This window comes from Tessaracoccus bendigoensis DSM 12906, assembly GCF_900141915.1.
Lineage (GTDB): Bacteria > Actinomycetota > Actinomycetes > Propionibacteriales > Propionibacteriaceae > Arachnia > Arachnia bendigoensis.
The window spans coordinates 1-88,112 of record NZ_FQZG01000009.1 but is presented as its reverse complement, the minus strand read 5'-3'; the positions used below and the strand labels follow the sequence as shown (position 1 = coordinate 88,112).

The window sequence follows — 88,112 nt, the reverse complement described above, 5'->3', positions numbered from 1 at the left end:
CGGCAGAAACTAGTCAGATCAGGGCACGTGAAGGTAGCGTCGGACACGTCGAGGTCTTCCAGATGGGGAGCGTGAGAACTTCCATCTTCGGAGGGCCTCGACCCCTTCAGCCAGCCGCCACGCCGCAACCCCGAACAGCGCTACCTACACCCTCGATTGTGAAGAGCCTCTTTGCTCGAACCAGGCGCGGATGTCTTCATCCGGTTCAACGAGGCTCTGTCAATCTTGCGCAAGGTGATTGCCGTCGAGACCGGGCAGGAGCACTCGCTGGCACTGCCGGAGAGCAAGCGCTTCGAAAGGCTGGTCAGCTCCCGTAAGCCCTTTGGATTTGAGACCACGTTCAAGGGCAGAGCGTCAAAGGCGCCTGGCGACGTGCTCATCTACCAGAACGGTGGGACTGGGTATGTGGACCGAGCATCGATCCCTTCGGGCGCTCACCTCATCGATGGCTGGAAGGTTTACGTTGGCCGCGCCGCGCCCGGCACGGGAAATAAGGACACCTATCCCCATCGGATCATCAGCACTCCCTTCCTTGGCGAGAGCGGGAGCATCTCCTCCGAGACGTACCTCTGCATCGGAACCTTCGATACACGAGGAGAGGCGGAGAGCGCGCTGTCGTACCTCCGCTGCCGTCTGACGCGCTTTCTCATCCTCCTTCACAAGCCCTCGCAAGACACCACGCGGAAGGTCTATGCCTTCGTTCCGACCCAGGATTGGACGCGAGACTGGAACGATCATGATCTTTACGAGAAGTACGGACTCTCGGAAGACGAGATCGACTTCGTCGAGCGGATCGTTCGCCCGATGGAGGCGGACGAGTGAAGCGGGAGATTGACGAACTCCTCCCCAAGAAGCCCGAGGCGCGACTGCGAATCTACGCATGGTCGCCGAACGATCCACCAGTCGGCTACGCGGGGCTTCTCAAGGTGGGCCAGACGACGAAGGCGGATGTGAACGCGCGCATCCGCGAGTCTCAGGGGCAGATGCAGCAGGCATACACGCTGCACGTTGATGAGCTCGCCGAACGAGGCGACGGGACGGTGTTTCGCGACTCAGATGTGCGCCAACGGCTGATCGACAAGGGCTTCGAGAACCCGATCTTCGGCTCAGCGCGAGAGTGGATGTGGTGCACCCCAGACGATGTGCGCACGGCGATCACTGAGCTTCGCACAGGCGTGAAGCTCAGTGGAACCCATCATGAGAAGTTTCCGATGCGCCCGGAGCAAGCCAGCGCCGTGGACAAGGCCGAGGGCTACTACAAGTCCATCTGGGCCGAGGACTCTCACGCGGTGCCACGGTTCCTGTGGAACGCCAAGATGCGCTTCGGGAAGACCTTCGCCTCCTACCAACTCGCGAAGCGGCTCGGCGCCAAACGCATCCTCGTGGTCACCTTCAAGCCCGCAGTGGAGGACGCCTGGCAGACCGACCTGGAGTCTCACGCCGACTTCGACGGCTGGCAGTACCTCTCCTCGGCCACCGGGGGCAGCCCAGATGAGGCGGACAAGACTCGGCCACTGGTCTACTTCGGATCGTTCCAGGACCTGCTCGGGCGAGATCGGAAGACCGGCCTCATCAAGGCGAAGAACGAGTGGGTCCACACCACCAACTGGGACCTCGTCATCTTCGATGAATACCACTTCGGTGCGTGGCGAGAGTCCGCCAAGGAGCTGTTCGAGGGCGAGGACGAGAAAGTCAAGCAGAAGGAACTGGCCGCGGAGTACAACGACGGCCTCGTGGCCTTCGACGAGGAGCTTGACGAACTCGGCAACGACGAGGACGACTTCCTGCCGATCACCACCCGCGCCTACCTGTACCTGTCGGGCACGCCATTCAAGGCGCTGGCAACCGGTGAGTTCATCGAGGAGCAAATCTTCAACTGGACCTACACCGATGAGCAGCGCGCCAAGGCCGAGTACGCCGTCGCGCAACCGGACGCCTGGAACCCGTACGGGTCGCTCCCGGAGATGCGTCTGTTCACGTACCAGATGCCTGACGAGTTGATTGCCGTTGCGAATCAGGGAGAGTTCGACGAGTTCGACCTCAACGAGTTCTTCGAGGCAAAGGGCATCGGTAAGGACGCCGAGTTCACCCACAAGACCGACGTGCAGAAGTGGCTCGATCTCGTCCGCGGCGCTCACCTTCCCACCCAGGTCGACGCGATGCGGATGGGCACCCGCCCGCCATTCCCGTACTCCGATGTCCGACTCCTGCCGTACCTTCAGCACTCGTTCTGGTTCCTGCCCAACGTTGCTGCCTGCGAGGCAATGTCGAACCTGCTCGCGGAGAAGCAGAACGTGTTCTGGCACGACTACAAGGTCCTCGTCGTCGCGGGTCCCGGCGCGGGCATCGGGCTGGATGCTCTCCCGCCAGTGCGGGCGGCGATCGGCGACGGCCACGACACCAAGACGATCACCCTGTCGTGCGGCAAGCTCACCACGGGCGTCACCGTCAAGCAGTGGTCCTCGATCCTGATGTTGCGCAACCTCAACTCACCCGAGACCTACTTTCAGGCAGCGTTCCGCGTACAGTCACCGTGGTCGATCAAGAATCCCGACGGAGACAACCCGAGCGCCGAAGCAGTCCTCAAGCCTGTGTGCTTCGTGTTCGACTTCGCGCCCACTCGCGCGCTGCGTCAGATCGCCGACTACGGCGCCGGTCTCTCGCCGGAGACGCCGAACCCTGAGCAAGCCGTCGAGGAGCTCGTGAAGTTCCTGCCCGTGTTGGCGTACGACGGGTCGAATATGACCCAGGTCGATGCCGGCGGCATCCTCGACATCGCCATGTCGGGCACCTCCGCGACCCTCCTGGCCCGCAAGTGGGAGTCCGCAATCCTCGTCAACGTCGACAACGACACCCTGCGCAAGATCATGAACAACCCCGACGCCCTCAACGCCGTCATGAACATCGAAGGCTTCCGCGCGCTCGGCAGCGACATTTTCGAGACCGTCGTGAACAAGAGCGACGCCGTGAAGAAGGCGAAGAAGGAGAAGGGCGACGACATTACTCCGGCGGAGAAGAAGGAGTTGACGGAGGAGGAGAAGGAGTACAAGTCCAAGCGGACGCAGATTCAGGAGAAGCTGGTCAAGTTCGCCACCCGCGTCCCTGCGTTCATGTACCTGACCGACTTCCGTGAGAACACTCTTACCGACGTCATCACCAAGCTCGAACCCGGCTTGTTCCGCACCGTCACCGGACTGACCGTCGAGGACTTCCACCTCCTCGTGAATCTCGGCGTCTTTAACCTCGATCGTTCATGGCGGAGTGAGGGACGCGTGCGGTAGATAGGCCGGAGTGCCTTCTGACTACGGGATACTTGGACTTGCGACTGTTCAAGACCCCTGAAGCGGAAGGCACTCCGTAGGTGAAGCGTACTTCGTGGTCCACCGGTATGTCCGTGACCGGCGATGGTGGCGCGGTCATCGCCCACGCCGGCAGCATCGGGCTCAGGATGCTGGCCGAGAACACCGGCCTGACCGGAGCCCTCTCGACGGCGATGGCCCGGCGTTCGTTCATCCCCTCGATCCATGACCGCGGCCAGGTACTGACCGATGTCGCGGTGATGCTCGCCGACGGCGGTGAGGCGATCTCCGACATCAACGTGCTGCGCCACCAGACGCAGATCTTGGGGCCGGTCGCCTCTGCTCCGACGGTGTGGCGGGCGTTGGACGAGGTCACCGACGCCAGACGCAGGAAGATCCAGACAGCCCGGTCCCGTGTCCGGCGCCACGTCTGGTCACAACTGACAGCCGCTGGCGGTGTCCCGGCCTCTCGGGTCGCCGGCACCGATCTGGGTGAGACGGTCGTGTTGGATGTCGATGCCACGATCGTGGTGGCCCACTCGGAGAAGGAGTTGGCGTCGCCGACGTTTAAGAAGACGTTCGGGTATCACCCGATCGGCGTGTGGTGCGACAACACCGGGGAGTTCCTCGCCGCCGCGCTGCGGACCGGCCGGGCGGGATCGAACACCGCCGTGGATCACATTCAGGTCCTGGGCGAGGCGATCGCCCAGATCCCGATGCCGTATCGCCGCAACCTGTTGATCCGCTGCGACGGGGCCGGCGCCTCGCACCAGTTGCTGGACTGGCTCACTGCGCAAGGCCAAGTCAGAGGCCGCAGCCTGCACTACAGCGTCGGGTTCACGATCGGCGAGAAGATGCGTGCCGCGATCACCGAACTTCCCGCGGGCTTGTGGTCCCCGGCGCTGAAGGCTGATGGTGAGGTCCGAGACGGCGGGGAGGTCGCTGAGGTCACCGGACTGCTGGACTTGACCAGTTGGCCGGCCGGGATGCGGGTGATCCTGCGCCGCGAACGCCCGCATCCGGGGGCTCAGTTGTCGCTCTTCGAAGCCCACGACGGGTGGCGGTATCAAGCGTTCGCCACCAACACCACCAGCGGCACCCTGCAGTTCCTCGAGACCCGTCACCGGGCCCATGCCCGGGTCGAGGACCGGATCCGACACGCCAAAGACTCCGGCCTGGGCCGGTTCCCGTCCCGCGAGTTCAGCATCAACCAAACCTGGCTACTCCTGACCATGATCGCCGCTGACCTGGTCGCCTGGCTCAAGATGCTGGCTCTCGACGGCGACCTCGCCAAGGCTGAGCCGAAAGCGCTGCGCTATCGACTGCTGCACGTCCCGGCCCGACTCGTACACGGTGGCCGCCGGCGACGGCTACGTCTACCCAAGACCTGGCCGTGGGTTGAGCACCTCGTGGCCGCGTTCGCCCGGATCGCCGCGATCCCACCACCGGCCTGACCCCAACCGCCCGCACCAAGCCGAAGGAACCTGGAGAACCGCCCACCGGCAGCGTCAGCCGGCCCACAGTCACGCCCTCACCCGGCCCAGTGTTCAGATCGGGCTCCGACAGCCCAGCTGGCAGCCCTCAACCCGCCTCATGAAAGAGGGAGGTTAACGCCACCCATATGAACCAGGCCGTCTTCGCCTTCCGCCGCTACGAGGACTCCTCCTTGTCCTACACCGGCATCGAGTCCCACAAGGGCCTGCGCCGCTACGGCCTCTACGACACCGTCGTCGCCGTCAACGACGAGACCGCAGTCTGACCACCCGTCAGCCCGAATCGAGAGAGCCGCATGTACTTCTAGACCCCGTGCAGCATCGAGGAGATGCTCACCGCCATCCGCAAGCGCGAGTATCTGATGCCAGCTATCCATCGTGAATTTGTCTGAGGCACGGATACCCCGTCGGCTCCTTCCTGCTCTGGAACTTCAAGCCCGACCGCGCAGTCGTACACGTTCTACGAGTTCCTGACGAACTACCGCGAGCGCGACAACCTTACGCGGACAAGACAACGGTTCCCTCCGGGCAGCAAGACCCTTCAGCCGATTGGTCAGAGGTACCGGCAGATCGACTCGGGTGTGCAGACCTCCGGCGGCGTCTGTGCTGCGTTCGCGCGTAGGTCGGCGACGCTGGTACGGAGCAGGCGGAGCTGCTCGAGCTGCTCGTCGATCTCGACCAGTCGCCGGTCGAGAAGGTCTCGAACATGACCGCACGGCGACCCGCCCGCGTCACGTACTTCGAGGATCTCGGCGGTTTGCGCGAGAGTGAGCCCTGCTGCGCGGGCCCGGTCGATGAATTCGAGCCGCTGCACCGCCTCGTCGCCGTAGTTGCGGTACCCAGCCGGGGTGCGCTCCGGCGGTTGGAGCAGCCCGCGCTCCTCGTAGTACCGCAGCGTGGACGCCCTCGTCTTCGCCTTCCCCGCGAGTTCCCCGATCCGCATCGTCACCTCGGCCACCGACTTGACCTTCAAGCATACTTTAAGGTCCATTCTTTCAGGAGTGGCCGCACGAGTGGCCGGTTCGAACTGGAGGAGGCATCGTGACATGGCACACGGAGGTTGATCTCGTGGTGATCGGGACGGGCGGGGCGGCGATGTCCGCAGCGATCCACGCGCGCCTCGAGGGGGCCAGCGTGGTCGCCATCGAATCGGGAACCCTCGGCGGTACCTGCGTGAACGTGGGTTGTGTGCCGTCCAAGACGCTTCTCGCGGCCGCGCACACCCGGCACTCCGCCCTCACGAACCGGTTCTCAGGCGTCCCCAGCTCTGCTGGGATGGTCGATCTCAGCGCGCTCATCGAGCAGAAGGATGATCTGGTTGGGATGCTCCGCCAGACCAAGTACGCCGACATCGCCGCTGCCTACGGGTTTGACATCCTCCCGGGCACTGCAACGTTCACAGACGCTGGAACCCTGCTCGTGGATGGACGACCGGTGCGCGCGAAGTCGTATCTCGTCGCCACCGGCGCCGAGCCGCACGTGCCGGCAATCCCTGGGCTTGAGCAGGTTGATTACCTCACGTCGACCACAGCGATGGAACTGACGGAACTGCCCGCGTCGCTCGTGGTGATCGGCGGTGGCTTCGTCGGCCTGGAACAGGCGCAGCTGTTCGCCCGGCTCGGAGTAGAGGTCACCGTCATCGGTCGGCTCGCCCCGCACGCCGAACCGGAACTGTCATCCGAGCTCCGCAAGGCCTTCCTGGCCGAGGGGATCAGCGTCATCGGCGACCGCGCAGCCACGATCACCCAGCACGAGGGCCTGGTCCAGGTGACGACCCGCAACGGGAAGGACGCGACCGGTGAACGTGTCCTCGTTGCCACCGGTCGCACCCCGCGCACCGAAGGGCTCAACCTTCCTGCTGCGGGTATCGCGACCGACGAGCGCGGCTTCGTCATCGTAGACGAGCAGCAGCGGACCACGAACCCGGCTGTGTTCGCCGCCGGTGACGTCACTGACGTGCCCCAGTACGTGTACGTCGCCGCGAGGACTGGGAAGATCGCCGCGCACAACGCCCTGGGTCACGACGAGCGAGTCGACTACACCGGGTTGCCGTCTGTGCTGTTCACCTCACCCCAACTGGCCTCCGCCGGGATCACCGAAGCCAGCGCCATCGCCGCCGGATACCGGTGCGCCTGCCGATTCCTACGACTTTCCGACGTGCCCAGGGCCATCGCCAACCACGACACACGCGGCGGCATCAAGGTCGTCGCCGACGCCGACACCGGCAAAGTCCTCGGTATCCACGCCCTCGCCGACACCGCTGGGGAGATGATGCTCGCCGCAACCTACGCCATCACCGCCGGATTCACCGTCACCCAACTCGCCGACACCTGGGCCCCCTACCTCACCATGGCCGAAGGCATCCGCCTCACCGCGAACCTCTTCCGCAACGAACTCCCCACCTCCTGCTGCGCCTGACACAAGAGCCGGGCCCAGCGATGTGGTGATCCAAGTGATATCCGCGACGCCTTCAACACCGGCACCGACCGCGTGATCGACGCCTACGCGGTCAGCGTGGGCTCAGTTGAGGCAGCGGCGCCGAGCACGTCGTCTGGGCCGCTCACACGCGCAGCGCACCGGGACACTCAGCCGCCAGGTAGCAACCACAGCACGCTGCCATCTACGCAGTCGGCTACGAGTTCAGAGGCCGAAGGCACCACCACTGACGAGGATGAAGATGCCCAGGCCGATGAGCACGATCGGGAACAGGATGTGTTCCCAGCGTTCCAGGAGTTCGGCGATCGGTCGGCGGGTGGCGACGAACTTGCCCAGGCCGACGAGGGCGGCGACCAGGGCGAGGAACACGATGCAGTACGCCACCACGGCCGCTGGGCCCACGCTGAGGAAGACCGGGACGTAGACGCCGATGTTGTCCCCGCCGTTGGCGAAGGTCACCCCGGCCACCGTCCACACCCCAACCTTCTTGCCCTCGACCTTTGCCTCATCGTCATCGTCGGCACCGCGGTTGCGCCAGGCTTGCCACGCAGCCCAAAGTCCCAACCCCAGCGGAATGAGTCCGAAGTAGGGGATGACCTCTGGCGGCAGGAACGCTCCCGCCCCGAGCGTCACCAGCACGGAAGCGCCCAGGATGCCAGCGAACCCGAGGTACTGTCCGACCAGGATTCGGGCGGTGGTCCCGCGCTGGCCCACGCCTCGGGCGAAGAACAGTGAGAGCACGATGATGTCATCGATGTTCGTGGCGATGAATAGGCCGATCGCCTGCAGGACGGAGGACAGGATCATGCGCCCACCGCCGCGTTACAGCCGCCTGGCGACCCAGCGGTTCCGGCAGCCGCGTGCCGTTGATACTCTGCGACCATCATTGTCCGTTCCTGGTGTGGTGTGGGCCTCGGAGGTAAAGCAGGACGCCCAGGGCGACGCCGAAACCGAGGATGACGTCGGCAAGGTTGCCGATGAACAGGTTGCCGTAGGCGAGGAAGTCGGTGACGTGACCGCGGCCAAACTCGGGAGGGGCGAACAGCCGGTCCAGCAGGTTGCCGACCGCGCCTCCCCACACCAGGCCGATCGCGACCGCCCACCCGACGGTGCGGGCGCGGGTTGCGGCGACGAGTAGAGCGACAGAGGCCGCCGCGGCGATGACGGTGAGCAGCCAGGTTGCGCCGGCTCCGAGGGACATCACGGTGCCGGGGTTGAACGCGAGCTGCAAGCCGAGCCAGTCTCCCAAGAGCGGAATACGGTCATCCTCGCTGAGCTGAGCGAGGGCGAGTGCCTTGCTGCCTTGATCGATCAGCACCGCGCCAGCGGCGACGGCGCACGCGAGCAGGAACCAGCGGAGCCGGACGCGCGCCGCCGCCGGGCCGGCAGAACTCGCTTCCACGGCATCCGCTTTTCCCGGGGAGGGAGCGGAGCCGTCAAGGGGATCGGTCATGCCTTCGTGCGCCGCGCCGCGCGGAGCCCGTTGAGGATGACGACGACTTCAGCGACCTCGTGTACAAGCACGACCGCGGCGAGCCCGAGGACTCCGGTAATCGCCAGCGGCAGCAGCACCACGATGATCGCGATCGACAACACGACGTTCTGGTTGATTATGTTGCGGCCGCGGCGGGCGTGGGCGAGGGCCTGTGGGATGAGGCGCAGGTCGTGGCCGGTGAACGCGACGTCGGCCGACTCGATCGCAGCATCGGCGCCCTTGGCTCCCATCGCGATCCCCACATCCGCGGCCGCCAGCGCGGGAGCGTCGTTGATGCCGTCCCCGATCATGGCAGTGGGCTGAGACTTCGACAACTCCGCGACGGCGGTGGCCTTGTCCTCGGGGCGCAGCTCGGCGCGCACGTCCATGATGCCGGCCTGGCCGGCCAGCGCTGCGGCGGTGCGGGCGTTGTCGCCGGTGAGCATCGTCACCCCGATCCCGCGGCGGTTCAGCGTGGCGATGACCTCGGGAACCTCTGGGCGCTGTTCGTCACGCACCCCGATCGCGCCAGCCGGCCGGTCGCCGCGGTGGACGATGACGACGGTCATCCCCTCGGATTCCATCACCTGCACCTGGTCGGCCAGCGTGCCGGCGTCCAGCCAGCGGGGGCTACCGACGGCGAGACGGGCACTACCGAGCGTGCCGGTGATGCCGCGCCCGGCGGTCTCGGTGACGTCGTGCGCGGTCGGGGCGTCGGGGACGGCCTTCGTGATCGCGGCGGCCAGCGGGTGCGTGCTGTGACCTTCCAGGCTCGCCGCCCACGCCAGCACCTCATTCTCGGTCGCGCCGGTGGTGACGACGCGGGTCACCGTGGGCTCGTTGCGGGTCAGCGTGCCGGTCTTGTCGACGGCGACGTGGCGGATGCCGCCGAACCGCTCGAACGCGGCCCCGGACTTCACGACCACACCGAACTTCGACGCCGCGCCGATCGCGGAAACAACGGTGACCGGGACGGCGATCGCCAGCGCGCACGGCGAGGCTGCGACCAGCACCACCAGAGCGCGGGTGATCCACAGCTCAGGGTCGCCGCTCAACAGCGACCCAAGCACGCCGACCAGCACGGCGAGGATCATCACGCCGGGCACCAGCGGGCGGGCGATCCGGTCGGCCAGGCGGGCACGGTCGCCCTTCTCGGCCTGCGCCTGCTCGACCAGCTCCACGATGGTGGTGAGCGAGTTGTCGGTGCCGGCGGCGGTGGCCTCGACCTCGAGCACGCCGGTGGTGTTGATCGACCCGGCCGAGACGTCGGTGCCCGGTTCGACCTCGACCGGGATCGATTCACCCGTGATCGCGGACGTGTCCAGGCTGCTCCGCCCGGCCCGCACGGTGCCGTCGGTGGCGATCCGTTCGCCCGGCCGGACCACCAGGACATCCCCGACGCGCAGCTCCTTCGCCTCGACCTCGGCGGTGGCGTCGCCGCGCTTGACGAGTGCGGTTTCGGGCACGAGCTTCAACAGCGCCCGCAACCCTGCGCGGGCGCGGTCCATCGCCTTGTCCTCCAGCGCCTCCGCGATGGAGTACAGGAATGCCAGCGCGGCGGCCTCCTCGACGTAGCCGAGGATCACCGCGCCGGTCGCGCTGATCGTCATCAGCAGCCCGATGCCGAGCTTGCCCTTGGTGAACAGCTTGCGCAGCGCGCCCGGCACGAACGTGTACGCGCCCAGCAGCAGGCCGATCCAGAACAGCACCAGGCCCGCGGTCTCCGCGCCGGTCCACTCGCACACCAGGCCGGCGGCGAACGCGACGCCGGAGGCGATCGGGATCAGAACGCTCGGGCTCCGATACCACGGCCGGTCATCGTCATCATCGTGGTCGTCGAGGTCGACATGCTCGACCTGCGAACCCGTGACCGCGCTCACGCCCGCACCTCCCCCGCCTGGCAACCCTCGACCCCGCAGTCCGGGTCCATGCACGGCACGCTCTCGTCAACCGCGAGCGTGACATCCACCAGCGCCGTCAGCGCGCGGGCCAGGTGCGGGTCTGCCACCTCGTAGCGGGTCTGTCGGCCCTCGGGCTCGGCCACCACGATCCCGCACCCGCGAAGGCATGTCAGATGGTTCGACACGTTCGAGCGCGACAACCCCAGCTCGCGGGACAGCACCGCCGGGTAGCTCGGCCCGGCCAGCAGGGTCAGCAGAATGCGGGAGCGGGTCGGGTCGGCCATAGCTCGGCCGAGCCGGTTCATCACGTCGAGTCGATCGGAAATAGTCAGCATACGATGACTATACATTGTACGACGTACAGTCGGCGCCAGGTGTCCTCATGAGCGGCGAGTCAGTTGACAGCTCCCTACCAGCGAGCGTGGCGAAGTGCTCGAAGATCCGTCGTGGAGAATATGTCCCGTTCCTCCGTGCCGGCGTCCCGCTCGATTAAGGTCGACGACTACTTGGCCGCCGCATGCCTGCTGCCGAACCTTCAGTTGCTGAGTGGGGCCGCCAACATCGAGAAGCAGGATGGACTGCCTGCGGAGTGGATGGACACCGCCTTCCCGAGCGAAGGACAAGCGAGCTACGTACCTTGCCGAGGACGACCTCGACGGCCTTCCGCTCGACTTGGCCGACTTCACCTCGTTCTTCGAGCAGCGCAAGCAGCGAGTCCGGGTCCGCCTGCTCGCCGCTCTGGGAACGACACCGGGAGCACCGGAGGACGCCGCTCTCTCGTAGCCCACGTTCACGCCGCGAGCAGTGACAGCGCGGACACAGCCTGGAGGGGTAGCAATCCGTTGCCGAGGGCGGTGATCTGTTGATTCTGCGTCAGGCCGCCGCTATCGGTGACCCATCCAGTCGGCAGGCCCATGAGCCATTCGACGAATGCCGGTGCTGGGCGGGGGCCGTCGGCGTCGTCAGGGGAGGGCTGGCGCTGACGCGTCTCCTCCCGCTCGCCGGCGGCGTCATCATTGGTGTCGGGAAGGTGCGCGGCGGCGAACCATCTCCCCACAGTTGCCGGATGCACCTGCACCTCGCGGGCAATCCGCTTGTTCGACCAGCCCGCGGCCCGCAACGCCGCAGCACGAGCCCGGCGATCAGAACGACCAGGGGTTTCATCCGAGGCTAAGGACAACTCCCGCTCATCGGCCAGAGGTTCAGAGGCAACGGACAACAACGACTTTGAGTGGACAACACCCTGCGGTCCGGCATACACCTCGGACAGCATCTCCGGGATCTCGGACAACACCTCAGGCTGCCCCGGCAACTCCTGTGGGAAGGTGCGGGTGAGGATCACGGTGAGATGGGTGATCGCCAGCAGCACCACCGGCGGTACCGCGGCCACCGAGGCAGCCAGCAGGCCGGGCACATCGGCGTCCGCAGCGACCACAGCGTGGATCGCATTCGCCGTCACCGACACCAGCGCCCCGCCGACCAGCAGCGACCAGGGATACCAGGCTGAGCGTTGCCCAGCCAGCGCCACCACCGCGACCGTCGCCACCACGATGATCCCATCAACGATCAACGGCCACGCCCACGCCTGTCCCCGGTCGACCCCGGAACGCGCCGCCAGATCGGCGAGCGCGGTAAAGCTCAGCCAGAACGCACCCAACGCGATGAACACCGTCCCCACCACTGCGGTGCGCCCCGCCCACTGCCTACCGGTCGTCTTCATCACAGCCTCCGCCCACCCATGCCTGGGTTCGGGGCGTTGGCTCGCTCGAACCAGGCGCCGCCACCGAGGCCGGGGCCACCGGCTTCGGGCGCGGGGTGCGCGATCCGGTAGGCGGAGCGCACCGTGGTGGCGATCTCGCGTTCGCCCAGCCCGGCCTGGCTGGCGGCTGCGCTGAGGACATCGAGCGCATCCGAGGCAGAGACATCACTCTCGGCCAAGCGGCACGCGGCCCAGAACAGCCCCCGGTTCCGCTCACCCTCACCACGCCCAGCGACCCAGAACGCCAGCCGGTTCATATCCGCCAACCGCACCAACCCACGACCCTGCCGCACGACCGGTCCCGGACGTGGATCGAGGAAGTCCCGCAGCCGACGCGAGTCCAGCGCAGCGGCAGGCTGGTCGCCGACATTGACGACCTCGTAGCGGATCGGGACACCGCCGACGATGCGAACCGAGGGCGACACGATGATGTACCCGCCATCACCCCGGGAGTCCACCCCAGCGCGAGCGGCCTGCCATGACCGCTGCTCGACCCCCGCCGTCGCAGCGAAGTAGGCGTGCAGGCCACCCGTCGGGGTCTCCACCAGCAGACCCCAGCCATCGACGAGCCCGGCTCGCTCGGCGCGGGCGAACGCTTGCCGCCCATCAACCGGGCCATGCACGTCCACATCCACCACGACCATCCCCGACACCGCGCCAGTCGGGACACCCAGGTTCGCCTCCGGAGTCCGCGACCACCACGCCTCGACGCGACCGATGTCGGTGGTGGCATCGTGGAACCCCCGCGTCGTGAGCGGACGCTTCCCGCGCGGCTGGCAGGGGAACACCGGCACCCCCACCTGCGCGAGATGCCGGGCCGACGCCGCCAGCGTCGAAGCACCACTGGCACGCAACAACGCCCTGGTGAAGTCGGCACGCGCAGGCATCACAACCCCCGACCCGCCACCACCGGCACCCTCGCCGCCGGCCGATGCTCCGACGGCGGCGGCACATGCAGCGCCTTCGGCTCCGCAGTGGGAACATCACGCGCAAGACCAGGCGGCGTGCCATCGGCGACCTGGAACGTGTCCAGCTGGTCGAGGATGCCCAGCGCCGTCCTCCGCACCCGCTCACCGGTCGCCTTGACGACCTCCGCCGGTTCAGCGTCCTTGACCGACGACGCCCACCCCGCCACATACGGAATCGTGTAACCACTGGTATCCAAACCGTGCGCAGCACCGACCATCAACGCCACGCTCTCGGCCTCCACCTCCCGAACACCCCGGTGCTGGCGAGCGTCCTCATCCTTGGGGTCGTGCATCAGCACATGCGCCAGCTCGTGCGCCAACGTGGCGATCTGATTGACCTCCGTCACATCGGTACGCACCGACACCTGCCGAGCCAGATAGTCGGTCAGGCCGTCCGCGCCGCCGATCCGCCCGGCATCCGGGACACGCAGCACCTCGAACCCCAACGCTTCGACCTGCATGGCCAGGCCATCCCACAGTCCCTGCGGGGCTTCGCCGTCCAGCAGCTTCGGTGCGGGTGGCTCAGGGATCGGATCGCCCTCGGTCTGCGTCACGTCCCACACATAGGCGGGCCGAGCGCCCACCATCTTCGTGCGCACTACCTCGTTGACCTTGTGCTTCTCGCGCGGACCCAAACGACGCCACGACGACGGATCACCAGGATTCGACGAGGCGAACCGGCCGGTCACCGGAGCGAAGATCATGTAACCCGGCTGGCCCTTCTGCACCTGCTGGCCAAGCTGCTGCCACTGCCGATACCCAGCCACATACGACGGCACCGGCCCGGGCACCCGGCCAGCCTCGAACGCAGCCTCGTGCTGAACCCAGATCAGCAGCGTGTTGTTGAACGAGCGCGATCGGAACCGGGCCGCGAACGCCAACGCGCGGGCCCAGTCCCGCCCGGAGACCAGCGTCTCCACCGCGCCAGTCAGCTTCTCGTGCAGCTCATCGAGCTTCGCGTCCCGCTTGGCTCGTACTTCCTCCGTCGCAGTCATCCTGGACCTTCCCTCCGCCGAGATCACCCGATCGTCGGTGACCGTGAGGTACGCCAGGAACATCAAGAAGCACGGCGGGCCAGGGGTGCGACCAAGACCGCCAGGCGACAACACGAACCTGACGAGTCCCTACCGGACTACATCACCGACCGGCTATGAGAGGCCTAGGGAAGACAGACGTCCCGAAATCGGGCACTGAACACGACGAGATCGGGTACATCAGTTGCGCCCACACGACCCTTGGCGTCGTCGGTAGGCACCCGGCGTCAGTCCGACGTACTGACGGAACAGTTCCGTGCCGTGACTTCGGCTGCGCCATCCGACCCGCCACATTGCCTCGGTGACAGTGAGGTCCGTCTCGCGCAGGTACCTTGCCAAGCGTTCGGCTCGCACCATCGTTAGGAACGCGAGCGGTGTCTTGCCAAAGGCGTCGACGAACACCCTGCCTAGCTGAGCAGCCGACAGGTGTACTTCCATGGCCAAAGCGGCGAGAGTCCATCGCCGCTCGGGTGATGTCCGCAACAGCTCAGCAACTCTGCGGGCCTCCTCCCTGATGGGAGCGAACCGTCGTTCCCTCGGCAAGGTTGGCCGGACATGACTCGGCCGGGCGGCTGATATCCGCACCGGGGACGCCTTGATGAACGGGGCAATGACGTGTGCTATGGAAAACCACAGGGCCTGCATCCGGAAGAAGTAGCGAGCAACGGGCCGCTCGGCGCTCAGCGCGACCATCTCGTCGAGCCAAGTTGTGAGTGCCTCGGCCTGCCTTTCACCGAGGCTGAGAACCTGCGCTGGCTCGGCGTAGATGGTCGCCGCGAAGTCCTGAGCATCAAGCCGATCCCGCACGAGCCCAGCGTGCTGCCAGTAGACCTGATCGATCACATAGTCCGTATCCGCATGGATCGTGGTCAAGGTGATGTGGCCCTCAGGCTCGCTTCCGCACAGGACGTTTGCTGCAAGGAGGACCACATCCCCCGTCTTCACAAGCCTTTGCCCCAACTCGCCAACGAGGAGTGCGCTACCACTACGGATCACGATGACTCTGACACAATCGAGAGCCGCGGGGCCGATGGGGCGAGAGCCGGCGTACGTGCATGCCCAAACCGGCCAGTAGTCGCTGCCGACCCGCAGTGGCTCAGACATGTAGGCAGTACCGCACCCGCAGCGGTCTACTCAGCGAGCGCCTGGTCGAGCATGGTGGTGAGGTCATCAAGGGTCTCAGGACTGATCAACTCTCCATTGAGGAAGAAGGTTGGCGTACCAGTCACGCCCAGGGCCACACCGTCGTTGAAGTCGTTGCGGATGAACTGGAGCGTGGCCTCAGAGTTGTACGCGGCGTCCCATTGCTCAAGGTCGAGGCCGAGTTCTTGGGCGTACTGGCGGAACAGGTCGTCTTTGGGTATCTGCTGTTCACCCCACTCGGTCTGGGTCTGGTACATCTTGGTGTACATCGCTTCAAGTTCTCCTTGCTGAGCGGCGGCTTCGACCGCTCTGGCCGCGCGTTCGCTGTTGAAGTGGCTGGGTAGCGGGAAGTACCGGATGACAAAGGACACTCGATCGCCGTAGGTCTGCCGGAGTTGCTCGATCGCCGGGAAGACCGCGGCGCAGGCCTCGCACTCGAAGTCCAGGAACTCTACGAAGGTCACAGTGGCATCTGGCGCGTCGTTGAGTCGGCGGGAGTCTTCGCGTACCACGAGCGCGCCGGAGGTTTCGGTGGGGACGGGTGTGGACGGCTCGACGACGGCGGCGGGCTGGCGACTGGCTTGGATGATGCCGAAGATGACCACCGAGATCACCAGCACCGCGCAGATCAAGATGATGGTTCTTCGGGCGCCACGTTCCCCTGGTTCGGGGCGTTCGTCGACGATTGGCTTCTTGGGCTTCTGATTGCTGGGCATGTAGGGCTCCTTGCCGGAAGATGTGGGTAGGACGCGTGCTGACTGGCGGCGACGCGGTGTGTGGGCAGGTCGTTTGGTTGGGGTCCTTACCCGAAGAGGGCTGGACCGTATTTGGCGAGCACCAAGGTGGTGATCGCTCCGAGCCAGAGCACGACGAGCAGGTTGTCGACTCCCAGGCGAAGCCCTTTGGTCAAGGTCTTGTGCAGGCTCGTTGGGAGGAACAGGTTGTTGTCGCGCAGGTTGACGTGGGTGAGTGATGCGAACACCAAGGTGGTGGACACAGTCACCAACAGGCACCAGGGGCACAGCGCCCCGATGACAAAAGTGGACTCAAAGAACAGCCAGTAGGCGAACACGAAGCCCAGGCCATAGACGATCTGGGCGGCGAGCATGAAGCCTCGCGGAAACCTGACGCCGGCGAGGCTGGCGACCGCGATGGTGATGACTACGGGCTCGGCCATCAGGCCGAGGAACGCGTTCGGGAATCCGAACAGTCCGGCCTGCCAGGATCTGGCGACTGCGCTGCAGTTGATGACCTCGTTGAGGTTGCATGGGAGTCCGACTTTGGGGTTGGCCGCTAGCCGGACGGCGTCGGTTGACAGGACGAAGGAGGCGTACAGGCTGAGGCAGGCCGAGAAGAGCATGGTGGAGAAGATCCACCTGTCGGTCTGTCTGAAACGGTGGATGCGCTCCAAAAGGTCGTCTGATGTGGTCAAGGTGGTTGGACCTGTCTGTCGTCGTTCGGACACACCGCAGCGCCGCGCCGAGCACCAGGACCTCGGCGTTCACCGAAAGGGCGCTCGTCTGCGCACGGGTGCGAGTTGAGTCGATCAGCAGGACAGGGCGGGTGGGCCTCGGCGTTGAAGCGGGTGATAGGGGCGACGTCCGGGGGTGGCCACCACGAGGGCCGTGACGGCAACGTGGGCAGGTACGTGGAGGGTGGCCGGCCTGGCATCACTTAGGCGTGTCCGGAGCCAGTCGCGGGCCGTCTTTGCTGCCTGGCGGGCGTAGAGTCCCACGCCGAGCCCGAGCAGCAGACTGACCAGGCCGGCGATCAAGGTGGTTGCCGAGAGCACCACAAAGGACTGCGCGAAGCGTCCGAAGTTCAGCCCTGGCAGGTAGCTGTGCTCTGGGCACAGCTCGGACTCGACCAACAGATCGAGGTGGACGCCGAACGGCGCGATCAGGGGCACCTGGGGCATGCAGGCTGTATCGGCGATGTTCACCGACCTGACACCAGCAGCGAGATTGCTCGCACCGATGAGCATCAACGCGGCGGCGCCTGCGGCGCCACGGCGTTGTGATCTCATGCTCGCTCCTCGGGTTGTCGACGAGTCTAGCTAGTGGCCGAAGCGTGCCGCTGCGCTCTGTCCGACGACGGCACTACTCGCAGCGATTGAGGGTTGACGCGAGATCACGTGCCTGATGGAGTTTGACCACCTGACCACGAAGACGCTTGCAGGAGGCCCTTTACCGCGCTCGATGAGCTGTCCCACCGGGTTTCGGCGCCCTTGCTGGTGAACGCTGCAACCCGCCGCGGGGAGAACACCTACAACACCTCCCTGCTCTGGCCGGCCACCGGCGGCGAAGTCCAGCTGTTCGACAAGGCGAATCCGGTGCCGTTCGGCGAGTATGTGCCCGACCGCTGGTTCTACCAGCGCATCGCTCCGGACCTGATCGGCCTGATCGGACGCGAGTACACTCCCGGCACCAACTCCCCGTATGTCAGCCTGAACGGGGTCGGGGTGGGATTGGCGATCTGCTTCGACGTCATCTTTGATGACGTCATCTGGCAGGGCGCCCAGGACGGGGCTCAGCTATACCTGCTCCAATCCAACAACGGCGACTTCCGCGGCACCGACGAGAACCTGCAACAGGCCGCCTTCGCCCGGATGCGAGCAATCGAAACCGGCCGAAGCGTCGTCAACGTCTCCACGACCGGCACCAGCCAAGCCTTCGCCCCCGACGGCACCCTCCTCGACGACCTTCCCGCCGACACCGCCGGCGCCCGCGTCACCACCATCCCACTACGCACCGGACTGACCCCGGCTGTCACTCTCGGCACATGGACCGCCGGCCTTCTGGCCGCGACCAGCCTGCTCGGCCTCCTGCTGCTCGGGTTCGCAGTTCGGCGCTAAAAGCTGCCACGCGCGTCCCATGTCCTCGACCCGGCCGATTCCGGCTACCGAGGGGGCTGGCGAAAGGTTCGCCCCATTCTTGGGACGAACCTGCCGACCCTAGCGGCGTAGTCGCGGTAGGCGTCGCCGTGGGCGGCGCGCAGGTAGGGCTCCTCGACCGCCCGGACTTGCACCTGGATGGCGGCGAGCAGCACGACCGTCGCCGTCAACGAGGCGATCGTCGGGGCCAGCAGGAACAACCCGACGCTTGACACAGCCATCCCGGAGAACACCGGGTTGCGCACCATCGCGAAGGTCCCATCGGTCACCATCTCGGTGTGCTCCTCCGGGTCGACGCCAACCCGCCAGGAAGCGCCCATCTCCCGCTGCGCCCGCAGCAACGTCCTCATCCCGAGCAGTGCAAGGACCAGCCCGATCCCTTCCACGATCGTGCCGCCGGGGATGGTCAGGCGTCCGATGCCGACGATCTGCGTCACCGGGCCTGCCAGTCCGAGCAGTAGCGCGACCGCGAACAGCAGCTTCCCCCACCATTGGGCGGAGCCCGCCGCACCTGCTTTGAGTCGGAACCCCGTATCTCCGTTGCGGCGCAGGTGAACCACCGCTCGAAAGCCGAACGCCAGACCGAGACCGATCAGGTACAAGGCCAGCGCGATCCAGCCGTTCAGGGCCGTCACTCCACTCGCCCGTCCAACTCGGTCTGGGTGCGGCCGGCGAGTTCCTGCCGTGGAGCAGCCGATCCTGCACGTCCGGCCGGACGGTCTTCGTGGGTGATGCCGTGGTGGTCGCGGTTGTGGTCGAACCGCAGCAGTCGCAGGGCGTTGAGGACGACGAGGATGGTCGAGCCTTCGTGGATGAACACGATCGGACCCATCGCTAGCCCGAGCAGGCTGGCCGGCACGAGGAACGCGACGATGGCGAGGGCTGCGATGAGGTTCTGCCGGATGAGCCGGGAGGTTGCTCGACCGAGTCGCACCATGAACGGTACCCGTCCGAGGTCGTCGGCCATCAGAGCGATGTCGGCGGTCTCCAGGGCGACCGCCGACCCGGCAGCGCCCATCGCGATGCCCAGGCTCGCGCTGGCCATCGCGGGGGCATCGTTCACACCGTCGCCCACCATCGCCGTGGTGCGACCACCTTCGGTGAGGTTGCGGATCGCGACCACCTTGTCCTCGGGCAACAACTCACCCATGGCCCGGTCGATCCCGACCGAGCGGCCCACGGCGTCGGCGACCGCCTGGTTGTCCCCCGAGATAAGGACCAGTTCCCCGATGCCGGACTCGCGCAGGACGTCGAGCGTCTGGCGGGCTTCGGCTTTGGGCGCGTCCATCACACCGATCACGCCGAGCACGCGGGCGCCATGGGTGACCACCATGGTGGTGCGGCCCTCGGCCTGGAGTTGATCGACCGAGGCCTTGACCTCGACCGGCAGCTCGTGATCGGCCTCGGCCATCATCCGGACGCTGCCCACCAGGACGATCTCACCATCCACCGTCGCGCGGATGCCACGGCCCGTGACGGCCTCGAGGTCGGTCGCCACGCGGCGCGCGTTCGCTCCGACCAGTTCGGTGAGATCGCGGACGATGGCAGTCGCCAACGGGTGGTCGCTCAACGTCTCGGTAGCCAGGGCGATCGCATTGAGTTCATCGACGAGGACGCCTGGTGCTGGGATGGTGTCGGTTACCGTGGGGTGTCCCCAGGTGAGGGTGCCGGTCTTGTCGAAGGCCATGGCGTCGACCTTGCCGAGAGTCTCCAGCGGGGCACCGCCCTTGACCAGGACGCCGGCGCGGCCAGCACGAGCGATCCCCGCCAGCACAGCTGCTGGGGTTGCGATCGCCAAGGCGCAGGGGCTGGCCGCGACCAGGACCAGCATCGCCCGGTAGAAGCTGTCACCGAACGGCTCGGCAGACCAGATCATCCCGACCGCCAACACCACGACCACGGCCAGGATGACCGCGGGCACATAGAACCGCTGGAACCGGTTGATGAACCGCTGGGTGGGCGATTGGGCTGTGTCAGCCTCGGTGACGAGCTTCACCACCCGCGCCAATGTGGTGTCGGCGGCCGCTGCGGTCACCACCATGTCGAACGCGCCGGGGCCGTTCACCGTCCCGGCGAAGACCCGCGAGCCACTGGAGATCGCGTCGGGATTGGCCAGGGCCTTGGCGACGTCGGGCACTGCAGCCTTCTCCACCGGGATCGACTCCCCGGTCACCGCGGACTGGTCGATCGCCGTGCTGCCGACGCTGACGAAACCATCCGCAGGTACCCGCGAGTTCGGTCGCACGACCGCGACATCGCCCACCTGAAGCTCTTCCACCGGACGCTCAACAAGCTCGTCCGGGCCGACGCGGAGCGTGGCCGTGCGGGGTGCGAGCTCGCCCAGCGCCTTGATCGAGCGAGTCGCGCGGGCCATCGCGTACTCCTCCAGGGCGTGTCCGAGGCTGAACAGGAACAACAGCACGGCACCCTCGGAGAGCCTGCCGACCGCTGCTGCACCGGCGGCGGCCACGATCATCAGGAAGTCCACTTCGAACCGGCCCCGGCGGATCGAGCCCCACGCCCCCCGCACGGTGAAGAAGCCCCCACAGAAGTAGGTCGCAAGATACAGGCCCAGCACCAGCGGTTCCGGGGCACCAAAGCCGAACTCAGCGATCAGCCCCGCGATGTAGGTCACGCCGGAGGCGATAGCGAAGTACAGCTCCCACCTGCCCTGTCCGTGGGAGTCGTCTTCGTGATCTTCATGCGCAGCACTCATGATCTATATATATCATGATGTAATGATGCATTGCCACAGATCGCTCGGAATCTGGTTGGATCAATCCAGGCCGCGTTCCGGAAGAGGGGTGGTGGTTCATGAGGTTGAATGCCAGCGAAGCCGAGCGCATCGCGGAGGTGATGGGCGGCCTGGCGACGCCGGCGCGCGTCCTGATCCTCGCTCGCCTGTTGGACTCCCCGGCCACCGTCAGTGAGCTCGTCACAGAACTGGCGATGTCGCAAGCCTCGGTCTCCAACCACCTGCGCATCCTGCGCCACCTAAACCTCGCCGCCGGCGACCGGCAGGGACGCAACGTCCTCTATCGCCTGCAGGACGACCACGTTCGAGCGATGGTCGAACAGATCCTGAACCATGCCAGTCACGACTAGAACCCTGAATGGAATCTGAGAAACTCTTAGGCTAGTCTTACCGCCGTCGAGAGGGGACGGGGTGGCTGCCAGCGAGGTTCGCGCGAAGCGATTGCCGGGAACGGCAAGGATTATCGCTCTGGCAGCTGCCGTCCTCATCGGCGCCAGCGGGTCGCTGGACCAGGGACACACGGCTCATGCCGCTGATGCGCCGTTGCCCCCCGCCTCGGCGGCAGCCGTCGCCGCTGAGCGGGCGCCCACCTTCGAGGACCTGCTGGAGAACCGCAGCAAACAACTCCAGGCAACCGCCGCTCAGGTCGACCAGGTGCGGTTCCAGTCTCTCCTCGCCAAACACGAGAAACGCGAGCGCAAAGTCGCCTCCGACATCGAGGCAGAACTCACCCGGTTGAAGGACCTCAGCAGGTTCACCTGGCCCACCAAGGGTGGCGTGGCCTCGGGATTCGGGATGCGCAAGCACCCCATCCTCGGCTCCATGCGCCTGCACAACGGCGCGGATATCGGAGGCGCGTGCGGGAACCCCATCTACGCCACTCAGTCCGGAACCGTGACCAGGGCCAACTTCAGCCGCAGCGCCGGCAACAACGTCCGGATCGACCACGGTCGTATCAAGGGCAAGAACGTCGAGACCTCCTACCTCCACATGAGCAAGTACGCCGTCAGCGCAGGCCAGAGTGTCACCAAGGGCGACGTGATCGGCTACGTCGGAACCACCGGGCTGTCCACCGCCTGCCACCTCCACCTAGCCCTCTACGAGAACGGCAAGGGTGCCGACCCTGTGCCCTACCTCGTGAAGGACTGAGCGGTGGCCATCTCCCAAGCTCGGACTTCTCCGACCACCAGTGCCGGCATCCAACCACCCCGCGACACCGGAACCTCACGTCGAGCACTGCTGGGCGGTGGATTCGCACTCGCCGGCAGCTGGCTTCTCACCGGATGCGTACCCGCGGCGAGCGACCCTGCGATTCCCGGTGGCTCGCGGTGGCCACGTGGATCGCTCACCGATCAACCCATCGTCCAGAAGACGCTGCGGGCAGCGCCTTCGATCATCGACCTCGGCGGCACGTTGGCCGAGGCCTGGGCCTACAACGACACCCTTCCCGGGATCGACCTTCGAGCCAACCCGGGCGATCTGCTGCGCCTCAACCTGGACAACCAACTCCCCAGCCCCACCACGATCCACTGGCACGGAATGCCCATTCCGAACGACGTCGATGGCGTCCCGGGACTCACGCAGAACCCGATCCAGCCAGGGCAACAGCATCTCTACGAGTTCACCGCACCCCAGCCCGGCACTTACTTCTTCCACTCGCACGTCGGAGTCCAACTGGACCGCGGCCTCTACGGGCCACTGATCGTTGATGATCCCGTAGAGCCGGGCCGTTACGACGCCGAATGGACCGTAGTCCTGGATGACTGGCTGGTCGTCGACGGTCAAACCCCTGAGGACATGTTCCGGCGCCTGAACGCCCGCCGCCCCTCGACCACCGGCACCCAGGCCGTTCAGCTGTCCTCCCGCAACGAGCCGTTCTTCGGCGACGCTGGCGACATCCCCTATCCGCTCTACCTGATCAATGGAGCAGTACCGACAGCGCCCGTAACCCACCAGGGCCGCCCCGGCGACCGTGTCCGGCTCCGCGTGATCAACGCCGCCTCGGACACGATCTTCGCCCTCGCCCTCGGCGGACATCGCCTGACCGTCACCCACACCGACGGCCACCCGGTCAAGCCGCACACCACCTCCGCGCTCTATCTCGGCATGGGCGAACGATACGACCTCCTGGTCACCCTCGGTGACGGCGTCTTCCCTCTCGTGGCCAAGCCATGGAACAAGCCCGGCCACGGCCTCGCGCTGGTACGCACCGGGTCCGGGAGCCCACCGGAACCACCGGTCCAGCTGGCCGAGTTCACAGGCCAACTCACTCAGGGGCTCGACCTGTACCCGGAGGAGTCGTCGTTGCTCCCGACCCGGCCGATCGATGCGCGCGCGACCATCGAGCTGGGCGGGCAGGCCAACCCCTACCGGTGGGTCATCAACGGTGCGCCCTTCGGCCAGAATCAACCCCTTGAAGTGGTCGACAACGACCGCCTCCTGCTCGAGGTCGTCAACACCACCACACGCGCACACCCGGTGCACCTGCATGGCCACACCTTCGCGCTGGACAACGGACTGAGGAAAGACACCCTCCTGGTTCCCCCATCCAGCACCACCGCCGTGCACCTGGATGCCACCAACCCGGGAACATGGGCACTCCACTGCCAAAACGAGTACCACACCAAAGCCGGCATGATGCTCACCATGCGCTACAAGGGCCGCTGACCCGCTCGCCGATTGCCTCCGCCAGGCCGTGTCGCCCAACTACACTGGGCGTGTCCGGACGAGGAGCGCTGATGAGGAACCGTCACCACAGCCTCTGGAGCGCTGCGCTGATGACGGTGCTGGGCGGGATCGGCCTGGCTAGCGCGGCCGGCAGTCTGGACGTGAGCGACAAGACCTGTTCCCCGCAGCTTCCGCTGCTCGCCTCCGTGGGCGTCCACCTGGACCTGTTCGCACAGGCTCGAAGCTGCCCCGAACACAGCTATCTCCCCGGCAGCAACTTCGACACCACGGTACGGCTGTGGGTGCTGGTCTCGACCTCAACCCTGGCCGCCGGCATCGTCGGCGTGCTGCTGGCGCTGGGCGCAGGACTATGGGTACGCCGCACCCTGCGGTCGGCGCGCGACTGGCTGCACCGAAGGTTCCCGACGCCGTCATTCACCAGGCCAGTCGTGGCCAAGCCTGTACTTGCGGCCGCCACCCCGCGGCCTTTCCACTCTTTCGAGCACTATCAGCCATCGCAACGTCGCGGGCCACCAGTTTCGTTCTGCTGACTAGCCCTCTTCGTTCGCCGCGCCCAGCCGGATCGCGGCACCGCTTCCGCACGCGGTTCATGCCTCCGACGCCGTGGGCGTGACGAACGAGCCATCCCGATGGCGAACTCAGCGGGCAACCCAGGTTCGCACACGACGGACTCGATGGTGTCCTTCGGCCCGCTCCGCAGTTCACCGTCCGCTGCAAATCGCGGGAGCCGTCACCATCGCTACGCAGTCATCAGGAGACTGACATGAGCAAGGATCAATCGACTCACCCAAGCGCTGGTGACGCCCGAGCGGCGCCGCGAGCCCCCATCAGGCTGAGGACCAGGACGATCGTGATGCTCCTCATCGGGGTCGCATTCATCGCTCTGTGGGTCTACCTCGGACTCCAGTTGACCCGTCCGGTACCGACGCCGGCACATTCAACGATCTCGGCAGTTCACTCCAGGTGAGCGAGATCCAGGCAGTGATCCCGAGAGGGATAGCCGACTTCGTGCGAACAGTGGCGAGTGACCATGGCGGTGAAGCGGCCTCGCACACTGTCGTCTCTGAGTTGGCCCACCAGGGCCAGCGCCGACCGCAGCCCGATCGGGCGCGCGCACGGCTCTACGCCTGCGCCGGAGTTGTCGTGAAGATACACCCCTTTGGGGCCGATACAGCACTCCTACGACGCCGGCTGCAGGTCATCACCCAACCCGGAGCAAGCCGCTTCTGGGTTCAGCCACTGCACGGCATTCCGATACTCGCGCCCGACGGACAACTCACCACGATCTGGCCACGAGTAGCCGTGCTGGCTCCCGACCACCGGCCACCGTGGACGCAGTTGGGAACCCTGCTTGCTGAGCTGCATCGCACCCGTCCCGCTGGGTCGTCATTCCCGCAGGCGGGCGTGCTTGCCCGGCTTGGCCGGGCGATTGACTATCTGCGCCGCCGTCCCTACGACGACCTGATCTGGCTGGTCGAACTCGGCGAGAACCTTGCCAGCCGGCTACGCCGGCCACAACGCACCGCGATGATCCACGGCGACCTCCACCTGGGTCAACTGGGCCGCCCCTCGCCGGCGGGCGACTGGTACCTGCTCGACCCCGACGACACGGGCGTCGGCGACCCGGCCTGGGACCTTGCGCGCCCAGCCGCGTTCTGGGCGGCAGGGTTGCTCCCTGACGAGCCCTGGACGATCCTCCTCAATGCCTATCGAGCCGCTGGCGGTCCCGCCGTGCCGCCAGCCGGCGACCCCTGGACCGACCTCGACCCACCGGCTCGCGCCGCGACCCTGATCGCGGCCGCTCGCTCTCTCCGCTCCGGCGAGTCCCCAGCCACGACCCGCGCACTGCTACAGGCGTGCCGCCGGATGCAGGACAGTTGACAGCCCCAGCAGAAACCACAGGTGCCGGCGGTTCACCGTGCCACGCCGACATCCGAGTCAGCGTCAGCGACCCGCCTCACTCCGACGCCCGGGTGCATCCGCACAAGCCACAACGGCGAGCGGGCCGGACGGCCCGCGACCGAGGCTGTCCTCGTGGTTGGCGAGCACCGCCCGCGTCGCCACCAGTCGATGAACGCAGGTCCGCGAGACTAGCTGGAAAAGAACAACCCCGCCAGGCCGCCTTTGCGATACCGACGATCACCGTGCTTGCCCCAAGCGGGGCCATAGCCGGGCGGTGGCGGTGCCTGGCTGACGAACCGGCCCTCCATCTGCGTGAGGTGCTCAAGTTCACCGAAGTCGAGGAAGAGCCCTCGACAACTTCCGCACTGCTCCAGCTGGATTCCGTTGCGCTCATAAGTTCGCATCGCGCCGTGACACTTCGGGCACACAATCGCCGCCCGCGGGGGTTCCTGCCCCGGATAGGGATCGTATGGACGCGGGTGGTTCGGATAGGTCATGCCACCAATCATGACGACCCGAGCCAAATCATCGGCCAGCTCATCGAGGCCGGGACGGAATGTGGAACGCGGGGTCTGGATGAAGACGAAACCGGCGTCTGGCTTGCACAAACGCCACGGAACAAGACGGGAGAGTTGTGTGACTCCTCCAACACCAAGTTGTGCATAGACACACCAGGGAGCCGTCGGAGAGGGTGGAACTCGAAGGGGAGTAGTTCCGTCCAGGCCCTCGGTTCGGACGCGGTGCGTCGACATGCTGGCGGTCATCCTGATCCGCCCGGCGTAGCACCTCATTTTGCGAGGCGAACGAGACCTTCGGCCACGGCCTTGACCTGGAGTGCCCAATGCCTGCTGCCCTGATCCGCCGCGTCCTGCTGTGTCTACTCGTTGCAGGCCCAGCCGTCGCCATCCGTGTGTTGGGAGTTGAGTTCTCAGCAGTGGCTGAGGTAGTCGTCTTCGGCGCGGCTGTGGTGGCAGCAGCGTTCCTTCTCGCCTGGGCCGCCGAAGCCGCCCAGAAGGACATCTCGGGCGCCCTCGCCATTGCCTTGCTGGCACTGATCGCAGTTCTCCCGGAGTATGCCGTAGACCTGTACTACGCCTACCGCTCCGGTTCCGATCCGTCCTACCTCCACTTCGCGGCCGCGAACATGACCGGCTCGAACCGGCTGCTACTCGGCTTCGGCTGGCCCCTCGTCGTGGTCGTCGCACTCGTCGTCGCGCGCCGCCAGGCACGCCGGGACGATGCACCCACCCCCAATGCGCTGGAGCTGCCTGTTGCCAGCCGACGAGACGTCGGCTTCCTCGCTATCCTCGGGCTCGTCGCGTTCGTGATCCCGCTCATCGGGAGCATCCCGCTGTGGTTCGGGGTCGGTCTCATCGTCGTGTTCGGCCTCCATCTATGGCGAGCCGCGCAGACCTACGACGCTGACCAGGAGGAGTTCGTAGGCGCGGCAGCGCTGATTGCCGGGCTTGACGCCCGACCGAGGCGCATTCTCGTCGTGGCGATGTTCCTCGTCTCCGGGGCGGTGATCCTGATCTCAGCCGAACCGTTCGCCGATGCACTAGTCGCCTCAGGCTCGGCGCTCGGCATCGACAGCTACTTTCTGGTTCAGTGGCTCGCCCCGCTAGCCTCGGAGGCCCCGGAGTTCATCATCGCGGTGATGTTCGCCGCCCGCGGCAAAGGTGTGGCTGCCATCGGCACGCTGATCGCATCCAAGGTCAACCAGTGGAGCCTGCTGGTCGGCTCACTGCCCGTGGCGCACTTCCTGGGCGGTGGACCCAGTTCGCTGGCTCTAGACAGCCGCCAAGTCGAGGAGTTCACCTTGACGGCCACCCAGACGCTGCTCGGGGTGGCAATCATCCTCGCGCTGCGGTTCCACTGGTGGTCCGCGATCGGGCTCGCCGCGCTCTTCGGCGTCCAGTTCCTCATCACTGACACCACCGGACGGTACGTGCTGAGCGCCATCCACCTCGCCCTCACCATCGGCTTCCTCGTCGCTCATCGACACAGCATCCTCCCCACACTCGTCGCGCCCTTCCACGAGCAGCCCGCAGTCGATCAAGACGAGCCGAAGACCGTTATGGACACCCACGCCTAGGATGACCCCGATGAAGCGCTCTCCTGCCACCCGCATGGTCGAGGACTATGTAACGCTGATCTGGAAAGCCCACGAATGGCCTGGCGGGGAGCCCTCTACAACAGACCTAGCCGCCCAACTCGGCGTGACTCCCTCGACCGTCTCGGCCAACCTAAAACGACTCGCCCGCGACGGACTCATCTCCTACGAGCCTTACGGCCCAATCGAGTTGACCGACGACGGGCGCGCAATCGCGATAGACATCGTTCGACGACACCGAATCGTGGAGACCTATCTCGTCGAGCATCTAGAGCTGTCCTGGGACCAGGTCCACGACGAGGCGAACCACCTGGAGCACGCCGTTTCCGACCTCGTACTGGACCGCATGGACGCCGCACTCGGGCACCCCACCCACGACCCCCACGGAGCCCCGATCCCCGACCCTGACGGACGGATCCCGCCCGATCACAGCCAAGCTCTCAACGAGGCCGAACCCGGCACCTCCGTGCAAGTGCTGCGCGTCTCGGATCGCTCGCCCGACATCCTCCGCTACCTCACCGGACACGGAATCTCGGTCGGTACCAGACTTACCGTCACCGACGTCAGCCCCGCGGCTGCGGCCGTCCGGGTCACCGTCGACGACACTACGATCGACCTCGGCCTCCCGGCCGCCATTGCAGTACGCGTCAGCCCCCGAACAGACCCAGAAGCACACACCCCTGGTCCCGCCTAGGTTCCGCCAATGAAGGGCCTCGGCATGGACAGCGCTCAGCCGGGGCTCACGGGAGCACACAGAGAGCACTGCACATGGCTTATCCCAGCAATCAGCCGGACCCAGACAGCAGGACGGACAAGACCTCGCCCGCGCCGCCGGTCACCTACGCTGAGCAGCTCAGCTGCCAAGCAGGACGACCCGCAGCGCTGCTCGGCATCCTCATCGCGTTCGCGTTCTACTTCACTCTCACGCCATGGATCTCGCTGGCGATCACCGCCGTCTCCCACTACGTGACAGCACCCGACGTGCCTTTCACCGACTTTCAGAGTTATGCCGCCAGCTACCAGATACCCACCGGACTCGCGGCGAACGGCATCGCCATCGCCGGGCTGCTCCTGTGCTGCTGGCTCCTGATGACCCGACTCCACCGTGCCCCGCTTGGACAACTCTCCTCGGTGGAACAACGTCTGCGCCGCGGCTATCTCGGGATATGTCTCGGGATAGCGACCATCCTCATCCTTGGCGGGAGCTTGCTGGTCGGCTACCTCCAAAGCCAGCCCTTCCAGTTCGCGCCGCAGCCGCAGTGGTGGAGCTTCCTTGTCGTCGTGGCAATCGTCACCCCGTGGCAGGCCGCAGCCGAAGAGTACCTCTTCCGCGGCTACCTACTACAGTCGATGACCAGACTCACCGCCAACCCCTGGATCGGGGCCGCCGCATCGTCACTCGTGTTTGCCTCACTCCATGGCGTCCAGAACGCCGCACTGTTCGTAGACAGACTCGCTTTCGGGCTGCTCGCCTCGACCCTCGTGATCCTCACCGGCGGTCTCGAAGCAGGCATCGCGGCTCACATCATCAACAATGTCGGCGCCTACTCCATCGCCGCAATGACCTCCAGCATCGCGCAACTCCGGGCAACGCAGGCGATCTCATGGACCGACGCCCTCACAAACATCACCATCTTCGCCGCCTTCGCCACGGCGGCGACACTCGTCATACGACTACACCGGCTACCCACGAGGATGGATAACGCGGACGCGTCATAGGCCCAACCCCTGTCAACGACTCCCAAACAGGCAACAAAGCGCGCTACCCCACACCTCTCAATCACCACCCACACCGCGGACCCCAGCACGCCGAGCGCCAACGGGCTCCTACTGCTCGCTGCCTGGCCGACCTACGAACGCAGGATCACCGCATCGGGGACACCCCCGCCGCTCACCCAGCGGAGTGATCGCGGCCGGCGGTCGCGTAGCCTCCGCTACCCAAGCGGCGAGAACGCTGACACGGCAGTCAGTGCGATCGCCGCTTGTAGAGGCAGGACCCCATTGCCAAGCGCCATCAGTTGCTGGTTCGGCGGAAGGCCATGTCGTGGATCGGAGAGCCAGGCGGTAGGGAGTCCCATGAGCCACTCCACGAACTCCGGTGCTGGACGCGGGCCATTCTCGTTCCTCAGGAGTGCGGGCGCTGGTGCGACTCGTCCGGTGATGTGCTCCCAACGAGCCACGGCGTGGGCATAGCGTCCCCAGCGGTGAAGATGTCCTCGGTCAGCGACCACAACGTCGCCGAGTCGCTGTGCCTGCTGAGCGAGCCATCCGGTCCGTGGAGCGCGAGGTCGATGATCTGGTGCGAGAGTGCGATCGTGCCCCGTCTCGCCTTCACCTTGTCCAGGGTCTCTCCACCTCGAAGCGAGTCCGACGCGAGCGGGGTTCGGAACAGCGTCTTGACGCTGGGCCAGGAGGAAGATGCGGAACCGGGGGTGAGGAGCGCCGACAAGGGAAGCAGGTAGACCGACCCATCGTGCATCCATCCGCAGGTCGGCCAAATCGCCGAGTACGGCGCCGGCTGCTCGTAGAGGTCGAGTTGCGCTGTCTCCCAGATGCCACGGGTCGGGCTCCAGAGCGCGAAGGGCTGTATCGTCGGGGGTTGCTGCGCAGGGGTTGCGCGGGGCATTGTCGTCTCCTTCGGTGATCGGTCGGATGGCTGGGGACGAGAGCAGACCGCGGACGTTTTCGATGACGACCCATTGGGGTTGCAGCACTTCGATGGCTGTGCCCATGTGCGCCCATAGACCTGAGCGGGTTCCGGGTGCGAGACCGGCGCGCTTGCCGACGGTGGACACGTCTTGGCAGGGGAAGCCGCCGATCAGAATGTCAACGGGCTCGACCTGCGACCAGCTGATCCTTGTGATGTCGCCCAGATTCGGGGCGTCGGGCCAGTGGTGGGCGAAGACCCTGGCCACGGGCTCATTGATCTCAGAGAACCAGACGGTCTCTCCGCCGAAGACATGTTCGACAGCGAGGTCGAGGCCGCCGTATCCCGAGAAGAGCGAACCGATCCTCAGCGGACTCGCGGGATCGGTCGGTGTGTCGTGCATGAATGCTCCGGCTGACGGGATGATCCCCGGCCAGAACTCGCGTGAGTCGTGTCGCCGGGCTGGTCACCTGTCAGGTGCACCACTACGTCGTGCTGACCTGTCCTCGCGGTCGCCGGCCCAGTGCCATCCAGTCCATCGACCAGCAACGTCCATTCACGACAGCCCGCACTCAGGAAGCTCCGCCACACCCTGCCTTTTCTGAGCTGACACGCCTCTTGCAGGTCGAGGTTGAGCCGGCCATGACCGCTTCAGAAGTCACCGGGTGAGGGTGCTCACCTGCCCGGCAGGAGCGGAGGTGGGCATGACGGTTTCGATGCGCGTGATGTCGGCAGGTGACGGCTACAAGTACCTGCTCAAGACCGTCGCGGCAGCCGACGGCAACAGGCCGCTCTCGACGCCGCTTACCCGCTACTACATGGAAGAAGGCACACCGCCCGGCCGCTGGCTCGGCGCAGGCGTAGCGGCCCTCGGCAAGGGCGAGATTCAGGTGGGCGACCGAGTATCGGAACACCAACTCCAGCTCCTCATGGGCACAGGCTGTGATCCGATCACCGGCGACAAGCTCGGCCTGGGCTTCGCGGCATACAAGAACCAGGAGCAGCGAATCGAAGCGCGGATCGCCGACCTCGAACCGACCATGACCCCCGGCGCCAAGGGCGAGGCTGTCGCGCAGATCGTTGCCGAGGAGACTGCCCGCAGCACACGGCGTGCTGTGGCGGGCTTCGACTTCACCTTCTCCATCCCGAAGTCCACGAGCGTGCTGTGGGCAGTCGCGGACGCCGGGGTCCAAGCGCTCATCGGGGAGGCGCATCATCGAGCGGTTGCGGAGGTGGTTGCGTTCATGGAGCGCGAGGTTGCAGCCACCCGCACGGGCGCAACCGTCGGAGATGGCGCGGTTGCACAGGTCGAGGTCACGGGGCTGATCGCGACCGCGTTCGATCACTTCGACTCCCGCGCCGGCGACCCCCACCTCCACACGCACGTGGTCATCAGCAACAAGGTCAAGACCGTCCTCGATGGGAAGTGGCGTTCGCTCGACGGCAGACCGATGCACGCCGCCGTGGTGGCGCTCTCCGAGCTACATGAAGCCGTGTTCGCCGACCATATGACGCGCACCTTCGGCGTCTCGTGGGAGGCCCGAGAGATGGGCCTCGACCACAACCCGGCATGGGCGATCGCGGGAGTGCCCGAGGAACTGGTCGCCGAGTTCTCTACCCGCGCTCGTCACATCGACGCCGAGACCGATCGCCTCATCGCTGAGTACGTCGCAGCGCACGGACGACGACCGGCACCAGCAGCGATCATGAAACTCCGAGCCCGAGCCACACTCGCGACCCGCCCCGAGAAGCAGGTCCGATCCTTGGCTGACCTCACCGCCGAATGGCGGGAGCGCGCCACGAAAGCGTTGGGGCGGGATGCGACGACGTGGGCGCGCGAGGTGACCGACAACGACAAGCCGCTCCTGCTGCATGCCGACGACGTGCCGCTCGATGTCATCGGTGAGCTGGGGCGTTCGGTCGTCGAGGTGGTCGGTGAGAAGCGTTCGACCTGGCGGCGGTGGAATCTCATGGCCGAGGCATCCCGGCAGACGATGGGCTGGCGGTTCGCCACCATGCACGATCGGGAAGCGATCGTCGCGATGGTTGCCGATGCCGCCGAGCTCGTTTCCTTTCGGCTGACGCCCCCCGAACTCGCCTCCTCGCCTGTCGTGTTCCGTCGGCCCGACGGCAGTTCCGTGTTCCGACCGAAGAGCTCGACGGTGTTCACCTCCGAGGCCCAGCTCGCGGCCGAGGACAGACTCCTCGAACGAGCAGCGAACCTGGCCGGGCCGACGGTGCAGCTCGCGACGGTCGAAAAGACCACGCGCAGACCCGCCGCGGATGGTCGAATGCTCGGCGACGACCAAGCCGATGCCTTGACCCGGATCGCGGTGTCGGGGCGGATGCTTGACGTGCTGGTCGGTCCTGCTGGGGCGGGCAAGACCACCGCCATGAGCGCGCTCCGACGAGCGTGGGAAGCCGAGCACGGCTCCGGTTCGGTCGTCGGGTTGGCACCGTCGGCGGTTGCCGCCCAGGTGCTGGCGGACGATCTCGGGATCGCGACGGAGAACACGGCGAAGTGGTGGCAGAACCACCTCATCCACGGCACCACGTTCGAGGCGAGTCAGCTCGTCATCATCGACGAAGCATCCCTGGCCGGCGCCCTGTCGCTGGACCGCATCACCCACCTCGCCCATGAAGCGGGCGCGAAGGTGCTGCTGGTCGGCGACTACGCGCAACTGCAATCCGTGGACGCCGGCGGAGCATTCGCGATGATCGCCAGAGACCGAGCCGACACCCCCGAACTGGTCGACGTTCACCGCTTCACCCACGTCTGGGAGAAGACCGCCTCACTTGAGCTACGCCACGGCCGCACGGCGGCTATCGACACCTACCTCGCCCATCAGCGCATTACCGACGGCGACGGCGAGGCCATGACCGATGCCGCCTACAACGCCTGGCGCGCCGATCGCGACGCGGGACTCGTCTCGGTGCTGATCGCCGAGACCCATGAGGACGTGACCGCGCTGAACGGTCGCGCCCGTGCCGATCTGATCCTCAACAAGACGCTGAACCCCGACCGCGAGGTCGAGCTGCGCGACGGTACCGCCGCCGGCGTTGGCGACACCATCATCACGCGACTCAACAACCGGAACCTGCGCACCCTGGCCGGGCGGGACTGGGTACGCAACGGCGACATCTGGACCGTCACCGCCGTCGGCGACGACAGCACCATCACCATCGCACGCGACTATGGAACCGGCACCACCGTCGGCGACGACGGAACCATCAAGGCTCGCAGGCGTGGGCGCAGGTTCGGCGGCAGCATCGTCCTCCCGGCCTCGTATGTGGCCGAGCATGTCGATCTCGGTTACGCAGTCACCGCCTACCGCGCCCAAGGCATCACGACCGACACTGCGCACGTGCTGGTCGAACCGACCTCGACGAGGGAGACCTTCTACGTCGCGATGACCCGAGGGCGGCACTCGAACCACGCCTACGTGACTCTCGACCGCGCCGACGACCATGCCCAGCCGCACCCTGGCGACGACCCGCATGCCACCGCGCGAAGCGTGCTGTACGGCGTTCTTCAGCACAGCGGGGCCGAACTCTCGGCGCACGAGACCATCGTCGCCGAGCAGGAACAGTGGGGCTCGATCGCCCAGCTCGCCGCCGAGTACGAGACCATCGCCGCCGCAGCCCAACGCGACCGCTGGGCCACTCTCGTTCGGGGCTCCGGGCTCACCGAGGAACAGGCCGAGAGTGCCATCGAGTCCGAGGCGTTCGGCCCGCTCGCGGCTGAACTACGACGCGCTGAATCGAACCATCACAATGTCGATGCCCTCCTGCCGCGCCTCGTGGCCGTGCGCGGGTTCGGTGACGCGGACGACATCGCCGCCGTCCTCCACTACCGAGTCGAGCGGGCGACCGCCCGGCCCGCAGGATCAGGCCGAACCCGCAAGCCAGCACGACTCATCGCCGGCCTGCTCCCACGGGCGCATGGAGTCATCGACGCCGAGATGCGAGCAGCTCTCGACGAGCGAGAGGAACTGATCGAGGCACGCGCCGACGCCACACTCGAAGCCGCGCTCACCGAGAACGCAGCGTGGACGAAGGCACTCGGAACACCGCTCGCCGATCGACGACGAGCCGCGGCCTGGCGCAAGTCCGCACGTGTGGTCGCGGCCTACCGAGACCGGTACCGCATCACCGACGACGCGCCCATCGGTGCCCCGCCCGAGTCGGCCGCGCAGAAGATCGACGCCGCCCGAGCGCGCTCCGCGCTCGACAAGGTACGTCAGCTGGTCGCTGATGAGAGCCGTCAGACAGAGGTCGATCTCCAGGCCGTCAGGCGCGACCAGCCCGGGCCCGGGCGCAGCATCTGACCCTTCCCAATGTCATGACTGGGGCGTAGCCTTGAGGTGAGGCGGATTTCTCCTTATCTTTGGGCCGCTCGCGGCAGACCTTCGGGTCACTCTCCACGCACCGTCTCGACAACGACTCGCGTGTTGAGAGGAGCCCATCATGATCCGCCTACTGTGGACAGCCAGCGCCGAGGTTCGCTACTTCCTGCGTTGCTACATGCCGAGCAACATCCTGCTCGATCTGATCCGCACGAGGAAGGGACTGAAGTGGGGCGTCCCCGCGATGCTCCTGGCCGGTCCCTACCTGGTCATCGCCTTCTGGTGCACCACACTCATTGAGAACGGCGGCCCTGGATGGCTCCACCTCGTCGTGCTGGTCTGCCTCTGGAACGCTCTCAAGATGATGGCCATCGGCCCAGTGAGCGTCGTTCTCCTCGTAAGGGCTCGCGCCCGTGAATACCGCGAGCAGCGGCAGCAGCGGCAGGAGCTCTCCGAGGATGTGCCACTGGGTGAGCTCACTCGAAGCTCTCGCTGAGTTCAGGCTCCGGCGTCCACTGCTGACCGGCGCGCTACAGCGTGCGCGTCGGAGCAGGAGAAGGTGGGCCGACCTGCTCCATGTCGAGTCGCTCTCGTGACACCTGGCCCCGCTCCACGAGCTTGGCGAGGTCCGAAGTGTCCGCCACCAAGGTCGCGATGCCGTCGCGCAACAAGCGGTGCGGTCCTATGCTGGCGGCGCTCGTGACTGGTCCGGGAACGGCACCGACACGTCGGCCGAGCTCGTCGGCTCGCTGGGCAACCAGCAGTGAGCCAGATCGAGCACCCGCTTCGACGATCACCGACGCGTAGGACAGCGCAGCCATCAGCCGGGCTCGGGCGATGACCCGGTGTCGGGTCGGAACGGCACCCGGCGGAACCTCACTGACGAGAAGGCCGACATCAGCGACGCGATCAAGCAGGTCGCGATGGCCGACAGGGTACGGGCGATCGACTCCGTTGGCGAGAATGGCGATCGTGTCGCCACCTGCAGCGAGGGCGGCCTGGTGCGACGCGCCTTCGATCCCGTAGGCACCTCCCGCGACGACAACTCGTTCCTCTGCGGCAACGGAACTGGCGAGTTCCCGAGCCACGTATTCACCGTAGGAGGTGCATGCCCGAGCCCCGGTGATCGTGACGAGATCGCTCATCGGACGCGAGAGGAAGGACGACGTGCCGCGAGTCCACAGCACGTAGGGCGCAACTTCACCAAGATCGTCGAAGGCGGTAGGCCAGTCGTTATCGCCTGGGATGAGTGCTCGAACCCCCGATTGGTGCACCTGGTCGATTCGCCCGGCGAGCTCCCTTGCATCTGGCACCCTGAGGCGTTCGCGCCAGACCTGCGCGTCCACTGGGCTCAGACCGACTACTTCGCGGTCGTGCTCAGCGAGCCAAAGCGTCTCGACTGCTCTGAGCCTGGACAAGATGCGTCCTGTCACCGAGTCATTGGGCTCGACGAGCATGGACAGCACCATCCTCGCGGTGCGCTCGTCGCTCGCGACATCACTCAAACTGGCCATCTTCGGTTCCTCTCGGCGTTCGTTACCGACGAGGTGCGCGGACCGAGCCTCGCGGACACCCACCCTGCTCAGGGGTCCTCTCCCGAGTGAGGCGAAACGGGCGCAGCTACGGAGATTCACCCGGCGGACTCCGAAGAACGGCCTATTCGCGGGAGCGTCCGCGTGGCGAACCACGATGTGATCTGTAACGAGTACTATCCGTAACATGAAGCGTCTAGGCAGCCTGAGTGACGTGGGGCTCACCGAGCTTGATCGCGCGTTACGCCATGAACGCCTACGCCGCCGAGAGGCATGGCGAGATTGCGAGCACTGCGACCAAGCCTTCCTCGGACGAGGTGACGCTCGCTTCTGCTCAGCCCGCTGCCGTGTTGCCGCACACCGGGCAAGGAAGGACTCCAATGACTGACAGCCTGCGTGTCATCGGGTCACGCCGATACGGCACACTCTCACCATTGCGATACCCCGGCGGAAAAGCTGCGCTCGCTGGCTTCTTCGCTGACATCATCGACATTCTTGGCATCAAGGACGCCCGCTACATCGAACCCTACGCCGGAGGTGTGGGCGCGGGGATCGCGCTTCTGCGCGAGGGCATCGTCCAACACTTGGTAGTCAACGACATCGACCCAGCCGTCCACGCCTTCTGGAAGTCCGTCGTTGGCAACAACGCAGAGTTCGTAGAAATGGTGGCGTCAACACCACTCACGATCGACGAGTGGCAGCGCCAGCGCGACGTATATCGCTCACGGGACGAGCGCGATGCACTGCGCCTGGGCTTCGCGTTCTTTTTCTTGAATCGAACCAATCGCTCCGGGATTCTGAACGCCGGCGTTATCGGCGGCCAGCGCCAGGAGGGAAAATACAAGATTGATGCGCGATTCAACCGGCTCACACTCGTCGAGCGGTTGACTGCGATCGGTGCTCTAGCGGATCGAATCACGGTCTCTGATCTGGATGGCCGGACTGTGATCCAGCAGTACTCTCACGATGACCGGTCATTCATGTACATCGACCCGCCCTACGTGCAAGCAGGCTCGCAACTCTATCTCAATGCCTTCGACGGACGAGACCACAAGGCACTCTCGACGATCGTCAACTCCGTTGAAAGTGCACACTGGTTGATGACCTATGACACAGCCCCGCTGATCGAGAAACTGTATCGAAATCAGTTCCAGTGCCGACTGGAACTCACCTACTCCGCCAGGTATCCGGGCCAGGCGGAAGAGCTGCTCGTGGCATCCCCGTCTGTCGCGCGGGCGATCAAGTCGTTGCAGACGACGTCTGCGATGGCGGGCGCAACAAGCGCCTAAGCAGCGGGTTCACGACCTTCCATGCCTGCCGGACGTCATCCGCACTCACGGAAGCATCGGCACTGTGCGCGATGAGGTTGAACCACTGGATCGATCCGTGCTTGTGCGCGTTACCCGACTGGATAGCACTAATGCCTGACTTGAGCGACTTCTCTTGTCCATAGGCCTGCACCACGCGCTTGAATACATCGCTCAACTGTCCAGTGGCGGGGGTTGGAGAGCCCTCGAAATGGACCTTGATGGTGGCCTCCAATACTGAGCGCATGAGGATCGCGGCCGCGATAGGGAGATTCGAGAGGCTGATCTTGCGCAACTCGAAGTATCGCAGCTTGAGATTCAGCGGCGCGTTCTCGTAGTCCAGCCCCGACAGATCAAGCGTGTCCTTCGTGTCTGGATGGTTGGGTCCACGGCTGCCCGTGCCGCCAGGAGGGCCGGGTGGGTTCGGAGCAGCACCACTCCCGCCAGTGTTGGGGCCACCGGGCGCGCCGGACGCGCCACCTTGGGACGGCCCGGATGGCGTCGGTTGCACGGGAGGAGTGGGCGGCGCTGGTTGGGGCGGAGCCGCAGTCGATACGCCGTTGAGGCGATCCACCAGGGACTGATACTCCTGGTTGCGCTTCTTGAACTCTGGTGAGCGAGTGTTGAGACGCCCTGCACGGAACTCGCTGACAAGGTACTCCAAAGCATTGAGCTTCTTCTTCGTCAACTTCACAGCGATCTTCTCAGGCGTCGAGGCCCGCGGCAGAAGCATGCCATCCTTGTCGAACTCGACACCGATCGCGGAGGCAATCTCCTTGCTTCGGTAGGCATACTCGAAGGCCGACATCGCCAGGTCGTCACTTGCGGCGTACTGCCGGAGGGTGTGATCGGAGAATGGCGCTGCGCTGAGGAAGCGCCGCATCACGGCCATCCGCATGAACCTGGCAACCTCGACATCCGGGTACTGTGCCTTCACATCGTCGACCGTGGTCTGCTCGTCGACGAGCGAATAGTAGAAGGTTGCCTGCTGATCGCGACTCCAGCGCCTCTTCGAGATGCCGGTGTGCAACCTCGCGACGTGAGGTGCAGCCGTCGCCCGGTCGGGAGCGACGATGACACGGATTCGTTCGGGGAGATTCTCCGCCTCCACTGCGTACCGCTTCAGCAGCGCGCGAATCTCTGCCTCATGGCCGGGCACGATCGTCGGGTCCTGAAGCGCCTTGAGCGCGCTAACTCGACGGTTGCCTTCCAGCACGGTGTATGGGGAGCTACCGCCGGACGCTGATGCCGACGTCACGATCGGGACTTCGTTGTCGAAGTAGCCGTCACGGAGGATCAGGCGCGCCGCTCCGAGGACGTCCTCGGATGCAAACAGGTACTTCAGCGCACCTGCTTCGTCGTCGCGGCGTGTCGGTATGCGGTAGTTCTCCAGGTCGAGAAGGAGCTGTTCGAGGTCGACCTCGACTATCGGTAGCTGCTCGTAAGCCATATCCAGCCCTGCTCTCGTGCTCCGTCCGGCGATCCACGCCCTCGGTGCCGAACTGGCGAGAGCAGTCGTTCGTCTCCAACGGTAGCTGCACGCCTCGCTCTCCGGGCTGAGACACGTCGGGAGCGACGATGTCCGCCGAAACCCTCTGCGCCATCAGCGGCCCAGAGCGGCGCTACGAACTGCTGGCGGACTCATCCGCAATGAGTCCAGCCTCGACCAGTGCTGCGCGCACGGCCTTGCGGTCCACGCCCATCCGGCGGCCGATCGCGCGCATCGAGACGCCCGCGCGTGCGAGGCGCACGGCCTCGGCCTTCTCGTCGATCCCGAGCCCTGGTCGGCGGCTCGGCACGTTGCGGCGACGTAGGTGAGCGAACACGGTGGCGCGGTGGATACCGTACCTCTCGGCGAGGGCCTTGACGCTCATCCCGGCCAGGTAGTCGCCGACGAGCGCATCCACCTCGGAGGCGGTGAGAAAAGTTTGAGCCGTCTCGACAGTCCTCACGACGGGGCCACGATCGTCCTTCGGAGCGGTATCCTGGGGACGTCGGGAGACCTCGTAGACCCCACGGTCTAGGCGGCTGACCAGGATTTTTGTCTTGGGGGCGGAGTTGCCGAACGTGCTACTCAGGCACCCCAAGGAAGGTCGAGAGGAAGACGAGCTTGCTCGGATTCCCGAGGCCGACGCAGGGGTCGCAGCGCGAAGCGCGAATACCCCAAACGGGTCAGGGATGCTCAGCCCTCGTACTGGTTGCGGTAGCCGACACGCACGTCGTTGTCCTCGTCGATGAAGATCATCTTGAACAGCGCCGAGCTGAATCGGCGGATCATTGACGTTGCGCGCGTCGACTCGACGGATCACAACGACCGCGACTGGCATGAGCTTCACCTCGCAACGATCCGATGGAACACAGCGAGGTATGGAGCGGCACTGATCGCGCCCGAGGCTCAGATTGGGCTCCTTCAGGAGATCGACACCGAGTTGGATTCCGTGATGGACGCAGCCCTGGGCAAACAGTGGGTCAGCAGAGACTTCAGAGGCGAGCGAGAGCAACTGGGCCGACTGGGCGCCAGCTACATGAACAGAGTCCGCGTCGACGATGGTCTTGAGGCGACAGGCATCACCTCACTGTGGCCGTGGGGCAACCGGACTGAGTAGATCGCCCTTGCGGAACGCGCCGCCGTTGCCGCCCAATCGCCGAGCGCCGCGGAGGTCACACACGACTGAACGTCTCACGCCTTGCGGCAGAGCGGTAGCGCGCCGGCGGTGAACGCGGCGGCTTGCTGGCCGACGAGGAGCCGGGTCTCGCAGGATGCCTGGATCGCGGCTTGCTCGCGGAGCGCTGTGCCTCCCTTGAAGACGAGGCCATGATCGAAAAGTCCCGCCTCATGGAGGAGATGAAGTGCGTGATCTTGAGCGATGTCGAGCAACGCCGCATCGCGCCCACCTTTGGCACCCTGATAGTGACGAACCAGATAGCCCTCAGTGACGCGACTCATGACCCGCTCCCGACGCTGAGATACCTATGGAGGGCGGTATCGTTCACGTTCGTTAGCGAGTCGTAGCGCCCGCCCTGTTGCCGTGGTCCGAACCACGCTGTGCTTCTCGGGGAATAAACGTCCACGACTCGCAGCGCACCCTCGAAATCGCCAGCGACCTTCAGCAAGTAGGCGGTGCGCTGCCGCGCTGCCGCCCTCATCGGCGCCAGCAACCCGATGATCTTCTCGACATCGACCTCGCGCGGTAGCGTCGACAAGTTCGACGTGGACGCGGCGCCATTCGCCGCCCAGCGCCTTCGGGAAGACCGCATCGTCGGGTAAGGCCATGACCTCCTGTTCAGGTATCCGTTGAGCCAGCCCCAGGACGGAAGCAGCCGACTCCATCGCCAGAACACCTGGCCACTCGGACCGGATCGCACGCTGAGCGCGGAACTCAATGAAACGGTCACCCGAGCCGTATGCACCGCCCCGAGCACCCGGCAAAAACTCCCACGCATGCCGTGTACGGAGCTGCCCGAACCAGCCGCTACGCTGCAACTCGTAGGCGAGCCGACGAGGATCATCACCCACTCCGATCTGGCGCATCACTGACCCCAGACGCTCGATGGTCACGACGACGTCGCCATCGAGCTCAAACTGCTCGACGACATCAGCAACCGAGCGAGCGATCACGCGAGCCACTGTCATTTACCACCCTTCTTTGTGTGGCTGTAGCAAACTACGGCCCCAATCGACAGTGATGTCGTGGGCTCAAGACGAGCCCGGCCAGCTTGCCTGGTGTGTCGGCCAGCCACGGTCGAGGCGCGTTTCGCAGGCGACCGCCCAATCGCGCTGACCCGAATCTAGGATAAAGCGCTAGAATTGAGGCCATGACGTCGATCACGCTCACCGAGCTGAACCAGAACCCCTCCCGGGCGACGCGACTCGCAGACCACGGCGAGGTGATCGTGATGCGCCGCGGCCACGCCGCATACCGCATCACCAGGATCGAGAGTTCCGGTGATCCGCTCGACGAACTGGTGGCCACCGGGCTCGCCCGACCTTCCCGCAGCACCGCTCCTCGGTCGGCTCGGCGCTTCCCCACCATCGCCACCGGCACAGACCTCGAGGCTGCGCTCGTCGCCGAACGCGCCAAGTTCGATGGCCTCATCTGAGCGCACCTGGTTCGTCGACTCGTCGGTGCTGCTGCGAGCGATCGCAGACAAGTCCACTGCGGCCCGGGAGTGGTTCGAATCCGCCTATGCCTCTGGTGACAGGTTCGTCGGGTCACGCATGCTCGAGCTGGAGGTTCTGAGAGTCGTCAAGAACGCCGGGCTGGCCACCGACGTCGCCAACGAGTACCTGGATGAGTTCGCTCTGATCGCCGTCGGGGATGACCTGATCGACGAGGCCATCGCGATCGACCCCGTGCTCGGCGGGGCCGACTCAGTGCATGTCGCGTCGGCGCTGCGGCTCGGCGTGGACAAGGTCACGATCGTCACGCATGACGCGCAGATGGCCAGGGCCGCCGTTAGCCTTGGGTTCGACGTGCTCGACCCAGTTGCCGACGACCCTCGGCGAGGGGCTGTGGCCTGAGGGGTCTCCCTCCTCGGCTCGCTTCTAACCGAGGTGGGGTGATGTCGGGTCCGACGTGCGGGCCGTACTGCATGCGCCATTCCCCTCCGGTCGGCGTATTCGGACGCCGCATCGGCGGCAGCCAACTGGGTTGTTGTTGGTTAGGCTCGGTGCGCGCTGAGGCGTCCGTCGAAGGCTTCTGTACCCAGAAGACCTGATCCGCGCCGGAAACCCACCCATTGACAGGCTGGTGATGTACTGCGGATGGATGACGCTGGACGCTCCCTTCAGAGGATGTCCGGGCGGTCGCGGCCGGGCAGGCTGGAGGCTGTGAGCCCGCCAGACCCGGCGGACCAACAGGTCGATGTTCCGCCCATCAGGGCAGGGCCGGGCCCGACCAGCACAGTCGAACAAGGAGTTTGAAGTGGGACGTCGGTTGTCGAGTGTGCTCGCATTCCTGTCATTGGCGGTGGTTCAGGTGATCGTGAACTATGCCGCGCTGGTGCTGGCGTTGTTCACGATCGTGCTCCTGGGCAGTGGTGCGGCGGCCATTACGGGCCAGCCGGTCTGGACGAGCCTTGCGGGTGCGGCGTCGTTGCTTCCCCACCTGCTGCTGTTCACGCTCGTCATGAGCCTGATCCGCGCGCTGGTTCGTGCTCCGTTGATCGTCGTGTTCGGCAGTCTGGTACTGCGTACCTTCGGGCTGTTCTTGGTGCTGATCGACATGGTGGTGTTCACCATCACAGCCGCGTTCGTGCCGCTGACCACGCTGCCGCCGGACCAGACGTGGTGGGGCATCCCGGTCACGGTGGTGCTGTTCCTCATCTTCAGTCTCGGGATCGCCACCGTCCTGGGGCTGAACCGGCCCCTGCCCAACGGCGCGCGGCCGCACGCCGAGATCTGGCGGCTCCTCGGCCGAGTGCCCGGGCTGCGGCGTGGCTGGTTCAGCGAGCGGCTCCGCCAGTCCGAGGTACTCAATACCCTCGGCGCCTACCTGCTTGAGTTCGCCGTGGCGAACACAGTAATCGAACGGCCACGCCGCTGGCTCGGGCGGTTGACAGCCCGCGGGGCCAACCCCCTCGACGGTCTCTCCACCCCGGCGAAGATCCGGGTGATGCTCGAACAGCTCGGCCCCACCTACGTCAAACTCGGCCAGCTCGCGCTCTCCCGGCCCTAGGACCTGCCCCCCACGTGGGTGGCGGACCTGGAACAACTGCACAGCAACGTGCCGCCCGAGCCGTATGCGCAGGCGCGTGAGGTGATCGTCGCAGATCTCGGCGACGCGCCGGAGGCACTGTTAGCCTCCTTCGAGGAGGACGCGTTCGCCGCCGCGTCGACAGCGCAGGTGCACCGTGCGACGCTCGCCGACGGGACCTGCGTCGCGGTCAAAGTGCAACGGCCGGACATCGATGCGATGGTCCGAGCCGACTTCGGCGTCCTGCGGGATGTTGTGGACCTGGCCAGCAGAGCGAGTCGCACCGTCCGCGACCTCGCCCTCGCACCGTTGCTCGACGAGTTCGCCGGAGGCGTGGGCCGAGAACTCGACTACCGCAACGAGGCCTACCACGCGATGCGCCTCGCCGACGCAATGGCCGCGTTCCCCAGCACCCGGTGCCCAAGGTCTATCGCGAACTGAGCGGTACCCGAGTGCTCACAATGGAATACATCGACGGCACCCAGGTCGACCGACTGGACGCCGACGCCCTCCCCCAGGACGAGCGCGACGCGCTCACACAGGCGTTCACCCGGTCGCTGGTCAAGCAGCTGTTCATCGACGGCTTCTTCCACGGCGACCTGCATCCGGGCAACGTCATGGTCGACCGGGCCACGGGAGAACTGGTCCTCATCGACCTCGGGCTGGTCGGGCGGCTGAACCTGCGCGCCCGGCTCGACCTGGTCGAATTGCTGGTCGCCATCCAGCAGAAGGACGCAGGCAGCCTGGCCAGTCTCGCACTACGACTCACCATGCACAGCCGACCCGTGGACGCCGGCAAGTTCCGCGATGACATGGGCGAACTGGTGAACCAACACATCCGCTACGCCGAGGCGCAAAGCTTCGACTCCATCCTCGGCGCCTTCCTCGCGCTCCTCCAGGATCACGGCATGCAACTGGGCGAGCAGTTCACCATCGCGGTCAAGACCATCGCCCAGAGTCAGGAGATCGTGACCGCACTCGGCGGAACCGTCGACTTCCTCCCCTTCGTCCTCCGCGAACTCGCCGCCCTCGCGCTCGCCGAAATCAGCCTCGACAGAGTCGTCGACCTCGCCGGAAGCCACGCCATATCGCTTGCACAGGAGTTACTCCGCCGCATCCCCGGACTCGACATCGTCCTGCCGCCACAGCCAGACGATGTCCCGCCCGACCGACCCCAGCTCTCGAAAGGCCCTGATCAACTCAGCCTTCGCCTGGACCGGATCCAAAGCACTGCCGCCAACACCGGGGCCGGGCTCGTCATCTCCTTGCTGACCATCGGCACAGCGATCCTCACCACCGCGATCAGCCAACTCGTACCGGTATTCCTCGTCCTGCTCGTGGCCGGTGTCATGTTCGCCTGGCGCATCCCCCGCCCGAGCAGCAAGCGATAGCCACGGGCCCGGCTTTGAGCCGTCTCGACAGTCCTCGGGACGGGGCTGCTCAGCCCGTCGTATGGGTTGCGGTAGCCGACGCGCACGTCGTTGTCCTCGTCGATGTAGATCATCTTGAACAGCGCCTGGTTGAGGAGTCGACGGTTCGCATCGTCGGCATGCTCGTAGATGTCGGCGGCGTTGGACAGCAACTTCAGTGACTCGTCGAGGTTCTCTCGCGCAGCGGCGTAGTGGCCGTGGTGCGCGGTGATCCGGTCCTGTTCTCACTCGAGGAGGTCGAGCGGGATCGCCCCGGCGTAGTGACCCTGGAGCAGCTTCTGTTGCTCGCCTCCGAGTTGGGTCCTCCGGGACGCGAGGTCGGCGAGTTCGGCGGCTCCTTCGCACGAGACCGAGTGCCCGTCGGCCTCGTCAACCCCACCAAAGGCTATCGCGCTGGCAAACTCGCCGGTGAGCACACCGACGGCGCAGGCAACCACTGGTGGTACCAGATGCAGCCCTCCGACTGGTACGCACACCAGCTTCCGGCGGCCATTGGGCCGCGCATCACCAAGCCACAAGAGGGTAGCCAAGGCGTCGTGCTGCTACGCTTGAGCACCCGGCCCCTCTGGGGCCGGGTTTTCTTGTCCCGGACCTCACAACCAAGCTAGCGAACGTCAGCACACCGCTCCACAAGCTCCGGAAGGACGCAGAGTCTGATTACGGACGGTCTCCTCTGCGAGCTCCGGTCCCTCGCCAGAGTGAAGTTGACGGGGAACCGTAGTCGCTCGTCGGCTCGGGCATCGGTTCCGTCGGGGTCAACTACGCCCAGGACCGTCGGCAGCTGGTGCTTGGGTCGGCAGCTTCACCACCTCTGCCGCTTCCTCGATTCCCAGCCTGACGGCGTGGAGTACCACGGCGAGGGAGGTGTGCCTACGCTGTGGCCCGGTGAACGCCATACCCTTCGGCAAACTCGTTGACACTCACTCCGCTGCGACAATCGTCTACGAGGCCGTCGACCTCAGAGGCGCTGGGAAAGGTCTGAAGGTGTTCAATCCTCCGAACCACGGTGCCCGAGAGCCCTTCATCGGGGCGGTTTCCGGGCGCTGAAACACTCGTTAGACGCCCCGCTTCCAGCGTGTGGGGGTCTGCCAACCCGACGGCACCCTCTGCCATCATCTCGTCGAAGCGAGCAGGAATCATCGCCGAGACCGCCTCGATCGTTTCCGGGTCGGTCTGCACCTGCAAGTAGAAGCGCTCGATGAGTCGTTCCACCTGCTCGATCAGCATCGCCTGCCGTGTGCAATCGCCCCTGCCGCCATGCCGACTCGCGCACACGAAGTAAAGGTAGTCAGTTGCCCCTCGCTGCATCGCGGCGCGGGAAACTGTCGAGGAGCCTGCGCATGGCGCGCCAGTCCGCCTCCTCGCCCCAATCCGTCTCGGGATCGCGCAATCGGATCCCGTGAAAGTGCACGACGCTAGACGCCTGCACCCCATCCGGCGCGCTGCTGTGGGTCGGCGATCAGGGCGCCGAGGACCGAGCGAGGGTATTAGCGGGCCCCGAGGCCGCATCTCCGCTGCGGTGGATCGACGGACACAGGGACTCCACAGCGAACCGTCAGTGCGATGACAGCGCCCGGCAAGGTTCGGCACAGACGGTCGGCCGAGGGTTGAGTCATCACTACTTAAGGAGTCCCGATGGCCCTTTCACTCGTCCGTACCGCGGGCCGACTTCTCCCCCGGCGCCCACACCGCCAGCGTGACGCTGGGTCGCGCCCCGCTGGCCTGAAGGGGTTGCGATGAAGACCCGACGTCGCTTCCGACTCTGGATCGCCGCCGTCTGCGCGATCGCCGTCGCCGGCACCGGGACGGCGGCTACCTGGGCGCTGGACCGGTTCGTGATCTGGCACGTCGAGGTCTCCGACGTCAGTCAGTACGAGGCCGAGAACTCGACCGTCCAACCCACCACCACCGACGACGCCACTGTCACGGCCGACCTGACCGACACCAGCTACACCTTGGGCGATACCTCGATCACCATCACCACGGTCACCACCGGCTCCGGTGACGACACCCTCACCTACTACGTCGCCGACGTCGTGCTGGACGACGCGACCACCTTGCGCTCGGCCTTCGCCCACAACCAGTTCGGTGAGAACATCACCGAGAAGACCAGCGACATAGCCGACGACCACGACGCCGTCCTGGCCATCAACGGCGACTACTACGGCTTCCGCGACACGGGGATCGTGATCCGCAACGGCGTGATCTACCGGGACGAGCCGGCGCGCACAGGGATCGCCTTCTACCTCGACGGCACCGCCCGGATCTACGACGAGACCACCACCTCGGCCGAGGCCCTGCTGGCTGACGGAGTGTGGAACACCCTCTCGTTCGGGCCGGCCCTGGTCGAGGATGGGCAGATCGTGGCGGGCATCGACCAGGTGGAGATCGACACCAACGTCGGCAACCACTCCATCCAGGGCGACCAGCCCCGCACTGCGGTCGGCCTGATCGACACCAACCATCTCGTCTTCGTGGTGGTGGACGGACGCGAGGAGGGTTACAGCCGGGGCGCAACCCTGCCCGAACTCGCCCAGATCATGCGCGACCTGGGCGCGACCACCGCCTACAACCTCGACGGCGGCGGGTCTTCGACCCTGTACTTCAACGGCCAGGTGGTGAACCAACCCTCGAACCAAGGCGAGCGGGCCACCTCCGACATCCTCTACGTGGCGGGCTGACCCATGGCTGTCCTGATCCCGTCCTTTGAACCGACCGATCGACTCGCCGGCGTCGTCCACGGGCTGCGCACCCTCGACCCTGAAGTACACATCCTCGTGGTGGACGACGGTAGCGGCCAGGCCTATGCCGCACAGTTCGACGCGGCCCGCGCTGCTGGTGCGGAGGTCGTCCACCTGGCCCGCAACCGGGGGAAGGGTGCCGCGCTGAAGGTGGGGCTGTACCGGCTGCTGGCCACCCGTCCGGAAGCGGACGTGGTGACCGCCGACAGCGACGGCCAGCACACCCCGGCCGACATCCTGGCCGTTGCGGCGGCGACCGCCGGGCAGGAGTCGCTGGTGCTGGGCTGCCGTCGGTTCACCGGTGACGTGCCGCCGGCCAGCCGGTTCGGCAACACGGTCTCGCGCTGGCTGTTCCGGCTGGCGGCTGGCTTCACCGTCTCCGACACCCAGACCGGGCTGCGCGGGATTCCCGCAGGCCTGGTCGGCTGGGCCTCCGGCATCCCCGGTGAACGGTTCGAGTACGAGCAGAACATGCTGCTGCGCTGCTCGGGCACCGGGATAACGGTGCGCGAGGTACCGATCGAGACCGTCTACTTCGACCACAACTCCGGCACCCACTTCCGTCCGATCGCCGACTCGGTGCGGGTGTTGCTGCCCGTGCTGGCCTTCGCCTGCTCGTCGCTGGCCTCGTTCGTCGTCGACACCGCGGTCTTCGCCGTGCTGTACGGCCTGACCGGTTGGATCGTCGGCTCGATCGTCGGCGCCCGGCTGCTGAGCGCAGGGCTGAACTTCGTCCTGAACGGCGCGGTGGTCTTCCGTCCCCAGGGCGGACGGCTGCGGCGTCAGGTGATCGGCTACGCCCTGCTGGCGCTCGGCCTGCTCGGCGCCTCGATCGTCGGAACCACCCTGCTGGCCGACCTCGGGCTTCCCGCCCTGGCCGCCAAGATCGTCACCGAAACCCTGCTGTTCCTGGTCAGCTACCAGGTGCAGCGCCGGCTGATCTTCACCGGCTCACCGCCTCCGTCCGCCGCCCCGACCCGCGCCACCAAGGAACTCCTGGCGGGCGACTGACCTGTCGAACCCCGACAACGTGGGCGGTTCTACCAGCTCGCACCAGAGCAGTGCAGGAATCCTTTGGCCCAGCACACCCGTGTCACAGGAACCTCAAAGACTCCACTGGCTGGATAGGAGTCAGACCAGATCACAACAGGTCTTTAAGGAGAATCATCATGACGACCATCGCACTCATCGCGGTCAACCTGATAGCCATCGCCCTACTCACGTTCGGCCTCTACTTCCGTCGCCATCATCGGCGCGACCTGGTGGTCGCCTTCCTCGGCGTGAACGTCGGGGTGATGGCGGTGGCGCTGGTACTCGGCGCCATGACGTCCACCAGCCTGGGGCTGGGCCTGGGCCTGTTCGGGGTGTTGTCGATCATCCGGCTGCGCTCCACCCAGATTGACCAGCGCGAGGTGGCCTACTACTTCGCCGCGCTCGCCCTCGGCCTGATCGCCGGGATCGCCACCGACCTGCTGCTCGCCAGCGCCCTGATGACGATGATCGTCGCGGCGATGTGGGCGGGCGACCATCCGGCGCTGCTGAGCCGCAGCCACCAGCAGGTGATCACGCTGGACCGGGCAATCGCGGACGAGGCCGAACTCCGCAGCGAGCTGACCTCGCTGCTGGGTGGGCCGATCGACCAGGTCACCGTCACCCAGCTCGACCAGGTGCGCGACCTGACCGTGGTGGACGTCCGCTACCGCCAGCGGCAGCGCAGCAACACCGGCAGGCAGGCAATCGTGCATGAGCCCAGCCGTCACGAACTCCAGGAAGCGGGACGGTGATGACCACCCTGCCAATCGATCGGTTCGCACCGATCACCCTTCCCGAACTGTTGACCGAGGCCGAGCTGCTCACCCGGTTCGACCGCAAGTACCTGCTCGACCCGCGGCAGACGCAGACCCTGCTGCAGGAGTTCGACCCCCACACACGGGTGTTGGAGATCGACGGACGGCGGTGCTTCCGCTACGAGTCGGTCTACTTCGACACCCCCGACCTGCTCAGCTACCGGCAGGCAGCCCACGCCCGCCGTCACCGCTTCAAGGTCCGCACCCGCAGCTATCTCGACTCGGGCCAGGCTTTCCTGGAGGTCAAGGTGCGCGGCGACCGCGAGGTCACCGTGAAGGACCGGATCGGATACGACCTCTGCACCCGCGACCAGCTCACCGATTCCGGCCGTGACTACACCGAAGACACCCTCCACCAGCTGGGAATGGACCGCTCGGTCGCCGAGCAGCTGCATCCCACCCTGGTCACCCGCTACGGACGCATCACCCTGCTCCCGCCGGAGCCCGGCGTCCGGGTGACCATCGACACCGATCTGTCCTGGAGCGCCATCCATTCAGCAAGGACTGCACACGCCCGCGTCGCGGATGGCGGCGATGACAGTCGATCCCTGGCTCTACCAGACCTTGTGATCGTCGAGACCAAGTCGGGCGCTCACCCGTCTAGCATCGACCGGCTGCTCTGGCGCAGCGGTCACCGTCCACTTTCCATCAGCAAATACGGCACCGGTCTAGCCGCTCTACGCGGCGACCTACCTTCCAACAAATGGGCGCGCATCCTGCGCCACCACTTCCACACCGAGGAGCTCTCATGCGCCGCCTGAAAACCTTCCTGGCCGGACTGGCCACCATCGCCGTCCTGGCGGGCTGCACCGCGCAGCCGACCTCGTCCGCCACCACCGACACCTCCACCACGACCAACACCTCAACCACGACCAACACCTCCACCACGAGCGGCGTCACCGCCGCCGAGGTGCTGGCCGCGAACGAGGACGCCACTACCGTCAATGACGACGAATGGTCGCTGGACGACGCGGTCGACATCGCGCTGACCGGCTCGAGCGCCACCACCGACGCCGACGGTGCGACGGTGGATGGCAACACCGTCACCATCACCGCTGCCGGCGTCTACCGGCTCTCCGGCTCACTTGCCGGCCAGATCGTGGTGGATGCCCCGGATGACGCACTGGTCGTCCTGGTACTTGACGGCGCCGAGATCACCAGCAGCACCACAGCGGCGATCGCCGTGCTGAACGCCGACGACGTCGGCATCTACCTGATGGACGGCACCAGCAACACCGTCTCCGACACCTCCAGTTACAGCGAGGACTCGGACGTGAATGCCGCGCTGTTCAGCGAAGCGGACCTGACCATCAGCGGCACCGGTTCGCTGACCGTAACCGGCAATGGCAACGACGGCATCACCAGCGAAGACGACCTGGTCATCCTCTCCGGGACCATCGCCGTCACCGCGGTGGACGACGGGCTCCGAGGCAAGGACTCGCTCACCGTCGAGGGCGGCACCATCACCGTCACCGCCGGTGGAGACGGCCTCAAAGCCGACAATGAGGACGAGGACACCCGCGGATACCTGGATCTCTCGGGCGGGACGATCACCGTCACCACCGGCGACGACGGGCTGGACGCCGAGACCGACATCGTGGTGACCGGCAGTGACGTGACCATCACCACCAGCGCGGTCGACACCGATGAGGCCACCTCGAAGGGCGTGGACGCGGGCGCGGTCTTCATCATCGAGGACGGTTCGCTCACCGTCACCGCCTCGGTCGAGGCAGTCGAAGCCGCCACCGTGGTGATCGTCGGCGGAACGGTCGACCTGACAGCCAGCGACGACGGCATCAACGCCTCCACCGGCACCGGCGCATCCATGCAGGCCGACGCCGGCGCCTCGCTGGAGATCTCCGGCGGAACCCTGACCATCGACGCTGAAGGCGACGGGCTGGACTCCAACGGCGACATGCTGATCTCGGGTGGCACGACCACCGTGTTCGGCCCCACCCGCGGCGGCAACGGTGCGCTGGATACGAACGGCTCGATCACCATCACCGGCGGCACACTGACCACGTTCGACACCGGTGACATGACAGAGGCCCCCGATGCGGCCTCAACCCAGGGCTGGCTGATCGCCTCCGTCTCCGGCAACGCCGGCGACGCGGTGACCATCACCGACGCCTCGGGCACCGCAATCGCCCAGGTCACCTCAGCCAAGTCGTTCAGTTCGGTCACGTTCACCTCCGCCGACATCACCGACGGCGAGAGCTACCAGGTCGCGACCTCGTCCGGCTCGGCCACGGTCACCGCCGGCGAAGGCGGCATGGGCGGTATGGGCGGTGGCGGTACGGGCGGTACGGGCGGAGCCCCCGGGCAAGGAGGTCCCGGCGGCAACCGCTGAGCATGCGACACAGGAGGCGTCCCTCGGACCAGCCGTGGGACGCCTTCTGACGCCTCCGCCTGAGCCCTTTGGTAAACAGATGGGTCAGGACGGAGTACTGAGCCTCAAGTGGAGCGACGGGCAGGGTCGTCCGGCCTCGTCGGTCTCGCTGCGGCCGATGACCTCGAATCCGCGGTGAGTTTAGAAGCCCGCGGCCGAGACGTTCTGCTCGTTGACATCAACCTGGGTGACGCGGCTTCAATGTCATCTCATTTCGCATGTGGGGCCGATGACGCGGGGCCGCGTCTGCCAGCACAGGACCTCGCGGCTGGCTACGTGCACAGGCTTCTCTAAGCAACCGCCAAGCCACCTCCCAGAGACGCTTCCTAGCCTCGACGTATGTACGAAGGAGGAGCTATGAGCAGGGAAAACGCAGGACCGCGAGGCCGGTTCGATCGTGGGATGCGCCGCCGCATCCTCGGCGCGTCGACAGCGGGAGTCATGTTGATCTCGATGGTGGGCTGCGCGGGCAGCACGCAGGAGGCCTCCACCTCGGTCTCGAACCCAGCAGCATCGGCCACCGCGACATCGGGCTCAGATTCGGCATCGGCCGCAGCCACGGCCAACACCGAACTCTCGAGCGGCTCGGTCACCGTGACCGTGGGCGACAAACAGATCACCTACACCGCCGCCTACCTGGTCGATGGCATCGACGCGACCATCTCGGGTGGCACATACGCGTCGACCAGCGCGGACGAGGTCGTCTTCCTGGTGGTCAACGGAGGATCGCTGACCGTGAGCGACGCCACTGTCGACAAGTCCGGCGATGCGACCAGCAGCGACTCCCAGCGCGCCTCCGACGTCTCCGACGACTACAACTTCTACGGCATGAACTCGGCGATCGTGGTGGTCGGCAATGGCAGCACCGTCAGCGTCGGCGGGACCACCATCACGACGACCTCGTCGGGGTCAAACGCCGTGGTCGCGGTCGACGAGGGCAGCGCGACGGTCTCTGACACCACGATCCGCACGTCCGGCAACTCCGCCCGCGGGCTGCACGCGACTTACGGCGGCACGATCGAGGCATCCGACATGGCGATCGCGACGCAGGGCGCGCATTGCGCTGACGTGGCTACCGATCGTGGCGGCGGCACAGTCACGGTGACCGGCACCAACTCCTTCTCGACCGAAGGTGACGGCAGCCCTCTCATCTACTCGACCGGCGACATCAGCGTGGACGGCATGACCGGCACCTCATCCAGTTCGCAGGCAATCGTGGTGGAGGGCAAGAACTCCGTGACGCTCACCAACTCGGAGGTCACCAGTGCCGGCAGCGACGCAGTGATGATCTACCAGTCGATGTCCGGCGACGCGGCTGACCAGGACTCCGCTGGCTCCGTCGGGACGGTCGCCATCGAGGACACGGCGATCACCTACACCGGTGACGGTCCCGTCCTCTACTTCACCAACACGACCGCGAAACTGGCGCTGACCAACATCACAGTCGACTCGGACGCGACCGTCCTCGCCTCAGCGGCCGAGGACCGCTGGGGGAACTCCGGCTCGAACGGCGCCGACGTCACCCTGACAGTCAGCGGATCGCAACTGACCGGCGACGTGGACGCAGGCGACAGCTCCACCATCACCGTCAGCCTCACCGATGGAGCCACGATCGACGGCCAGACCTCCGGGTCGGTCACGATGTCGTAGCCCGGCCCTTCCGCAGGTATCGGCGGCGGATCGCTGGTGACGGGTCTCTCCACTGGTGTCGCGGCGGCGCCGGACTGGGACTGTAAGGCCTGCCACGATCGTCCATCGAGCTGCCAGGTGGTGGTGATTGTCGTGGACACCAGCGGTTTGTGGCCGATACCAGCAGTATCGCTGGACACCAGCCGTATACCGCTGGTGACCAGCCTTTCCGCAGGTATCGGCGCCGGATCGCTGGTGTCGAGCCTTTCCGCTGGTGTCGACGTCAGAAGGCTGGTATCGGCGCCAGAAGGCTGGTGTCGTGGCGGCGCTGGACTCAAGACCTCCTGACAGGGTGAGATCTTCGACCAATGACCTGAGCGGGAATCGAATCCGGCCTCCGTGAGCCATCGCGAGCGCCCTGGGGAGCCACTCGGCCGTCAACGCGACCCGAATCGATCATCCACAAACTTCCTCACGCTTCTCCTGGACGGGCATGACGACCAAGGTCAAAGTGCCTTGTGGGAGCCTCGATGGGAAAGCGGCCGACTACGCGTGTCAGGAGTTCTGAGCCCCCGGCCCGCCCGCTCATCGTTCGATCACGCCCCCATGGACAACTCGAGGTGGCTGTGCTGCGCGTGCAGCTCTAGTCAGAGGTACTGAGGGAGTCGATGACGCCCTCGAGGAAACGTTCGCACTGCTCGATCTGCTCGAGCGCGATGAACTCGTTGGGCGCGTGGGCCTGGGCGATGTCGCCGGGACCGCAGACCACCGTGGGAATACCCGCCTGGGCGAAGAGGCCGGCTTCGGTACCGAAGGTGGCCTTGTCCGGGCTGGGGATCGCACCGCAGGCTGCGGCGAAGCTCACAATGTCGGCGTCGTCGGGGGTGTCGACGCCCGGGGCTGCGGCGACGACGGTGAGCTTCGCGCCTGCCTCGGGGTTCTGCGCCGACATGACGGCATCGATGCGCTGCACCTCGGTGCGGAAGCGTTGCGTGAGCTGCGCCTGATCCACCGCGGCAACCGATCGGAACTCGAAAACCAGCGAGCATTCGGCGGGCACGGTGTTGACGGCGATGCCGCCGTTGATCTGGTTCACCGAGAGGGTCGTGAAGGGCACCACGTAGTGCTCGTCGAAGGGGCCGTTATCGCGGAACTCGTCAGCGATGCGCTGAGCGAAGACTGCGAACTCGGAGGCATGGACGATCGCGTTCACGCCCTCGGGGGTGAGCGACGAGTGCGCGGCAACGCCCCGGAAATCGATGCGGAACACATTGATCGACTTGTGCCCGAGCACGACGCGCATACTGGTGGGTTCGCCGACAATGCAGCCTCGGGGGGTGAGACCCGCCACCTGCATCGCCTCGATCAGGCTCACTGCGCCGAGGCAGCCGACCTCTTCGTCGTAGGAGAACGCCAGGTGAATCGGCTCTGCCAGACGTGCTTCGACGAGCTGCGGCAGCTTCGCGAGGATGACGCCGATGAAGGCCTTCATGTCGCAGCTACCCCGACCATAGAGCAGGCCGTCACGAACGACCGGGTCGAAGGGGTCACTCGCCCAAACCTGCCCATCGACAGGCACGACGTCGGTGTGCCCGGACAACACGATGCCCCCGCTGGTGGTGCCGTCCGCCGCTGGAATCGTCGCGAAGAGGTTCGCCTTTGTGCCGTCCTCGTTGGGCACGAGCGTCGGCTCGACGCCGACCCCGCGCAGCTTCTCGGTGACGTACTCAACTATCGCGAGGTTGCTGTCGCGGCTCGTCGTGTCGAAGCGCAGCAGGCGCACTACCTCATCGAATGCTGCGTTGGTTGCACCTGTTGACATCTGCCGCTCCTTGGCGAATCGTCCGACTGTGCCATTCAAGCCCAAAAGACCAGCAAGGCCAAGGTGTGGGACGGCGTGGCTGCACCAGCTGGGGGCGGGAACCATGGTGTTCGACCTCGACCCGCCGCTTTCGAGTCGCTGCTGCGGCCCTGAGACCGGGTGTATGCTGTTTGGCTCACCGAGGCGACCTGGTCGCATGCTCGGCCATTTCGCAGGAAGTCGAGGAGTTCCGGTCTCATGACTTCTTGTATCGCATCGCCCGCATTCAACAACGCCCAGCAGGCGTGTGCGCGGAGCAACTGGATCGAGCCATGATGTTGGTCAACCGTCCAAAGGTTGGCGGCACCATGGACATCCTCCGTCTCCACGATGCCGAGAGAAGGAAGTAACACGCAATGGCACAAGGTCGCCCGAGGTCGAGCGCATCAGAGTCCAGTCCAGGTGGCCGCCAGGGGGAAGAACAGTCGGCTCGTCCGAAACACATTCTCCGCACGTTGTCCGGCTCGTTGCGCCAATACAAGAAGCAGATGTATCTGGCTCCCCTGTTTGTCGCGCTTGAGTCCATTCTGGAGATCCTCATCCCGACCTTGATGGCCCAGCTCATCGACCAAGGCATCACTGGCGGCTCGATGCCGGCGATCGTCAAATTCGGCTTGATCCTGCTCCTGTGCGCGCTGCTGTCCCTTGGGTTCGGCACCCTGTCAGGCAGATTCGCAGCCATCGCCGCCGCCGGTTTCGCGAAGAACCTCCGCCACGACCTGTTCGAAAAGGTGCAAGGTTTCAGCTTCACCAACATCGATCGCTTCACCACCGGATCGATCGTGACGAGGCTCACCACCGACGTCACCAACCTGCAGAACGCGTTCATGATGCTGGTGCGCGTTGGCGTGCGCGCGCCGATCATGGTCGTCGTCGCCTGGATTTTCGCGTTCCGCATCAATCCGCCGATCTCGGTGGTTTTCCTCATCGCCATCCCAGTCCTCGGCCTTGGCCTGATCGGTGTCGCTCTGATCGTGCATCCGGTGTTCGAACGCGTTTTCCGCACCTACGACGAACTCAACACCGTGGTAGACGAAAACCTCAGGGGCATGCGCGTCGTCAAGTCCTTCACCCGCGAAGGCCACGAAGTGTCGAAGTTCAAGGCGATCTCCATGAAGATCTATCGGGACTTCCTCAAAGCAGAGCGGGTGTTGAGCGTCAACATGCCACTGATGCAGGTGAGCATGTACGCCTCGATGATCGTGATCGCCTGGCTCGGTGCCACCCAGATCGTCGCCTCCGGCAATGACGCTGCCCTCGGCCTGACCACCGGCGACCTGACCGCGCTTGTCACCTACGCCATGCAGATCCTGATGAGCTTGATGATGCTGTCGATGATCTTCGTCATGGTGATCATCTCCACGGCTTCCGCAGAGCGCATCTGCGAGGTGCTGGTCGAGCAGACCACCGTTACCGCCCCCTCCGACCCCGTGATGCAGGTCCCCAATGGGTCAATCCACTTCGACCATGTCGGATTCAGGTACTCAGACAACGCGGAGAAGCCGGTACTCGAAGACATCAACCTCAAGATCGACTCCGGCGCGACCGTCGGCATCGTGGGCGCCACCGGTTCGGCCAAGTCGAGCCTCGTCCAGCTGATTCCACGCCTCTATGACGTGACCTCAGGCTCACTCATGGTCGGCGGCCACGACACCCGCCACTACGACCTTGTTTCGTTGCGCGAGGAGGTCGCCATGGTGTTGCAGAAGAACGTGCTGTTCTCGGGTACGATCGCCGAGAACCTGCGGTGGGGAAACCCGGACGCCAGCGATGAGGACCTGATCCGCGCAAGCAAACTCGCCCAGGCCGACGGTTTCATTCAGGAGTTCCCGGACAAGTACGACACCCGCATCGAGCAGGGCGGAACCAACGTATCCGGCGGCCAACGGCAGCGATTGTGCATCGCGAGGGCATTGCTCAAGAGACCCAAGATCCTGATCCTCGATGATTCGACCAGCGCAGTCGACACATTGACCGACCAACTGATACGTGGTGCTCTCCGCACTGAGATCCCTGATACAACGAAGATAATCATCGCGCAGCGCATCGCATCGGTCCAGGAATCCGACCTGATCGTCGTGATGGACGGTGGCCACATCCTCGATCAGGGAACACACGACCAACTACTGGACACCTGCGAGGAGTACCGCGCAATCTACGAATCGCAGACCCGCAACCAGGCGAGGCCAGAGGAACTGGAAGGAGCGGCCAAGTGAGCACCCCAACTGCTACGAGAAAACCTGCTGGCCGCAGGGCTGACCCCGGCACCGTCAAACGGATCTTCGGATACGTGTTCCAGTATCCGTCCCAGGTCTGCCTGGTGGTGGTATGCATCCTGATCTCCGCTGCCGCCCAGGCCGGCTCGGCACTGTTTCTCCAGACTCTGATCGACACCTACATCCTGCCCCTGATCGGCACCCCCGACCCTGCCTGGGCACCGTTGGTGCAGGCCCTGATGCTGATGGGCTGCCTATACGGGGCGGGCGTCCTTGCGACATGGCTGTTCAATTTCCTGCTCGTCGGAGTCGCGCAGGGCGTCCTGAAGAAGATCCGCGACGACATGTTCGCCCACCAGCAGTCGTTGCCGATCCGCTACTTCGACTCTCATGAACATGGCGATGTCATGAGCCACTACACCAACGACACCGACACGCTGCGTCAGGCGATCACCCAGTCGTTCCCACAGATGTTCTCCTCGATCATCACCTGTTTCGCGGCGTTCCTGTCGATGCTGTGGTTGTCCGTGCCGCTGACCGGGTTCGTGGTCCTCTTCACGGTGATGCTGTTGATGGTCGTGCGCGGCATCCTTACGCGCTCCGGCCGGTTCTTCATGGGACAGCAGGCCTCGCTGGGTACGGTGAACGCGTTCGTGGAGGAATCGGTCAACGGCCAGAAGGTCATCAAGGTCTTCAACCACGAGCAGGCCACGCAAGAAGCCTTCGACGAGCGGAACGAGGAGTTGTTCGGGGCGGCCTCGGCCGCTAACACGTACGGCAACATCACGATGCCTGTCGTGCTCAACATGGGGTTCCTCCTCTATGTGCTGCTCGCAGTCATCGGTGGGGCGGCAGGAATCGCCGGTTGGCCCAATCTCTCACTGTCTGGCACAGGCACCTTCACCCTCGGCACGATCGTGTCATTCCTGACCTTGAGCCGTTCCTTCACCAACCCGATCGGTCAGGTTTCCCAGCAGGCCAACATGGTGCTGATGGCGGTTGCAGGCGCCTCCAGAATCTTCCGGTTGCTTGACGAGCCGGCGGAGGACGACGACGGCACCGTGACCCTGGTCAGGGTCGAACTGGGCGACGACGGACGAACGATGACGCCGGTCGACCACGAGACCGGCCATTGGGCGTGGCAGCGCGCCCAAGACGACGACGGCACGCAATCCCTCGCGGCTGCACAAGGCCTCTCGCCCCGGGCAGCCGAGGTCGCGGCAGCGGCGCGGGAATCGGCGATCACCTCCCCCAACGGACGCCTGACCCTCGTACGCGGTGACGTGCGCTTCACCGACGTGACCTTCGGCTACAACCCCGACCGGCCGGTGCTGCATGACATCACCTGGTTCGCCGAGCCCGGACAGAAGATCGCCCTGGTCGGCGCGACCGGTGCGGGCAAGACGACCGTGACTAACCTCATCAATCGCTTCTACGACGTGCAGGAGGGGCAGATCCTCTACGACGGCATCTCCGTCAAGAACATCAGGAAGCCGGATCTGCGATCTTCGCTTGGTGTCGTCTTGCAGGACGTGAATCTGTTCACCGGCACGGTGATGGACAACATCCGCTACGGGAAGCTGAACGCCACGGACGAAGAGTGCATCGCGGCCGCCCGGCTCACCAACGCGGACGGGTTCATCCGCATGCTTCCGAAGGGCTATCAAACGATGTTGGGAGGCGATGGCTCCGGTCTTTCGCAGGGCCAGAGTCAGTTGATCTCGATCGCCCGGGCCGCGGTGGCCGATCCGCCGGCAATGATCCTCGACGAGGCAACCAGTTCCATCGACACCCACACCGAGGAAGTGGTTCAGGCGGGTATGGACAACCTGATGAAGGGGCGCACGGTCTTCGTCATCGCCCACCGGTTGTCCACCGTCCGCAACTCCGACGTCATCATGGTGCTTGACCACGGCCGCATCATCGAACGGGGCTCACACGAAGAGTTGATCGCGCAGCAGGGCACCTACTTCCAGCTCTACACGGGCGTCTCGGAGCTTGACTAGGAGACCAGTGCCTTCTTGCCAGTGATTCCAAGGTCCATCGACCAAGGACACGAGGGTATCCGCCCTGGCCATTGTCTTCATCGCGTTCCGATGGTTGGCTGGTCGTTCAACCGTCCCCTGCGACCGGAGCCCTGCTATGAGACCAAGCAGCGTCCCTCTCACCGATATTCCATCGGACACCGCACTGGCGACCGTGCACGACGTCTTCACGGTCGGACATTCCACCCGGGACTTCGACGAGCTGATCGGGATGCTCAGACAAAACCAGGTTTCCACGCTGGTCGACGTCCGTTCGTACCCGTCATCGCGCGCATATCCACAGTGGAATCAGGACGCCATCATAAACTCACTCCCCGACGACCTCGACTACGTGTGGATCCGCGATCTCGGCGGTCGCCGACACACCCCGGCCGGGGTGCCCAGCGTCAACGGCGGCTGGCGGGTCAAAGCTTTTCGTGACTACGCCGACTACATGGCAACCCCTGGATTCCAGGCCGGGCTCCACAAACTTCTCCGGGTCGCCGAACACGGCTCGCCCGCGATCATGTGCAGCGAGGCCGTACCCTGGAGGTGCCACCGACGGCTCATCACCGACGCCCTCCTGGCCCGACGAGTGCCCGTGTTCGACATCATGTCCGAAACCCTGACCCGGCCGGCAAAGACCACCCCGTTCGCACGGGTCGAAGGGCAAGTCATCACCTACCCGGCGCGCTCATGTGGCTAGCTAGCTAAGGGGGCACTGGCAGTGCCTCCCACGGCACCTTCGCGCGTGGTGTAGTTGAGTCCATGTTTGGTGCTGTGATTCATGCCCCCGGGGACGTCCGCTTCGAAGAACCTCCCGATCCTACGATTGTCGAGCCGACGGACGCGATCGTCCGTACGGTCGCCGCCTGCGTCTGCGGGTCGGACCTTTGGCGCTATCGCGGCATCGCACAAGTGCCGAGCCCGACGCCGATCGGCCACGAGTTCTGCGGCGTGGTCGAGGCGGTCGGCGACGCCGTATCCACAGTCGAGGTCGGCGACTTCGTCGTCGGCGGCTTCAACCCATCAGACAACACCTGCCCACTGTGCCTCAAGGGGGCACACGCCAACTGCATAAACGGCAACCACTACGACGGATGCCAAGCGGAGAAGATCCGGATCCCACTTGCGGACGGCACACTGCTGGCTACCCCAGGAATGCCGGACGCTGATCTGATCCCGAGCATCCTCGCCCTGTCGGACGTGATGTGTACCGGCTGGCACGCAGCGGTCAGCGCCGGCGTCGGGCCAGGCAAGAGCGTCGCCGTGGTGGGTGACGGCGCCGTCGGGCTCTGCGCGGTACTCGCATCCGTGCAACTCGGGGCAGAGGTCGTGATCGCGATGAGCCGCCACGCCGACCGGCAGCGAGTCGCTACCGAGTTCGGAGCCACCCACATCGTCGCCGATCGAGACGAGGCCGGCATCGCCGCGGTGAAGGAACTCACCGACGGCATCGGTGCGGACTGCGTCCTGGAATGCGTCGGCACCGAGTCGTCACGGCAGCAGGCGGTCGGCTGCGTCCGCGACGGCGGGAACCTCGGCCTTGTCGGCGTCCCGCACGGCGACCTACCGGTCAACGAACTGTTCTGGCGCAACGTCGGCATCAAGGGTGGGCCTGCGCACTGCCGGGCCTACCTACCCGAACTGCTCGACCTGGTGCTGGCCCGCAAGATCAACCCCGGCCTGGTGTTCGACCTCGAACTGCCGCTCGCGGAGGTCGCCGAGGGCTACGCGGCCATGGATGAAAGGCGCGCGATCAAGTCACTGCTGCGTATCTGAGCGGGCCAGCCGAGGCAATGGTACGCGGCGTCATAGGCCAAGAGATTCTCGCGGAGACCAAATGCGCGCAGTCGGAGGGCCGCCGCGCTGGGCCATCGCTGGATGGGCAGGTCAACGAAGTCGGCCAAGGCCTCATGTGCCCTGTTTGCACTCAGCCGCCCCATGCCACAGAGGCTGATCGGGGTTCAGAGGCATCTTCCGGCCAGGCGAAGCGCCGAGTCGACGTAGCCTCCCCCGAACAGGTCGGCATGCATGATGATGATCCCCAACTGATGCAGCGCGATGCGCTCGCGCCACCCGTCGGCCAGCGGCGACTCCGCGTCGTAGCCCGCGTAGACGTCGTCGAGATGGGCAAACCCGAAGACGGAGAGCGTCGCGAGGTCCGTCTCCGCATGGCCGCCGTGCGCCATCGGGTCGATGAGGGTGGCACCAAGTTCGGTCCCGTCGTAGAGGACGTTGCCCGCCCACATGTCGCCGTGGACGCGCGCCACCTCGTGACCGGCGTCGCGCACTAGCCGCGGCTGAGGGCTGTCGTGGCGTCCGGCGCTCAGATCATCGGCGAGGCGGGAGAACACCCGCGCGGCCCCGGCGTCGATCACGCCGTTGTCGAGGAGCCGCCGGGCGAACGGTTCGATGCGCCAGGTTGCGTAGAAGTCGCCCCAGGAGGTGGCCGCCTCGTCGGCGGCAAGGGCCAGAGGGGTGCGCGAGTTGCCCACGAAGGCGGGCCCTTTCCAGCCGTCCGGCGGGCACCCCCACCACGCGGCACCCGCTGCGTGCGTGTGGGCCAGCGCCCGACCGAACGCCCGTGCCTGTTCGGGGCTCGGTTGCGCCTCGTGGACGTACTCGATCTCCAACTGCCGGGCGCCGACGCCGATCACACGCGCAACACGCGCCCCGCCCGAGGGTTCGGCCTCGGCCAGCCACCTCAGCCCCGCAGCCTCACCGAGCGGATTGCCGCCCGACTTCGTGAAGGTTCTCGTCATGGCGACCCAGTCTATGAGGGGGTCCCATGCACGCTCCGGCTCGGCTCAGTCGCCGCTCCTGGGTCAGCCGCGCCTAGCCCGCCGTCCTCACTGTTGCGGGAGCCGAGGCCCTACCAGGAAGGGAAGACGGGGCGGGGGTTCGCGGCCAGGTCCAGGCGGAGCGCAGGATGAAGGCCAGGAGCAGCACCTCGACTCCGATGGAGAGGCCGTAGAAAAGGGCCCACTCCCAGGTCGCCCCTGCCGCGTTGAAGATCGAATAGGGGATGTAGAGCGATGCGACGACGAGGTTCGTGGCTCGGTTCGCGCGGGCGGGCAGCGTCATGGAGAGCATCACCATCAGGGCCGGGATCGACACGGATACGAGCATGACGGTCAACAGCGTCGAGTTCACGGCGAACCTCCAGACGAGGCCATTCAGGATGCCGTCCACGACGCCGGGCTTGTAGAAATTGAGGATGTCGACGTAGATGTAGAGGAACATGAAACTGGTCCATGCGGCGGCGATCTTGGCCTTCACCGGGATCTGGGGGGTGTCGAACTTGGGGGTCTTCGTTCGGATGGTCATCGGTTCTTCCTTCTCGAGTAGCGGAAATTGCGAGGCGTGCGTGCGCACGGATTGGGTCGTTCTGGCCGGTGCTGTCTTCAGACGGTGATCACGACCTTCCCTCGGGTATGGCCGGCCCCGACGTAGCGGAGGGCATCGCCCGCTTCGTCGAGCCGATAGGTGCGGTCGACGACGGGCGCGATCTGCCCGGTCGTGAGCAGGTCGGCCAAGGTGAGCAGGTCCTGGCGCTTCGCGAACGACGTGAAGGGCCTCAGCCGCTGGCTGCTGAACCCCGAAAGTAGACGGGCCTTGATGATCCGGCCGATTGGGCCGAGCCAGCGCCCGCCGTGTCCGCTGTTGGGGATCAGGGTGCCGGTGGGCGTCAGCGCTTCACGTACGGCCGCAAGCGGTTGGGCCTCCACGTTGTCGAGGATCACGTCGTAGCGCCTGCCGGCGCGAGCGAAGTCGGTCGAGGTGTAGTCGACGACATGGTCGGCCCCAAGCGAGCGGACAAGGTCGACGTTGCGGGTGCTGCACACCCCCGTCACCTCGGCGCCGAACGCCTTGGCGATCTGCACGGCGAAGGAGCCCACACCGCCCGAAGCGCCCGTGACCAGCACCGTCAGGCCTGGCCGGACGTGGGCGACATCGCGCATCGCCTGCAACGCCGTCACGGCCGACGTGGGCACGGTTGCCGCCTCCACGATCGACAGGTTGGCTGGCACGGACACGAGGTTGTCGGCAGGCACGCAGGAGTACTCCGCGAGCGTTCCCGCCGCGCTCCAGCCGAACACCGCATCGCCTGGGCTGAGGGTGGTGACCTCTTCTCCGACCGCAGCCACCACGCCGGCGAGGTCTGTGCCAGGGATGGCGTGGCGCGGCCGTCGGAGCCCGAAAGCCAGGCGCACCAGGTACGGCTCCCCGGTCATGATGAAGTAGTCGCCAGGATGCACCGAGGCCGCGCCCACGCGGACGAGCACATCGCCTGGTCCGGGCAGCGGTAGCCCGACCTCGGACGGCTCAAGCACCGAAGGCGGGCCGTAGCGGTGCCGGACGACCGCCCGCATCGTCTCCGCTGCCCCCGGCAACAGGTGCATTCCAGCATCCGATCGCTGTTCGATTTCCATCCAAGACTCCTCACGTCCGAGGTGGCTACCGCCACCAGGAAGCAGTCCGTACGTTGTACGTCGTACGCTGTACTACTTCCGTACACCGTACTATGAACGTACGCTTGGCGATTGTCAAGCAATTTCGGATGAGAGGGATCCGTGTCCGCGAACGAACAACGCCAGGTCGCCCCCGAGTCGGGGCTGAGCAAGCGGCGGCTGGTGGTCGAGGCCGTCTGCCTCGCCGACCGCGAGGGGGTCGACGGGGTGAGCATGCGTCGGCTCGCCGGAGTGCTCGGCGCGGGCGCCATGTCGCTCTACCACTACGTGGCCAGCAAGGACGATCTGCTGGACGCCATGATCGACGTCGTGTTCGAGGAGATCGAACTCCCGTCCGCAGAGGGCGACTGGCAGGAGGCGATGCGGCGGTCTGCGGTTTCCACCATGCAGGTTCTCGCACGCCACCCGTGGGCGACCAGCCTGATGGAGTCGCGCACGACGCCGGGGCCGGCGAACCTCCGCCACCGGGAAGCGTTCACCGCCTGCCTCCGAAGGGCCGGCTTCTCGGCGCTGACGGCGACGCACGCAAACTGGCTACTCAACAGCTACGTCTACGGCTACGCGCTACAGGCTGCCAGTCTGCCATTCGACACCGCCGACCAGCTCGCTGACATGGTCGGGGAGGTCTACCTCCCCCAGCTTCCTCCTGAGGAGTTCCCCTACCTGAACGAGTCCGCCGTCGCGCTCGTCGCGGCCGGCTACGACCCGGCCGGGGAGTTCGACTTCGGCCTCGACCTGGTCCTGGCCGCCCTCGAGTCCCTGAGTACCTCCGCGCAGCAGAGCCAATGAGCGATCAAGGCCGGGCCGACATCGGAGACAGCAATGGTCATCGGACCGGAGGGCAACCAGCGGCAGCAGTGGCGAGGTCGAGCACGACCGAGGATGCCGCCTCGAGGGATGCGGGGCAGTGGGAGGTCAATCCGCAAGCCTCGCAGGGCGATACCGCAGCGCCACCGCCCCCGAGCCAAACTCATGGCGAGCCACGAGTTCCAACTGGATGCGCTCACGAAGGCCGGAGAGCAACGTCGGGCCGTGCCCAGCGATCACCGGTTGGACGAGGAACTCGTACTCGTCGATCAGCCCCAAATCCGCCAACGCCAATGGGAGCGTCACGCCACCCACCCACAGACCCTCCCCCGGCTCCTGCTTGAGCCGCTGAACCGCCTGCCCCAGGTCGCCCCGGACCAACTCGGCATTCCAGTCGACCCCGTCCAGCGTGCTCGACACGACATACTTCCTCGCCTTGTCGATGGCCTCGGCGAACGGGATCTCCCAGTCCTCCATCCAATCGGGCCACAAGCCGTCGGCGGGTCGCCGCCACGCCGACTCCATCATCTCGTAGGTCACCCGGCCGAGCAGCAGCGCGTCGGCCCGCTCCATCGCAGCGGCCCAGTAGCGCATCGACCCCTCATCCGGCGGGAGGCCCGCCTCGTGATGGACGCAGCCGTCGAGTGTGATGTTGATCGAGTACCCAAGCGTTCTCATTGCGTGACCCTCCATTGCTGCGCTCGGTGCGCTCTCCCATTGTGCGCGCCAACTCCGGCCCGGGGTGGCCTTCGACGCCCAGGGCTCACTGGGAGTACACCCAAAGGCAGCGTGGCCCGAGGACCCGTGCACAAATCTCTCTATGCGTGGAGGCAGGCGCTATCTGGGGTCGCCTCGACGTATGGAGAGATCTATGCACGCCCAGCGACAAGGGAGGCATCGGCAATCAACCATCCGCGCCCGATCGACGCTGGCGGGCCTACTCTCGTAGCAACCGGCACAAAGCGAGGAGGCCCGAGATGAGCGAGACGATCGTCGTGGCAGGAGCAACCGGATACGTCGGCCGACACGTCGTGCAGGTGCTCCACGAACGCGGGCACCGCGTGCGCGCGCTGGTCCGTTCCAGGCAGCGCGCCGAGGAGGTGGGCGCCTTCAATGCGCCGTCGCTTCGCGGGCGGGTGGCCGAGTGGCGCACAGTCGACTACCTGCTGCCCGACAGCCTGACCGACACCTGCGCGGGTGCCGACCGCGTCGTGTCCGCGCTCGGCGTGACGCGCCAGAAGGCCAGCCCGTGGCAGATCGACTTCCTCGGCAACCTCAACCTGCTAGCCGAAGCCGAGCGACACGGGCTGGCCTCCTTCGCCTACGTGAACGTGCTGCACTCCGACTCCGGAACGTCCCTGACGATGCGCTCGAAGCACGCATTCTCCGAAGTGCTCCGTCGCAGCCGGGTCGTGCCCCAGATCATCAATCCATCCGGCTACTTCTCAGACATCTCGGATTTCGTGCTGATGGCTCAGCACGGGATCGGATTCGTGCTCGGCGACGGCTCCGCAAAAGTGAACCCGGTGCACGGAGCCGACCTCGCCGCCTTCATCGTCGACCGGATGACGGAGCCGGGCGGGAGCTGGGACGTCGGCGGGCCAGACACCTTCAGCTACCTCGAACTGGAGAGACTCGCATTCCGAATCGTGGGGCGCCGCCCGCACATCCTCCGTCTCGGACCGGGAGCGACGCGGGCACTCAACTGGACGGCCGACCGCGGATCGGCCCGCGTGAGCAACCTCACGCGCTTCTTCCTGGAGTCGCTCGTCGTCGACGCCGTCGGCGCACCCACGGGCGAGCGACACCTGGAGCCCTACCTCCGCTCGATCGCCAGTAACACGCCCTGAGCTACGTCGCCTCGACACTGACCGAGGCGGCTCGTCTCACGCGCATTGAGACGGCCTGACGCCTTCTGCTCGTTGTGGGACGTGGCCGGGAGACCACTTGGGGTGCACTGGCAGTGCTACCCGGGATCCGTCGGAGGCTGTCAACGTTGGTGATGGGTAGCTGTAGGCCACCAGACCAGGTGACCAGACTGAGAGAGGCATTCCTCCAATGACACGACGAAGGCAGATCGTCGCAGCGGCCGCTGCGGCCGCGTTGCTGGGCCTACTGGGCTGCAGCGCGCCGTCCGCGGAGACCCCTACGTCATCCCGGTCCCCGGCATCGCCAGCCAGCCGGGCTGGCAGCACTCAGCTCGGCGACGCGAGCACACTGCAGACGGTGTCCTATCCGATCGACTACCAGGGTCGTAGCTACACCAAGACAGCGCACGTCTACCTCCCAGCGGCCTACCGCGAGGGCACCGCCATGAACGTGCTGTACCTGATGCACGGCTCCGGCATGGACCACGACGACTTCGCCTCTGTCATGCAACCGCAGTTCGACGCCTGGATCGCGGCCGGCGACATGGCCCCGATGCTCGTGGTGATCCCCACCTACTACCCAGACGACAGCTTCGTGGTGGCCGACTATTCGCAGGACTACCCCCTCAACCACTTCTTCGCGACGACCGAGATCACCGCGTTGCTGCCCGTGGTCGAGGGTACGTTCACCACCCACTCCAGCGACACCACACCACAGGGGCTCGAGGCCGGCCGACGCCACCGAGCGTTCGGGGGGTACTCGATGGGCGGCATCACCACCTGGGACGTATTGGTGGACCAACCCGAGCACTTCGCCTGGTTCATGCCGATGGCCGGTGACAGTTGGATCGGGCGCACGACCGGCGACTCCGAAGTGGCGGCTGTCGCCGACACCCTCGCCAGTGGGCTGCGGGACCACAGCTACGGCGCGAACGACTTCCAGGTAATCGCCATGGTCGGCGGCAGCGACGGGACAAAGTCCGCGATGCAACCCCAACTCGATGAACTGCGCCAGTCACATGGCGACCTGTTCACCGAGCAGAGCCTCATCTACTGGGAGAACGCCGACGGCGGACACAACCAGCAATCCCTCGAGATCGAGACCCGGCACGCCATGGCGTATCTGTTTGCGCGATGACCACCCACCCTGACAGTTTCAAACAGGAGAATTTCACATGAAGGTGGTCACCAATCCCTTCGTGTTCGCGCCGGTGGGTGGTCGCCATCTCCTGGCGGCCCTCGCGTTCACCCGTACCCTCACACGCTGAACGGGTCCCCGGTCACGCGGGCGCTCGTGACCGGGGACACCTGCGCAACGGCAGACCCGTCAGGAGAGCTTCTTTCTGCGCATCCAGCGGGCCATGTGGTTGGCGACCTGGGCGTTGTTGGTGTCCTGGAACATGAAGTGTTCGTTGCCGGTGATGCCGACCTTCGGCAGGTGCACCACCGTCGCGTCGCCGCCGTGGGCGTTGACGACGTCGGCGAACCTGTAGGCCAGTTCCAGCACACCGCGCCAGAAGTCCCAGGCTGGTACCTCGGACGGCTTGGCGGGGATGAAGTCGCCGAAGTACACGGCGATCGGCATCCGGGTGAGCCTGCGGAACTCCTTGGCAGACACTGCGCTTCCCTGTACCGGGGCATATCCGGTCTCGATGGCAGGCGGCACCTGCCCCTCCGGGAAGACGAAGGAACCCGGCTCGATCGCAATGACACCCTCGACATTCTTGCTGGCCATGGCGATGAACCAGCCGGGGATGCCGCCCTGGGAGTGGGTGACCAGCGTGGCCGGCCCGGACTCCTCGAGCGAGGCGACCATCGCGTCGGTGATCACGTCGACGTCGAAGGGGCCGGTGTTCGGAGTCATCTGCCGGAAGAACTGGTCGAGGGAATCGGCATCGGTGGGGAACTTCAACCCTGCGGCGAAGTTCGGCCAGAGGCCCATCCGGAACTGGGTGAACCAGGTCTGGTCGTCGGGGGTCACATCGATGGTGGCGGCCACCGACGTCTGGCCGGCCTGGCCGCGTCGAGGTTGGTCGGCGAGGTAGACGCTGTAGCCCTTGGCGAGGAACAGGTCGGAGAATCCGGGCCGCCCGTCAGGGGTGGTCATCCAGCCGTTGCGCGACTGGCCGTAGCCGTGCAGGAACTGCATCGCGTGGCCGTTGTCACGAATGGGCACCTGATAGAACACGCTGGCGTGGTCGCTGTGGCGGGTCTGCCCGGCCGGTGCCATCTGTCCGTTGATCGGGTCGAAGGTGCCCGGAGTCTGCTGCACCGTACCGCCTGCCGCGAACACTCCCTGCTCGGCGATCTGCAGCACCGACCTCTTCCCGTGACGGCGCCGACGGCCCTTGGGGGTGGCCTGTGCGGGGGTTGCCCCGATACCGCCGACCAGGAGCGGTGCTGCCAGGGCGGCCGCACCGGCAAGCACGGTGCGACGGCGTGGGGTTGGCATCGGGTCGACGGCCTTGTCGAGGTTGGGTTCCATGATGTCTCCTTGGGTTGGGGGAACCAGTGGGTGACGTTGCTTGGTGGTGCAGCATTGCTCGTGCTGCCAGATCATCTTCGCGACCATCGCCCGCAGCAGGAGCGTAGTGACAGTTCCTGTCTCAACGACGACCCGGGGTGTAGGGCGGTACCTGTCTCGGTGTTGACAAGGGACACAGTGGAGGATGGGTTGCCCGGTTGCCGCGCACCCGACTCAAGATGCCAGTCGTGGGGCGATCTTCCGTCGGCACGTTTGGTTGAGTACCGCGCGGGGGCGTCAGTTGCCCCTGGCCCCAACAGCGGCCATATCGAGCTGGATCTGGGCGGGTTCATCCTCGAGCGGAACCCGGGTGGCATCGTGCGCACCGTCGAGCCCGGTGTCGGGGTCGAGGGCACCGAACAACGCGGACCAGTCGCCCGGCCCTTCCCCTGGTTGGGCGAACACCTCGAGCGTCTTGCCGATCGCCGTGTCGGTCAGGATGGCCTCCACAAGCACGCGGGCGAGCTGGTCTCGGCGGATGCCGCCGTCGCCAGTGTCGCCTTGTTCGAAGACGATCCGGTTGTCGGTAGCGGCCGCGTGGTCGAACCAGGAGGGGCGCACGATGGTGTAATCGGCTCCCGACGAGCGCACCAGCCACTCGTTGCGGCGCTTCCAGCCGATGACCTCGTCGTGGCCCTCTCCCAGACGGGTGACGTAGATCGACGTCATGAGGGCGATCCGTGGACGCCGTGTGCCGAGCGCGGCGAGGATGTTCTTTACTCCGCCATAGTCGACACGCTCCCAGTCGCCGGTCTCTGAGCCGTGTGTGAAGATGACCGCGTCGATGTCGTGTACAGCGTCGGTGAGAGTGTCGGCCCGGGTGAGGTCGCCGACGACGAAGTCGGTGTCGGCGGGCAATACCCTGCCGGCACGTTCCACGTCCCGGACGAGGGCGCGGGCCGTGAGCCCCGCGGCGGTGGCCGCGGCAACAACTTCTCGACCGATGCTGCCAGTGGCGCCGACGACGAGGACGGTGGTGACGGACATGAGTTCCTTCTTTCGGTAGCGAAGCGGGGCCAGGCGAGGAGGCTCTACCACGCCTCCGGCCCCGTCCAAGGGAGCGCATCCGGCCCTAAACACGACGGTAGGCCCCCGAGTACACGCGTGGGAGGCACTGGCGGTACACCCAACATGCCTGGTGGGCTTGCCACCCTGGTATTCAGCGCAACTAATTGCCGGTAGTCAATGTTGCTGAGTGGTGGGTCGAGGAATGATCAAATCCTGTGGATGGTCTCCGGGGCTGGAGGTGCGAGGAACGCTCCTTCCCGGGGATGACCTTCGGTAACAGGATTTCGATCATGGGCCGACGTTGGAAGCGTTGGTCCGGGAAGGAGCGTTCATGCTCAACCTAGTTCTTGATGGTCCAGATGCCAACGCCGGGCAGCTCGCAGTTGGTGGCGCGTCGGCGTTGGATGCGATCGTGCGGGAAGGGCTCGGCAGATGCTGGCCGTGGCGTTGCAGGCCGAGGTCGATGCCTACATCGAGCAGTTCCGCGCCGAGGTCGACGAGGAGGGACACCGGCTGGTGGTGCGTAACGGCTACCACGCCGAGCGGGAGGTCACCACCGCTGCCGGGGCGGTTGCGGTTCGTCAGCCGCGCGTCAACGACAAGCGCATCGACCAGGCCACCGGTGAGCGGGCCCGGTTCTCCTCGGCGATCTTGCCGAGGTGGGCACGCAAATCGGCCCAGGTCGCTGAGGTGTTGCCGCTGCTGTACTTGCATGGTTTGTCCAGCGGTGACTTCGCCCCTGCCTTGGAACAGTTCCTGGGCACCTCGCAGGGCCTGTCCGCGCCGGTGATCAGCCGGCTGACCAAGCAGTGGCCGGCGACTGGCGCTGCTGGTCTCACCCGCAATGCGACGCTTACTCAGGGGATACAGACGCCTCTGCGTGATCCAACGCCTCCAGTCATCGTTAATCGCACACCTGGTCGAGCGCGGTCTGCCTGGTTGAGCTCTGGGGGTTGATCAGGCCCGCTCGACAGGTGCGCAGTTCAGAGCGAGGAGATCCGAGGTGGAGGAGGAGTAGTCGCACGGTGTGTCGTTGTGCGGGCCGTAGGCGGTGCATCAAGAGAGGCCCAAACGTGGTCCTGCCAATCCGTCGAACAGGCCGCCGGGGCATCACCGGGGCGGCCTGTTCTTTCGATCAAAGCGTCAGGTCGCCTGCTGGTCGGCCTGTTTCGGCGTCATCAACCGAAGGATGAGAAGCAACACTGCAGCGATCCCGAGAAGCGGCGCGACCCAGACGCCAAGACCGTGCACCATGCCCGCCATCGTGGGGTTCGAGCCCAAGGCGGCAACGAACAGCGCGGTGACCGCGCCGAGTCCGATCTGCACCCAACTCGTGTTGGTGCGGCGTACACGGCTGCCTACGAGGATCGTGAGTAGCGCTGTCAGCAGCATTGCTGCGGGGGCCACCACATCGAAGAATCCGATCGGAGTGGCGAACCATCGGTGGTACGTGTAGATGTAGTCTCCCTCGCCGGCGAGCCACCGGCTCTGCCATGTGTGAAAGCACATGATAACGAGGGTGGCCGCGAGCAGCGCAAGAACCACCGTGTGCAGTATGCGTCTCATGGCTCGACCTTACTTCAGCACGAAGTGGGTATTGGACCCGACGGTGCCAGAGTTGAGCACGAGCGCCGACTTCCCGGAGTAGCCGTAATGAACGATGTTGTGACCGTCCTTCGACTTCCCGTAGGCCACCACAGCGTGATTCCCCTTCTTGTCGTCAGTGTAGGCGCTGGGGAGCGAACCCAGAAGGATCACCGGTCGCCCGGCATTGAGGGCGGAGTCGACATTGAGGCTCAACAAGTTGTACCAGGCGTCGGCGTTGATCTTCTGACGCACGACGGCGTGATAGCCCATCCCATCCGCTACAGCCAAGCCGGAGAAGACCGACTCGCTCCTACCATTGCGAATCAGGTCGGCGAAGTCGGGACGTGCCACGACCTTGATGTTGTTACCGCTTCGATGCGCCGTCGGAATCAGCAGCTTGCCGGTTCTCGCGTGCCAATACCTCATCACAATGGTTGCGGCGACCCAACCACAGCGTCCGGTGGAGTTCGCGAGCACCGTGCAGCCGGTGATGTACCCATACGAGGGGATCCGAAAGTTGACGTTGGTGCCCACAGGCGGCGGAACCTTCATCATCACGGCCCCATTCTGATTCGTCAGCGACAACTGATCGTTGGCGGCGACCTTTTCTGCCAGTTCGTGACTCGCCTCGTTGACCCGCCTACTCTCCAGTCTTGGACGCGCCTCACCGCTGAGAGCGTTGACGGCGTTCCCCCCTGCCAGCTCCACGACATACTCGCCCATGCCCAGGTACGCGGCATCGTGTCCAGGGTAGGCCGCCAGCGGGGATATCGCGTCCGCGCTGTACTCGACGATGCTGCGAGTCTTCGTCTCGACCAACAGGTATCCAGTCTTCGGCAACTCCCAAAGTTCGAATGCTGCGTCAGTGCCTGAATTGAGTTCGCGGACCCTCATCGTGGAGCCCTCACGCTCCGGGAGATAGTAGGCGAGCATGGCACTTGCCGCCGCGTCCGATCCCTCAGCCGAACAGCCCTCTGTCGACGATCACCCCGACAAGGAATCCTGCACACCAGATGGCCAGCACGATCAGGGCGGTGGTTGACCGGGGCCGACGGTTCCGGAGCCGTGGCAGGAACTCCTTGTCCTCTCCTTCCTCGGGCAACCACCGTTCAGGGTCCGCGACAACGGGAAGCTCGATGGTTTGCCCCTCGGCCACACTGTCGGCCGCTCGGGCACCGAGCAGCTCGTCCAGTTGACCAGCGGATGATTCAGGAGACATTGGATTGAACCTTTCTGCGGATGACGATCACTCGTAGCGGAGTGCGTCGATGGGCCTGAGTGAGGCGGCTCGGGTCGCCGGATAGATGCCGAAGAACAGCCCGACCGCAAGCGCGAAGCCGAACGCCATAACGACGGAGTAGGGCTCGATGACGGCCCGGAATCCAGCGATCTAGATCAGGCAAACGAGGTAGCCGAAGACGATCCCGGCCGCTCCCCCGATGACTGACAGGAACACGGCCTCCAGCATGAACTGGACGGTGATGTCGGTTCTGGTGGCGCCGATGGCCTTGCGGATCCCGATCTCCCGGGTCCGCTCGGTGACGGTGACCAGCATGATGTTCATGACGCCGATCCCGCCGACCAGAAGAGAGATGGCCGCGATCGCGCCGAGCAGGATGGTGAAGATGCTGGTGATGGTGCTGGCGGCGTCGAGGAATGTTGCAGAGTTGGTGACGCTGAAGTCGCGGTCGTCGGAGGTGGTGCGGTGGCGGGCGTCGAGGATGGACTCGACCTGGGCCTGCGCCGCGTCGACGGTGTCGGCCGAGGTGGCCTGGATCGAGATGCTTGACAGATTGCCGTAGCCGGCGAGGTGGTCCTGAACGGCGGTGGCAGGCGCGATGATCCGGTCGTCCTGATCCTGAATGCCCGATGAACCCTTGGCACCCAGGATGCCGATGACGGTGAACTCCTTACCGTTGAGGCGAATCACCTGGTCAAGTACGTCCGTGCCGTCACCGCCGACAAGTTCGCCGGCGACCGAGGTGCCGATGAGCAGCACCCGCGAATGGGAGTCGAAATCCGACTGGCTGAACGCCCGGCCCTGCCCGATGGTCTCATTGTTGATGCTCAGGTACGACGGCGTGCTGCCGACGGTGGTCCCGACGGTGTGCGATGCGGAGCCGAGGGTGGCCACGACGGAACTGGCGGAGACCACTGGTGCGACCAGGTGGATGTCTGGGGCCAGTTCGGGGTTGGTGAGCGCCTCGGCATCGGCCATCGTGAGGGTGGCCTCGCGGATCTCGGTGCCCGTCGCGGGGCCCGCATCGCTCCCTTCGCCGCCGCCCCCGAAGCCACCGCCCCCGAAGCCACCACCCCCGAACCCGCTCCCAGAGGCGGCGCCCGGGGTGACGGTGAGGGTGTTGGTGCCCAGCGAGTCGAGGGTGCTGGTGACGCTGCGGCTCGCGCCGGTGCCCACGGCGACGAGGATGATGACCGCGGAGACCCCGATCATGACCCCGAGCATGGTGAGCGCAGACCTGGCCTTGTTTGCGGTTACGCCCCGCCAGGCGAACTTGATCGATTCAGAGATGCTCATGACAGCGTCACCCCCGCAGCGGTGTCCAAGACGACCTTGCCGTCGTGCATCCGCAACACCCTTCTGGCCCGAGCCGCCACGGCTTCCTCATGCGTGATGATCACGAGGGTGCGACCGTCTGCGGAGAGCTGGTCGAACAGGTCGAGCACGTCCTCGGTGCTGTGACTGTCGAGTGCACCGGTCGGTTCGTCTGCGAGGAGCAGGACGGGTTCACCGACGATGGCGCGGGCGATCGCGACCCTCTGTTGCTGCCCACCTGAGAGCTCGGCCGAGGTGTGGCCGACGCGGTCCGACAACCCCACCTTCTCCAACGCGACCAACGCACGCTCGCGCCGCTCCCGGGTCGGGCGACCGGCGTAGGCGAGCGGGAGTTCTACATTGGACAGTGCGGTGGTGCGGGCGATCAGGTTGAAGTTCTGGAAGACGAACCCGACTTTGCGGTTGCGGATCTTCGATTGCTGGTCGTCGTCCAGGAGTCGCACGTCTACGCCGTCGAGCCGGTAGCTGCCCCTGGTCTGGGTGTCGAGGCATCCGATGATATTCATCAGCGTCGACTTCCCCGATCCGGATGCACCCATGATGGCCACGTAGTCGCCTCGCTGCACAGTCAGGCTGACGCCGTCGACCGCTCGCACTGTTGTTTCGCCTTCGCCGTAGGTCTTTTGGATGTTGCGCAGGTCGATGACCGGCCTGCGAGCCGTGAGCCGGGCGGTCATCAGGGGGTGCTCTCGCCGCTGGGTGCCAGGGGGTTCGCTGCCGCCGCGCCACTGGCGTCGGGCAGGACGACCTCGTCTCCCTCCTCCAGGCCGGAGACGATCTCGGTGCCGGTGGTGCCGATCAGGCCGGTTCGCACCTCGACCCGCTCCGTCACCGAGTCGGCGAGGCGGGTCACGTAGGCGGTGGCCCCTTCCCTGGTGATCGCGGAGGTGGGCACGAAGAGCACACCCTCCAGGCTGCCGGTGATGATGGAGAGGCTGGCGGTCTGTCCGACCCGGACCTCCGCCGGTGGGTCAGTGAGGGAGACGGTGGTTAGGTACTGGACGACGTTGTTGGTCAGGGTGCTCTGGATGTCGATCGAGGACACCGTGCCCGCGATGTCGGTGCCGGACGCCGGCAGGTTGACCACGACCGGCTGCCCGGCCTGAACCGAGGTCGCGTCCGCCTCTGCGATGGAGGCGTTGACCCGCAACTGGTCGGGAGCCACGAGTACCACCAGCCCGGTACTGCCCGTGCTGGTCGTCCCGGTGGCGCTGCCGCTGGCTGAGCCGGTCGCCGACTGTCCGACGACGGCGTTGATCGTCGAGACGACCCCGTCAAAGGGCGCTAGAAGGACGGTTTCCTCGACCGCACGGCGGGCGGTCTCAACCTGTAGCTGGGCCGACTCCACCTGCGCCTCAGCCGAGTCCACGTTGCCTTGCTTGGGGCCCTGCTGGTTCACAGCCACGGTCGCCTTCTGCTGGGTAAGTGTCTTTTTCGCCGCGTCTCGGCTGCCGACCTGCGTCGTGACACCCTGTTCGGCCTGCAGCTGCGCCGTGTCGCGGGTGCGGTTGGCCTGCGCCAGCGCCAACTTCGCCGAATCGCGTGCCGCCACCTGGGCAGACAGCTCCGCGTCGAGCTGCGCGATCTGGCCCTCCAGCGCCGTCACGGCGGCGGTGTCGACCGGATCGACGCCCGCGAGTTGCTCCTTCAGCGCGGCCAGCTGCTCCTGGTCGTCCTCGACGGCCTGCACCGCCCGGGTGACCGCATCCTGTGCCGCGGCCACCAGTTCCGCCTGCTGCGATTTGACCAGGGCCAGGTTGTCCCTCGCGTTGGTCACCGCCCGCTCGGCGTTCTTCAAGTTCTGCTCAGCCAATGCGATCCCCGCTGCATCTGCTTCGCGTTCGGTGCCGGTGCGACCCTGGGTGGCGGTCGTCAACGAGGCCTCGGCCGAACGGAGCCCCACGAGCGCCGATTCGAGCTGGGCCTGCGCATCGGTGTCGTCGAGTCGGACCAGCTGGTCGCCCTGTTTGACGCTCTGACCGGTGGTGACGAGGACCTCCGTGACGACGCCCCCACCACCGGGTTGCAGGTTGGCGATCGCGCCGCTTTCGACGTTGCCGCTGGCAGTCACCGTCGCCTGCAGTTCCCCACGCTGCACAGTCGCGGTGAGCAGGTTGGCGTTCGGGTCGTCCCTCGGCATCATGAGGGCCAGCGCACCGGCGCCTCCCAGGACCACGATCAGCCCGCCAAGGCCGACGTTGATCAGTACCCGCTTGCGGTTCATCTCGTTCTCTCCTCATCGGTGCGTCCGTCCGATGCCCACATTGCCTCGGGAAGATGCTGAAACGATGGGAGGTTCCTGATAGATCGGTGAGAATCAGCCAACTCTCATCGAACTCTCATATTCGACGACCATGATGGAAACCATGACGGCAAAAGAGGTGCGCGCGCGGGTGTTGGTCGCCGACGATGAGCCCTACATCGTCGACATGGTCGCGATGAGCCTGCGCTACATCGGCTACCAGGTCGACACCGCATCCTCCGGCGCGGAGACCCTTGAGGTAGCTGCGCTCACCCAACCGGATCTGATCATCCTCGACGTCATGCTGCCGGACATGCTGGGATTCGACCTCCTGCGCACCCTTCGTCGAGACACGAACGCGCCGGTGCTCTTCCTCACCGCCCGCGACGCGGTCGAGGACCGCGTCCGCGGCCTCACCCTCGGGGCCGACGATTACGTCACCAAGCCCTTCAGCCTCGACGAGCTGGTCGCCCGGTGCGGCGCCATCCTGCGCCGGGTCGCTCCGGCCGAGGTCGGCCCCGACGACGACACCGAGGCCAGCCTGCTGCGCTACTCCGATCTGGTCATGGACGAGGACGGCCACGAGGTGTGGCGGCAGGGTGAGCCCATCAGCCTCTCCCCGACCGAGTTCTCCCTGCTGAGGTTCCTGATGCACAACTCCGGACGGGTCATGTCGCGGGCCCAGATCCTCGCCCACGTCTGGAACTACGACTTCAACGGAGAGTCGGGCGTCGTCGACTCGTACATCCGCTACCTGCGCCGCAAGGTCGACCGCTACGATCCGCCACTGATCGAAACGGTCCGCGGCGTCGGCTACACGTTGAGGCTTCCGAAGGAACTTAGATGAGACGCTGGTCACTTCGAAAGCGGCTCGTCCTCGGCTCCGTGGCCCTGATGGCTGTCGCGCTGTTCCTCGCCAGTTCCGCAAGCCTCGCTCTGTTCGCAACCGCGCAAGTCCGACAGCTCGATGAGCGTCTGATCTCCCCGTTTGGGGCGCGACCGCCCGAACAGCTCCGAGACTGGCTCGATCAGGCCTGCCTCGAGGCGCCGGAGTCGGCACGGATGGCAAGCGGATACGTCATGGCGAGCTACGACCAGGGTGGCGCGCTGCTCTGCCAGATTCCAGCGGATCAGGGCGCCCCGGACTGGACCGGAATCGACCGCGCCTCCCTCGTCGAGGTAGCAGCGAGTCAGGAGGTGCTCACCCTCCAGTCCACAGATCACCGCGATCCGCCGTGGCGGGCCCGGGCCTTCAGCCACGAGGGCGGCTTCCTCGTCGTCGCCTATTCCCTGGCCGACATCCAGGTCGCCGCCAAACGGTTGGCGTTCATCAGTTTCACCGTCAGCCTGATCACCCTGGCGATCGCCGCTCTCGCCGGGCTCGCGATGGTGCGGATCGGGTTGCGTCCATTGACCGAAATCGAGCGGACTGCCGACGAGATCGCCGCCGGAAACCTGACGAGCCGTATCGATGTTGCGGCCCCGAACACGGAGGTCGGCCACCTGGCGACCTCACTGAATGCCATGCTCGCCCAGATCGAGTCCGCGTTTGACGAACGCAACCGCACCGAGGAGCGGCTGCGGCGATTCGTGGCCGACGCCAGCCACGAACTCCGGACCCCGCTGGCCACCATCCGCGGCCACGCGGAACTCGTCCACACCGGCGTGGCGAAGAGCCCCGACGACATCGCCCGCGTCATCGGGCGGATCGAGTCGGAATCGATCCGGATGGCCTCGCTCGTCGAAGACCTCCTCGTGCTCGCAAGGCTCGACACCGCCCCGACGCTTGACACCCGACCCGTCGACCTGTTGAGCATCGCCGTCGACGCCGTCACCGGCGCACAGGTGAGGCACCCTGGACGGCGCATCACGGTCAGCAACCCTACCGAGCCACCTTGGGAGGACATGCCTGCCACGGCGCTCGGAGATCCCGGCCGTCTCCACCAGGTCCTCACGAACCTGCTGTCCAACGCCGTCCGGTACACCCCGTCGGACACCGAGATTGAGGTCTGCGTCGGGGTGCAAGACGGCCGGGTGCGCGTCTCGGTGATCGATCACGGGCCCGGCCTCAAGGCTGGCAACGAATCCCGCGTCTTCGAGCGCTTCTTCCGCGAGGACCAGGGGCGGGGACGCGCCACCGGCGGCGCCGGCCTCGGGCTGGCCATCGCCTCCGCCCTGGTCGAGAAGCACGGTGGGACCCTGGCCTACCTCCCGACCCCCGGCGGAGGCAGCACCTTCGAGATCAGCCTGCCGGCCGTCGAGATCTAGCCCTGGCACAGAGCATTCGGGAGCCGGGACGTTACAAACGCCCGGCTCCCAAATTGAGTCGTCAGATCAGATCACCTGGCAGCGAACTGGACGATGTTGTTGAACACCCACTGGTTCGACTGGGAGAAATCGTAGCCGCCACCCGCCTTTGGCGTTGCCTTGTACACCGTCGTCTCCCTGTAGGAACGGCAGCCGTTGCCACCGGTCGCGGCCGTGTCGCACACGGTGTTCCACAACCGGCCGTCGGCTGCGGTCCATGACCCCGCCTCGCCCAGCGGGTTGCCCTTCCACTGCGCACGGGTCAGCAGCGGCAGATAGGTCAGGTTGTTGAACGCCCATCCCTGCCTGACCTCGAACTTGCCGCCCGACTTCACGACCACGGTGGCCCAGATCTCGGTGCGGCAACGCTCGGTCTGTGAGTATTCCTCGCACGTGGTGAACCATCTCCGACCATTGACGTTGTGGGTGCCGGGGAGCGTGTAGGGCGCCGTCCGGGAGACATCGGGCTTGGCAGTCGGCTTCGGTGTCGGCGTCTTGGTCGGTTCGACCGTCGGCGTCGCACCCGCTGACGACGTCGGCGTGGGTGACGGCTCGGCGGTGGCCTTATGGGTCACCTGCAGGTCACGCACCCGGATGTCGGCCTCCGTGAACACGATGTAGATGTCGTGGTGTCCTTCGACGCCGTCGATCGGCTTGTCGATCGTGGTGTAGGACAGTTCCTCAACCGGAATGTCACCGGCTGAATCCAGCGAGGCCGCGATCATGTACTCGTCGGAGCCCGTGTTCTCCACCACATACTCCGCTAGTACCGGACCATCCGGCGCGTCGAGGCGCAACTCGACGCCCGCCGCATCCGCCCTCGTTGAGCCGAGCGAGACCGCGATCGACTCGGCACCGTCAAGGTCCAGATCGTGGAGTGCAGTCCAGGACCCTGCCGACCGGGCGCCGACCACGTGGTAACCGTGCGTCAGAGCGTCAGCGTGAAGACCCTCTGCGGTGTTGGCCTTCGACGCCTCCCGGTAGAAGACGTCGGATGAGGCGAAGCTGTGGTCGAATACGTTGATGGCCTCCTCGGCCGCGTTGAGCGGAGCGAGGAGCTGACCCTTTACGCTCAGCGACACCGAGCCTCGGATGTCGGAGCTTGAGGCGCCCACCTGGAACGTGTACGTCCCCGATTCCAGCACGTGAGCGGCAGCGTTGACATCCCAGACTGCGAGCGCGTCCGAGTCGAAGGCGAGTTCCACGGTGCGTGTCTGGCCAGCGGCCACCTCGACCTTGCCGAATGCGACCAACTGCTTCTTGGGCACCGCCTGACCGTACTCGGAGTCACTGTGGGAGCCATAGAGTTGCACGACGTCAGACGTTGCCACGCCACCGGTGTTGGTGACGTCGACGGTGGCCGTGAACGAGCCGTCCGTCTGCCCCACCTTGAGGTTCCCATACTCGAAGCTCGAGTAGGACAACCCATAGCCGAAGTCGTAGGTCGTCTCTGCATCGGTGTACTTGTAGGTGAGCTTGGACTCGGCAGGATCGGCGTTGGACATGTCGACCGTGAAGCGGGGGTCTAGATCATCAAGGCCGTAGAGCACATTCTGGCCTTCCGGGATGGAGTAGCGCGAAAGGCTCGGCAGCGCGTCCATGCTTGCATACCAAGTCTGGGTGAGTCGTCCGGTTGGGGCATAGTCGCCGTAGAGCACTTTACCGAGCGCAAGGCCGGTGAACTGGCCGCCCTCGTTCGACTGCACGATCGCGGCGACCTTGTCGTTGCGCTGGATCTCATCGACCAGGACCGGGTAGACGGAATCCACGACCACCACGGTGCGACCCGGGTATGCCTTCGCGACATTCTCGACAAGGGAGTACTGCTCGTCGCCGAGCGCCAGAGTGGAACGATCGGCGCCCTCGCCGCTTGAGTTCCGCGCAGGGGCCCCAACCACGACGATCGCATAGTCGGCGTCGGCCGAGACCGAATCTGCGCCCGTCTCCTTGACCGTCTCGACTACGAAGCGGGTGGCCGACGTCTTGAGGGCCTCGGCGTTTGCCGCGTTGCCGAGCACGTTCGTCACGCCGAGCGCGCCGGTGGTCGTGTCTACGCTCAGATACCGGCCCTGTTTGTAGTAGGCCGTCTCGAAGCCGCCGTTGAAGCTCTCGGAATACCCTCCGACAACGAAGGACACCGTCCCGTCGCCGTTGTCGACTGGACGCAGGCGGTAGGGCAGGCTCGTCCTGGCCGTGCCGAGATCGACGCGTTGGGCAGCATTGACCCCTCCAGCGGCGTACTGCAGCCAGCGGCCATCGGCCGTGGACTGGTAGCTGTGCGCACCTTGGCCCCAGTCGAAGGACTCGAAGGTGGCTGCCGACTCGGCGTCGCTCCCAGTTCCCAGCGTGGCGCTGCCGTCAGCGTTGACACTGAGATAGGAGCCGTCGAGCACAGACTTCAGCCGGATGATCTGCCCGTCCGAGGCGAATGTGACGTCACCGGTAGAAGCGGCCTCGATGCCACCGACCGGCGTAAGGCCGGCTCCTTCCACGTTCGGCGTCGACGTGGCGTAGGTGGTGCGGAATCGGGTGTCGGCCAGCGGCCCGCTGACAGCGACGTCGACGTCCTTCGACAGCGGGAGCAGCCCACCCTCGTTCTTGAGCAGGACCACGCTCTCCTGCGCGGCCTCCAGAGCCACCTGCTGGTGCGCCGCAGTCGTGTAATTGTTCGGCGTGCCCCGCTCGGCCGTCAGATCCGCGAACGGATAGTCCTTCGGGATGCCGGACGCATCACGCTCGTTGAAGAGGCCGACCCGCACCAGCGGCGCGACCTGCGTCTTGGCCACCCGGTACACGTCTTCTGCGGTCACCCCGTAGGTCCCGTTCTGGATCCCTTCGAGGAGTTCGGAGTTGCGGTCCACGCTTGCGCCGGTGGCCGCAATGCTCCCCGCGTCCGCCACCGCGAACAGGGACACGGCATCTCCCCAGGCCGGTGTGTAGCTGCGGTCGAATCCGTTGCTGTAGGCATCGTCGACATGCAGCCGGTTCTCCGCGCCGTTGTCCGGCGTGGTGTACAAGCCGCCCCAGGGGGATTTGCCCTGCACGTCGGCGATGAGCGGTGAGATCGCGTTCGGGACGCCGTTGGTTCGCCCGTACGACGTGATCACGCCGCTGATCGCTCCGTCCTCGATCGCGTCGAGCGGGGGCTCGGCCCAGTACTCCATGAGGGCGCGGCTGCTGATGTCGGTGTTGCCGGGGGTTCGGAACCACTGCGCCGCATACCCGGTGTAGTGCTTGGCGACCAGCACGGCCTTCGACCAGAAGCCGTCCTCATTGCCCTCGGCGCGCGTCCCTGCGATGCCTTCGGAGTACTGCGAGAGGAGAGTTGAGGCGAGCGTCTCATCCTCACCGAAGCTCTCGTCCAAGCGCCCGCTGAGGGGGTTCGGCCTGAGGTCCTGCATCCCGGCAGCAACTGTGGCGTTGTATGCGCTCAAGGACTTGGACCAGCTCTCCTGGTACAAGTTCTCATCGCCGATCACCGTGCCGATGGCTCCGACAAGGTCAGCGTTCCAGGTCTGCCCCATCGCGTTGATCGACGGGAAGTCGGTGGAGACGCCTTGGACACCCTCGCCCCATTGCGGCGAACCGGGCACCACCCGTCCCTCATTCGGGCCACTCGGGATCGTGAAGTCTCCCCGCCGCCCGTTCGCCCAGTTCACTGCGGCATCGAGCCCCGCATAGTCCATCAGCGCATCGAGGTAGTTTTCGAGGTGCGCTGGAACCCCGTCGAACAACGGCAACCCCGCATACGTTCCTGTCTCCTGGGTGGCGAACCTGATCGTCTCCGCACGGGCTGTTGACATGCCCCCTCCGAGACCGGCGACAAGCATCAACGCCGCACCACACGCGAGTGCACGTTTCAGGCTTGAGAATGCCTGCTTTCGCTTCTTGAACGCCCGGCTCCGCTCTCTGGGCGGAGTCGATTTCTCGAACCCCATGTAGCATCTCCTTTGATTGATACCGCTCGACAGCGGTGGGGGTGACGGGCCGATATCAGCAGCCCGTGGTGGACGTCGGCGACGCCCACCACCCGCCTCGCTTCCAGATTCCAGCTGGAAGCGAGGCGAAACTCAGCGGTCATCTCACCGATCGTGGATCAGCGAGAAGTGACCGAACGTGGCAGCCCTGGACCTCGAGAGCCCGTCGCTGCAGGCGATGCCTACGAAGGTGCCGGTGAACCCGCCGATGACGTCGTCTGACAGGCCGGTGACGTCCAGCTCAGGCCCGATCCGCACCCACTGCCCGCCCAGCTTCGCCGAGAACTGGAGGCCCCCGAGACGGATGTCCGCCCGGAGCGTGACCTCCCCGTCGTCGATTGCGATCTCCGCCAGCGGAAACTCGGTCTTCTGCCCTGTCCGCAGGTGCACTACTCCGAGCATCCGGGATTGGCACACCTCGTCCCAGGTGATGCGCAGGTAGCTGAAGTTGCGGTTGTCGTAGAAGAGCGTCAGGCCGGCGGTCTGGGAGAAATGGTCGGGTTGGAAGTCCACCTTCGTGGTCGCGACCGCAGAGAAGGCGCGCAGCCGAGTGGCTAGCAGGGAGACGTCGAACACCGACGACAGCGAATCCCTACCCTTGAGTTCGAGCCCGCGCGGCCCGGTGCTGCACCATTGGCCGGAGGCCGGGTCACGCAGCGACGAGAACGCCATCGGAACCCCGCTGCGGAAGTCGGTGCTGACGTCCAGTGCCCGTTCGTGGCCTTCGATCTCGCCCGGGACGTCGAACTGCGCCCGTGCGAGCGTTCCTCCGCCGACCAGGCGGAGCCAGCCTTCATGCCACTCGACACGCTGGATCGATGTCTCCCGTCCGAGGACCGACGCCTTGGTGCCGGGCAGCGGCCGTGATGAGAGGTGCGCGACGTACCAGTCGCCTGTTTCTCCCTCAACCAGGCTGCCGTGGCCCGCCTTCTGCAGTGGCGCGTCAGGGTTGTGGTATTCGGGGCGGAGGAAGTCCCGGTTGTTTCGACCGAAGTACGGCGCTGGCCAGCTGGTTATGAACGGACCGATCGGGTCCGCAGCATAGGGCCCCAGCAGGGTTCGCGAACGCGCCAGGCAGACGCCGTGGCCGTATCCGGTCCCGCCCTCCGCCGTCATGAGGTAGTACCAACCGTCGTGGTGGTAGAGATGGGGGGCCTCCATGGCGCCGCGGTCGGTCGACCCGTGGTGGATTCGTTGCGGAGGTCCGACGGTGAGGGTCTCGAGGTCGACGCGCTGCGCCACGATCCACCCCGGGTGTTCCCGCCCCTCACGGGTCTCCCACTCGAGGGTCGTCAACCAGGTCGTTCCGTCCTCGTCGTGGAAGAGCGAGGGGTCGAATCCAACCCCGTTGAGGAACACCGGGTCCGACCATGGTCCCTCCATGTCGTCTGCCCACACGAGCAGGTTCTCCACATCGAACACCTCGGCCACCTGCGATTTCATCACGGAGAAGACGAGGTAGAACCGCCCGGTCGCCGGATGCCGCGTCAGGCATGGCGCCCAGACACCGGTGGAGGCTGGAAGCCCCCGCATGCCGAGTTGATCTCCCGTTACCGCGTGGCCGATCAGCTCCCAGTGGTTCAGGTCTTCGGAGCGGTGGATCCGCACCGCCGGAAGCCACTCAAAGGTGGAGGTGGCCAGGTAGTAGCTCGATCCGACCCGGAGGATCGACGGATCGGGGTCGAACCCGGAAAGGACCGGGTTGGGGATGCCGGTCATTTTCCGAACCCTGCGGTCATGCCGGCGACAAGCTGGCGGCGGCCCACGACGTATAGGGCGATGATGGGCAGGCTCGAGAGCACGACCGCGGCGAGCACCGCCGGCACGTTGATCGAGAACAACCCCTGATACGACGTGAGCGCGAGCGGCAGCACCCTGATCTCGGGGCTCTGCGTCAGGATCAACGGGAACAGGAAGCCGTTCCAGACGTTGAGCCCGTTGTAGATCGCCACCGTGACGATCGCAGGCTTGGCCAGCGGGAACGCGAGCCTGCGGATGATCTGCCACTCCGTGGCCCCGTCGATCAGGGCGGCCTCGTAGAGCGAGTTGGGGATGTCACGCAGGAAGTTGACCAGGATGAGCACCGTGATCGGAAGCGCGAAGGCGACCGAGGGCAGGATGATCGCGATCAGGTTGTCGTAGAGCCGGGCCTTCACGATCATGAGGTAGACGGGGATGATGGTTGCCTGGAGTGGGATGGCAAGGCCGATCAACATGACGTTGAAAAGCGCCCTCGTCTTCTTGTTGGTCGTCCTCGCGATGGTGTAGGCGAAGAGGAACCCCACAACCAGGATCAGCGCAACGGCCACCCCCGTAACGATGAGGGAGTTGAGCAGGTAGCGCCAGAAGTCGTTCTCGAGGACCAGTTGGTAATTGGCGAGGGTGGGTTCCGCGGGGGGAATCAGCGGGTTCTCGGAGAAGAATCCGGACTGGGTACGAAAGCTCGTGATGACGATCCAGTAGAGGGGAATCACGACGATCGCGAGCCAGATGACCGACCCGAATCCCCCGAGCACGTTGGGGTGCGTCCTTCGACCGCGTGAACGGTGCGGTGCACCGCCGGAGCCGGAGGTCAGGATCTTGGCGGGGGCTCCCACCGAAGCAGAACTTGTCATTTTGTCATTCCCCTTCCATCTGGCTTTCCATACGGGTGAACCCGGAGAGTTTGGTGATCGTCAGCGACAAGACCATGCCGACCACGACAAGCAGGATCGCGATCGCGCTGGCCAGGCCCATCTTGTTCGAGACGAACCCGGTCAGGTACATGTCCAACGGCAGAATGCGCGTGGAGTCGCTCGGCCCGCCCTGGGTGAGGATGTAGATGATGTCGAAGTACGTGAGCGCCCCGACCAGCATCAGCGTCGACGACGTGACGATCGTGTAGCGCAGCTGGGGCAAGGTGATGGAGAAGAACTGCCTCATCAACCCGGCACCGTCGATCGCGGCCGCCTCGTAGAGGCTCTGCGGCACCTGCCGGGCTCCTCCCTGATAGAGCAGCGTGTGCAGCGGAATGAACTGCCACGCGATGATGGCTGCGATCGCCGTGAACGCCAGCTCCGGATCGCCGAGCCAGTTCCTATGCAGGAACTCAAGCCCTGGGAGGGTGAACAGCCCGAAGTTCGGGTCTAGCAGGTTGCGGAAAGCGATCGCGATGGCGGCAGACGAGAGCAGCAGCGGCACGAAATACACGACCGCGAAGATCTCCCGGTAGCGCTGCTTGCCGGATAGGAACACACCCAGCAGCAGGGAGATCGGAGTCTGAATCAGCCACGTGACGACCATGAGCTTCAGAGTCAGGAGCATGGAGTTCCATGTTCCGGAGCTCGTGAACAGCGAGGCCCAGTTCTTCAGGCCGACGAATCTCGGGGTGCCCAAGCCGCTCCACTCCGTGAAGCTGAGGTAGAGGGCGACGAAGAGCGGTGCCACCGCGAACACGCCGAAGAAGATGAGCGCGGGCAGGGTGAGGAGACCCGAGGGGCCGTAGCGACGCGTCGCCGCGACCCCCCGTGCTGCGCTGTGGCTCATCCTTCCTGCGCTGCCTTTTCCATGGCTGCGGCGAACTCTTCCGGCGTGGTGGTCTTGAGGAAGACCTTCTCGAGGTTGTTCAGCAGCGCGTCGCCTTGGGCGGCGTCGAGTGCCTGGTCCCAGGAGAGCTGGAAGTTCTTCGCCCTTTCGGCGGTTTCGTAGACGAACTGGTTCCATTCCGGGGCCGGCGAGGCCGCGATCTTGTCTTCGATTCCTGAGATCGGCGGCACGGCCCCGGAGTCGATCAGTTCGTCGACATATGTGTCGCTCATGACGTCGTTCATGAGCCAGTCGGTGGCGCCCTTCCGGTCCGCCTCCGACGCCTTGGAACTGATCGAGAAGAAGGCGGAGAGGTTTCCGCTGACGTTGCTGGGGTCTCCGACGCCGCCATCGACGGCCGGGAAGGTGGCCCAGCCGAGCTCGCCGCCATTGACGAACTCCGGAGCCCCCGTGAGATAGGTACCCGAGTAGGCCCACGCGCCCTGGAGCTGCATGGCCGCCTTCCCCGTGTAGACGAGCGCCTCGGCAGCCCCCTGGTTGGCGTCCACGGATGCGAAGCCGTCCACAAAGCCGCCGGCATCGACAAGATCCTGGATCATCGTGGCCGCCTGCACGACCGCCGGATCCTCCCAGGCTCCCGCCTCCCCGGCCTCGATGCGCTGGAACACCTCAGGCCCACCGATGCGGTCGGTCAGGTAGGCGAGCCACATGAGATAGGGCCACCGGCTGGCCCCGCCGATCGAGAACGGGGCGATGCCTTGTTCATTGAACACCGACACGGCGTCCAGGAGTTCGTCCCAGGTGGTCGGCACCGCTATCCCGGCCTGCTCGAACACGGACTTGTTGTAGTAGATGACGACGGGCTGCACACCGTTGTAGGGGGTGCCGTAGATTTCGCCGTCTATGGTTGCTCCTTCGAGGACGGAGGGGAAGATCCGGTCCTTCGCCTCGGGGTCGGCGTCGAAGGCCGCCTGAAGCGACTCGACCTCGCCTGCATCGACGTACTGCTTGAGCCCGCCACCGCCCCAGTTGTGGAACACCGTCGGCCCTTCGCCTGCGCTGATCGCGGTTCGCAGCTTCGACTTGTACGGGTCGGTCTCGAAGAACTGGATGTCGATCTTCGAATCGCTCTCGGCGTTCCAGCGTTCCTGGGAAGACTTCAGGACGCCGTCCGTCCCAGAGGTCACCCACACCGAGACATCGCCGCCGGCGCTCGGCTCCTCGGACGAACCACAGGCCGTCGCGGCCAGGGTTGCGGTCAGGAGGACGGTGCCCACCGCCCGCTTGATCTTCTTGTGCATCTGACTTCTCCTCGCTGAGCTGTTGACCCGGAACTGCGTTGCCTCCGGAAGCTTGCGCAAATCGTTTCTTTGTTGCGCAACTGTTTACTAGAACAAGGTTTAGCCTGAATCCGTGGATTGGCTTTCGGACGGGTTTCTGGAGGGCATGGTCCCGGTGTTTTGACGCTGTTGTGATTTTGGGCGTGATGGATCTGCTGGTTTGCCCAGCTTTTCCACTTTGTTTGGTTCCTTGGGTTTGGCCTGGCGGGGGCGGGATGGGCAGGTCAGGCTGATAGTGGTGGCCCGGTGGTGGAGGGGAACACGCTTCGCCAGAGTTGTAGCCATTGGGGTGCCCATGGCCAATGCTCGGGCAGGTGGAGCCAGGGTCGGCGTTGTGGACGGGCCAGTCGTGCA

Annotated in this window: 79 protein-coding genes and 3 pseudogenes; 39 read left to right on the top strand and 43 right to left on the bottom strand. The window is 65.6% G+C overall.

Annotation, left to right across the window (positions count from 1 at the left end; all coding sequences use genetic code 11):
- Positions 1-171 precede the first annotated feature (171 nt).
- The 4 genes from BUC15_RS03470 (at position 172) to BUC15_RS19800 (ending at position 5,058) form a co-directional block, all read left to right on the top strand.
- Positions 172-822 carry a hypothetical protein gene (locus BUC15_RS03470; RefSeq protein ID WP_217652097.1) on the top strand — a complete coding sequence of 217 codons (651 nt, stop codon included), beginning with the start codon at positions 172-174 and terminating at the stop codon, positions 820-822.
- A complete protein-coding gene (locus tag BUC15_RS03465) occupies positions 819-3,281 on the top strand; it encodes a DEAD/DEAH box helicase family protein (RefSeq protein WP_217652096.1) in 2,463 nt (820 codons plus the stop codon). The genes BUC15_RS03470 and BUC15_RS03465 overlap by 4 nt, the downstream gene beginning before the upstream one ends.
- 107 nt (positions 3,282-3,388) lie before the next feature.
- Positions 3,389-4,753, top strand: coding sequence for an IS1380 family transposase (locus BUC15_RS03460; protein WP_175558238.1), 1,365 nt, complete (start codon positions 3,389-3,391; stop codon positions 4,751-4,753).
- 167 nt (positions 4,754-4,920) lie between these two features.
- Positions 4,921-5,058, top strand: a complete 138-nt coding sequence (locus BUC15_RS19800; RefSeq protein WP_175558235.1) for a hypothetical protein — start codon at positions 4,921-4,923, stop codon at positions 5,056-5,058.
- Between the two features lie 287 nt (positions 5,059-5,345).
- Here the strand turns inward: BUC15_RS19800 and BUC15_RS03455 are convergent, their stop codons facing one another.
- Entirely contained in the window at positions 5,346-5,783 is a 438-nt protein-coding gene (locus BUC15_RS03455; protein ID WP_425443328.1) for a heavy metal-responsive transcriptional regulator, read from the bottom strand.
- 50 nt (positions 5,784-5,833) lie between these two features.
- Here BUC15_RS03455 and merA point away from each other — a divergent pair, with 50 nt between their 5' ends.
- The gene (merA, locus tag BUC15_RS03450; RefSeq protein ID WP_035757281.1) at positions 5,834-7,210 is read left to right on the top strand and encodes a mercury(II) reductase; all 1,377 of its coding nucleotides are present in this window, start codon (positions 5,834-5,836) and stop codon (positions 7,208-7,210) included.
- 222 nt (positions 7,211-7,432) lie between these two features.
- Here merA and BUC15_RS03445 read toward each other — a convergent pair whose 3' ends face one another.
- The 4 genes from BUC15_RS03445 to cmtR form a co-directional block, all read right to left on the bottom strand.
- Positions 7,433-8,035, bottom strand: coding sequence for a cadmium resistance transporter (locus BUC15_RS03445; RefSeq protein WP_073186143.1), 603 nt, complete (start codon positions 8,033-8,035; stop codon positions 7,433-7,435).
- Positions 8,036-8,111: 76 nt separating this feature from the next.
- Positions 8,112-8,681: a signal peptidase II gene (locus BUC15_RS03440; protein ID WP_077684801.1), complete on the bottom strand. Its 570-nt coding sequence runs from the start codon at positions 8,679-8,681 to the stop codon at positions 8,112-8,114.
- A complete protein-coding gene (locus tag BUC15_RS03435; protein ID WP_073186142.1) occupies positions 8,678-10,582 on the bottom strand; it encodes a heavy metal translocating P-type ATPase in 1,905 nt (634 codons plus the stop codon). Before BUC15_RS03435 ends, BUC15_RS03440 begins: the two co-directional genes overlap by 4 nt.
- Positions 10,579-10,938 (bottom strand): Cd(II)/Pb(II)-sensing metalloregulatory transcriptional regulator CmtR, encoded by a 360-nt coding sequence (gene cmtR / locus BUC15_RS03430; RefSeq protein ID WP_026926287.1) that lies wholly within the window; start codon positions 10,936-10,938, stop codon positions 10,579-10,581. Before cmtR ends, BUC15_RS03435 begins: the two co-directional genes overlap by 4 nt.
- Positions 10,939-11,176: 238 nt before the next feature.
- Between cmtR and BUC15_RS03425 the strand changes: the two genes are divergently transcribed.
- Complete coding sequence (locus BUC15_RS03425) at positions 11,177-11,386, top strand: hypothetical protein (RefSeq protein WP_073186141.1); 210 nt, start codon at positions 11,177-11,179, stop codon at positions 11,384-11,386.
- Between the two features lie 7 nt (positions 11,387-11,393).
- On the opposite strand, the gene BUC15_RS03420 is transcribed toward BUC15_RS03425, so the two are convergent.
- From BUC15_RS03420 to BUC15_RS03390, 7 genes are all read right to left on the bottom strand, one after another.
- Positions 11,394-12,323, bottom strand: coding sequence for a DUF2637 domain-containing protein (locus BUC15_RS03420; protein WP_073186140.1), 930 nt, complete (start codon positions 12,321-12,323; stop codon positions 11,394-11,396).
- Positions 12,323-13,249, bottom strand: coding sequence for a bifunctional DNA primase/polymerase (locus tag BUC15_RS03415; protein WP_073186139.1), 927 nt, complete (start codon positions 13,247-13,249; stop codon positions 12,323-12,325). Before BUC15_RS03415 ends, BUC15_RS03420 begins: the two co-directional genes overlap by 1 nt.
- Positions 13,249-14,325, bottom strand: coding sequence for an ArdC-like ssDNA-binding domain-containing protein (locus BUC15_RS03410; RefSeq protein ID WP_073186156.1), 1,077 nt, complete (start codon positions 14,323-14,325; stop codon positions 13,249-13,251). Before BUC15_RS03410 ends, BUC15_RS03415 begins: the two co-directional genes overlap by 1 nt.
- 219 nt (positions 14,326-14,544) lie before the next feature.
- On the bottom strand, positions 14,545-15,294 hold the full coding sequence (locus tag BUC15_RS03405) for a helix-turn-helix domain-containing protein (protein ID WP_245787876.1): 750 nt from the start codon (positions 15,292-15,294) through the stop codon (positions 14,545-14,547).
- A 200-nt stretch (positions 15,295-15,494) separates the two neighbouring features.
- Positions 15,495-16,223 (bottom strand): DsbA family protein, encoded by a 729-nt coding sequence (locus BUC15_RS03400; RefSeq protein ID WP_081683804.1) that lies wholly within the window; start codon positions 16,221-16,223, stop codon positions 15,495-15,497.
- A gap of 86 nt (positions 16,224-16,309) precedes the next feature.
- Complete coding sequence (locus tag BUC15_RS03395; protein ID WP_073186155.1) at positions 16,310-16,939, bottom strand: vitamin K epoxide reductase family protein; 630 nt, start codon at positions 16,937-16,939, stop codon at positions 16,310-16,312.
- Positions 16,940-17,053: 114 nt separating this feature from the next.
- Entirely contained in the window at positions 17,054-17,533 is a 480-nt protein-coding gene (locus BUC15_RS03390; protein ID WP_073186138.1) for a hypothetical protein, read from the bottom strand.
- Positions 17,534-17,710: 177 nt separating this feature from the next.
- On the opposite strand from BUC15_RS03390, the gene BUC15_RS03385 reads away from it, so the two are divergent.
- Entirely contained in the window at positions 17,711-18,361 is a 651-nt protein-coding gene (locus tag BUC15_RS03385) for a nitrilase-related carbon-nitrogen hydrolase (RefSeq protein WP_084189325.1), read from the top strand.
- A gap of 44 nt (positions 18,362-18,405) precedes the next feature.
- Here the strand turns inward: BUC15_RS03385 and BUC15_RS03380 are convergent, their stop codons facing one another.
- The gene (locus BUC15_RS03380) at positions 18,406-19,035 is read right to left on the bottom strand and encodes a methyltransferase family protein (protein WP_245787874.1); all 630 of its coding nucleotides are present in this window, start codon (positions 19,033-19,035) and stop codon (positions 18,406-18,408) included.
- Positions 19,032-21,116 carry a heavy metal translocating P-type ATPase gene (locus BUC15_RS03375; RefSeq protein WP_073186136.1) on the bottom strand — a complete coding sequence of 695 codons (2,085 nt, stop codon included), beginning with the start codon at positions 21,114-21,116 and terminating at the stop codon, positions 19,032-19,034. Before BUC15_RS03375 ends, BUC15_RS03380 begins: the two co-directional genes overlap by 4 nt.
- 98 nt (positions 21,117-21,214) lie before the next feature.
- Here BUC15_RS03375 and BUC15_RS03370 point away from each other — a divergent pair, with 98 nt between their 5' ends.
- From BUC15_RS03370 to BUC15_RS03345, 5 genes are all read left to right on the top strand, one after another.
- Positions 21,215-21,505: an ArsR/SmtB family transcription factor gene (locus tag BUC15_RS03370; protein ID WP_026926296.1), complete on the top strand. Its 291-nt coding sequence runs from the start codon at positions 21,215-21,217 to the stop codon at positions 21,503-21,505.
- Positions 21,506-21,566: 61 nt separating this feature from the next.
- A complete protein-coding gene (locus BUC15_RS03365) occupies positions 21,567-22,304 on the top strand; it encodes a M23 family metallopeptidase (RefSeq protein ID WP_073186135.1) in 738 nt (245 codons plus the stop codon).
- A gap of 3 nt (positions 22,305-22,307) precedes the next feature.
- Positions 22,308-23,822 carry a multicopper oxidase family protein gene (locus BUC15_RS03360; RefSeq protein WP_232548353.1) on the top strand — a complete coding sequence of 505 codons (1,515 nt, stop codon included), beginning with the start codon at positions 22,308-22,310 and terminating at the stop codon, positions 23,820-23,822.
- A gap of 71 nt (positions 23,823-23,893) precedes the next feature.
- Complete coding sequence (locus tag BUC15_RS03355) at positions 23,894-24,373, top strand: hypothetical protein (RefSeq protein ID WP_026926298.1); 480 nt, start codon at positions 23,894-23,896, stop codon at positions 24,371-24,373.
- Positions 24,374-24,986: 613 nt separating this feature from the next.
- A complete protein-coding gene (locus BUC15_RS03345) occupies positions 24,987-25,724 on the top strand; it encodes a phosphotransferase family protein (RefSeq protein ID WP_175558234.1) in 738 nt (245 codons plus the stop codon).
- 209 nt (positions 25,725-25,933) lie between these two features.
- Here BUC15_RS03345 and BUC15_RS03340 read toward each other — a convergent pair whose 3' ends face one another.
- The gene (locus tag BUC15_RS03340) at positions 25,934-26,242 is read right to left on the bottom strand and encodes a TFIIB-type zinc ribbon-containing protein (protein WP_073186152.1); all 309 of its coding nucleotides are present in this window, start codon (positions 26,240-26,242) and stop codon (positions 25,934-25,936) included.
- Between the two features lie 344 nt (positions 26,243-26,586).
- Between BUC15_RS03340 and BUC15_RS03335 the strand changes: the two genes are divergently transcribed.
- From BUC15_RS03335 to BUC15_RS03325, 3 genes are all read left to right on the top strand, one after another.
- A complete protein-coding gene (locus BUC15_RS03335) occupies positions 26,587-27,840 on the top strand; it encodes a sodium:proton exchanger (RefSeq protein ID WP_073186132.1) in 1,254 nt (417 codons plus the stop codon).
- A 10-nt stretch (positions 27,841-27,850) separates the two neighbouring features.
- Positions 27,851-28,552 (top strand): metal-dependent transcriptional regulator, encoded by a 702-nt coding sequence (locus BUC15_RS03330; protein ID WP_139280077.1) that lies wholly within the window; start codon positions 27,851-27,853, stop codon positions 28,550-28,552.
- 74 nt (positions 28,553-28,626) lie between these two features.
- Positions 28,627-29,577 carry a CPBP family intramembrane glutamic endopeptidase gene (locus BUC15_RS03325; protein ID WP_073186130.1) on the top strand — a complete coding sequence of 317 codons (951 nt, stop codon included), beginning with the start codon at positions 28,627-28,629 and terminating at the stop codon, positions 29,575-29,577.
- Positions 29,578-29,983: 406 nt separating this feature from the next.
- Here the strand turns inward: BUC15_RS03325 and BUC15_RS20690 are convergent, their stop codons facing one another.
- The gene (locus BUC15_RS20690) at positions 29,984-30,484 is read right to left on the bottom strand and encodes a hypothetical protein (protein ID WP_226997256.1); all 501 of its coding nucleotides are present in this window, start codon (positions 30,482-30,484) and stop codon (positions 29,984-29,986) included.
- A gap of 46 nt (positions 30,485-30,530) precedes the next feature.
- Positions 30,531-30,908, bottom strand: a pseudogene (locus BUC15_RS20685) (DNA cytosine methyltransferase); the annotation flags it as partial.
- 262 nt (positions 30,909-31,170) lie between these two features.
- Between BUC15_RS20685 and mobF the strand changes: the two are divergent.
- Positions 31,171-34,833, top strand: coding sequence for a MobF family relaxase (gene mobF, locus BUC15_RS20680; RefSeq protein WP_245787873.1), 3,663 nt, complete (start codon positions 31,171-31,173; stop codon positions 34,831-34,833).
- Between the two features lie 139 nt (positions 34,834-34,972).
- Complete coding sequence (locus tag BUC15_RS03310; RefSeq protein ID WP_073186128.1) at positions 34,973-35,347, top strand: sulfate permease; 375 nt, start codon at positions 34,973-34,975, stop codon at positions 35,345-35,347.
- A gap of 34 nt (positions 35,348-35,381) precedes the next feature.
- On the opposite strand, the gene BUC15_RS03305 is transcribed toward BUC15_RS03310, so the two are convergent.
- On the bottom strand, positions 35,382-36,365 hold the full coding sequence (locus BUC15_RS03305; RefSeq protein ID WP_073186127.1) for a DNA-processing protein DprA: 984 nt from the start codon (positions 36,363-36,365) through the stop codon (positions 35,382-35,384).
- A 266-nt stretch (positions 36,366-36,631) separates the two neighbouring features.
- Between BUC15_RS03305 and BUC15_RS03300 the strand changes: the two genes are divergently transcribed.
- Positions 36,632-37,672 carry a DNA adenine methylase gene (locus BUC15_RS03300; RefSeq protein WP_084189328.1) on the top strand — a complete coding sequence of 347 codons (1,041 nt, stop codon included), beginning with the start codon at positions 36,632-36,634 and terminating at the stop codon, positions 37,670-37,672.
- Here the strand turns inward: BUC15_RS03300 and BUC15_RS03295 are convergent.
- Together BUC15_RS03295 and BUC15_RS03290 are read right to left on the bottom strand one after the other, a co-directional pair.
- The gene (locus BUC15_RS03295) at positions 37,623-39,140 is read right to left on the bottom strand and encodes a hypothetical protein (RefSeq protein WP_073186125.1); all 1,518 of its coding nucleotides are present in this window, start codon (positions 39,138-39,140) and stop codon (positions 37,623-37,625) included. The two genes, BUC15_RS03300 and BUC15_RS03295, sit on opposite strands and share 50 nt — an antisense overlap.
- Before the next feature lie 172 nt (positions 39,141-39,312).
- On the bottom strand, positions 39,313-39,642 hold the full coding sequence (locus BUC15_RS03290; protein ID WP_245787872.1) for a helix-turn-helix domain-containing protein: 330 nt from the start codon (positions 39,640-39,642) through the stop codon (positions 39,313-39,315).
- A 489-nt stretch (positions 39,643-40,131) separates the two neighbouring features.
- Here BUC15_RS03290 and BUC15_RS20675 point away from each other — a divergent pair, with 489 nt between their 5' ends.
- On the top strand, positions 40,132-40,296 hold the full coding sequence (locus tag BUC15_RS20675; protein WP_245787871.1) for a hypothetical protein: 165 nt from the start codon (positions 40,132-40,134) through the stop codon (positions 40,294-40,296).
- Between the two features lie 74 nt (positions 40,297-40,370).
- Here BUC15_RS20675 and BUC15_RS03280 read toward each other — a convergent pair whose 3' ends face one another.
- On the bottom strand, positions 40,371-40,637 hold the full coding sequence (locus BUC15_RS03280; protein WP_073186123.1) for a hypothetical protein: 267 nt from the start codon (positions 40,635-40,637) through the stop codon (positions 40,371-40,373).
- 24 nt (positions 40,638-40,661) lie between these two features.
- Positions 40,662-41,324: a hypothetical protein gene (locus BUC15_RS19335; RefSeq protein ID WP_139280075.1), complete on the bottom strand. Its 663-nt coding sequence runs from the start codon at positions 41,322-41,324 to the stop codon at positions 40,662-40,664.
- A gap of 182 nt (positions 41,325-41,506) precedes the next feature.
- Between BUC15_RS19335 and BUC15_RS03275 the strand changes: the two genes are divergently transcribed.
- From BUC15_RS03275 to BUC15_RS19330, 4 genes and pseudogenes are all read left to right on the top strand, one after another.
- Positions 41,507-41,791, top strand: a complete 285-nt coding sequence (locus BUC15_RS03275) for a hypothetical protein (protein WP_073186122.1) — start codon at positions 41,507-41,509, stop codon at positions 41,789-41,791.
- Complete coding sequence (locus BUC15_RS03270) at positions 41,778-42,212, top strand: type II toxin-antitoxin system VapC family toxin (protein WP_073186121.1); 435 nt, start codon at positions 41,778-41,780, stop codon at positions 42,210-42,212. The genes BUC15_RS03275 and BUC15_RS03270 overlap by 14 nt, the downstream gene beginning before the upstream one ends.
- Positions 42,213-42,615: 403 nt before the next feature.
- The gene (locus BUC15_RS03265) at positions 42,616-43,368 is read left to right on the top strand and encodes a hypothetical protein (RefSeq protein ID WP_139280074.1); all 753 of its coding nucleotides are present in this window, start codon (positions 42,616-42,618) and stop codon (positions 43,366-43,368) included.
- A gap of 18 nt (positions 43,369-43,386) precedes the next feature.
- Positions 43,387-44,777 (top strand): annotated as a pseudogene (locus BUC15_RS19330) (ABC1 kinase family protein).
- Positions 44,778-45,040: 263 nt separating this feature from the next.
- Here the strand turns inward: BUC15_RS19330 and BUC15_RS20670 are convergent.
- Both BUC15_RS20670 and BUC15_RS20665 read right to left on the bottom strand, forming a co-directional pair.
- Positions 45,041-45,253, bottom strand: a complete 213-nt coding sequence (locus BUC15_RS20670) for a hypothetical protein (RefSeq protein ID WP_245787870.1) — start codon at positions 45,251-45,253, stop codon at positions 45,041-45,043.
- Between the two features lie 433 nt (positions 45,254-45,686).
- Positions 45,687-46,043 carry a hypothetical protein gene (locus BUC15_RS20665; RefSeq protein WP_245787869.1) on the bottom strand — a complete coding sequence of 119 codons (357 nt, stop codon included), beginning with the start codon at positions 46,041-46,043 and terminating at the stop codon, positions 45,687-45,689.
- A 509-nt stretch (positions 46,044-46,552) separates the two neighbouring features.
- Between BUC15_RS20665 and BUC15_RS03240 the strand changes: the two genes are divergently transcribed.
- The 6 genes from BUC15_RS03240 (at position 46,553) to BUC15_RS03210 (ending at position 53,443) form a co-directional block, all read left to right on the top strand.
- Positions 46,553-47,497, top strand: coding sequence for a phosphodiester glycosidase family protein (locus BUC15_RS03240; protein WP_073186117.1), 945 nt, complete (start codon positions 46,553-46,555; stop codon positions 47,495-47,497).
- A gap of 3 nt (positions 47,498-47,500) precedes the next feature.
- Positions 47,501-48,568: a GtrA family protein gene (locus BUC15_RS03235; RefSeq protein ID WP_073186116.1), complete on the top strand. Its 1,068-nt coding sequence runs from the start codon at positions 47,501-47,503 to the stop codon at positions 48,566-48,568.
- Positions 48,569-48,726: 158 nt separating this feature from the next.
- Positions 48,727-49,341, top strand: coding sequence for a DUF4956 domain-containing protein (locus tag BUC15_RS03230; RefSeq protein ID WP_073186115.1), 615 nt, complete (start codon positions 48,727-48,729; stop codon positions 49,339-49,341).
- Positions 49,341-50,165: a polyphosphate polymerase domain-containing protein gene (locus tag BUC15_RS03225; protein WP_073186114.1), complete on the top strand. Its 825-nt coding sequence runs from the start codon at positions 49,341-49,343 to the stop codon at positions 50,163-50,165. Before BUC15_RS03230 ends, BUC15_RS03225 begins: the two co-directional genes overlap by 1 nt.
- Positions 50,153-51,754: a carbohydrate-binding domain-containing protein gene (locus tag BUC15_RS03220; RefSeq protein WP_073186113.1), complete on the top strand. Its 1,602-nt coding sequence runs from the start codon at positions 50,153-50,155 to the stop codon at positions 51,752-51,754. The genes BUC15_RS03225 and BUC15_RS03220 overlap by 13 nt, the downstream gene beginning before the upstream one ends.
- A 396-nt stretch (positions 51,755-52,150) precedes the next feature.
- Positions 52,151-53,443 (top strand): hypothetical protein, encoded by a 1,293-nt coding sequence (locus BUC15_RS03210; RefSeq protein WP_245787868.1) that lies wholly within the window; start codon positions 52,151-52,153, stop codon positions 53,441-53,443.
- A gap of 622 nt (positions 53,444-54,065) precedes the next feature.
- Here the strand turns inward: BUC15_RS03210 and argE are convergent.
- Positions 54,066-55,244 (bottom strand): acetylornithine deacetylase, encoded by a 1,179-nt coding sequence (argE, locus tag BUC15_RS03205; RefSeq protein WP_073186112.1) that lies wholly within the window; start codon positions 55,242-55,244, stop codon positions 54,066-54,068.
- A gap of 494 nt (positions 55,245-55,738) precedes the next feature.
- Between argE and BUC15_RS03200 the strand changes: the two genes are divergently transcribed.
- From BUC15_RS03200 to BUC15_RS03185, 4 genes are all read left to right on the top strand, one after another.
- On the top strand, positions 55,739-57,499 hold the full coding sequence (locus BUC15_RS03200; protein ID WP_245787867.1) for an ABC transporter ATP-binding protein: 1,761 nt from the start codon (positions 55,739-55,741) through the stop codon (positions 57,497-57,499).
- A complete protein-coding gene (locus BUC15_RS03195) occupies positions 57,496-59,505 on the top strand; it encodes an ABC transporter ATP-binding protein (RefSeq protein ID WP_073186110.1) in 2,010 nt (669 codons plus the stop codon). The genes BUC15_RS03200 and BUC15_RS03195 overlap by 4 nt, the downstream gene beginning before the upstream one ends.
- Positions 59,506-59,641: 136 nt before the next feature.
- Complete coding sequence (locus tag BUC15_RS03190; protein WP_084189321.1) at positions 59,642-60,229, top strand: DUF488 domain-containing protein; 588 nt, start codon at positions 59,642-59,644, stop codon at positions 60,227-60,229.
- 62 nt (positions 60,230-60,291) lie between these two features.
- A complete protein-coding gene (locus BUC15_RS03185; RefSeq protein WP_073186109.1) occupies positions 60,292-61,305 on the top strand; it encodes a zinc-dependent alcohol dehydrogenase family protein in 1,014 nt (337 codons plus the stop codon).
- A 185-nt stretch (positions 61,306-61,490) separates the two neighbouring features.
- On the opposite strand, the gene BUC15_RS03175 is transcribed toward BUC15_RS03185, so the two are convergent.
- The 3 genes from BUC15_RS03175 to BUC15_RS03165 all read right to left on the bottom strand — a co-directional run bounded on the left by BUC15_RS03175 (position 61,491) and on the right by BUC15_RS03165 (position 63,959).
- Positions 61,491-62,288, bottom strand: coding sequence for a fructosamine kinase family protein (locus tag BUC15_RS03175; protein WP_073186108.1), 798 nt, complete (start codon positions 62,286-62,288; stop codon positions 61,491-61,493).
- Positions 62,289-62,361: 73 nt separating this feature from the next.
- Positions 62,362-62,853: a DUF6326 family protein gene (locus BUC15_RS03170; protein ID WP_073186107.1), complete on the bottom strand. Its 492-nt coding sequence runs from the start codon at positions 62,851-62,853 to the stop codon at positions 62,362-62,364.
- Positions 62,854-62,930: 77 nt separating this feature from the next.
- Positions 62,931-63,959: an NAD(P)-dependent alcohol dehydrogenase gene (locus BUC15_RS03165; protein WP_245787866.1), complete on the bottom strand. Its 1,029-nt coding sequence runs from the start codon at positions 63,957-63,959 to the stop codon at positions 62,931-62,933.
- A gap of 141 nt (positions 63,960-64,100) precedes the next feature.
- Between BUC15_RS03165 and BUC15_RS03160 the strand changes: the two genes are divergently transcribed.
- Positions 64,101-64,787, top strand: coding sequence for a TetR/AcrR family transcriptional regulator (locus BUC15_RS03160; RefSeq protein WP_073186106.1), 687 nt, complete (start codon positions 64,101-64,103; stop codon positions 64,785-64,787).
- A gap of 126 nt (positions 64,788-64,913) precedes the next feature.
- Here the strand turns inward: BUC15_RS03160 and BUC15_RS03155 are convergent, their stop codons facing one another.
- Entirely contained in the window at positions 64,914-65,483 is a 570-nt protein-coding gene (locus tag BUC15_RS03155) for a dihydrofolate reductase family protein (RefSeq protein WP_073186105.1), read from the bottom strand.
- Positions 65,484-65,782: 299 nt separating this feature from the next.
- Here BUC15_RS03155 and BUC15_RS03150 point away from each other — a divergent pair, with 299 nt between their 5' ends.
- Both BUC15_RS03150 and BUC15_RS03145 read left to right on the top strand, forming a co-directional pair.
- Positions 65,783-66,655: an SDR family oxidoreductase gene (locus BUC15_RS03150; protein ID WP_073186104.1), complete on the top strand. Its 873-nt coding sequence runs from the start codon at positions 65,783-65,785 to the stop codon at positions 66,653-66,655.
- A 208-nt stretch (positions 66,656-66,863) separates the two neighbouring features.
- Positions 66,864-67,811, top strand: coding sequence for an alpha/beta hydrolase (locus BUC15_RS03145; protein WP_073186103.1), 948 nt, complete (start codon positions 66,864-66,866; stop codon positions 67,809-67,811).
- 189 nt (positions 67,812-68,000) lie between these two features.
- Here the strand turns inward: BUC15_RS03145 and BUC15_RS03140 are convergent, their stop codons facing one another.
- Positions 68,001-69,158, bottom strand: coding sequence for an alpha/beta hydrolase (locus BUC15_RS03140; RefSeq protein WP_217652094.1), 1,158 nt, complete (start codon positions 69,156-69,158; stop codon positions 68,001-68,003).
- A 276-nt stretch (positions 69,159-69,434) separates the two neighbouring features.
- Positions 69,435-70,184, bottom strand: coding sequence for an SDR family oxidoreductase (locus tag BUC15_RS03135; protein WP_073186102.1), 750 nt, complete (start codon positions 70,182-70,184; stop codon positions 69,435-69,437).
- 352 nt (positions 70,185-70,536) lie between these two features.
- Here BUC15_RS03135 and BUC15_RS03130 point away from each other — a divergent pair.
- A pseudogene (locus tag BUC15_RS03130) lies at positions 70,537-71,018 on the top strand (transposase); the annotation flags it as partial.
- Positions 71,019-71,348: 330 nt separating this feature from the next.
- On the opposite strand, the gene BUC15_RS03125 reads toward BUC15_RS03130, so the two are convergent.
- From BUC15_RS03125 to BUC15_RS03100, 7 genes are read right to left on the bottom strand one after another with little or no spacing between them, the layout of a single operon-like run.
- A complete protein-coding gene (locus BUC15_RS03125; RefSeq protein WP_073186101.1) occupies positions 71,349-71,771 on the bottom strand; it encodes a hypothetical protein in 423 nt (140 codons plus the stop codon).
- A gap of 9 nt (positions 71,772-71,780) precedes the next feature.
- On the bottom strand, positions 71,781-72,725 hold the full coding sequence (locus BUC15_RS03120) for a hypothetical protein (RefSeq protein ID WP_073186100.1): 945 nt from the start codon (positions 72,723-72,725) through the stop codon (positions 71,781-71,783).
- Positions 72,726-72,750: 25 nt separating this feature from the next.
- Positions 72,751-73,011 (bottom strand): hypothetical protein, encoded by a 261-nt coding sequence (locus tag BUC15_RS03115; protein WP_073186099.1) that lies wholly within the window; start codon positions 73,009-73,011, stop codon positions 72,751-72,753.
- 27 nt (positions 73,012-73,038) lie between these two features.
- On the bottom strand, positions 73,039-73,140 hold the full coding sequence (locus BUC15_RS21190; protein ID WP_425443327.1) for an ABC transporter permease: 102 nt from the start codon (positions 73,138-73,140) through the stop codon (positions 73,039-73,041).
- A gap of 42 nt (positions 73,141-73,182) precedes the next feature.
- A complete protein-coding gene (locus BUC15_RS03110) occupies positions 73,183-74,328 on the bottom strand; it encodes an ABC transporter permease (RefSeq protein ID WP_217652093.1) in 1,146 nt (381 codons plus the stop codon).
- On the bottom strand, positions 74,325-75,044 hold the full coding sequence (locus BUC15_RS03105; protein ID WP_073186098.1) for an ABC transporter ATP-binding protein: 720 nt from the start codon (positions 75,042-75,044) through the stop codon (positions 74,325-74,327). Before BUC15_RS03105 ends, BUC15_RS03110 begins: the two co-directional genes overlap by 4 nt.
- Entirely contained in the window at positions 75,044-76,591 is a 1,548-nt protein-coding gene (locus BUC15_RS03100; protein WP_073186097.1) for an HlyD family efflux transporter periplasmic adaptor subunit, read from the bottom strand. The genes BUC15_RS03105 and BUC15_RS03100 overlap by 1 nt, the downstream gene beginning before the upstream one ends.
- 142 nt (positions 76,592-76,733) lie before the next feature.
- On the opposite strand from BUC15_RS03100, the gene BUC15_RS03095 reads away from it, so the two are divergent.
- The gene (locus BUC15_RS03095; protein ID WP_073186096.1) at positions 76,734-77,456 is read left to right on the top strand and encodes a response regulator transcription factor; all 723 of its coding nucleotides are present in this window, start codon (positions 76,734-76,736) and stop codon (positions 77,454-77,456) included.
- A complete protein-coding gene (locus BUC15_RS03090) occupies positions 77,453-78,877 on the top strand; it encodes a sensor histidine kinase (RefSeq protein WP_073186095.1) in 1,425 nt (474 codons plus the stop codon). Before BUC15_RS03095 ends, BUC15_RS03090 begins: the two co-directional genes overlap by 4 nt.
- A 71-nt stretch (positions 78,878-78,948) precedes the next feature.
- Here the strand turns inward: BUC15_RS03090 and BUC15_RS03085 are convergent, their stop codons facing one another.
- From BUC15_RS03085 to BUC15_RS03065, 5 genes are all read right to left on the bottom strand, one after another.
- Positions 78,949-82,719 carry a glycoside hydrolase family 3 protein gene (locus tag BUC15_RS03085; RefSeq protein WP_175558232.1) on the bottom strand — a complete coding sequence of 1,257 codons (3,771 nt, stop codon included), beginning with the start codon at positions 82,717-82,719 and terminating at the stop codon, positions 78,949-78,951.
- Between the two features lie 279 nt (positions 82,720-82,998).
- Positions 82,999-84,612: a glycoside hydrolase family 43 protein gene (locus BUC15_RS03080; protein WP_073186093.1), complete on the bottom strand. Its 1,614-nt coding sequence runs from the start codon at positions 84,610-84,612 to the stop codon at positions 82,999-83,001.
- Positions 84,609-85,508 carry a carbohydrate ABC transporter permease gene (locus BUC15_RS03075; RefSeq protein ID WP_084189319.1) on the bottom strand — a complete coding sequence of 300 codons (900 nt, stop codon included), beginning with the start codon at positions 85,506-85,508 and terminating at the stop codon, positions 84,609-84,611. Before BUC15_RS03075 ends, BUC15_RS03080 begins: the two co-directional genes overlap by 4 nt.
- A 4-nt stretch (positions 85,509-85,512) precedes the next feature.
- On the bottom strand, positions 85,513-86,418 hold the full coding sequence (locus BUC15_RS03070; RefSeq protein WP_073186092.1) for a carbohydrate ABC transporter permease: 906 nt from the start codon (positions 86,416-86,418) through the stop codon (positions 85,513-85,515).
- Entirely contained in the window at positions 86,415-87,719 is a 1,305-nt protein-coding gene (locus BUC15_RS03065; RefSeq protein ID WP_073186091.1) for an ABC transporter substrate-binding protein, read from the bottom strand. The genes BUC15_RS03070 and BUC15_RS03065 overlap by 4 nt, the downstream gene beginning before the upstream one ends.
- Between the last annotated feature and the right edge of the window lie 393 nt (positions 87,720-88,112).

Coding starts and splice junctions, on each gene's coding strand:
- BUC15_RS03460 (WP_175558238.1), top strand. CDS start 3,389: ATGTCCGTGACCGGCGATGGTGGCGCGGTCATCGCCCACGCCGGCAGC.
- BUC15_RS19800 (WP_175558235.1), top strand. CDS start 4,921: ATGAACCAGGCCGTCTTCGCCTTCCGCCGCTACGAGGACTCCTCCTTG.
- BUC15_RS03455 (WP_425443328.1), bottom strand. CDS start 5,783: ATGGACCTTAAAGTATGCTTGAAGGTCAAGTCGGTGGCCGAGGTGACG.
- BUC15_RS03445 (WP_073186143.1), bottom strand. CDS start 8,035: ATGATCCTGTCCTCCGTCCTGCAGGCGATCGGCCTATTCATCGCCACG.
- BUC15_RS03440 (WP_077684801.1), bottom strand. CDS start 8,681: ATGACCGATCCCCTTGACGGCTCCGCTCCCTCCCCGGGAAAAGCGGAT.
- cmtR (WP_026926287.1), bottom strand. CDS start 10,938: ATGCTGACTATTTCCGATCGACTCGACGTGATGAACCGGCTCGGCCGA.
- BUC15_RS03425 (WP_073186141.1), top strand. CDS start 11,177: ATGGACTGCCTGCGGAGTGGATGGACACCGCCTTCCCGAGCGAAGGAC.
- BUC15_RS03420 (WP_073186140.1), bottom strand. CDS start 12,323: ATGAAGACGACCGGTAGGCAGTGGGCGGGGCGCACCGCAGTGGTGGGG.
- BUC15_RS03415 (WP_073186139.1), bottom strand. CDS start 13,249: ATGCCTGCGCGTGCCGACTTCACCAGGGCGTTGTTGCGTGCCAGTGGT.
- BUC15_RS03410 (WP_073186156.1), bottom strand. CDS start 14,325: ATGACTGCGACGGAGGAAGTACGAGCCAAGCGGGACGCGAAGCTCGAT.
- BUC15_RS03400 (WP_081683804.1), bottom strand. CDS start 16,223: ATGCCCAGCAATCAGAAGCCCAAGAAGCCAATCGTCGACGAACGCCCC.
- BUC15_RS03390 (WP_073186138.1), bottom strand. CDS start 17,533: ATGAGATCACAACGCCGTGGCGCCGCAGGCGCCGCCGCGTTGATGCTC.
- BUC15_RS03375 (WP_073186136.1), bottom strand. CDS start 21,116: ATGAGTGCTGCGCATGAAGATCACGAAGACGACTCCCACGGACAGGGC.
- BUC15_RS03370 (WP_026926296.1), top strand. CDS start 21,215: ATGAGGTTGAATGCCAGCGAAGCCGAGCGCATCGCGGAGGTGATGGGC.
- BUC15_RS03355 (WP_026926298.1), top strand. CDS start 23,894: ATGAGGAACCGTCACCACAGCCTCTGGAGCGCTGCGCTGATGACGGTG.
- BUC15_RS03340 (WP_073186152.1), bottom strand. CDS start 26,242: ATGACCTATCCGAACCACCCGCGTCCATACGATCCCTATCCGGGGCAG.
- BUC15_RS03335 (WP_073186132.1), top strand. CDS start 26,587: ATGCCTGCTGCCCTGATCCGCCGCGTCCTGCTGTGTCTACTCGTTGCA.
- BUC15_RS03330 (WP_139280077.1), top strand. CDS start 27,851: ATGAAGCGCTCTCCTGCCACCCGCATGGTCGAGGACTATGTAACGCTG.
- BUC15_RS03325 (WP_073186130.1), top strand. CDS start 28,627: ATGGCTTATCCCAGCAATCAGCCGGACCCAGACAGCAGGACGGACAAG.
- BUC15_RS20690 (WP_226997256.1), bottom strand. CDS start 30,484: ATGCCCCGCGCAACCCCTGCGCAGCAACCCCCGACGATACAGCCCTTC.
- BUC15_RS03310 (WP_073186128.1), top strand. CDS start 34,973: ATGATCCGCCTACTGTGGACAGCCAGCGCCGAGGTTCGCTACTTCCTG.
- BUC15_RS03305 (WP_073186127.1), bottom strand. CDS start 36,365: ATGGCCAGTTTGAGTGATGTCGCGAGCGACGAGCGCACCGCGAGGATG.
- BUC15_RS03300 (WP_084189328.1), top strand. CDS start 36,632: ATGAACGCCTACGCCGCCGAGAGGCATGGCGAGATTGCGAGCACTGCG.
- BUC15_RS03295 (WP_073186125.1), bottom strand. CDS start 39,140: ATGGCTTACGAGCAGCTACCGATAGTCGAGGTCGACCTCGAACAGCTC.
- BUC15_RS20675 (WP_245787871.1), top strand. CDS start 40,132: ATGGACGCAGCCCTGGGCAAACAGTGGGTCAGCAGAGACTTCAGAGGC.
- BUC15_RS03280 (WP_073186123.1), bottom strand. CDS start 40,637: ATGAGTCGCGTCACTGAGGGCTATCTGGTTCGTCACTATCAGGGTGCC.
- BUC15_RS19335 (WP_139280075.1), bottom strand. CDS start 41,324: ATGACAGTGGCTCGCGTGATCGCTCGCTCGGTTGCTGATGTCGTCGAG.
- BUC15_RS03275 (WP_073186122.1), top strand. CDS start 41,507: ATGACGTCGATCACGCTCACCGAGCTGAACCAGAACCCCTCCCGGGCG.
- BUC15_RS03270 (WP_073186121.1), top strand. CDS start 41,778: ATGGCCTCATCTGAGCGCACCTGGTTCGTCGACTCGTCGGTGCTGCTG.
- BUC15_RS20665 (WP_245787869.1), bottom strand. CDS start 46,043: ATGCTGATCGAGCAGGTGGAACGACTCATCGAGCGCTTCTACTTGCAG.
- BUC15_RS03240 (WP_073186117.1), top strand. CDS start 46,553: ATGAAGACCCGACGTCGCTTCCGACTCTGGATCGCCGCCGTCTGCGCG.
- BUC15_RS03235 (WP_073186116.1), top strand. CDS start 47,501: ATGGCTGTCCTGATCCCGTCCTTTGAACCGACCGATCGACTCGCCGGC.
- BUC15_RS03230 (WP_073186115.1), top strand. CDS start 48,727: ATGACGACCATCGCACTCATCGCGGTCAACCTGATAGCCATCGCCCTA.
- BUC15_RS03225 (WP_073186114.1), top strand. CDS start 49,341: ATGACCACCCTGCCAATCGATCGGTTCGCACCGATCACCCTTCCCGAA.
- BUC15_RS03220 (WP_073186113.1), top strand. CDS start 50,153: ATGCGCCGCCTGAAAACCTTCCTGGCCGGACTGGCCACCATCGCCGTC.
- BUC15_RS03210 (WP_245787868.1), top strand. CDS start 52,151: ATGAGCAGGGAAAACGCAGGACCGCGAGGCCGGTTCGATCGTGGGATG.
- argE (WP_073186112.1), bottom strand. CDS start 55,244: ATGTCAACAGGTGCAACCAACGCAGCATTCGATGAGGTAGTGCGCCTG.
- BUC15_RS03190 (WP_084189321.1), top strand. CDS start 59,642: ATGAGACCAAGCAGCGTCCCTCTCACCGATATTCCATCGGACACCGCA.
- BUC15_RS03185 (WP_073186109.1), top strand. CDS start 60,292: ATGTTTGGTGCTGTGATTCATGCCCCCGGGGACGTCCGCTTCGAAGAA.
- BUC15_RS03175 (WP_073186108.1), bottom strand. CDS start 62,288: ATGACGAGAACCTTCACGAAGTCGGGCGGCAATCCGCTCGGTGAGGCT.
- BUC15_RS03170 (WP_073186107.1), bottom strand. CDS start 62,853: ATGACCATCCGAACGAAGACCCCCAAGTTCGACACCCCCCAGATCCCG.
- BUC15_RS03165 (WP_245787866.1), bottom strand. CDS start 63,959: ATGGAAATCGAACAGCGATCGGATGCTGGAATGCACCTGTTGCCGGGG.
- BUC15_RS03155 (WP_073186105.1), bottom strand. CDS start 65,483: ATGAGAACGCTTGGGTACTCGATCAACATCACACTCGACGGCTGCGTC.
- BUC15_RS03150 (WP_073186104.1), top strand. CDS start 65,783: ATGAGCGAGACGATCGTCGTGGCAGGAGCAACCGGATACGTCGGCCGA.
- BUC15_RS03145 (WP_073186103.1), top strand. CDS start 66,864: ATGACACGACGAAGGCAGATCGTCGCAGCGGCCGCTGCGGCCGCGTTG.
- BUC15_RS03140 (WP_217652094.1), bottom strand. CDS start 69,158: ATGGAACCCAACCTCGACAAGGCCGTCGACCCGATGCCAACCCCACGC.
- BUC15_RS03135 (WP_073186102.1), bottom strand. CDS start 70,184: ATGTCCGTCACCACCGTCCTCGTCGTCGGCGCCACTGGCAGCATCGGT.
- BUC15_RS03125 (WP_073186101.1), bottom strand. CDS start 71,771: ATGAGACGCATACTGCACACGGTGGTTCTTGCGCTGCTCGCGGCCACC.
- BUC15_RS03120 (WP_073186100.1), bottom strand. CDS start 72,725: ATGCTCGCCTACTATCTCCCGGAGCGTGAGGGCTCCACGATGAGGGTC.
- BUC15_RS03115 (WP_073186099.1), bottom strand. CDS start 73,011: ATGTCTCCTGAATCATCCGCTGGTCAACTGGACGAGCTGCTCGGTGCC.
- BUC15_RS21190 (WP_425443327.1), bottom strand. CDS start 73,140: ATGGCGTTCGGCTTCGCGCTTGCGGTCGGGCTGTTCTTCGGCATCTAT.
- BUC15_RS03110 (WP_217652093.1), bottom strand. CDS start 74,328: ATGAGCATCTCTGAATCGATCAAGTTCGCCTGGCGGGGCGTAACCGCA.
- BUC15_RS03105 (WP_073186098.1), bottom strand. CDS start 75,044: ATGACCGCCCGGCTCACGGCTCGCAGGCCGGTCATCGACCTGCGCAAC.
- BUC15_RS03100 (WP_073186097.1), bottom strand. CDS start 76,591: ATGAACCGCAAGCGGGTACTGATCAACGTCGGCCTTGGCGGGCTGATC.
- BUC15_RS03095 (WP_073186096.1), top strand. CDS start 76,734: ATGACGGCAAAAGAGGTGCGCGCGCGGGTGTTGGTCGCCGACGATGAG.
- BUC15_RS03090 (WP_073186095.1), top strand. CDS start 77,453: ATGAGACGCTGGTCACTTCGAAAGCGGCTCGTCCTCGGCTCCGTGGCC.
- BUC15_RS03085 (WP_175558232.1), bottom strand. CDS start 82,719: ATGTCAACAGCCCGTGCGGAGACGATCAGGTTCGCCACCCAGGAGACA.
- BUC15_RS03080 (WP_073186093.1), bottom strand. CDS start 84,612: ATGACCGGCATCCCCAACCCGGTCCTTTCCGGGTTCGACCCCGATCCG.
- BUC15_RS03075 (WP_084189319.1), bottom strand. CDS start 85,508: ATGACAAGTTCTGCTTCGGTGGGAGCCCCCGCCAAGATCCTGACCTCC.
- BUC15_RS03070 (WP_073186092.1), bottom strand. CDS start 86,418: ATGAGCCACAGCGCAGCACGGGGGGTCGCGGCGACGCGTCGCTACGGC.
- BUC15_RS03065 (WP_073186091.1), bottom strand. CDS start 87,719: ATGCACAAGAAGATCAAGCGGGCGGTGGGCACCGTCCTCCTGACCGCA.